The organism is Virgibacillus sp. CM-4 (assembly GCF_000445495.1).
Lineage (GTDB): Bacteria > Bacillota > Bacilli > Bacillales > Amphibacillaceae > Virgibacillus > Virgibacillus salexigens.
In genome coordinates, this window is record NZ_AUQA01000007.1 from 346029 (window position 1) to 429770 (window position 83742).

The 83742-nt window shown below is 37.1% G+C and carries 94 protein-coding genes (1 of these 94 cut by a window edge); 70 read left to right on the forward strand and 24 right to left on the reverse strand.

Features of this window, described 5'->3' with window-relative positions; translation table 11 throughout:
- Positions 1 to 152: the 5' portion of a helix-turn-helix domain-containing protein gene (locus M948_RS40550; protein WP_021292341.1), read on the reverse strand. Its footprint begins 82 nt before the window's first position; only the first 152 of its 234 coding nucleotides appear in the window; the start codon lies at positions 150 to 152; the stop codon falls past the left edge of the window.
- Positions 153 to 316: 164 nt separating this feature from the next.
- On the opposite strand from M948_RS40550, the gene M948_RS40555 reads away from it, so the two are divergent.
- From M948_RS40555 to M948_RS40600, 15 genes are all read left to right on the forward strand, one after another.
- The gene (locus tag M948_RS40555; RefSeq protein WP_021292342.1) at positions 317 to 664 is read left to right on the forward strand and encodes a hypothetical protein; all 348 of its coding nucleotides are present in this window, start codon (positions 317 to 319) and stop codon (positions 662 to 664) included.
- Between the two features lie 552 nt (positions 665 to 1216).
- Positions 1217 to 1390 (forward strand): hypothetical protein, encoded by a 174-nt coding sequence (locus tag M948_RS43345; RefSeq protein WP_021292344.1) that lies wholly within the window; start codon positions 1217 to 1219, stop codon positions 1388 to 1390.
- Between the two features lie 21 nt (positions 1391 to 1411).
- The gene (locus tag M948_RS40560; RefSeq protein WP_021292345.1) at positions 1412 to 1846 is read left to right on the forward strand and encodes a hypothetical protein; all 435 of its coding nucleotides are present in this window, start codon (positions 1412 to 1414) and stop codon (positions 1844 to 1846) included.
- 378 nt (positions 1847 to 2224) lie between these two features.
- Positions 2225 to 3076: a hypothetical protein gene (locus M948_RS40565; protein WP_021292346.1), complete on the forward strand. Its 852-nt coding sequence runs from the start codon at positions 2225 to 2227 to the stop codon at positions 3074 to 3076.
- Positions 3076 to 3291, forward strand: coding sequence for a helix-turn-helix domain-containing protein (locus tag M948_RS40570; RefSeq protein ID WP_021292347.1), 216 nt, complete (start codon positions 3076 to 3078; stop codon positions 3289 to 3291). The genes M948_RS40565 and M948_RS40570 overlap by 1 nt, the downstream gene beginning before the upstream one ends.
- Before the next feature lie 202 nt (positions 3292 to 3493).
- On the forward strand, positions 3494 to 3769 hold the full coding sequence (locus M948_RS40575; RefSeq protein ID WP_231378708.1) for a hypothetical protein: 276 nt from the start codon (positions 3494 to 3496) through the stop codon (positions 3767 to 3769).
- Between the two features lies 1 nt (position 3770).
- The gene (locus M948_RS40580; protein ID WP_021292349.1) at positions 3771 to 4541 is read left to right on the forward strand and encodes a hypothetical protein; all 771 of its coding nucleotides are present in this window, start codon (positions 3771 to 3773) and stop codon (positions 4539 to 4541) included.
- Positions 4542 to 4592: 51 nt separating this feature from the next.
- Positions 4593 to 4949 carry a cysteine-rich VLP protein gene (locus tag M948_RS40585; RefSeq protein WP_021292350.1) on the forward strand — a complete coding sequence of 119 codons (357 nt, stop codon included), beginning with the start codon at positions 4593 to 4595 and terminating at the stop codon, positions 4947 to 4949.
- Between the two features lie 137 nt (positions 4950 to 5086).
- Entirely contained in the window at positions 5087 to 5215 is a 129-nt protein-coding gene (locus M948_RS43880; protein WP_021292351.1) for a hypothetical protein, read from the forward strand.
- Positions 5216 to 5542 (forward strand): hypothetical protein, encoded by a 327-nt coding sequence (locus M948_RS40590; RefSeq protein ID WP_021292352.1) that lies wholly within the window; start codon positions 5216 to 5218, stop codon positions 5540 to 5542.
- Positions 5526 to 5654: a hypothetical protein gene (locus M948_RS43885; RefSeq protein ID WP_021292353.1), complete on the forward strand. Its 129-nt coding sequence runs from the start codon at positions 5526 to 5528 to the stop codon at positions 5652 to 5654. Before M948_RS40590 ends, M948_RS43885 begins: the two co-directional genes overlap by 17 nt.
- A gap of 107 nt (positions 5655 to 5761) precedes the next feature.
- Positions 5762 to 5884 carry a hypothetical protein gene (locus M948_RS43890; RefSeq protein ID WP_255326117.1) on the forward strand — a complete coding sequence of 41 codons (123 nt, stop codon included), beginning with the start codon at positions 5762 to 5764 and terminating at the stop codon, positions 5882 to 5884.
- Between the two features lie 12 nt (positions 5885 to 5896).
- Positions 5897 to 6214: a hypothetical protein gene (locus tag M948_RS40595; RefSeq protein WP_021292354.1), complete on the forward strand. Its 318-nt coding sequence runs from the start codon at positions 5897 to 5899 to the stop codon at positions 6212 to 6214.
- Positions 6211 to 9591, forward strand: a complete 3381-nt coding sequence (locus M948_RS42640; protein WP_021292355.1) for a phage tail tape measure protein — start codon at positions 6211 to 6213, stop codon at positions 9589 to 9591. Before M948_RS40595 ends, M948_RS42640 begins: the two co-directional genes overlap by 4 nt.
- An 80-nt stretch (positions 9592 to 9671) precedes the next feature.
- Positions 9672 to 11414, forward strand: coding sequence for a right-handed parallel beta-helix repeat-containing protein (locus M948_RS40600; protein ID WP_021292356.1), 1743 nt, complete (start codon positions 9672 to 9674; stop codon positions 11412 to 11414).
- A 40-nt stretch (positions 11415 to 11454) separates the two neighbouring features.
- Here the strand turns inward: M948_RS40600 and M948_RS40605 are convergent, their stop codons facing one another.
- Positions 11455 to 11985 (reverse strand): replication-relaxation family protein, encoded by a 531-nt coding sequence (locus M948_RS40605; RefSeq protein ID WP_196806079.1) that lies wholly within the window; start codon positions 11983 to 11985, stop codon positions 11455 to 11457.
- A gap of 25 nt (positions 11986 to 12010) precedes the next feature.
- Entirely contained in the window at positions 12011 to 13156 is a 1146-nt protein-coding gene (locus M948_RS40610) for an FtsK/SpoIIIE domain-containing protein (protein WP_021292358.1), read from the reverse strand.
- 235 nt (positions 13157 to 13391) lie between these two features.
- On the opposite strand from M948_RS40610, the gene M948_RS40615 reads away from it, so the two are divergent.
- Complete coding sequence (locus M948_RS40615; protein WP_021292359.1) at positions 13392 to 13595, forward strand: helix-turn-helix domain-containing protein; 204 nt, start codon at positions 13392 to 13394, stop codon at positions 13593 to 13595.
- Positions 13596 to 13599: 4 nt separating this feature from the next.
- On the opposite strand, the gene M948_RS44060 is transcribed toward M948_RS40615, so the two are convergent.
- Entirely contained in the window at positions 13600 to 14364 is a 765-nt protein-coding gene (locus tag M948_RS44060) for a helix-turn-helix domain-containing protein (protein ID WP_081674829.1), read from the reverse strand.
- A 126-nt stretch (positions 14365 to 14490) separates the two neighbouring features.
- Positions 14491 to 15471: a tyrosine-type recombinase/integrase gene (locus tag M948_RS40625; protein ID WP_021292361.1), complete on the reverse strand. Its 981-nt coding sequence runs from the start codon at positions 15469 to 15471 to the stop codon at positions 14491 to 14493.
- Between the two features lie 584 nt (positions 15472 to 16055).
- Between M948_RS40625 and M948_RS40630 the strand changes: the two genes are divergently transcribed.
- Both M948_RS40630 and M948_RS44065 read left to right on the forward strand, forming a co-directional pair.
- The gene (locus M948_RS40630; protein WP_021292363.1) at positions 16056 to 16520 is read left to right on the forward strand and encodes a GNAT family N-acetyltransferase; all 465 of its coding nucleotides are present in this window, start codon (positions 16056 to 16058) and stop codon (positions 16518 to 16520) included.
- A 289-nt stretch (positions 16521 to 16809) separates the two neighbouring features.
- Positions 16810 to 17130, forward strand: a complete 321-nt coding sequence (locus M948_RS44065; protein ID WP_074436688.1) for a TIGR04104 family putative zinc finger protein — start codon at positions 16810 to 16812, stop codon at positions 17128 to 17130.
- 86 nt (positions 17131 to 17216) lie between these two features.
- Here M948_RS44065 and M948_RS40640 read toward each other — a convergent pair whose 3' ends face one another.
- Positions 17217 to 17549, reverse strand: a complete 333-nt coding sequence (locus M948_RS40640) for a hypothetical protein (RefSeq protein ID WP_021292365.1) — start codon at positions 17547 to 17549, stop codon at positions 17217 to 17219.
- A gap of 243 nt (positions 17550 to 17792) precedes the next feature.
- Here M948_RS40640 and M948_RS40645 point away from each other — a divergent pair, with 243 nt between their 5' ends.
- Positions 17793 to 18758 (forward strand): nuclease-related domain-containing protein, encoded by a 966-nt coding sequence (locus M948_RS40645; protein ID WP_021292366.1) that lies wholly within the window; start codon positions 17793 to 17795, stop codon positions 18756 to 18758.
- Between the two features lie 391 nt (positions 18759 to 19149).
- Here the strand turns inward: M948_RS40645 and M948_RS40650 are convergent, their stop codons facing one another.
- Positions 19150 to 20022 (reverse strand): DMT family transporter, encoded by an 873-nt coding sequence (locus tag M948_RS40650; protein WP_187370475.1) that lies wholly within the window; start codon positions 20020 to 20022, stop codon positions 19150 to 19152.
- Between the two features lie 181 nt (positions 20023 to 20203).
- Between M948_RS40650 and M948_RS40655 the strand changes: the two genes are divergently transcribed.
- On the forward strand, positions 20204 to 21184 hold the full coding sequence (locus M948_RS40655) for a M23 family metallopeptidase (RefSeq protein WP_021292368.1): 981 nt from the start codon (positions 20204 to 20206) through the stop codon (positions 21182 to 21184).
- Positions 21185 to 21553: 369 nt separating this feature from the next.
- The gene (locus tag M948_RS40660) at positions 21554 to 21907 is read left to right on the forward strand and encodes a SpoIIAA family protein (protein WP_021292369.1); all 354 of its coding nucleotides are present in this window, start codon (positions 21554 to 21556) and stop codon (positions 21905 to 21907) included.
- A 129-nt stretch (positions 21908 to 22036) separates the two neighbouring features.
- Here M948_RS40660 and M948_RS40665 read toward each other — a convergent pair whose 3' ends face one another.
- The gene (locus M948_RS40665) at positions 22037 to 22903 is read right to left on the reverse strand and encodes a Cof-type HAD-IIB family hydrolase (protein WP_021292370.1); all 867 of its coding nucleotides are present in this window, start codon (positions 22901 to 22903) and stop codon (positions 22037 to 22039) included.
- 13 nt (positions 22904 to 22916) lie between these two features.
- Positions 22917 to 23675 carry a DeoR/GlpR family DNA-binding transcription regulator gene (locus tag M948_RS40670; RefSeq protein WP_021292371.1) on the reverse strand — a complete coding sequence of 253 codons (759 nt, stop codon included), beginning with the start codon at positions 23673 to 23675 and terminating at the stop codon, positions 22917 to 22919.
- Positions 23676 to 23829: 154 nt separating this feature from the next.
- Between M948_RS40670 and M948_RS40675 the strand changes: the two genes are divergently transcribed.
- The 4 genes from M948_RS40675 to M948_RS40690 all read left to right on the forward strand — a co-directional run bounded on the left by M948_RS40675 (position 23830) and on the right by M948_RS40690 (position 26997).
- The gene (locus M948_RS40675; protein ID WP_081674835.1) at positions 23830 to 24138 is read left to right on the forward strand and encodes a putative quinol monooxygenase; all 309 of its coding nucleotides are present in this window, start codon (positions 23830 to 23832) and stop codon (positions 24136 to 24138) included.
- Positions 24139 to 24196: 58 nt separating this feature from the next.
- The gene (locus M948_RS40680) at positions 24197 to 24553 is read left to right on the forward strand and encodes a hypothetical protein (protein ID WP_021292373.1); all 357 of its coding nucleotides are present in this window, start codon (positions 24197 to 24199) and stop codon (positions 24551 to 24553) included.
- Positions 24554 to 24784: 231 nt separating this feature from the next.
- Positions 24785 to 26350 (forward strand): BCCT family transporter, encoded by a 1566-nt coding sequence (locus M948_RS40685; RefSeq protein ID WP_021292374.1) that lies wholly within the window; start codon positions 24785 to 24787, stop codon positions 26348 to 26350.
- A 212-nt stretch (positions 26351 to 26562) separates the two neighbouring features.
- Positions 26563 to 26997: a hypothetical protein gene (locus M948_RS40690; RefSeq protein WP_021292375.1), complete on the forward strand. Its 435-nt coding sequence runs from the start codon at positions 26563 to 26565 to the stop codon at positions 26995 to 26997.
- 212 nt (positions 26998 to 27209) lie between these two features.
- Here M948_RS40690 and M948_RS40695 read toward each other — a convergent pair whose 3' ends face one another.
- The 3 genes from M948_RS40695 to ytvI all read right to left on the reverse strand — a co-directional run bounded on the left by M948_RS40695 (position 27210) and on the right by ytvI (position 30252).
- The gene (locus M948_RS40695; RefSeq protein ID WP_021292376.1) at positions 27210 to 27674 is read right to left on the reverse strand and encodes a hypothetical protein; all 465 of its coding nucleotides are present in this window, start codon (positions 27672 to 27674) and stop codon (positions 27210 to 27212) included.
- Positions 27675 to 27778: 104 nt separating this feature from the next.
- Positions 27779 to 28558 (reverse strand): 2-keto-4-pentenoate hydratase, encoded by a 780-nt coding sequence (locus M948_RS40700; protein WP_021292377.1) that lies wholly within the window; start codon positions 28556 to 28558, stop codon positions 27779 to 27781.
- A gap of 572 nt (positions 28559 to 29130) precedes the next feature.
- Positions 29131 to 30252 (reverse strand): sporulation integral membrane protein YtvI, encoded by a 1122-nt coding sequence (gene ytvI, locus M948_RS40705; RefSeq protein ID WP_021292379.1) that lies wholly within the window; start codon positions 30250 to 30252, stop codon positions 29131 to 29133.
- Positions 30253 to 30427: 175 nt separating this feature from the next.
- Here ytvI and M948_RS40710 point away from each other — a divergent pair, with 175 nt between their 5' ends.
- From M948_RS40710 to M948_RS40760, 12 genes are all read left to right on the forward strand, one after another.
- Positions 30428 to 31078, forward strand: a complete 651-nt coding sequence (locus tag M948_RS40710) for a PAQR family membrane homeostasis protein TrhA (protein ID WP_021292380.1) — start codon at positions 30428 to 30430, stop codon at positions 31076 to 31078.
- A 184-nt stretch (positions 31079 to 31262) separates the two neighbouring features.
- On the forward strand, positions 31263 to 31640 hold the full coding sequence (locus M948_RS40715) for a steroid Delta-isomerase (RefSeq protein ID WP_021292381.1): 378 nt from the start codon (positions 31263 to 31265) through the stop codon (positions 31638 to 31640).
- Between the two features lie 229 nt (positions 31641 to 31869).
- Entirely contained in the window at positions 31870 to 32682 is an 813-nt protein-coding gene (locus M948_RS40720) for a YihY/virulence factor BrkB family protein (RefSeq protein ID WP_021292382.1), read from the forward strand.
- A gap of 274 nt (positions 32683 to 32956) precedes the next feature.
- Positions 32957 to 33466, forward strand: coding sequence for a YfiT family bacillithiol transferase (locus M948_RS40725; protein WP_031335794.1), 510 nt, complete (start codon positions 32957 to 32959; stop codon positions 33464 to 33466).
- 100 nt (positions 33467 to 33566) lie between these two features.
- Positions 33567 to 34097 (forward strand): hypothetical protein, encoded by a 531-nt coding sequence (locus M948_RS40730; protein WP_021292384.1) that lies wholly within the window; start codon positions 33567 to 33569, stop codon positions 34095 to 34097.
- A gap of 155 nt (positions 34098 to 34252) precedes the next feature.
- On the forward strand, positions 34253 to 34738 hold the full coding sequence (locus M948_RS40735; RefSeq protein WP_031335795.1) for a DinB family protein: 486 nt from the start codon (positions 34253 to 34255) through the stop codon (positions 34736 to 34738).
- 162 nt (positions 34739 to 34900) lie between these two features.
- On the forward strand, positions 34901 to 35881 hold the full coding sequence (locus M948_RS40740; RefSeq protein ID WP_021292386.1) for an alpha/beta fold hydrolase: 981 nt from the start codon (positions 34901 to 34903) through the stop codon (positions 35879 to 35881).
- A 221-nt stretch (positions 35882 to 36102) separates the two neighbouring features.
- Positions 36103 to 36579, forward strand: coding sequence for an SRPBCC family protein (locus M948_RS40745; RefSeq protein ID WP_021292387.1), 477 nt, complete (start codon positions 36103 to 36105; stop codon positions 36577 to 36579).
- 242 nt (positions 36580 to 36821) lie between these two features.
- Positions 36822 to 37298 (forward strand): hypothetical protein, encoded by a 477-nt coding sequence (locus M948_RS40750; RefSeq protein ID WP_021292388.1) that lies wholly within the window; start codon positions 36822 to 36824, stop codon positions 37296 to 37298.
- Positions 37299 to 37344: 46 nt separating this feature from the next.
- Entirely contained in the window at positions 37345 to 37848 is a 504-nt protein-coding gene (locus M948_RS0122305; RefSeq protein WP_031335801.1) for a hypothetical protein, read from the forward strand.
- A 210-nt stretch (positions 37849 to 38058) separates the two neighbouring features.
- Complete coding sequence (locus M948_RS40755; RefSeq protein WP_021292389.1) at positions 38059 to 38307, forward strand: hypothetical protein; 249 nt, start codon at positions 38059 to 38061, stop codon at positions 38305 to 38307.
- 32 nt (positions 38308 to 38339) lie between these two features.
- Positions 38340 to 38525 carry a hypothetical protein gene (locus tag M948_RS40760; RefSeq protein ID WP_021292390.1) on the forward strand — a complete coding sequence of 62 codons (186 nt, stop codon included), beginning with the start codon at positions 38340 to 38342 and terminating at the stop codon, positions 38523 to 38525.
- Between the two features lie 243 nt (positions 38526 to 38768).
- Here the strand turns inward: M948_RS40760 and M948_RS40765 are convergent, their stop codons facing one another.
- Entirely contained in the window at positions 38769 to 39191 is a 423-nt protein-coding gene (locus M948_RS40765) for an SgcJ/EcaC family oxidoreductase (protein ID WP_021292392.1), read from the reverse strand.
- A gap of 127 nt (positions 39192 to 39318) precedes the next feature.
- Between M948_RS40765 and M948_RS40770 the strand changes: the two genes are divergently transcribed.
- The 8 genes from M948_RS40770 to M948_RS40800 all read left to right on the forward strand — a co-directional run bounded on the left by M948_RS40770 (position 39319) and on the right by M948_RS40800 (position 45982).
- On the forward strand, positions 39319 to 39819 hold the full coding sequence (locus M948_RS40770) for a MarR family winged helix-turn-helix transcriptional regulator (RefSeq protein ID WP_021292393.1): 501 nt from the start codon (positions 39319 to 39321) through the stop codon (positions 39817 to 39819).
- 109 nt (positions 39820 to 39928) lie between these two features.
- Positions 39929 to 40741 (forward strand): pentapeptide repeat-containing protein, encoded by an 813-nt coding sequence (locus M948_RS40775; protein ID WP_021292394.1) that lies wholly within the window; start codon positions 39929 to 39931, stop codon positions 40739 to 40741.
- A gap of 175 nt (positions 40742 to 40916) precedes the next feature.
- Positions 40917 to 41138 carry a DUF3953 domain-containing protein gene (locus M948_RS40780; RefSeq protein WP_021292395.1) on the forward strand — a complete coding sequence of 74 codons (222 nt, stop codon included), beginning with the start codon at positions 40917 to 40919 and terminating at the stop codon, positions 41136 to 41138.
- Positions 41139 to 41216: 78 nt separating this feature from the next.
- Positions 41217 to 42470: an MFS transporter gene (locus M948_RS40785; RefSeq protein WP_021292396.1), complete on the forward strand. Its 1254-nt coding sequence runs from the start codon at positions 41217 to 41219 to the stop codon at positions 42468 to 42470.
- Between the two features lie 638 nt (positions 42471 to 43108).
- Positions 43109 to 43498 carry a YrhK family protein gene (locus M948_RS0122310; protein WP_021292397.1) on the forward strand — a complete coding sequence of 130 codons (390 nt, stop codon included), beginning with the start codon at positions 43109 to 43111 and terminating at the stop codon, positions 43496 to 43498.
- Between the two features lie 231 nt (positions 43499 to 43729).
- Complete coding sequence (locus M948_RS40790; RefSeq protein ID WP_021292398.1) at positions 43730 to 44446, forward strand: hypothetical protein; 717 nt, start codon at positions 43730 to 43732, stop codon at positions 44444 to 44446.
- A 265-nt stretch (positions 44447 to 44711) separates the two neighbouring features.
- Positions 44712 to 45308 (forward strand): DJ-1/PfpI family protein, encoded by a 597-nt coding sequence (locus M948_RS40795; RefSeq protein WP_021292399.1) that lies wholly within the window; start codon positions 44712 to 44714, stop codon positions 45306 to 45308.
- A gap of 134 nt (positions 45309 to 45442) precedes the next feature.
- The gene (locus tag M948_RS40800) at positions 45443 to 45982 is read left to right on the forward strand and encodes a GNAT family N-acetyltransferase (RefSeq protein ID WP_021292400.1); all 540 of its coding nucleotides are present in this window, start codon (positions 45443 to 45445) and stop codon (positions 45980 to 45982) included.
- 265 nt (positions 45983 to 46247) lie between these two features.
- Here M948_RS40800 and M948_RS40805 read toward each other — a convergent pair whose 3' ends face one another.
- Positions 46248 to 47477, reverse strand: a complete 1230-nt coding sequence (locus M948_RS40805) for an esterase-like activity of phytase family protein (protein ID WP_021292401.1) — start codon at positions 47475 to 47477, stop codon at positions 46248 to 46250.
- Between the two features lie 445 nt (positions 47478 to 47922).
- Here M948_RS40805 and M948_RS40810 point away from each other — a divergent pair, with 445 nt between their 5' ends.
- The 3 genes from M948_RS40810 to M948_RS40820 all read left to right on the forward strand — a co-directional run bounded on the left by M948_RS40810 (position 47923) and on the right by M948_RS40820 (position 51652).
- On the forward strand, positions 47923 to 49752 hold the full coding sequence (locus M948_RS40810; RefSeq protein ID WP_021292402.1) for a MotA/TolQ/ExbB proton channel family protein: 1830 nt from the start codon (positions 47923 to 47925) through the stop codon (positions 49750 to 49752).
- Complete coding sequence (locus M948_RS40815; protein WP_021292403.1) at positions 49742 to 50434, forward strand: OmpA family protein; 693 nt, start codon at positions 49742 to 49744, stop codon at positions 50432 to 50434. The genes M948_RS40810 and M948_RS40815 overlap by 11 nt, the downstream gene beginning before the upstream one ends.
- Before the next feature lie 84 nt (positions 50435 to 50518).
- A complete protein-coding gene (locus M948_RS40820; RefSeq protein ID WP_021292404.1) occupies positions 50519 to 51652 on the forward strand; it encodes an NAD(P)/FAD-dependent oxidoreductase in 1134 nt (377 codons plus the stop codon).
- A 70-nt stretch (positions 51653 to 51722) separates the two neighbouring features.
- Here M948_RS40820 and M948_RS40825 read toward each other — a convergent pair whose 3' ends face one another.
- Positions 51723 to 52568, reverse strand: a complete 846-nt coding sequence (locus tag M948_RS40825; protein ID WP_021292405.1) for an aldo/keto reductase — start codon at positions 52566 to 52568, stop codon at positions 51723 to 51725.
- Between the two features lie 450 nt (positions 52569 to 53018).
- On the opposite strand from M948_RS40825, the gene M948_RS43895 reads away from it, so the two are divergent.
- From M948_RS43895 to M948_RS40840, 4 genes are all read left to right on the forward strand, one after another.
- Positions 53019 to 53144 carry a hypothetical protein gene (locus tag M948_RS43895; RefSeq protein ID WP_021292406.1) on the forward strand — a complete coding sequence of 42 codons (126 nt, stop codon included), beginning with the start codon at positions 53019 to 53021 and terminating at the stop codon, positions 53142 to 53144.
- A 251-nt stretch (positions 53145 to 53395) separates the two neighbouring features.
- The gene (locus tag M948_RS40830) at positions 53396 to 54406 is read left to right on the forward strand and encodes a permease (protein ID WP_021292408.1); all 1011 of its coding nucleotides are present in this window, start codon (positions 53396 to 53398) and stop codon (positions 54404 to 54406) included.
- 9 nt (positions 54407 to 54415) lie between these two features.
- Positions 54416 to 55342 carry a TIGR03943 family putative permease subunit gene (locus M948_RS40835; RefSeq protein ID WP_021292409.1) on the forward strand — a complete coding sequence of 309 codons (927 nt, stop codon included), beginning with the start codon at positions 54416 to 54418 and terminating at the stop codon, positions 55340 to 55342.
- Between the two features lie 145 nt (positions 55343 to 55487).
- Positions 55488 to 56147: a cyclase family protein gene (locus M948_RS40840; RefSeq protein ID WP_021292410.1), complete on the forward strand. Its 660-nt coding sequence runs from the start codon at positions 55488 to 55490 to the stop codon at positions 56145 to 56147.
- Positions 56148 to 56416: 269 nt separating this feature from the next.
- On the opposite strand, the gene M948_RS40845 is transcribed toward M948_RS40840, so the two are convergent.
- Genes M948_RS40845 through M948_RS40855 form a run of 3 tightly spaced genes read right to left on the reverse strand, consistent with a single transcriptional unit; the run spans position 56417 to position 58378 of the window.
- Positions 56417 to 57142, reverse strand: coding sequence for a hypothetical protein (locus M948_RS40845; RefSeq protein ID WP_021292411.1), 726 nt, complete (start codon positions 57140 to 57142; stop codon positions 56417 to 56419).
- Complete coding sequence (locus M948_RS40850) at positions 57139 to 58014, reverse strand: ATP-binding cassette domain-containing protein (protein WP_021292412.1); 876 nt, start codon at positions 58012 to 58014, stop codon at positions 57139 to 57141. The genes M948_RS40845 and M948_RS40850 overlap by 4 nt, the downstream gene beginning before the upstream one ends.
- On the reverse strand, positions 58007 to 58378 hold the full coding sequence (locus M948_RS40855) for a GntR family transcriptional regulator (RefSeq protein ID WP_021292413.1): 372 nt from the start codon (positions 58376 to 58378) through the stop codon (positions 58007 to 58009). Before M948_RS40855 ends, M948_RS40850 begins: the two co-directional genes overlap by 8 nt.
- Before the next feature lie 548 nt (positions 58379 to 58926).
- On the opposite strand from M948_RS40855, the gene araD reads away from it, so the two are divergent.
- From araD to M948_RS40875, 4 genes are all read left to right on the forward strand, one after another.
- Entirely contained in the window at positions 58927 to 59613 is a 687-nt protein-coding gene (gene araD / locus M948_RS40860) for an L-ribulose-5-phosphate 4-epimerase (protein WP_031335809.1), read from the forward strand.
- A gap of 21 nt (positions 59614 to 59634) precedes the next feature.
- Positions 59635 to 61317 carry a ribulokinase gene (locus M948_RS40865; protein ID WP_021292416.1) on the forward strand — a complete coding sequence of 561 codons (1683 nt, stop codon included), beginning with the start codon at positions 59635 to 59637 and terminating at the stop codon, positions 61315 to 61317.
- A 21-nt stretch (positions 61318 to 61338) separates the two neighbouring features.
- Positions 61339 to 62826 (forward strand): L-arabinose isomerase, encoded by a 1488-nt coding sequence (araA, locus tag M948_RS40870; RefSeq protein WP_021292417.1) that lies wholly within the window; start codon positions 61339 to 61341, stop codon positions 62824 to 62826.
- 246 nt (positions 62827 to 63072) lie between these two features.
- On the forward strand, positions 63073 to 64473 hold the full coding sequence (locus M948_RS40875) for a sugar porter family MFS transporter (protein ID WP_021292418.1): 1401 nt from the start codon (positions 63073 to 63075) through the stop codon (positions 64471 to 64473).
- Positions 64474 to 64537: 64 nt separating this feature from the next.
- Here the strand turns inward: M948_RS40875 and M948_RS40880 are convergent, their stop codons facing one another.
- On the reverse strand, positions 64538 to 65158 hold the full coding sequence (locus M948_RS40880; protein ID WP_021292419.1) for a helix-turn-helix transcriptional regulator: 621 nt from the start codon (positions 65156 to 65158) through the stop codon (positions 64538 to 64540).
- Positions 65159 to 65414: 256 nt separating this feature from the next.
- Here M948_RS40880 and M948_RS40885 point away from each other — a divergent pair, with 256 nt between their 5' ends.
- The 9 genes from M948_RS40885 to M948_RS40920 all read left to right on the forward strand — a co-directional run bounded on the left by M948_RS40885 (position 65415) and on the right by M948_RS40920 (position 74404).
- Complete coding sequence (locus M948_RS40885) at positions 65415 to 66035, forward strand: superoxide dismutase (protein ID WP_021292420.1); 621 nt, start codon at positions 65415 to 65417, stop codon at positions 66033 to 66035.
- Positions 66036 to 66105: 70 nt separating this feature from the next.
- On the forward strand, positions 66106 to 66654 hold the full coding sequence (locus M948_RS40890; protein WP_021292421.1) for an NADPH-dependent FMN reductase: 549 nt from the start codon (positions 66106 to 66108) through the stop codon (positions 66652 to 66654).
- 339 nt (positions 66655 to 66993) lie between these two features.
- Entirely contained in the window at positions 66994 to 67167 is a 174-nt protein-coding gene (locus M948_RS43350) for a hypothetical protein (protein ID WP_021292422.1), read from the forward strand.
- Positions 67168 to 67542: 375 nt separating this feature from the next.
- Positions 67543 to 68607 (forward strand): putative 2-aminoethylphosphonate ABC transporter substrate-binding protein, encoded by a 1065-nt coding sequence (locus M948_RS40895; RefSeq protein WP_021292423.1) that lies wholly within the window; start codon positions 67543 to 67545, stop codon positions 68605 to 68607.
- A gap of 16 nt (positions 68608 to 68623) precedes the next feature.
- Positions 68624 to 69628 (forward strand): ATP-binding cassette domain-containing protein, encoded by a 1005-nt coding sequence (locus M948_RS40900; protein ID WP_021292424.1) that lies wholly within the window; start codon positions 68624 to 68626, stop codon positions 69626 to 69628.
- A 277-nt stretch (positions 69629 to 69905) separates the two neighbouring features.
- Positions 69906 to 71684 (forward strand): putative 2-aminoethylphosphonate ABC transporter permease subunit, encoded by a 1779-nt coding sequence (locus M948_RS40905; protein WP_021292425.1) that lies wholly within the window; start codon positions 69906 to 69908, stop codon positions 71682 to 71684.
- Positions 71677 to 72489 (forward strand): phosphonoacetaldehyde hydrolase, encoded by an 813-nt coding sequence (gene phnX, locus M948_RS40910; RefSeq protein WP_021292426.1) that lies wholly within the window; start codon positions 71677 to 71679, stop codon positions 72487 to 72489. The genes M948_RS40905 and phnX overlap by 8 nt, the downstream gene beginning before the upstream one ends.
- Positions 72486 to 73601 carry a 2-aminoethylphosphonate--pyruvate transaminase gene (gene phnW / locus M948_RS40915; protein WP_021292427.1) on the forward strand — a complete coding sequence of 372 codons (1116 nt, stop codon included), beginning with the start codon at positions 72486 to 72488 and terminating at the stop codon, positions 73599 to 73601. Before phnX ends, phnW begins: the two co-directional genes overlap by 4 nt.
- Before the next feature lie 32 nt (positions 73602 to 73633).
- The gene (locus M948_RS40920; protein WP_021292428.1) at positions 73634 to 74404 is read left to right on the forward strand and encodes a DeoR/GlpR family DNA-binding transcription regulator; all 771 of its coding nucleotides are present in this window, start codon (positions 73634 to 73636) and stop codon (positions 74402 to 74404) included.
- A 54-nt stretch (positions 74405 to 74458) separates the two neighbouring features.
- Here M948_RS40920 and M948_RS40925 read toward each other — a convergent pair whose 3' ends face one another.
- From M948_RS40925 to M948_RS40940, 4 genes are all read right to left on the reverse strand, one after another.
- Positions 74459 to 75085: a metal-dependent hydrolase gene (locus M948_RS40925; protein WP_021292429.1), complete on the reverse strand. Its 627-nt coding sequence runs from the start codon at positions 75083 to 75085 to the stop codon at positions 74459 to 74461.
- Positions 75086 to 75205: 120 nt separating this feature from the next.
- Complete coding sequence (locus M948_RS40930; protein ID WP_021292430.1) at positions 75206 to 75793, reverse strand: class I SAM-dependent methyltransferase; 588 nt, start codon at positions 75791 to 75793, stop codon at positions 75206 to 75208.
- 31 nt (positions 75794 to 75824) lie between these two features.
- On the reverse strand, positions 75825 to 76241 hold the full coding sequence (locus tag M948_RS40935; RefSeq protein ID WP_021292431.1) for an RrF2 family transcriptional regulator: 417 nt from the start codon (positions 76239 to 76241) through the stop codon (positions 75825 to 75827).
- Positions 76242 to 76452: 211 nt separating this feature from the next.
- Positions 76453 to 77658 carry an MFS transporter gene (locus tag M948_RS40940; RefSeq protein ID WP_021292432.1) on the reverse strand — a complete coding sequence of 402 codons (1206 nt, stop codon included), beginning with the start codon at positions 77656 to 77658 and terminating at the stop codon, positions 76453 to 76455.
- A 154-nt stretch (positions 77659 to 77812) separates the two neighbouring features.
- Here M948_RS40940 and M948_RS40945 point away from each other — a divergent pair, with 154 nt between their 5' ends.
- From M948_RS40945 to M948_RS44070, 5 genes are all read left to right on the forward strand, one after another.
- Positions 77813 to 78394 (forward strand): TetR/AcrR family transcriptional regulator, encoded by a 582-nt coding sequence (locus M948_RS40945; protein WP_021292433.1) that lies wholly within the window; start codon positions 77813 to 77815, stop codon positions 78392 to 78394.
- A gap of 372 nt (positions 78395 to 78766) precedes the next feature.
- Positions 78767 to 79963, forward strand: a complete 1197-nt coding sequence (locus tag M948_RS40950) for an iron-containing alcohol dehydrogenase (RefSeq protein WP_021292434.1) — start codon at positions 78767 to 78769, stop codon at positions 79961 to 79963.
- 22 nt (positions 79964 to 79985) lie between these two features.
- Entirely contained in the window at positions 79986 to 81329 is a 1344-nt protein-coding gene (locus M948_RS40955; protein ID WP_021292435.1) for a GntP family permease, read from the forward strand.
- A 127-nt stretch (positions 81330 to 81456) separates the two neighbouring features.
- Positions 81457 to 82053 (forward strand): lysophospholipid acyltransferase family protein, encoded by a 597-nt coding sequence (locus M948_RS40960; RefSeq protein WP_021292436.1) that lies wholly within the window; start codon positions 81457 to 81459, stop codon positions 82051 to 82053.
- A gap of 153 nt (positions 82054 to 82206) precedes the next feature.
- A complete protein-coding gene (locus M948_RS44070) occupies positions 82207 to 82566 on the forward strand; it encodes an MFS transporter (protein WP_038245549.1) in 360 nt (119 codons plus the stop codon).
- A gap of 90 nt (positions 82567 to 82656) precedes the next feature.
- On the opposite strand, the gene M948_RS40970 is transcribed toward M948_RS44070, so the two are convergent.
- Positions 82657 to 83538 carry a TetR/AcrR family transcriptional regulator gene (locus M948_RS40970; RefSeq protein WP_021292438.1) on the reverse strand — a complete coding sequence of 294 codons (882 nt, stop codon included), beginning with the start codon at positions 83536 to 83538 and terminating at the stop codon, positions 82657 to 82659.
- Positions 83539 to 83742 lie beyond the last annotated feature (204 nt).

The following is an 83742-nucleotide window of genomic DNA, read 5'->3' on the forward strand; positions in this document are numbered from 1 at the left end:
TGATATTGTTTCATATCGTCGTTATATATTTTTCGAACAGTTTCAAACTTTAGGTCGGAGAGTTCTGCTATTTGGCGTATTGATTTCCCTTTTCCTTCCTCTTTTCTTTGTTCCATAATCTTTTTTAGGTTGCATACGACTTCATATTTCATATCCTTTCCTCCTTAATCATCGTCTCTTGTTAATAATATTGTATCATTTTCTTGAAAAATAACTATAAAAAATAGTCAATTTGCTATTGACAATAAAATGTAGTCGGTGTAATATATGGTTATCGACAACAAAATATAGTCAAAATAAAAAGGGAGAGGTTAACATGCAAGCAACTCATTTCAATCACGAAAGTAATAATAATATCACTTGGATCGACGGAGGGGAACCCGCACAACTCACGCCAAACTATTCGGAGGTAATGGCGGATCACAACCGACTACAATCGGATGCACGTCACGACTTACCCGAGGAACACCCGCAAAAAGAGGCGTTATATGCGGAGCAATCAGCGAACTATGACGAAATCGTAAGGGCGTATCTGCATACGCATGTATCACCCGGACAACTGCCGGCTTGGATCGAGGATTTATTGCTCGGCTGTGATTTCAATGCCACGGAATGGGCTGTAATGCTCGAGGAGGTACGAAAACTTGCGGAAGGTTCTCGATAAAACCTGGACGATTAAATTAGACGGATGGGACGCAGTATATCTCGTTATGTTCGGCATAGTATTAGCGTTTTTGTATTACGGATTAACTCGTTGATCGTTATTGGAAAACATTACCGGTTAAAATAGGACGAATATTTACGATATTAGAATTGTGCGAGCGAATACGGGAATCACGGTAGCGGCAACTGGCGTGATTCGACCGTATATCCCTTGCGCACGGAAGTACGCGGATAACTGTTGGTAAGGACGGAGAAAGGCGGAACAACTTCGGCAAAAGTTGTTTCGTCTTTTTTGTGATGAATTGCTTACTGAATCGTCTTATATAGTGGGAAATATTTTTTGGTGGAGATGTGCGCAGAATAGATTTAGATACGTATTTACAAGTAAGGGCAATAAAAAATTTTATAAAAAATTGCGCGGGTTGTCTTAGTGATGCGTATTACATACTGAGGGCAAAAAAGTTGAAGAAATTTTCGATTCTGTGAGCTAAAGGCGTTCTCATGCATCTTTATATTATAAGGTATTTTAAATCAGCGTAAAGGAGAGATTCTAATGAAACACCGGAAAGTGATTTTAAGTTTAAGAGTTGCCGACGCACTTATAAAACAAGGGTTTCAAGTAATTGAAGTAAGACCGTCAACGAAAGTACGAGGGAACGCTGCGTTTATATTTGAGTTAACTCCGGAATTCTCTAAGGCACTAGGAAATATTCGTCAAAAACTATAATTAAAAGGAGAGGAGCTGACTATGACACAACAATTATTATTGCCAAGTACAGAAGAAGTATTTAACAAATTGGAAAAAAGTAAGGAGAGTTTCTTCGTAAAGATGCCCGCAGATATTATGAATTATGTACATGTTCCGAATTATAAGCCGGAATACAGCTACTTGTACGCTATCATCGTTGATTACTATAACGTCGATTATGGGTACGCATATCCTACCGAGTGGCAAATTTCGCGACGATATGGAAAAGGTATCCAAACGGTTCGTACGCATTTACGTGCGTTAGAGAGTTTCGGATTAATCAAGATAAGTAAACCGAAAGGGAATAAAATTTACGTTCCATATAAGCCGCTAAGTAAACGTGAATTGTTCGAGAAATGTCCAGAAGCGCAGAAAAAATTTACCGATAATATACAAGCTGAGGATGCCGAAAGAAGGCGTGGTGGGAGGATATAAAGGAAGTACCGGTAAAATAGAAAAAATCTAACGGTAAAACAATTAATTAACCACCGGTAAATAATTACCGTATAACTAGATTTATTTAACTAGATTTATTAGCAAGATTTATACTAATAGCGATTAAAGATCAAAACACTGTAAATCCATTCTATCGAATGTCTTTACTATCAAGTAATGGAATACTTATTCGCTTACACTCATTGTATTCCGGAAGTCCTTTCTGACGAAAGTCCTTCCTATTAAGTATTAGGCGGACATAGGTATTTGTCGGAGGTATTAAAAGATTAAAAGAATACTTTCAAAATTAATAATAAAAGTTTTCAAATTTAGCCGACTCCAGGCTCCTAACTATAAACCAGCAAAGGAGACGATTAAATGAGCTTAAAAGAAATAAAAAAACTCCAAGCCCACCATGCCGTAGAATACAGCACAGACTTTCCGAAAAGCACATATACCGGCTTAGAACGATTTGCCAACGTTGCTGACGTTACCTTAAAGAGAGCGCCTTTTAATTCGTTAGAGGGGGTAGCTAATACACTAATCTTGAACGCACAACACACCGAGCAGGAACGAATCAAGGCGAATCCTCCGGTCTATGATCGAGCATACGTGGAACGAGCAGATTACTCGATTATGTCGCTATATTCTGATTATAAAGAAGAGATCGAGGCTGACCGTGCAACATGGGCGGATTATCAAGAAGAGCGGAAGAAGTGGCGGAAGTGTGCGCATAAGTTTTGTCTTAATATGTATCCGATAGATAACGCTAACTTTAAAGGAAAGCGAGCTAAACGTAGTGATAGTCGATTTTGCTGTGAAACGTGTAAGGACGCACACCACGACGCAATAAAACGTTATAAAGAAACTGGTTCATATCTTCCGAGGTGGTATTATATGCCTGCGTTAGATGATACGGTAGGTGATCGTACACGTAGACGGGATATGCCAACAGAAACGGACTCGCTCGAGAAAGAAATAAATAAGAATCGACCGATTAGATATGCGCCATTAAAACGAGAAAAGCCGCCTGTATATCCTGTTACGACGTACTATTTATCGGAACTAACAAGCGAAGAAATAAAGTCGAAAAAACTAGAAAAATATATTGATAAATTGCTAAATATCCGTGGGGGAAATCCCAATAATAGTAGACGGGTTAGGACGCCAGCCGGCAGCGTCTTAGCCGATAATTTTTGTACAATATGGCATAAAAAGGAGGGAATGTAATGGAAAAAGAAACATTTAAGGCAATAAGACTATATTTGGGTATGAGTCAACTAAAATACAGTGAGTATTTAGGAGTTGCTCAGTCAACAGTATCTAAAATCGAGGCCGGTAATCGTGGTGTATCGGATGTGATTAGAGCTAAAATTGCAATGAAATTTGAACCTACGAAAGAATTTATGGATTATTTAGAGCGTAGCAAAAAACTAGCAATCTAATTTTTTTACTTTTGATTATTTATTGAGGATATTATGATCCAATATAATTATATGTCAATGGGTCCGGGATGTCAATAATTATTTTTTTGAGAGGAGTAACGAAATGACAAGCGAGAATCCAAACAACTGGCTCAATGAACGCGCTGAACTCGAGCGTAAACTTATTGACGCCAAGCAAACGGTAATGAAGTATGAGGGCGCATTGTCTCCATACGAACGTACAGTATCAGATACGGAGTACCGACAAGCCAGAAGCGACGTAATGTCTTATTATACGCAAATACAAAACGGGGACCACGAATCGGGCAAGCCTAGCGATCCATACGAAGGTATGACGGTTAGCCAACTTAGAGAGTTATATGCAGAGAAATCCGAAGACTACGAAGGCGGCGCAGGTTTCGGGAGACAAGCTGCGGAACTAATGCGAATAGATACGTTAATTCAACAACAATCAAATAATACTAAGGGGGACGAATAATATGGGATTTTTAGATAAAGCGAAAAAGTTTTTACAGAAAAAAGGAGAACGAAAGCAGGCGTTTTTAGACCGCGAACATGAGCTAAAAACGAACATAGCCGACCTTGATGCTAAAAAGTCGGAGATAATCGCGAACTACGATCCATTGAAGCCGTTCGATCCTAAAAAGATAGACGAACTCGACGCACAGATCGAAGCTGCGGAAAAGGAAATCTTCGTACTTAATCAGACGAAAAAGGACACACCGGATTACGACTTTGGTGAGGTAGCACCACATATTGAAACAGTAAAGGACGAAGCTTCCAAAGTAATCGATGGTAAAAAGGCAGAAGAGGAAAAAGCGCGCGAGGCGATCGCAGAGGCAAAGAAAGTGTACCTCGATAGTTTGGTCGCACATTACCGATTGAAAAATGAGATTAACGAGGTTGTCTCGGAGGCAAATGAGACGTTGTCGCAATTGACGCAACCAATAGGACGTGAAGCTGATAAACTACGCAGAAAAGCGCAAGAACTAGACCTCGAATTATATCGGTTAGCACCGACCGGCTCCGTATCTATGGGCGGAGGACGCAGCGATCAATGGAAGATCGACGAATTAGAGAAGCAAAAATCGGATTTATGGGCGCAGATACACAAACTTGAAGGCTATAAAACTAATATTAGCGGGCATATTCCGGAGTTAAGTTCACATAGAAACGGAGATTACCAGCGAATTTACTTTATCGCAGATGACGAACAAAAAGACGCAGCAACAAAAGGGATTCTTAAATAAAAATTTAACTGAGGCGCACAAAAGCGTCTTTTTTATTGGAGGAACTAAAGGATGTTAAAGGATGATGTGAAAAAGCAAGTTGAAACAAGCTGCGCAACATACGCAGGTAACGGGCATTGTCATTTAGACCGGCCTTGTCCGTTTTTTAATTCGGATGAAATTGAATTATCACGTTGTAACTATTTCGAAAACGCAGTACTACCAGCGGATGAAAAGTTAAATGTGCGTTACTGGCAATCGTTCGGCGTGGCGTATTGGGGCGAGCTTACCAAGGTATGCAAGCGTTGTGAAAATACGTTTAATCCAGGCGATCAAAAACGTAGGCAATATTGCGATGAATGTCGAGAGATTCAGCGAAAAGAAAAACGGAATAAGAGAATGCGAGATTACCGAAAGAATATCGGATAAATGCAAGCTACAAAGTGACGCTTTTTACGCTAAACATAGCAATATAAAGCAAATAGAGACGATCTGAGACGTTTCAATTTTTTCGAGTGTATTTATATTCAAAATGCTAATGTGACGCTTTTTAAGGAGGAGATTAAATGGAGAAGCAACGTAAAAAACGGAATCGTAAGAACCGCCGAAAGAACCATCGATTCACTTATTCGGTCAACTTACTGTTGTCGCCAGAAACTAAGCAACGCCTATTAGCGTTAAAAGGAGGAAAGTAAATGCGAGGATGTGTCTATAAAAAACATACGTACTGGGGCGCCTTAGGTTCCGGTGACACAGAACTAATCGTAGAAGATAGGGAAGGCAATCAGTCACCTCTTATTTGCGGAGAGTTAACGTTAAACCTAGACAAGCCTAACCGATATTATACGTTGATTTGTGACGGTCAAATATTAGCGCAAGGTATTTACGATAACATCTTCAACACGCTATCAGAGTTAACGAGGCACGGTTTGCGGTATCCGGACAAAGTCGAAGGCAGCGGATGGGCGATGGACTTTGACGATTATAGAGAACGAGGTGAAAACGTTGAAAAAACGGAATAAACTACTACGCAGTGATAAGGATGTAAGGAAACGAAAGAAGCCAAATGATGCCTTAACGTGGCAAAAACGAATGATGGAAGAACTAAAGCAAATAAAAGAAATGGAAAGTTAAATACACCCCGTTAGTACTGCTTGGGGGATGCAGGAGGGAGTTAGTGAAGAGATGTACCGCGGGCATCTCTTTTTTTATGCGCAAACAAATCGAAAGGGAGAGGTTATATGACGAAATTTACACGATTTTTCACGTACGCATTTTCAACTGTAATACTTTCGGGATTCTTTTTACTGATTTTCGGATTGATGCTGGCAGGGATTCAATTTATTTTCGGATTTATTTTTTAAGGGGATGGAGAAATGAAACACACGAAGCAAGATATACAGAACATTATTACGGAATACGTCGGTGGGCCGACAGAGAAAATTAAAAGCAGACCGAGCTTACAGACATATAAAGAATCGGCGAAAATGGTCGCAACTGGTGAGCGAAAGTTAAAACGGTTGAGGCTATCTGCGGCAGACCGAAGACATTTAAGTGTGCTTCGCGAGGCTATGTCGGAACTCAGGCAAGCGCTAGAAGCTGGCGCACAAGCAAACGAAATCAAACATAAGCGTAAAATGAACAACGCGGTAAGGCTCGCAAATGAGTACACGCGTAGGACTGACGGCAAATGATAGGCGATGTATTAGTACGAATAGGTGCAGACATCTCCGATTATGACAAAAATATAAAAAAAGCTGCGGATAGGATGCAAGAGTTCGGATCGAATATAAGCTCCGTAGGCTCGACTATTGCGGCGGGTTTCGGTGCCATTGCCGCAGGTAGCGCTCTAGCCGTAGGCAGTACGGTTAAGGCAGCCGCAGAGTGGGAAGATTCGTTCGCTTCAGTTAGAAAAACGGTGGACGGAACAGAGGCGGATTTCGCACGGCTAGCTAAAGGAATACGTAATATGTCGGAAGAAGTCCCGGCAAGTGCGAATAGTATCGCTGAGGTTGCTGCTGTTGCGGGACAGTTGGGCGTTAAGTCCGACGACATATTAAAGTTCACCCGTACGATGGTCGATTTGGGAGAAACGACGAATTTGTCTAGCGAAGATGCGGCACAATCGTTAGCTCAATTCGCTAATGTAGTCGGAATGTCGATGGACGATATAGACCGTTTAGGAAGCGTCATTGTGGATTTGGGGAACAATATGGCCACGCAAGAGGATAAGATCGTATCAATGGCACAACGACTTTCCGGAGCAGGTTCTCAGGTTAATCTTGCAGAATCGGATATTTTAGCCTTTTCCGCAGCACTATCATCGATTGGAATTGAAGCAGAAATGGGCGGCAGTGCATTCTCACGTGTCATGCTCAATATGAATACCGCAGTTATGGACGGAGGCAAGGAGTTACAGAAATTCGCCAAGATTGCCGGTATGTCAGCCGATGATTTCGCTACAGCTTTCGAAGATGACGCGGCGGGGGCTATAACAACCTTCTTATCCGGACTCGGCAAAATCGGTAAAGAGGGCGGCAATACAACTAAAGTATTGGACGACTTAGGCTTCTCGGAAATTCGCGTTAGAGATACGCTATTAAGAGCGAGTGAAGCGTCCGATTTATTTTCTGACGCGTTAAATATCGGTTCTAACGCTTGGAAAGCAAACACTGCGCTCACAAAAGAAGCAAACACGCGTTACGAGACTTTTATAAGTAAGCTAAAAATGGTACGTAACAGGGTGAAAAACATAGCTTCACTAATTGGCGGGCCATTTATGGACGTGTTAAGTGGCATGTTAGATGCACTAGACCCGGTTATTTCCGCGGTTGAAAGGTTTGCGGAGTGGTTTAATGGTGCAAGCCAGCCGATGAAAACGTTTATTACAACGGCTGTTTTACTTATACCGGTAATAGCTGCAATTGGTGCAGGAATCGGTTTGCTTTTAATGGCGCTAGGTGGGCTAGTCGGTACGATCGGCATAGCTTCTATAGCTTTTGGCGGACTGGGAGGAGCAGCGTTAATTGTCGGAAAGGTCATTCTCGGGTTAATAGGAGCCTTCACGCTACTTCCGGCCGCAATCGCAGGTATCGTAGTAGCTGTGAAAAACTTCGATAAGATAAAGGCGAAAGCGTCCGACATGGCTACGTCGATAGCTAACTCCGTTGCTTCGCTTGCTAAATCGGTTAAAGAATCGCTGGACGAATTTGCGCAGGCATTTACGGATAAGTTTCCGGTGGCTGCGAAAGCGATACAAGAGTTCGCGGATTCGGTTAAGGATTTTTCCGTCGGCGCGTTTGAGAAGGCGTTGTCTGGATTAGGTACGCTTGGCGAGCTAGCGGCGAAAGGATTAGACGTATTAAAGGAATCCGGAATTACCGTAACGGATGTACTTCGTAATCTAGCCGGACCTATGACGTCGTTAGTAATTCTACTTGGCGGATTAGCGGGTCCGATCGGATGGGTCGTCAGCGGATTAACTTTCCTCGCAACCAGAACGAACATAGTTACCGATATGATCAAGGTATTTAAAGGCGAAATGGAGTTCTCGGAAGCGATCGAAAATATGGGCGATATGGTCGTGCAGTTTATCAATAAATTATCCGAGATGTTAACGGCTTCCATCGAAACAGGTACCGATATTATCGTAAAGCTAATCGAAGGGATTACCGCAGCTTTACCCGGACTAATCGATACAGCGACGCAAATAATTACGTTGCTAATCGAAAAGTTTACGGAGTTATTGCCGGTTCTTATCGAGACTGGCTTAGGGCTGGTACTTAAACTTATCGAGGGCATTGTGTCGGCTTTACCGATGGTTATCGAAACGGCAACGAAATTATTTACTACGCTAGTCGAAACGATATTAACGTTATTGCCGATGCTTATCGAAACCGGAATTCAAATATTGATGACGTTAATAGATGCGATTATCACGAATTTACCGTTAATTATCGAGATGGCTATAACGCTAATCACGACGATTATACAGACGTTGGTCGAGAATCTACCGAGGGTAGTGGACGCAGGTATCAACATTTTAACTTCGCTTATTGACGGAATTATTCAGAGTTTACCAGCTTTACTAGACGCAGCGTTACAGTTAATTATGGCGATTTTAGACGTAATCGTCGAGAATCTACCCGTCATACTTCAAGCGGGCGTTGACATTTTAATGGCACTAATAGACGGAATTATTTCGATCTTGCCGACGTTATTGGACGCAGCTCTCGAAATATTATTCGCGCTAGTTGCTATTTTCATCGATAATTTACCGAAGTTGTTTGACGCAGGAGTTGAGATACTTTTCGCGCTTATAGATGGGATTATCGAAATACTGCCCGAATTACTCGAAGCAGGCGGTAAACTTATTACCGAACTGATAAAAGCGCTAATGGATATGTTACCGGATATATTCGACGCTGGGGTCGAGTTAATAGGCGAGCTTATCGATGGGTTACTCGAAATGCTTCCGGATATCGGCGATGCTGCGGCGGAAATCGGAGGCAAATTACTCGACGGGATCGGAGATTTTGCAGGCGATATGTTTGACGCAGGTAAAGACCTATTAGGCGGATTAAAACGAGGTATTGAAGATAAGGCGGATGATGTGGTTAGCGCAGCCCAATCCGTAGCTGGACGGGTAGAGTCTGCTACAAAAAGATTTTTCGGCATTAAATCACCTTCAAGAATGTTCCGTAATGATATTGGTAAGATGCTCGGAGAAGGCTTAGCGTTAGGTATTAAAGACGAAATATCCAACGTTACAAAAATGGCGCAACGCCTTTCGGAAGCAGCAACGCCAGAACAGCCGAAACTTGCCGGAATAGATATCGGAGACTTCCGCGGACAAAGCAAGCAAATGACTGCGAGGTTACAGGCGGAAGTAAATCGAGGCAGTTACGGAGACAGCGGCGGTACTGATAACGGTATTTTAGCGGAGATACGCGATGAGTTACGAAGAACGCGCGAAGTAAACGTTAATCTCGAGGCTGATAACGAATGGTTACGCGCAGAAATTAACGAAGGTAATGCGGTAGATGCGAGTATAGGGAGGTACTTTCCATAAAGGTAAGTAAAATATATCTAATTTGAGGGTCAGAACTTGGTTTTGATCCTTTTTATTATGTTAAAAAGGGGATATGTTAATTGGGGAAAAAAGAAATAAATACATTGTGGGATCGTGAGTCAAGAAACAACATTAATCACAATTTTGAAGAACTTTATACGAAATTAAATAATATAGTTGGGACCATATCCGAAGAAGCAGTTCAACAAATTATAGATAGTGCAAAAATTAATTGGCTAGCACCTGTTGCAACTAAATCAGAACTACCTTCAACTGCTAATGTAGGCGATGCTGTTATGGTACGTGATAATGGAGCTGGCGTAGCAGAGGTGTATCGATATAACGGTTCTGATTGGGAATTAATACAAGAGTTTGATCCGACAGCGATAAATGAATTAGACAGCAGACTAACTACGGAATTAGCAAATAAAGCCAGTATGCAAGATATTACAGAAATTAATCAGACTATCGATGACAAAGTAAATCAAAGAGTGGAAAAACAGTTTGCTGATTTGATAGTTAATGTACCGTCTGATTTCGAAAATATACAGATAGCTATCGATACTTTAAGTCAGCGAAGAACGAATCAAGGAACTACGATAAGGATTAATTTGGAGTCAGGTTACGAACTTAATGATCCAATCATTTTATCCAATGGGGATTATAGTCAATTCGAAATAACTAGTACAGATACGGAAGTAAATGTTGGAGCTTCTTTCCCTAGTGTAGATATTGATTTATTAACATTGAAAAATGCTAGAGGATTAGTTTGGAATATACTAGTTAATGGTCAAGCCTACTGTCGTAACGGGTTAGGTGTATATAATAATTCCCACCTTGAAGTCAGAGCAGGGAAAGGATTTAAATACGCGAACCAAAATAACTTATACGGCCGATATGGATCGATAATATTCGCGGACGATGGTATTTTCACGCATGGATCACAAGCCGGTAATTCAGCGGAAGGATGGTCCGGAATACTTGCGTGGGGAGCAACAATTCACGCAGAAAGAGCGGATGTAAGTGATTCGAAAACTTACGGAGCGCAAGCCGCTGCGGGGGGATCGTTGTCTTTTAGAAACGGGATTGCAAACAATTGCGGAAGGCATGGGATTCGATCGACCAATGCTGGTTCAGTTGATGCGCGTGACGCGCAAGCGGATAATGCTGGAGCGTATGGAATATACGCAAGGGATGCGGGGATATTAAACGCTAACGGTATATCAGCTAAAAATGCGGGAGTAGCAGGGATTATGTCTTACAACGCGAGTATCATAGACGCTGAGTTAGCGGTTGTTGATGGTAGTGAAACCGGAGTAATTGCAGATCAAAACAGTAAAGTTAATTTCTTTAAAGGAACTGCTTTAAATTGTACTGACAAAGGTATTAAAGCAACTAGATACGGCGAGGTAAATGGCTCTGAATCAACCGTTGGTAATGGTATTTTATATGGAGTCGTAGCTGATATTGGAGGTAAAGTAAGTTTTGGCTCTGGCAGGGTAACGAACTGCCATGCTTATGGACTGTATGCAACCGGAGGATCAGAGATAATTGCACCTTTATGTACAATAACAGATATTAATCACTCTGGATCGTTGGGTCACGGTGTCTATTCTGAAAAAGGTTCTAATATTGTTGTGACGGAATCTACTGTAACTGGGGCAAGTGGGCAAGACCTTAGGGTAAATCAGGGATCAACTATTCATGCACATAACTGTAAAACTTCCTCTTCTGCTGATAATCATCCGGTGTTATCAGATACTAACGCCACTGCATTTAGTAGCATTACTTCACATTTTGGAATCATTTGGGCGCAAAAATAAAAAGAATTTAGCGAACAGTGATAAGTACTGTTCGCCTTTTTTATATCCGCATTACCTCGATATCCATCGCACTAACCTCACGCACAATCCTCCGCAACTTTTCCGCCCTAACGTCACTTACCGTATAAAACTGCACAGCAGGCGGAGTTTTCATCGTTTTCCGATAATAACGCGCCTGTAAATCGGCATATAACTCGATTTTCTTGCGATTCTCCTGCATACGCTGTGTGCGATCAATCTCGATCAACGTTAATCGCCTTTTAACGGTAGTAAGGACGTCGGGGATAATACGTTGTTTGCGGTTATACTTGCCGGTATATGTTACAGGACATTCTATCCGCCAGTCTTTCGGCTTATCTAATGCGAGGTATATATCGTTCCTCATTAACGCATGTTCGAGATAACCTCCAGATGATACTTTACGTTCACTACCGATTACCTCGCGACCTTTTTTCGATAATACATAGACCTTCTGCTGGCGACGGAATGATCGCAAATACCCCTCCGATTCAATACGAGCAAGTATCCGATTAGTATTTCGTTTACCTCCGAGCGCACATATCTCCTGCAATTGCCTGCCGTCAGCAACCGCCAACTCATCCAGTTTGGAGAGGATCGTCATCGTCCGTTCTTGAAACTTTATCGTATGATGCACCGTCACGTTGATCGACCTCCTTAAATTTCGCCAGTCTCTCCTCCGATTCTTTATCGCTTATATACGGCACTTGTACCTCGACTTTATCAATAGTCCGATAAATTGCACGTCCAGGCACCGTTAATTTCTCCGCACCTTGTTCGTCGAGTGCAACACGCGATGCAACTTCGGTCGTTAAACGGAAACTCAACTTCGCGTCTGCGTTCTGTTTGATTTGGCGAGGTAACGTGTCGGACGTAGGGTATTGAGTAGCGAATACTAAACGGTATCCTAACGCTCCACCGATACGAGTTATTTCTGATAAAGCATGTTGACAATAGCCGAGTTGTTCCTTAGTTTCCTGTTGCATAAATGGTTCCGAGGATAGTTGCGCAGCTTCATCGACGATAACAAATGTACGTGTCTTAATTGGCGTATCCACGATATTTGTATAACCAAGCTTTCTAAATACGGACATATTGCGATTCATTTCCGATTGGACTTCCTCTAGCAATTTCGCAGTCTCACAAGCATTACTTGCGACTCGAACTGTCTGTTTTAGATCCGCATATCGCCCAAACTCGAGCCCACCTTTGAGATCGATTAGGTACAAGCGAATATCCTCCGTAGGGTTATTTTCGCATAAATACGTTAACACATTCTTTAGAAACACCGTCTTACCTTGTCTAGTCGCTCCTGCTACTGTCATATGCGGTGTTACGTCGAAATTATGGAGAATTAGATCATCGAGAGTTAAACCGATAGGCACGGTGTATTTAGTATCTACGTTAATTTCCTTTAATTGCTCGTAGGCGACGTGATCAGGTAGTTTATACTTATAAATACGTACGTATAATCGGCCGCCTACGCTTTTAACCTTACATACGCGGTCAAATGCCCCGACAATCGCTTTCTCAAGTGAGTCCGTTAATACCTTTCCGAATGGAATAGAATAGACATACTCCGTGTATAGCGTTTCTTTGTTCGTCTGTAGATAACGCGGTTGAGTTTCCTTTAAGTTGCCTAGGAAATCGCGATACTCTCGCAGAAAGTTCGTGCGACGGAAGATGACGGACAGGCGTTTCTTATACGTCCAGTTAGTAAGCATAGATATTCCTCCTCCTATTCTTTTTTCTGATCCTTCAGGTGTTCTTTTAGGTATTCCCGCCTGGAATAGCAGATTGAAATAGGTATTAGTTGATAAGATAATATATGTACAAGTATTTTAACTATTCCGATTTTGCGATACACTATATACTATAGTTAAGTTAATAAAATAATGCGTGTCTATCACAAAAAATCATTAGGCTGAATACAAATTAATTGTGATTGAGAGGATTAACATGCTACAAAATCATATCGAAGAACACATAAAAAAGTCGCCATATAAAAGGGAGTACATACAGAATCAACTAGGCGTAACTGCAAATACAATGACGAGTTGGGTTAAAGGAAGAACATACCCTAATGCAAAACACTTATTTATGTTGGCGGACATATTAGGTGTGTCAGTTGATGATTTGTACAAGTACAAAAAGGACGAGTAAGACGCTAGAACACTACACAATCATGCAAAAATAAACTTCGACTTAACTTGCGTATAGACGCGTACAGATAGCCGTCTAAATGGCGTATATGTCCTAGCTTGTACCTTCTAATGCAATCGACAATACACGCCTTAAAAGCCTCTATATGCGATTCTATACGTACCTTTGCGTGTGGATGATATTTCCCGCGAAACACTATTCCGACATATTTGCGTAGTTCCTCTCCGTAGAAGAACGGCGATAATATTTCGTAAAGTGGTCGAGGAATGTTGTTGCGTACTGCGACGGCTTCTATAGTCTCTAGTACGTAATCTTTTAAATAACGCTTATTGCAAGGTTCATTTCCGGATTTACTACAGCTTTCCCTTTGCTCGCTTAATTTCTCGTCTACCTCACGCTCTGACAAACGATCTGACACGAATGGCAATAATTGAATAATATTCGCACCAACTCCGCCACTTTTCGGGCGTGTCATGCCTATCCGTTTAATTATACCGAGCGTTTCAAGGCACTTTAATACACGCCGTACAGTACGATCTGACTTGTCGATAGATTCCGCGATTGTCGCAACCTTTAAATGCGCTGCACCTGCGTACTTGACACTGTACCTCGCAATGAAACGAAGTACCGTTCGCATAGTTGCGGTTAGTTGGTCCGTGTTATATTGCTCGTGTTGCTTGATGTGGTAATTAAGTTCTTGCGTGTTATCAAACGTTGAATAGTCGGATAAATAGTGCATTGTCGTTTCTAACCTCCGATAGAGGCGCATACACAGAATATACGTTCGGTTGAAAGGGTACGACAAATAAACCTTGCGAATATCCACTTTTTTCGATATACTAACTGTAGGGTAAGGAGTCGTATATCACGTTTATTCGTGAGTGCGTCTCTTTTTTTATAGTTTTGTTTTTCTAGGTCTACTTAACTTATTGGCTACTTTATTAATTGCCGAATGTTTTGCATGCTGATTTTGTAGCGCTTTATTAGATAGGTGAGTATATCTGACAACCATCCTCAAATCTGAGTGACCGAGTAACATCTGCAAATGACGAATATCTCCACCATCTTCTAAAAAAGCAGTAGCTGCAGAGTGCCTCAATAAATGCGGATGAACTTTCTTTTTTATCTTTGCTTGGTCTGCATACTCATACAATCGTTTTCTAAAATGATCTCGACTAATCGGTTCGCCATAATTTGTTAAAAAAACATACTCAGTACTGAAATCTGAATTAGTATCGATTAGTTTTCTTACTAATCTCATTGTTAATGGCTTTAACGGTAAAGTACGTGATTTCCTATTTTTTGCAACACTTGCTCTTATGGTTGCGGTATTATGCTTGAAATCAAAATCTGATTCTTTTAGTTTGATTGATTCACTAATCCTAGACATACCGTCAATCAAAACATGCATTAGGGTATGATCTCTAAAACCTGCATAAGTTGATTTATTAGGAGATTTTAAGAGACTCCTAAGTTCTTCAATTGTTAAAATTTCGATGTTCTCTTGGGGGTTGGGTACGTTCTTAACACCTAATATCGGATTAAATGAGATAATCTCTTCCTCAAATAAGCATTGAAACATCACACGAAGTGTTTTAAGTCTTGTATTAATTGTTAAAGGTGAGAGTCCTTTTGTGCGTTGTGTTTCTGTTTTATACTTGTGATCTTCGAATTTAGTTACTTCCTCACGCATATAAGTAATATACTTTCTGAAAATCGTCCGATTAAGTTCATTTAACGATTTTTCAATGTTTTGTTTCTCGAGAAAAGCGGTAAAATACTTATAGTTGTCCTTATATTGTTGGATTGTTGACTTAGCTCTTCCCTCGGCTGTTTTAATTGATAAAAAAACTTTAAATAAATCGTCTAAATCCATAGAAAAAGCACCCCCATATTTTGGAGATGCGTGTGAGTAAACCCGATATTAACACCGCTACTTTGCGTTTAAGTCAACGTAATGTCAACGAAATATAAAAAACGCCAAAACGTTGTCATAATAACGTCTTGCCGCGTATTGTGTACGAATATAATCGTGAAATTCCGTATAGAACCTGTCAAGGTGGCGCTCTCCCTGCTGAGCTACGGAATCATAAATATGAAAAGATTAGATACTCTATTAATATACCTTCTAAATCATTATACTGTCAATTAGTATCTATCAGTTTTTATTAGCGCAGGATACTACGCTTTTTCTTCTAGTTTCTTTATTCGCTCTTTTAACCTTTTGGTTTCAGATATATTGGATAGAGAAAAGACAAAAGCAATGATTGCGAAAACCATCCACACCGTATCCATAATACAAAGTCCCTCCTTATTTATAAGTTGATCTTAATGTATATAGGAACTTTTTACAAGATAGTTAAATAATTGAAACAAACATAATCGATTATTTGTTATACTATTCCTAATAAAAAATATTTTTAAGTGCTTCTAACAAACGATATGGAGATGGGATATCGAATGAAAGTAAGGCTTGCTGAAGTGGAAGATATAAAACAATTAATAAAAATGAGATGGGATTTTACTGTTGAGTATGATAAAAGTAAGGGAGATTCGTCTTTTCGTGCATTTGAAATGGAGTGTCACTCTTTTTTAGAAAAGGCTCTTATTAACAATGATCAATGGTTCATTTGGATTGCGGAAGTTAATGAGGAAATTGTTTCACATATTTATATAGAATTAATAGATAAAGTACCTCGCCCTGGAAGAATAACATATCCTTTTGCATATATGACAAATGTATATACAATACCTAAGTATAGAAATAAGGGGATTGGAAGTAAATTACTTCAAGTGGTAAATAAGTGGTCGAAGAAAAATAATTTTGAGTTTATTATGGTATGGCCAAGTGAGGATAGTAATCATTTTTATCAGAAAAATGGGTATACTCCTTGCTCTGAACAAATGGAATTTTTTCCTCGCTAAGCAATAAGCTACTAAATTTGGAAAAGGAGCTTAAATCATGCATGCTGTCCTTTTTGGTTTAATAGGGATCTATATGTTCATGTGCCTTATTTTGTTCATCACATTAATAAAAGCAGCACAAACAAAAAACACTCCCAATAAAAAGTTAGCTTTGTGGGCTCTATTTACTATGTTCAGTGGTGGTGTATTGGGGTATCTTTTTACTAATGCAATCAGTTAGAAAAATTAAAGTATCATAGTTAAATGAGAATGGATAATTAAACTTAATATCGATATATTTACATCTACGATGATAGAAAGGGAGAGTACATTGGCAACTTGTCAGAATTGTAAAAGTAAATGGACGTGGAAGCAAGTGTTTAAGAAATCTTTTACACTAGATACCGGAATGTATTGTTCGTATTGTGGACGGAAGCAATATGTAACCTCTCATTCAAGAAAAAGATCCATGCTGATTACTATGGCCGTATTAACATTTGTGTTTATAATGAATATTTTGTTCGGTCCATCTACCTTTTATTTAATCCTGTTGTTGCTTTCTATTCCTTTAATAATGTTGCTTTATCCCTATTGGATAGAACTATCCAATAAAGAGGAGCATCTTTTTTAGCAAGCTTCCATTTAACATATTTTTGGGAATTTAAGATATATGTAGAGAATGAATAAAAAGGAGGGCGTTGTCCCCTCCTTTATTTATTAAACAGGCTTTTTAGTGTTCAAAATAACTTTGTCTGCCTCTTTATTATCCTTTTTTACAAAGAAAGAGCAGATAAGTCCAATAATCGAAATGCCTGTGCCTGTAATAAAATAGAAGGCATATTTAATTCCAGCAGCTAATATTTCTAGTTGAGAAGCGGCTGGAAAATCAATAGCAAAATTATGTTGACCTGCTGTAAATATCGTAATTGCTATTGCTGTACCACATGCTCCAGCTACTTGATTTAATGTATTCATAGCGGCTGATCCATCCGCAAATAACTCACGCGGTAACTGATTAAGTGCATTCGTTTGTAAGGGCGTGGTCACCATGGTTTGCCCAATGAATAAAATAACAAACGCGAGAATAATTTGCCAAACAGAGGTTGTTGCTAAAAACAGGATAAAGTTTTATAAGTAGAATAAGGTATTGCTGTCTTGTTCATGCAATTTCCAATTAGTTGTAAAAGTAGGTATAATTAATTATCTAGCGATTAATTAATAGAATTCAATATTCACCTAACAGGAAAAATGTTTATTTTGTCGTATAGTTACTATGAAAGGAGAGCTAAGGATTTGGAAGTAATTTACATCACCCTTATTGTCTTATTATTAGCCCTTTGTATATATATGATTGTTAAACAGAAGAAACAGAATAAAAGATATTTTGAAGAGTTAGCAGAGAGCCAGTCCCAAGCGGCAGCAACGATGGAGCGAACTGCACAGATGCATCAAATGGAATTTGAAACGATGCAGCAGCAATTAATAGATAAACATGAGAGTGAAATGGATAGAAAGAATGAAATATTTGCTGAAGAAATCTATAAGAAAGATCGTTATATACACATGCTTGAAAACTTCTCAATTAATAGAGGCGAGGTACAAACGCATAAGCTGCTTGTTAAAATAAAAAAAGATCTAATACAGCAGGGGTTAATTAATCAAGAGGAAATGATCTTATTAGGTAACCTGTTTGTTCCATTTTGGGTGAATGGAAATATACGTACGAGGCAAATGGATCATGTCGTTTTATTACCTACAGGGGTTTACATTATTGAAACGAAATATTGGTCAGGTACGATTTTACACGGCGTTTCCTATCAAGGAGAAGATCGTCTGTCGCCTGTTTTAGAAGCAATGTTCACTGCAAAAGAGTTGATAAAAGAAAAAACACTTGTCTTAAAAAGAATCGATAACAGAGATAAAGAAATAGATGACAAAACAGAAGTGAAGGTAGTCTCATACGGGGATCCAGCATCACAAGTGATGAAATCAGCTCTACAATTAAAAGAGCTTCTTCATAAAAAAAATGAAAAATATAATTTTGTGACTCCAATCGTGTACTATGGTTATCCAGCTGGCAAAGAGAATCGAGTAATTAATTACTCCAGTGATGAAAATGTAAATGTCTGTACAGACGAGAATCAGTTATACCACTTTTTTGAAAGAGTAATTGATCAAGATCAACATAGATATACCTCCTGGGAATTAAGCGACATAGAACAAATCATTAAAAACGAAAATGCTATTGCTGATAGTTAACAGTGTACTCGTAGAGGTGCTTGTTTAACTTAAATTTAACGAATTTGAAAGGCACGGGTGTTATAATGAACGGTATGATGATTGTTTTCGTATTTGTTATTTGCATGTGTATTAGTTCTATTTTAAATATCCTTTTAAAAACTACAGAGAAAAAGCACTGGGTGACTTCTTTTTTCGTTAGTCTAGCATTAGCAATTATATTTGTTATGTTAGATAGATGATACATTAAACAATGGTGGAAGAATCTTTAGTTATAAGCGAAAAAATTCCTTGAGCAAATGATCACTTACACTATCTATACAAAAACGAGACACGAAGGGTCTCGTTTTTGTATTCCATATTTAGGTATCTGAACTTACCGAGGGCATGTTCGCAAAAAGTATGACCTATTTCAGGCCTTTTGTTCACTGTTGTGGTCATTCTTGTTATTTTTCATAAACATATAGAAAGATGCACCAAAGATGATAACATAACCGATAATACTTAATATGTCCGGAATTTGATCAAAGAGAATAATACTAATTAATGCTGAATATACAACTGTTGAATAGAAAAAGATCGATATTTCTTTAGCGGGTGCGTACTTATACGCAATGGTAATGCCAAATTGACCAACGGTTGCGAAAACCCCAGCTGCTAGTAAATAAACCCATTGTTGCCATGACATGGTTTGATAAAACAAAATCACGAATGGGAGCAAGATCATTGTTGTAAAGAAAGAGAAATAAAAGACTACGGTATAGTATTGTTCTTTACTTCCGAGAACACGTAATACCGTGTAAGCTCCCGCGGCAAATACTGCTGATAGGAAACCTGCTAAGTACGGAACGGTATCTAAGGAGAATTCGGGTTTAATTATAAATAACGTACCAATAAAAGCAATAATAATCGCGACAACTTGGAATACCCTTGTCCTTTCCTTTAAGAAAATTGCTGCAAAGATGATGGTAAGGAATGGGCTTAGCTTATTTAACATATCCGCATCTGATAAAACGAGATGGTCGATAGCGTAAAAATATAAAACAATACCAATTGCACCTAAACTTGACCGAAGTAATAGTATTTTTTGATTCTCTTTTCTACCAAAAAGACGTTCTTTGTAATATTTAACGAAACCAAAAGCGATAATCATCGAAATGGCGTTTCGGAAAAAAGTCTTTTGAACAGTTGGTACATCTCCAGATAGTTTTACAAAAGCTGCCATCATTGAAAAGCCAAAGGCACTAAATAGTAATAAAATAATTCCTTTATTTCGATTGCTCAAATTACTCATGATGTCCTCCATAGTAAAGGTTGATATAAACAAACATATTCTTACATAAACAAGTGAGCTTGTCTAATAAAAGGGGTTAGGCTATAGATGATTGAATAATTAAAATTATATGAAACCCAATCTCCTTCATTTCCGTAATTATAATAGGTTATCACGAAAGGGGATTGTAGAGATGAAAATGTATGTAAAGTTGTCGATCCTGTTGTTGCTGATAGTCATAGGACTCATTGCATGTTCAGGAAAAAATAATAAGGAAGACGATAAAAGCGATTCTTCTAATGAAGCAACCATTCCTCCAAAAGATCTCCCCGACGCTTTCTTAGCTGGAGATTTTGAAAAAATTTATAATCAGACTAGCGAAGGTTTTCAATCACAATTGACTTTAAAGGAATTCGTTCAAACTACAGAAGCGTTCCATAAAGATATACGTAATTACTCGCTTGTTTCAACGATGCCATTACAAGGAATGTCAGAATATTTATGGAGAAATACGAAAGGTAATAAAGGGTTGCGAGGAATTTTTGCTGAGGATCATACTATTGAAGGATTACAAGTAATGCCACTTACATCAAATAAGGATACAGATAATCAATATACCGAAAATACGTACCAGTTGCCAATGGAGGGAGAATGGCTTGTTTTCTGGGGTGGAACCAATGAACTCGTCAACTATCATTATGCTACTGTATCACAACGATATGCATATGATTTAGTTATTCAACAAGAGGGTACAACGTTTAAAGGGGATCCGACTAAAAATAAAAATTACCATGCCTTTGGCAAAAAAGCCGTTGCACCTTTTGATGGGGTCATTGTTTCCAGTGAAAATACGATTCCAGATAATACACCTACCATCGACACGAATACGGAACAACCATTAGGGAATCATGTGGTTATTGAGCATGAAAACAATGAATACAGTTTTATCGCACATCTTCAGGAAGGCAGTCTAATGGTGCAGGAAGGAGACGAAGTATTTTCTGGAGAGGTAGTTGGTTTGGTTGGTAACTCTGGTAATTCGAGTGAGCCGCATATTCATTATCATGTTGCAGACAATGAAGAGCTGCAAGAAGCAACGTCAATACGGATACGTTTAACCCAAGATAGGGAACCAATTCGAGGAGATATGACTGAAGGGTTTAATTTGGAGTAGGCAGACTTTAGTTAGGGGCAAAGTGTTAGAATTTAATTTTCCTTTCCGTCTCTTTACTACAAATATTGGGGAAGAGTAAATGTGATGTAATTACGTATCTGATAAGTATGGTTATGGTGACTATTAGCCTTATTGGTGCTATTTTATCTGCTAGGGAGGTATTTAAGGCGAAAGGCATCACATATAAGATAACGTTCACGGTTTTCTTATTATCCACTATATTCAATTATATGATAGGAACAACTAAATGATTAATTTTCATCCGCATGCAAAAAATGAATATGCTTTCCTTTAAGTTGTCTATGTTTGATGTCTTCGTTTTCTGGGAAAAAAATAGATACCAAGCTAGATAGAAGGAGAGATTCAAAAATGATTAAAATGACTCCAGCAGAATTCGAGAATGCGATTGAAATTGAAATACAAGGAAAAGTGACAGAAGAAGATATTCATAACTTTGAAGAGTTCTTCTTATTAAAAAGACAGCATCATGATAAAGTGAATATTCTAATGGTTTATAATGATTGGGAAGGGATTTCCTTGAAAGGATTACTGGAAGACTTAAAACTAATGAAATATACGCGCGATATTAATAAGATAGCGGTAGTTAGTGATAAGAAATGGATCGAGAAGGGAGCGAAGTTAGAGGGACTGATCCCAAGTATTTCAATGGAACATTTTCTCCCGGAAAATAAAGCACAAGCGAATCGGTGGCTAGCCACTTAAAATTTAAAAAGAGCTGATCGGTCAGGTGCTGCCGATCAGCTCTTTTTATCTTGCCAGTAATCTATTTATTTCCAGTATACCTAACTTGTCACGCCGCCAAATTACGTCACGCCAAGCGGGGTATACTAGTTATTTCATCAAAGAGAAAATAAAATGGGCAACGCCATTTTCTGTATTTGATAAGGTTACTTGTTGACAAGCCTCTTTAATTGCTTGTGGTGCATTTTCCATTGCTGCACTTTTGCCCGCGATACGTAACATGGACAAGTCGTTGAAACTGTCGCCCACTGCAGCTGTGTCAGTTAGATTAAGTTGAAAATGGTTAGCAAGTAGTTCTAAAGCTTGCCCTTTGGATGCATGCTTATGTTCTAGTTCAAAATTATGATCAGCTGAAGAAACAATGGACATGTCCTCAAATTGTTTAAAATACTCCCTACCTTTTAATAATCTATCTTGAAAGAAGGAAAACACTAAAATGTTATAGATATTTATATCCTTATTTTCTAGTTCTTTATAAGTTGGAATAAAAGAAAAACCAGTTTGACTAAATTGTTTGTTCGCAGCATCGGATAATTGGTCAACATCTATATCTGGATTTGCACTTTTAATTCTATCCACTTCAATTGCCAGTAAATCTCTTCCGTTCTCTGGTGTGTAAATCGCGCTATTACTAAAAATTTCATAATAAAAGTTATGCTTTTCTAGCCAAGCTAGACTGTTTAACGCAACTTGTTTGTCGATTGGTACAGAATGAAATACTGCACCATCTGGCTGATGAATGGTTGCACCATTTGCACCAATAATCCATGGCCGGAAGTTTGTATGTTCAAAGAGCGTTTGAACATCAAATTGGGCACGCCCGGTAGCAATAACTACTTCACTGCCTTGAGACTGTGCGAATGAAATTGCCTCTAAATTTTTTTCGCTTATCTGCTGCTTTTCATTAAGTAGCGTGCCATCTAAGTCAATTGCGATTAATTTTGTCAATTTAGTCATTCCCTTCATCTTGTTAATTCGCAGTTAGTAATTCTACTTTATATTTAATTAATAAGTCTCGAAACGATGGGGGCGGGATTTGATCGGTAATTAAAATATCAATGTCTTGTAAATCAGCAAACCGGTAAAAATCGGTAATTCCTAATTTGGTGCGATCGGCTAACACAATCACCTGTTTTGCCTGTTCCATCATTTTTCTTTTAACAACACCGTCCTCCTCATGAGCAATGGTTAAACCATGTTCTGATATACCAACAACACCAATAAAAACCTTATCAACAAGGTACTCGGATAGTTTATCAATAACCGTAGAACCATAGAGATACCGATGATCCTTTTCCAGTGTCCCTCCGAGTAGATGAATGTTTAATTTTGATTTGTTTGATAGCACTTCTGCTTGATTAATTGAATTTGTAATAATCGTACAGTTCAAATTCTCTAACTGCTCGGCACAGGATTGTACGGTGGTTGATGCATCTAATATGACTCGATCACTGGGAAAAATTAATTTGGCAGCTGTTCTGCCAATCCTTTTTTTTTCTTCTGATACGAAGTTTAAGCGATTTGAATAACTCTTAATTTCGTCACGATAAGATGGAAGAATGGCACCACCTCGAGTACGTAAAATTGCTTTCTCTTCTTCCAAGCGGACGAGATCCCTTCTTGCAGTGTCTCTTGAAACATGAAATAAAGAGCATATTTGGTCTACAGAAATGCGATTATGCTGTTTAAGAAACTCGATTATCGAGACTAATCGTTCTTCCTGATACAAGTAAATCACCACCTATCAGTCATTATACATTATTAATAAGTGTTTGTAATTATTTATAAGTAATTTTAAGTAAAACTAGGTGTTGGTTAGATAGGGAGGGGAAAAGGGAACAATCGTCGAATACTTAAGTGAGAAGGATTGTAAAGGAGGAGAAATGTTGAGTGAATTTGGCTTAATTAATAAATTTACAGCTGTAGCCGGAAAAAGAGAGGTATTAGCAGAATACTTCATAGATGCTGCGAGTACAATGAAGGAATTAAACGAATGTATTTTATATGAGGTGGGTCTGTCTGAAGAGAATACCGAGGACATTTACGTATATGAAGTATGGATTAACAATAAAGCGCATCGTACTTCCCTGTCTATGGGAGCAACCCAAAAATTAATTCAAAACGCAAAGCCTTACATTCATGAAATAGAGAGAATCACTACATTTAAGCCTGTTGGTGGAAAAGGTATATAGGTACGTAAGAAGTAGAAGCTAAGCTTAGGTTACATATAATTCTTGGAATAGGGGGTCGATGGAAATAAAATTAGTACCCATTTATCGGATTAAAACCTATGTGCCACCTGAATATTTACAAAAAGTGATGGAGGGTATTCTGCAGGTTGATTCGTTGCGTTACGGAAATTATCAACAAGTCATGTGGCATTCAAATGGTGGGGCAGAACAGTTCGCTCCATCTGAGGATGCAATACCGACACAAGGTGATATTGGTGCGACAACAAAGCTAACATCCATACGCTTAGAGTTTTCTATTCCTAGAGAACAACCATTACTAGTGAGTATAATTGAAGAAGGGATCTATCCGAATCATCCCTGGGACGAACCTGTAATTCAAGTTGCAGAAGAGTTGGAAACGAGAAAATGGGAATAAGCGTCAGTTGGAATCATTTTGCATGCAGGGGAGGTTTCAGCATCCATTGATTCTGTTGATATTTACACACATATTATTCCAATGTAACTACTTTATCTACATACTGAAGTAGAGGAATGACACCTATGAAAATAGGTGTCACTTTTAGTTAAATCAACTTTCAATTACGTTTACAATGATTTTTAATGTGGTATTACAAAAAATGTATTAATCATCTTGGAGGTAATTGATGTGAATGAAACAGGAAAAGAATCGAGAAAACGAAAACTAATTGATCACAAGATTTTTGCCCCTGCACTTATTATTATTATTGCAATCAGCATTCCATTATCCATGTATGAAGACGAATCGCTGCAATTATTAAATACTATTTTTGATAAACTTGTAGACGTATTTAGTTGGGGATATCTCTGGTATGGGCTTATTTTACTAGGAGCTGGACTCTACCTTTCATTTTCAAAATATGGAAAAGTTGTATTAGGTGATCCTACGGAAAAACCACGGTTTACTTTGTTTGAATATGCTTCTATTTTAATTGCGATGGGATTAGGATCCACCATTATGCGTACAGGCATAATTCAATGGGCAAATGTTGCAGTTGATCCACCTTTTGGTGTAGAACCGCAATCGACAGAAGCATTATTATGGGGGAATTCGTATAGTATGTTTCTGTGGAGTTTCCAAGTATTTGCTGTTTTTGTTATGGCTGCTCCAGCAATGGGGTATATTTTGCACGTGAAAAAACGTCCACTTATGCGTATCTCTGAAGCATGTCGTTCCATCTTTGGCGATCGCTTTACAGATGGTCTAGGTGGAAAAATTTTAGATATTATTTTTCTCATTAGTATTTTAGCAGGAGCAGCAGTGACCTTAGGATTGGGTGCGCCTATTGTGACATATAATCTGGCTGAATTATTAAATGTCGAATTAACTTTCGGATTAACCTTGATTGTGACCATTGTATGGGTATTTTTATTTTCAATAAGTGCCTATTTAGGAATTGAGCGTGGAATAAAACGATTAAGTACATTGAATATGTATCTAGCTGGGGCATTTGCTTTATTTATTATGTTTGTAGGTCCAGGAGTTTTTATTCTTAATTACTTTACAGACAGTGTTGGTTTTTTATTATCGCATTATATTGATATGTCATTTCATACAAATGCTTTAAATCCTGGGGAATCCTCCCATATTGAAAGTCATACTATATTCTGGTTTGCTTATAATGCGACATGGGCAATGTTGCATAGTGTTTTTGCAGCAAAAATCTCTCGTGGTAGAACGATTAAAGAGATGATTTTAACATACCTTATGGCACCAACATGTATTTCTTGGATTGCGACTGGTGTTCTTGGTGGTCTTGGTATACACAGCTATCAATCGGGTGAAGTGCCGGTGTTAGATATCGTCTCTAATCAAGGTGCAATGACAGCGATCCCGGCAATTTTAACATCATTGCCATTATCGAATATTATTCTAGTGTTGTTTATTGTCATCGCAATGATTTTCTTAACCACAACACTAGATTCAACTACTTATACGATTGCTTCCTATGCGGGTACTGAAAATATGAGTAAAGCAGAGCCATCAAAGCATCTTCGGATTATTGTAGCTGCGGTAATCGCTGTGTTATCACTTATTTTAATGAGAATCGGTGGTTTAGCACCATTAGAAGTCGTCTCAGGTTTGATGGGAATACCGATAATTGCAATTCAGTTACTAACCATTTATGCAGCTAAAAAAATGATCGATGAAGATAAAGCTTGGCAAACAAATGTGAGAGCAAAGAATAAGTAATAAAAACTTCTCGTTGGTGGGACGATACTGCCAAATGAGGATTAGTCTTTCTGAATGTGCTCGTTTCAGTAGAATTCTGCTTATTAGCATACAGATGAGGTCACGCTATTATAATCGTTTTATTAGTATCGTATTATTGGTATACTCTAAGTGACAAGCTAGAAAAAATGGTAAAGTAAAGAATTCACTTATAAAAGGAGAGTGTGCTCATATTGGTTGGCGTAGAAATTGATATGGTTGTTAAAGATAGTTTAAAAGCATTGGAATTATACGAAAAGATATTTGACATTGAACGTGTTGAGGTTTCAGATTTACCCAAAGGTGAAAACGAAGTAATTTTTAGCCTTTACGGTGTACGCTTTCACATGTTGGATGAAAATGCTGAATTTCAATTGATTGCACCAACCCAAGATGACCCAAAAACAATTTGGTTCAATGTCTCTGTTCCTGACATCAATGAAACGTATACAAAGGCAATAGATTTGGAGTGCACGGAGATACAACCGGTCACGGAGCTACCTGACTACGGAGTATCAAATGCAATATTTATGGATGCTTTTGGATATGTATGGATGCTTCACCAAATCCATAAAGTAGTGAGTCATGAAGAACGTATAAGACTCTGGGAGGAAAAAAGGGGTCGTTAATATTGGGATGATAGAATAAAAAATTGGTTCTTCAAACAATGGGTGCAAATATCACTATACAAGAATAGAACTTCCAATTTTATGGAAGTTCTATTCTTTGCGTAAAATAACTATAACCTTAACAGGATCTAACTATTCATAAAGCCTATTCCCGAAGGAGTGAGTTTTTCATCAACTTAATCGGTTTATAAAGAATAAGAGGTATAGAAGCTCTACTCTTTCTCTTTATCCGCTAATCGTACAAATCCTTCTTGTTGTAAGTGATCTGCAGCGCTTCTGTATGTCTCAAACGTTCCATCAAGCATATCACCAGCATACACATTCCACAAATCAAAGTCATGTACCAAGGAAAGAGTTTGTTCTTCTCTATTTACCCATGTTTCTGTAAACGGTTCGGCTTCCGAAAGTGAATCAATCGATTGTTGGATAATATGACGCAGTTCCTGTTCGCTGAAATTACGAATATTAACCATCCCTTTAGCGTCCATTGGATATTCTTCACTAATCATTCCTGCATAAACAAACCCATTTCCATTTGGATGTAGACGATAGACAACAATCTGCTTATCCATCACACTCCCTTCATAATGAAAATTCACTCGACCAAGCGACACATGATGACGTGTTAACGCAGGAAAAGATTCAATAATTTTTAGTTTTTCTTCAAATGTAAGCATGTTACCTCCAACGACTTGTTATTGTTCAATTTTTCATTATAGCATGTAGCAGGTCTGAAAGACGAGAGAAAGCTAATTCTCAAGTACAAAACGTTATGTTCGTATTAAGGTTCAAATGTGATTCTCACCTCACCTATATTGGTGAAAATGGCATTATAAGTTCCTATTTCTACAGGTACGGGTGAAATAAACGTCCCAGAGGAAATTACCATTCCTTTTTTTAAGTAAACATTACGTTGAGCAAGTTTGCTTGTTAACCAGGCAACAGAGGAAGCTGGATTGCTAAGCACTGTCGCAGAAAGACCTTCATTTATTTTTTTCCCATTATGGTATAGATCCATATGTATGGTTCCTAACCTGTCAAAGTTAGGCGTATCAATAGGGGATGATAGAACAACATGACCTGTAACACCATTATCGCAAAGCAGATCAGTAAGATTAAAGTTTGGAAACCAATTTTTATATCGAGAATCAGGAATTTCCAGGCCAGCAGCAATGGTGCTATTTGCTATAATTTCATCTTCTTGAGCACCAAGTGATAAGTCATTCGTAAGTACAAACATTAATTCAGGTTCCACAAGCGGCTCATTCATTTCCGCAAGTGAAAGCTTTGATGCATGATGGAGAAGATTAGTGCTTGTTAATGTACCATAAGCTGGTTCGTGCGTATCTGCCAAAGCTTGTGTTTCTGGACTAGTCATACTTATTTTATAACCTGCAATTTGCTCATTATAAAGTTTACATTTTTTTAGGATCAATTGATCTTGAACATCATAAGCTAAATTTTCATCCAAGGTATGATTGTTTCTAATAAAATCGATTGGAATCCTAGATTCATATGCTTGTAGTATCTTCTCGGCAACTAATTCTATATTTTTTGACAATCCAAACACTTCCTTTGTTATGAAATAGCAGTAGTAGTTTTTAAATATAACATACATATGATTTGAAATGTTTCTCTCTAAAAATATTTATTCATTTTCTAAATATAAGTCAACCAATATTGAAAAGTTAGAGCAGAAGGTTATATTCGTTATAAAAGAAAAGTAGAACCTTACCAATCGATGTATCTGTGCTTGATTACGTAATTTGGAAGTGAACAATTGTCACAAGTGGACGAGGCTGATTATGAGCGAGGTTTCAAGCTACTTGTAAATGATGAAGTGATTGCTCATCAGCAATTACAAGCGGAAAATTCGGGTATTTAATCTGTGTTATCCAATTCCTACAGCGTTAACAAAAGGGAAAAAAAGTTGCTGGAGGTATATATGAAATTCGTGTATAAATCGATATGCCACTTTTAACATGGAATAGCTTAACATGCGTTAATAACTGCTACCTGATTGACTTTACTTCATATTCATTCAAGGAAAGGTGTACTAATAAAACGAGACCGCTGAAGAGCAGGTCTCGTTTTATTATAAAATAGCTTATAATCTTACTTGCTTCCCCCGTTTTATTCTTCTTTAAAACCATTTTTTATAAAGTTTCCAAGGTCGTTAAGTACCCCGATATCTTTAAAAATAACACCGATAATCAAGATCAGTGGACCTAGGAATATACCTACACCACCAAATATTTGCAGCCCTACAAATAGTGAAATTAGAATAGCCAGGGCATGGAGATTCAAGCTCGTCGATAATATTTTGGGTTCAATAATTTGTCGAACTGCTGCGGTGATTCCGTATAGTAAACCTAATCCAATGCCCATTCCTATATCTCCGGTAAACAACATATACACCGCCCAAGGAATCAAGATTGTACCAGAACCTAAATAGGGAATGATTTCTGCAATGCCAACGATAATTGCGATTGTCAAAGCGTGTTCAGCTTTTATTATTAACAGCCCAATGAAAACAATAAAAGAAGCGATAAACATTAAAATTATTTGTGCTCGAATAAATCCAAATACACGATGTTTAAGAATATCCCAGAATGAAGTTGCTTTTTCCATTATCGATGTAGGAATGCTTTGATGAGCGCGATAGAAAATACGTTCCCAATCCTTTCCGATAAAATAAAATGCAATAAATATAAATAAAATAGCAAGCAAAAAGGAAGGGACAATTATAAACAATTGTGTTAATCCATCAACTATGCTGCTGCCTATTTGGGTTAACGAAGCTGCTAAACGGTTCCCTAATGATGCAATGCTGTCCTGAAGTTGGGCTTGTTGTTTTGGTGTAAACACATCCATCGCATTTCCAATTTTTTGCCATAATGGAAAAATAGAATCATTAAAGAAATGCTGTGCCTGTGTAGATGTTGTTTGAATCCATTGTGGAAGCACTTCAGAAATTCTTCTTACTCCAAAGATGATTAAGAAAACAATTCCGGTAATTGCACCAAACAAAACTGCTAAACTGATTAGTAAAACAACAAATACGGCCAATCCATTAGGAACGCGTACTTTAGAACGGATCAACCGAACCAGCGGATAGAACATCCAAACGAGAAGAGCAGCTATCCAAAAAGGGTAGGATACTTTAAATATCCACGTAGCAACCCAAGAAAGTGAAAGTATAGAAAGAAGCACGATTGTAAATCGTAATATAATCATCGCATGGTCTCTTGTCATGATATGCCCGCCTTACATAGTAAATTCATTGATGTATACTATGATATCAGATAATTGGTTTGTAGAATATTTTCAAGTTCGTAAGGGAAATTATTTAAGAACAGGTGTATGATTGGTATACTACGATAATAAAATTTAATGGTCAATATCTAACGAAGTAAGGAATGATGAATCATTGGCACAAACACATATATTTACGAAAGGTGAGGAAATAGCAAATGCGATAACACATGGCATAGGCGCATTATTAAGTATAGCAGCTTTAATTGTGCTTATTGTATATTCATCCTTATATGGTACGGCATGGCATGTTGTTAGCTTTACAATATTTGGTACGACGATGGTGATTCTTTATTTCTCATCGACCCTCGTCCATGCCTTCCCACCAGGAAAAGCGAAAGATCTGTTTGAAATCTTTGATCATTCATCCATATATTTGTTTATTGCGGGTACGTATACACCATTTACTTTTCTAGTCATTCAAGGAACTTTAGGTTGGACAATGTTTGGCATTGTTTGGGGACTTGCAATTGCTGGAACCGTATTTAAAGCATACTTTGTAAAAAAGTATTTGTTTACTTCAACCATGCTTTACATTGCTATGGGGTGGATGGTGACATTGGGTTGGAATCAGATCATTGAGAATTTACATCCGGGTGGGGTAAAACTGCTAGTTGCTGGAGGTCTCTGTTATACGTTTGGGGCTGTCTTTTATGTTTGGAGAGGATTTAGTTATCACCATGCAGTTTGGCATCTATTCGTTATTGCTGGAACAACAGCTCATTTCTTTTGTGTATTACTCTATTTATTGCCAATAAATAGTTGAAGAAGAATGGAAGGGGTATAATAAAGCAAGAAAATTTTTATATACGATGTACGATGTAAGCAACTTCTTCTAAATAGAAATCTATTGCCTTAAACCTGACTAAGGAATGGACGCATGCTGTAAGTGTTGCTTGACGTATAAATAGGTAATAGAATGAAAATAAAAACAGAAAGAAGTGAGATACATGCTTACAGAAGCAGAGATGAAAGCAAATATGCAACGTTACTTAGATGGTTTCAATAAAAATGATCCTGAGAAGGTAATCTCCCTTTTCGCAGCGGATGCTCAGGTAGAAGACCCCGTAGGAAGTGAGAAACTAATCGGAAAAGGTAGCCTCGCAGATTTTTTTCGCCAGTCAGTAGCTTCCGTTGAGCAATTAAAATTAGAAGCTCCGATTCGGGGTTCACATGGTAATTCTGCAGCGATGGCTTTTAGCATTCATGTAGAAAAGGAGGGAATAAAGACCATTATTCATTGTATTGATGTCATGACTTTTAATGATGCAGGAAAAATAATTGATATGAAAGCATATTGGGGACCAGAAGACGCTCAACAATTGTAATTGATGATTTTAAACAAACAGCAATATGATGCTTAACGAGAAAATCAATACTTTAATCTAGGATAGATATTGTAATATGGCTTTCCAACTAGCTTTGGGATACCTCTATTATCATTATAAATAATATGTCTAAAGGAAGGGTATCAATAATAGTATAAAGTAGGAGGAAGGTAAGACGTGAAAAACGCCCTTCTACTGAATCGCACAAGTTATTTAAGGGGTAATCATCATGGCTATTATTAGGGTGCTACGTGAACTGTTGAGCCGTTATTTTTCTTTTAAGGTATATGATCTGTCTGCACAAATGGCCTATTATCTTCTGTTGTCTATTTTTCCATTTCTAATCGTAATCTATTCTTTACTTCCATATCTTCCATTAAGTGAAGATTATATTATTGAATTGATTCGGCCATTTGCACCACAAGGGACATATAGTCTTATTGAGGGGACGGTATCAAATATATTAGCAAATCAGCAAATGGCTTCACTTAGTCTCTTAATTAGTGTTTGGCTGTCTTCCATGGGCGTACAATGTATGAAACGAATCTTCAATGATATCTATGCTATTGAAGAAAAAGAACCTTTCCTTAAGCAAATTGTAGAAGGTCTTTTATTAACAATCGGATTAATGTTTGCTATTTTATTCACGGTTGTCATTCCTGTTGTTGAACGTATCATGCGTCAATATTTGCAGGATGTTCATTTTATGGAACGATTTCAAGGATATTGGTTTGTCATTCAATGGGGAGTAGGGAGTGTATTTATTCTCATTTTCTTCATTGGTTTATACTATTTTGCCCCAAACCTTATATTAAGAGTAAGGCAAGTGTTGCCAGGAGCAATATTTTCAACGATCGGCTGGCAAGTTGTCTCTATTATATTTTCTACTGTTGTCAGTCATAATAATTATTCGGCTTTTTATGGGCAGTTAGGGAGCATTGTTATTTTAATGCTTTGGTTTTATTTTTCTGCAATGATCATAATTACTGGTGGATTGCTGAATACGATTATTTATCCAGTAACCTCCAGCGATCGAATTTGATACTGAACTTCGGATAAGTAATCATAAGCTATGTATGCATTCAACTATAAAATGCGCGTACAAATTCTGAAACTTCCCCATTAGGTGTACGTAGTCTAATGGGGTTTTTTAGGTTAAAAATAACATCATGATATTTGAATCTTGAGCCATATTGTTGAGGAAATGGATGTGGCATTGAAAAATTTACAGTTGTTCATACTTACGGTTTACAAGAACGAAGCCAGTTAGTTATATTAAAAGTAAGATTTGGAATAGGGGGGAAAGAGAATTGAAAATGGATGTGAGATACCCAATTGGTAAATTACAGGTTCCTGAAAAGGTAACATTTGAAAACATTAAAGAATGGTTAAAGCAAATCGAAACATACACGATTCGATTAGGGGATACTGTCAACGCATTAAGTGATGAGGAATTAAGCAAAACGTATCGTGATGGTAGCTGGACAGTTCGACAACTTGTTCATCATATTGCTGATTCTCAGTTGAACATGTACCAGCGTTTGAAGCTGGCTTTAACAGATGAGAGTCCAACAGTACCAGCCTTTGATGAAGAAAAATGGGCTATTCAACCGGATACAAAGCTTCCCGTAGAATGTTCTATAAAAATGTTGGAAGGTATCAATGAGCGCATCGTATCTTTGGGTCATCGTTTAACTAAAGAGCAGTTAGATCGAGCTTTTGTTCATCAGATGAATGGTAAAATAACAGTTGCAACAAAGGTTGCAAAATTAGCTTGGCATGAAGAGCATCACTTGGCCCATATAAAAATCGCATTATCAAAATAGCATCTTAGTTAAAAATTGGTTTATCAAACTTGATAAGCCAATTTTTAAAATGGGGAAAGAAAACAGTAGTTCTATTCAATGTCCTTGAAGGGGTGTATGTATGCGAAAGTTGTTTGTTTTACTTTGTTATTCTGGTGCTCTTCTATTTTTAGTTAGTGCTTGTGGAAACACAGACGAGGATGCTTCAGATTCTACAAATACTGCAGTGGGGCTTGGTCAGCGTTTTATTGAAGAATTATATAGTGTTGACAACTCTAGTTTTGATTATAATGGTATGACTGCTGAATCACTTATTCATGCTCAAAACGAATTTTCATCTTATTTTACAGAAAAGGAATTTGAAGAACTAGCAAACAAACGATTTTTTTTAATGCCATTAGAGGCGGCAAGCAATCAAAATAATACCATTTCCGTTCAAAATATTGAATTCGAAAAAACTGGCGGTGATCCAGAAGAAAGTAATTCACTTGATTTTGATCATTCCTTCACGTTGATATTTAAGGATCAAGAAGGAAACGAACAAGATAAGGTGAAGATTGAGGGGCAGATGACTGTTATAGATACAGAGAATGGATTAAAAATAGATAGATACCATGATAGTGAAATTCCTATTGAGAAGCTAAACCATTAAAGTTACCATTATTGTGATAAATATCGGTGAGTTATAATGACACCAGATAAACCAGATAAGGACATAAATAGAGGGATCTTAATGATATAAATAGAAATTAGTAATAAAATTTACTAATAAGTTCTGTGTACCTTTATTATGGAGGAGATGAAAATATATTGCAGGTTCAAGATGTTCTATTGGATCAGTTTTTAGCAAATGCCAATGACCCAAGCTGGTACCTTCCATTTACAGGATCAGTTCAAAATTTATCAGAGGAAGAAGCATTTTGGAGGCCTACTGAAGATAGTCATAGTATCGCTGAAATTGTACAGCATTTAATCTACTGGAATGAAACATGGCAAATAAGATACCAAAAATCAGATTTTAAAGCTGTTCCGTCTATGGAAGATAACAGTAAAAGCTTTATTGTTCCAGATCACAAAATGTTTCATGAATTAAGTGGGGAATTATTAGAGGTACTGTTACAATGGCAAGGTCTGCTTACAGAAAAACAACTCGAGAGGGATGTAAAGGGATTCCCTGTATCCGCTAAATGGTATGAGTTACTTGGAAATGCGATTACTCATAATGCCTATCATATTGGTCAAATTGTTTATATACGGAAGTTGCAAAAAGGTTGGAAGCGTAGTGATAAGTAATTTTATTAATTCTTTTACTAGTGGGGGTAGCAATTAGGCCATTTCATCTATTTTAGCGTATCCATCTTGAGACGGAGTGATTACTACAACTTAAGTTTATTGTTCAAGCTTTTTATTTAGGATATATTCAACTTAAAAAGAATATATAGAGAAGGTAATCATATGAAGAAGAAAAATAAAATGAGTCTCTTGAAAATGATTGGATTTTTTTTGCTATTCATCATTTTAATCAGTCTATTATGGTTCATTTCCCATCAGGCAATGAACATATATGAAAAAAATTATTATCCTCCCATTGGTCAATTAGTCCGAGTGGACGGAGATCGAATGCATGTCTATACGAAGGGGGAAGGGGAAAACACAATTGTGTTGCTGCCCGGTCTGGGGACAACTGCTCCTGCATTAGATTTCGAGCCATTGGTAGATGAAATATCTAAACAGCATAGGGTTGTAATCGTAGAACCATTTGGATATGGGTGGAGTGATATAACGAACAAAGAACGAACTGTAGAAAATATAGTGGAAGAGATTAGGTTCGCTTTGCAAAAAGCGAATATAGAAGGTCCATATATATTAATGCCTCACTCTATTTCAGGGATTTATAGTGTGTATTATTCAAATAAATATCCGGACGAGATCGAAGCAGTAATTGGAATCGATGCTACTTTGCCGAAAGCAACAGCGTATTTTAATGAAGATCTACCTGCAATGCCTAGTATTATGAGATATGTTGCACCGACAGGAGTGGCAAGGTTATTATTATATATCGAAGCAGATGCTTATCTTCCTTTAGCGGAGACCGGAACATACACCGAAGAAAACCTACAGAAAACGAAAGTAATATCTGCTTGGAAGGCTTATAACAAGAACGTTGTTGATGAAGCAAATGAACTAAATAATAATATTGATAAAACAGATAATTTGTCATTCCCGATAGATATGCCAGTTTTATTTTTTACTACTAAAAAAGATAACGTAAATGATGAAGGCAAATCAAATGTAACCTTTTATCAATCCCAGTTAACAAAATGTCCTTTGAGTAAAATAGTCACTATAGAAGGGCATCATTATCTTCACTGGACTCACTATAAAGAGATGAGCGTTGAAGTAAACGAGTTCACAGAATCATTTAATGATAAGTAAGTATTATCTTAGGGGCTTTCCTTCAGAAATGTCTTCCAAATGATCTGCACCTGTTTAGAATTGTAAGATTGTTGAAGAACACAAGAATGATTTATTATTATATAAATGTTTGGTACTATAAATAACTATGTTGATGTTATTTCTGCCTAAACAAACGTTAAATTATTTGAAGTAGTAGAGAATAGCCAGACGTCAGATTGAAGGTCAGGGAGGATAATATGATGAATCAACTTGGAACACTACATGGGTCAAATGGCCGTTATGCTATAAGATTTAAACGTTTTTTCTTTTATCAACCGAAAGAAGTTTTCCGTGTCATTACGAATCCCAGTTACTTCTCCCAATGGTACCCTTTTGCAACAGGGGAGATGAACCTTAGATTAGGAGGTAAGATTGCCTTTGATGATGGTGAAGGGACGACATATGAAGGTATCATAACAGAATTAAAGAACCCCCATACTTTTGAGTTCCGTGAAGTTGATGATCTTATACGAATCTCATTACTGGAAGAGGATGAAGGATGCCAAATGGTCTTCACCCACATTTTCGATGATAAGGAAATGGCAATGTATATTGCTGCAGGATGGCATAGATGTCTGGATGCACTTCAACAAATAGTTAACAGACAACCAGTTGAATGGAAAGATAATTCAGCTGAGTTAAGGAAATTATATCGAGAAGCATTTGATAGATTTTGATAAATAGTATAGAAAAATCGTTATAGGAAGTTTCATTCTATATAAGGGCGCAATTCCAGAATATGAATTGTGCTCTTTTATATTAATATGTTCTCATATAATAGAGGGGGATTTATTTCGTAGTGATAATCAAAATGAAACAAATATAACTAAAAGTCTAGTATGAAGAATATTTCAAAAGTCTGCTGAAGAGCTGCTAAATATCCCAATTTTCTTTATACAGTAAGCGAGGGTTTTTGAAAGTGAAACATTATATATTTGTAAGCTTAGTAACGTGGTTGTGTTTCGGTTTAATACTATCTGCCTGTAAAAATCAAGAAGATGCTAACAATGATTACTTGTTACTAATGGGTGAAAGTGAAAGCTGGAACTTAAATAGTTATGAAATTGAGATAACACAAAAGGAGTTTAAAGCAGGCCATGGAACACTAAAAATGAAAAATAACAAAGAATACAATACAGATTCTTTTCAATTCGAAACACATGCTATCATTAATGACGAAGATAAAACGGTTCATTCTGGTTCGGTATCAGGGTTAGGGATTGACATAGCAGAAAAAACCACGGGAACCATTGAAGGTGGTACATACCTAAAGGAAAATGGGGAACTTATTTCACTTGACGACGTCAATGATATATATATGATTATTGAGTGGTGGAATCCGATCAAAAACAGAAAGGTTAAAGAACGGATCGATTTATATCATTCAAAAAAATAAATCTATTAGTTACAGCAAACATGTTGAAAACAACGAGGGGGAGTAAATGGATCCGAATGATTTAAGAAGAATGAGGACCCAACAAATGGCTATTACAAATGGTTTATTAATCATTTTTCTAATGCTTCTTTTTGTTATTACCTGTATTATGGATGTATCACTTTTTGTATTTGTTGGTGTTTTCCTACTGATTCAATCAATTATGGACTTGTTAAAGGGGGAGTCTACAAACAAATTCATTCCTGTTTTTGAACAGATAACAATTTATGAGAAACAAAAGATGGGAAAAGAATGGCTTAAACAACGGAAAATGATCTATATATGGAATTTTATCCTCAGCAGTTTTATGTTTTTGCAATACTACTTTTACAGGAATTCGGAAGAGGTTCTATTTGAAGTAGATGTTACTTTTATGTTCATAATCACCTTTACTGTTATTATTCTAGTAAACATTATCTCCTTCTACATTTCAGAAAAGTTGATAGAGCTAACTCAGAGGCAGATTTGCAAGGTTATACATGGAAAACAATTCTTCTATCTATTGCTATAGGTGCTGTACTTGGGCTTTTATTATTTTTTATTATTCTATTTTATATCCATTCATCTATCTCATATTTTAGTATAAAAGGAACTAATTAAAGTAACTGCTTGCTAATCCATGCTTAGACTGTCTAAATTAAATGGGCTTGTTTCTCAAATGCATAAATGTGCCTTTGTATCATTAATGACAAAAAGTGACGAAGAAAAGGGAGGGGGAAAAATGAGTACACATAAACTTTTAAATGTAATTGGTTTAGTAACAATAGTGTCAGTAATCATTTATTTTATGGCTTATAACCACGAATATAGTAAAGATAAAATCATTTCAGGATTAATTTTTTACTTAGCAGCAACCGTGATTTATTTTTTATTTGTGTATCTTTATCACAAAAGTAAACAGGGACAAAAACTCGTATTATATGGGTTAGGAATCATTACTTTGATTCTAATTTTTCTTCTCTTAGGATGATGAAATTCAAAGCTTTTAGGGGGAAAGACATTATGTTTAAGAAAAGCTTGAGATTTAGTTTAATATATTTTGCCATATTAACTCTTTGGCAGTTATTTGAAAATAAAAAGGTTAATTGGTTTGATAATATAGGGATAGGTTTTACGATGTTTTTAATTCTTCTATTTTATAATTGGTCAAAAGTTCCTTATAAATGGAAGAAACGCAAAGAGGAATAAGTGCATCTGAAAAGAGGGGAAGCAGGAATAAGAATGAAGCTATTTTTTAAATCAACTGGGCCTGTTACCGGAATAAAAGGAAAGATTCTGGATGTAAATAGAGAGGAAAGGCCTTGTAAAGCTAAGTAAACTGTATGAACAAAGCTGAAGTTCTTATTTTCCTTGGATATAAAAAATAAAAACCCCAATTACTAAGTATAAAAATGAAGAAATTGGGAGTCTAGTGGTGACATAAAAAAGGTTTTAATTGTTGTTCGAAGGCTCTTGAATTCGACAATTGTGGAATGCTGTTATCTTCCATTCTCCTCTATTTTTTACGACAACATTTGTGTTAATTGACTCTCTCTCGTCTGAATCGTGATTAGGGTCAGCAAGTTTCACTTCTCCCTCGCCATGAACAATGGCTACATCGGAGGTCACAAATCGAGGTTGTAACTCCATAGTAGAGCCTAGTTCCATCTTAGACCCTTTAAGTGGACCATCAAAAAGCCATTGATGAACATCGGAAATTTGTTTTCTCCCTTTTAAGTGCTGACCCATGAACGTAACGTAATCTGCGTCTTCAGTAAAACAATCTCCATATAGTGTACCATCCCCTTTGTTCCACGCCTCACCAAGATTTAAAAATAAGGTCTCGATATCCATGATATCTTTTTGCTTTGCCATATTTGGTGAACCTCTTTCTGTATTAAATTTGAATGTACATACGCGGTGTGATATAGTGAAAAGTATCTTGATGAATCAATTATCTCGATTAATCAAGATAATCTTATTATATGTAGGGAGGTACATTATGTCAAGTAATCATTTTTCTTCCGCGGAACTTACTTCAACACAAAGAGAGTTGATCCATGAATTACGTCTAAACAGCGGACGAGCTGTTATGTTTCACGAACTCCTCTCAGATAAATTAGGTTTGAATGCCACCGATCACAAATGCCTAGATTTTCTAAATCGCAGTGGACCAGTAACTGCAGGGCAGCTTGCTCAATTGACTGGTTTAACTACTGGGTCAATTACCAGTGTAATCGACAGATTGGAAGCTTCGGGATATGTTGGTAGAGATAAAGATCCTAAAGATCGTAGACGTGTTATAATTAAGGTGGTTCCCGAAGAAATGGAGAAAATTTCACCTATGTTCCAATCAATCTTTGAATCCACTGTTAAGATTTTATCTCAGTACAACGAAAGAGAAACAAAACTTATTCACGATTTTATCAAGCAATGTAATGAAATGACTTTAACTGTTATGAATCAATTTAACCAAGGGGAAAACGAGTCTCGTAAATGTTAAAGAGCCGCCGTTTCATTACATATCGAATGAAGTAATTTAAACTGTGTTAAATAAAGGTTTTTCATTTATACTAGAAATAAATCTAAGGGGAATGTGGAAGTGCAAACTAATGTATGATTATTTAAAATCAGATTGTAATAATTGTTTTGGTTTATGTTGTGTAGCCTTACCTTATACCAAATCGGCAGATTTTCCATTCAATAAAGACGGCGGAGAACCATGTCGAAATTTATGTTTAAATAATCGTTGTAGTATACATGATCAATTGAGAGAAAAAGGGTTTCGTGGTTGTGTTACTTATGAATGCTTTGGAGCAGGACAACATGTATCACAGAATATCTATGATGGTGGTGATTGGAGAAACAACTCAGAGCGTGCTAAAGAAATGTTTGCGGTATTTCCAATCGTTCAACAACTACATGAAATGCTTTGGTATCTCAATCAAGCTCTAAGCTTAAGGGAAACACAGTCATTTCATTCAAGTCTGCAAAACATTTATAAGGAAACGTTAAAATTAACGAAGAGAGCGCCTGAAGAAATTTTAACGTTAGACATTGCTGCACATAGAAGTAAAGTTAATGTTTTATTACTGAAAACAAGTGAATCGTATCGTATAGATCTAATTAATAAAGGTCAAAAGAAAAGAATAAAGAGAGGTTTAGATTACTTGGGAGCAAATCTAAAAGGGGAAGATTTACGAGGGATTAGTTTTCGAGGAACACTATTAATAGCAGCCGATTTAAGTCATGCTGATCTAAGAAAAGCTGATTTTATTGGTGCTGACCTCAGAGATGCAGACCTAAGTCATGCGAACCTAGCAGATGCTATTTTTCTGACACAATCTCAAATAAATTCAGCTAATGGAAATATCCATACGAAAATACCAAGCTTCTTAGAAAAACCAGAACATTGGTTGAAATAAAATTGCGTCACCGCATAACTATTATCGAACCATTTTTTAATTACAATCTTAAACAAAAAGGCGGAATAAGTTTTTAGTATAGAAAGGTCTATCTGAAATAAGGGGCAGCACCTCTATTGCTTATAGGGCCATGTTGTAGAGGAGACTTAATTTTATTTCTTGGGAGGAAGCACTGGTGAAACTAGTTCGAATAATTTTGGCGATAGTCGGGATCGCTTTATCCAGTTATGGTTTGATAACTGGTAAAACTGGAATAATATTACCTTATGTTTTATTGTCAATGGGAGTCATGCTTCTTGTGATGGGGATGACTGAATTTCAAAAACGAAAACCAATCGCTTTTACAACATTCCTTGCAGCTGGATTTAGTCTTTTCGTTGGAATCTATACTTTATAAAGCGATCGGTCACTTTTCCTGCATAAGGATCCGTGCTCTATTTTAGAGCCATATTGAATAATATAGGGAGTCACGTTTATGATAGAAAACGTAAAGAATTGGAAACATCCTTCCATATTGTTGTCTTCGATTGGAATTTCAAATATCGGCGACTTTATATACTTAGTAGCGATAAACATCATTGTTTTTCAGCTTACCAATTCAGCAGCGGCGGTTGCAGGGCTTTGGATTATCGGTCCAATAACGAATATCATAACAAAATTCTGGACAGGTAGTTTTATCGATTATCGAAGCAAGCGGAAAGTAATGGTGATAACTTACATCGTTAGAGCGGTGTTCATCGGTATGATTCCATTTACTTCAAACATGGTAATAATCTACGGGATTCTCGTTGTTTTAAGTGTGGCAAATGCTTTTTTTTATCCATCATCAATGACATATGTTACACTGCTCGTTTCGAAAGAAAAAAGAAAGCGCTTCAATTCAATTCGTTCATTTGCGAGTTCTGGAGCATTTATTATCGGACCTGCGATCGGTGGTTCGCTTATATTATTAACATCTGTGGAAACAACATTATGGCTCAATGCAACATTATTTGTTATCTCTGCGATTTTGTTATTTTTTCTCCCTGAAATTGAAAACATTGATAAAGGAACCATACCGACATTGACAGTTTCACAAGTAATTCATGACTTTAGGGTTGTTGGTAAGTTTATTTTTAACCATAAATATGTATCTTTTATTTATTTTGGTTTTATTATGATCATGATTTTTTCATTTGCCATGGATACACAAGAAGTTGTTTTTACTCAACAAGTAATTGGACTTTCTGAATTTGATTATAGCTTGTTAATTAGCATAACCGGGATTGGTTCTGTTGTTGGTGCCATTTTTCTGTCGATTTTTTCGAATACATTTTCACTCAGGTATATGATTTCAATTGGTCTAATCATGATGACTATTGGTTATGTCATCTATGCATTCTCGTGGTCTTTTTCATCAATTGTTGTCGGCTTCGTAATCTTGGGCTTTTTTAACGTGTTCTTAAATGCAGGAATGATGACTTTCTATCAAAACAACGTCCCTGTTGAAGTAATGGGAAGAGTCACAAGTATTTATCAGTTAGTCCAAAGTGCTATTCAGGTAATTTTTGTTCTTGCCATTGGAGTTGTAGCAGATTTTGTTCCCTTGCGGATTACGATTGTCACCTTGGCACTTGTTATGTTAATTTTATCTTTTATCTTTTCAATTTTAGTGCTAAAGCCAAATAAAAAATCGATTTACCGAGAAGACGATAGAGGAAAAGAGAAATTATATAAAGTAGTAAAATAGATTGTTAAATCAAAAGGCCACTTAACATAAAAACAAACAGGTTATGAATAGCGCTTTGTTAAGTATATGAACGTATGAAATCGCAGATGGATCCAACAACTATAACTAATTTAAATTCCTTGCCCCTGACGTTACGTTAGGGGTTATGCTATGTATAAAAGATATGATGGAGGGGAGGTAATGATGGAGAAAAAAGCGTATGATACACCGAAAGTGATTTAGTTAAGCTACAAGACACAAAACCTGCTTCCTGTAGATACATTTTCCATTGTTGCACCTAAACCTAAGGGTGTGGAAATGTCCATTACGACTCAGGAATTTAAATGTATCACTTGTGAACCACTCTATCGTTTAAGTTGACGGTTAATTGAAGGAAAGCAGCATTATCTGTCAAGAATGTTTAAAGGAGTAGACTAAACAAGTACTACAAAAAATCAATAACGTTTTGAGTTAAAAGTTTAGGGAAGATATTTATTGATTAAGAAGTATTTGAATGCCGTTTGAAAAACAGTGTTTATAAAAGACTTAAGAATCAGTATAACTGTAATTGGAATTAAAATTAGGTTCCTGTTTTTAAAGGGAAGTTAGTTTTACCGTTTTCATGTTATAAATCTTTTGGAGTTAAGGATGGTATGGAAATGAATAATCAAGAAAAAAAGAAGCAAAATTACAATTCAGAAATTGATATTGATATTGGAGACCATGAAATTATTATTAAAAAACGTTATGAATTCTACTACACGTTGAATGACATTCTTATTGCCGTTTGGTTTATAATTGGAAGTACGTTCTTTTTTTGGGAAGGTACTAAAGAGGCAGGAACATGGTTATTCCTTATAGGAAGTCTTGAACTTCTTATTCGACCGTTCATTCGTATTAGTCGAAATATCCATTTGCAACGCATTAGTACCAATGGTTCCGATTCATCCGCAAATGACTGGAAGATTTCAGAGATGATGGAAGAGACACAACAAAAAGTTAACAGCCTTGAAAGAGAAATCAGAAATCTAAAAAACAATAACAAATGATGTGATATTAACATTAAGGGGATCAAGAAAGGGATAAGGACTTGCACCAGCTTTACATTAATGTGAGAACGAGTAGACTAAATGAAGTCTACTCGTTTTTCATTCGCCAATAGACTGGTATTAACAGAAAAAATTAAGTCGAAATAATTCATCCATTTAATTGAGAATCATTATCATTTATAGTATATTAGATAATAACAATACAAATTCAATAAGTAAGGAGAATATATCATGCAAATATACTGGACTAAAATAAATAAGATTATTGAAGAAACGCCTGAGGTTAAAACGTACATGCTAGACTGCCCGGAAGACTTTACATGGGAAGAAGGTTCACACACCCACTTTGCAATGGAAGGATTTAATGCCGGAGAGAAACCAAACCGGAGCCTGGTTCGCCACATGTCCATCTCCACTTTGCCCTACGAAAATTCCATCGGTATTACAACGCGTATCAGAGAGCAGTGCTCTGAGTTTAAAATAATTTTAAGAAATCTTGAGGTCGGCAGTGACGTTGCCCTATTTAAAACGCATTCGAATGTACCATTGAAAAGAGAAGATAAAAATGTGTACCTGCTGTCATCAGGTGTTGGCCTGGCAACTTTCAGACCATTAGTACTTAATTATTTCGAGCGTGCTGACAACGTTAATCAAATGCATTCATTGAACATCGATTCATCAAGTAATTTCTTATTCACTGACATATTTAAATCTGCACCTGACAAGCAGTTCACATCACATTTCGTTGATAACCGTAAAGACTACTATAATGAAGTGAAAAATCTTGCTGCGGACAAGGACGGCCTCTTCTATGTTGTCGGCAGCGACGAATTCCTCGTGCAGAATATTGAAGTATTGCATGATCAAGGGATCAAGCCGAAACAAATTATGCTAGACAAGCATGAACAACAACTGCCTGAGTTTTTGTCATTTGATTTGTCAATTTAAGTGAGACAAAATAGTTTCTTCGTAATCACTAAAAAGATGTTCCATTAAAGCGTAGCAGATAATCAATGAAAGGGTGGCTACATGGGTGTTTTTTAAAGAAAAGGGTGCATATCCGGAGGAGGGATATGCCCTTTTTTGCATGAAAGAGTCAGATTGTTGAAGGAATTTTTTGATCGGACCAGATTTGTTTGGAAGATTAAGTTGAAAAATTGCTGATTTTACTGTTAAATAAACAAATATAAAATTTTAAAAGGAGGAATCCCATATGAATAAAAGACAGTGGAGAGTAGGAATTTTTTTATTTGATGATGTAGAGGTTTTAGATTTTGCAGGTCCATTTGAAGTTTTTTCTGTAACAACATTAGAACATGATGTAAAGCCTTTTATTGTTGAAACGGTATCCGAAAAAGGCAACTTAGTATACGCTCGAAATGGTTTAAAGATACAACCAGATTACAGCTTTGATTATATACCACAATTTGACATTCTCATCATTCCTGGCGGACTAGGGGCAAGAGAACGAGAAATACATAATGAGATTGTAATAAAGTGGATTGTAAATCAAATGCAAAAAGTTCAATTAATGACATCTGTATGTACAGGTGCCTTACTGCTAGCAAAAGCAGGTTTACTACAAGGAAAAAAATGTACAACGCATTGGGCAAGTCTTGATAGACTAGAAAAAGAATTTCCGGAAGTAGAAGTACAGCAAGGAGTTAAATTCGTAGATGAAGGAGATTTAATTACATCTGGAGGAATTTCAGCAGGGATCAATATGTCTTTTCATATAGTAAAACGATTACTAGGTTCCAAAATAGCTCAAAGCACGGCTAACAGAATGGAATACGATATGGTCATTTAAATCATTAATAGCAATCGAATACGCTGATCGAATCGTGCATCCTTCTGAATAGGTCAATTAGGAAGGAAGGATTTTTACATTGAAGATTGAGCATTTCTTAGTGAGATTGTAATTAAAAAATTGGAGGTCTGATAATGAAAATAAGATTAGTCCATGAAGAAGAATATAGTTTTATTGAAGACTTTGTATATGAGATATTCCAAAATACCAATTATTCGGACGGAGTAGCTGAAAAAGCGTTAGTAAGAGAGATCCGAGAAAAACACTATTATATTCCCCAGCTTGATTTAGTGGTTGAGAAAGAAGGTGTGATCATAGGTCACTTTATCCTATCAAAACTTCCAATTAGTAATAAGTATAAAAATAAGATATTGATGCTATCTCCAGTTTCAGTAGCAATTAATCATCAACGTCAAGGAGTTGGTAAGTATATGTTGCAGGAAGGTATTAAATTAGCTGCTAAACTGGGATATAAGGGAATAATTGTTGAAGGAGATAATCATTACTATCATCGCTTTGGATTTAGAACATCAACTGATTTCGGAATATATGCATCCGAGAAAAATCTTCCACCTTCTGAAGAGAATTTAATGGCTATGGAGTTATGTGAAAATGGTTTGGCCAATATTTCAGGTGAAGTGGATTATTCGATTTATGATGCATTGAGACATTGACAAGCAGTACGCAAGTTCCTTTTTTATTTTTTGTATTCATTTTTTGATCTAATTCATTTCCGTAAACGGAATTTTTGTGGATGATCATAGGAAGAGAATGATCAAACTAAAGTTAGTTGTTGGCTTCGCACAGTTGCCTATGCCCTAGAAAAAATACGTTTTAACGAACTTTCTGGATTTAAAAACGATATAAAGTTAGAAGAAGCTTTGTTGACAAACACAGAGCTTCTTCTTTGTTGTATTTTTCCTAATAATGTTTTTTCCTTTATTTATTATCGGGTATAACTTCCACAGCGATTATCTGTGTGATTTGGCTTCGATTGAAGTTATTGTCTGAAACCAAAATTAAGGTTTCATTTCCGTTTGGAAGCTTTTTGCCCCAGCTCATTGCCTCTACATTGTCCACTTTATCAAGGCCAAGGGTATTTAAGTTAACGGCCAGTTCCTTCTGCAATGGATTGATATTCTCTTTGTCTATTGTTTCCATGCTGCTGATGTCCGTTGCTCCGTTTACATTTATTTTATAAACACTTATATCGTTGCTAAAGCTACCATCTTCTGCTTGAATACTGGCACGTTCTAGCACTAAAAGTTCCTGATCATTGATAGCTAAAATCTCAGTCACACCATTGTCTGCATGCTTGCCTTCGCCTGGTTGTTCAGGAATAGCATCAATCGGGTAGGCATATTCACCCAATGTATTCCCATTTCTGTCATACTGGGTGATACGTGATAATGATCCTGATCTAGTTGTTGGGATGGAATCATCTTGCAGGAGCGGCCCTTCCATTGCCGTCCAGTAAGTTTTCCCATCCGCAGAGAATGTGCTTCCCTCCAATGCTAAGTTATTCCGAAAGTCTCTTTCATTTTGTTCATCCATTTTTATAGTCCCTGTTAAAGGCAATTCGGAAAGAAAGCCGCCATTTGGTGTGGCTTGATGAACCAATGGATCCAAACCAAGGGAACGATCGCCTTCACTCGTATACCAGATACTGCAGTCCATTGGATCAAAGCGAATGGACTCTGGATCTAAAACAATGCCATCTGCACCGTTAAGATACTGATTTTTATTCGGATAAACGGTCTCATCTGACTGTTTTAAGTAATTTACATCAACGAATCGAATTTTTTGAATATCTCTGGAATTGTAGTTCATTCTTGCTTCATAAAATCTTGCTGGATTATGGGCAGACCTATCATCGCTAATAATTAGCCATTTATTGTTGTAAGGGTTGTACGTGATACCGGAAAAACCGCCAACCACCGTCCCTTTGTAGGTCATTTCATGCGGGAGATTATAGGAGCCGATTAATCTTACATGGTTAATAGTTCGGGCCTGCTCTTCTTTTTTCTTGCTACCTAATTGCATGGCGGATTGAATTTCTTGGCTGCCGTTGGTTACTGAGTGAGAAAGTGCAGAGGTCATCACTGCGTTTTGCCCTGAAAGGAACAAAGCTATCAAACCCATCAATACATACTTGCAAAACTTAATCATAACATCACTCCTCTATTAAACTATGATTGAAAACCATTATAGCGGAATGATATTAATAGTATTTAACTTTTTATTATAAATTGTGTAAAGCTAGAGTTAGGACTCCTTATACTTATGAACTTGAAGAAGGGGAAATAGAAATAACAAAACTGAGAAAAAAACGATTGAATAAAAGTAAGTAATTCTAATGAAGGAGTAGTACAATAAAAAAATTAATACTTATATCGCCTCCGGTTATCCATACAGACAAAGAAAATTACAACAATGATCTGAATTCTTGCGTTCGTTTAGCAGAAAATGGGTGATTTAATTGTTTGTTTTGTTGAAGGATTTTTATTTTGTTTCAAATTCTCCTCCTCTCCATTAACTTGTACACATGATTCCTTCTACCCTTGAATAGCAATAGTATAGAGATGTGAAATACATGCTATAGGGAGGAAATCAAATGGTGCAAGCCATTCTTGAATTATTTACAAGTGAGCAAAAAGCAGAAACAATCCTTACTAATCCGATGATTGAGTTTATTTTTATCGTTTTGTTTGTAACGTTTCTTGCCGCTTTGTTCATTCATTTGTCGTTGTTTAATAAGTTGAAGAAATTAAGAAATTACTTAAAAGAGACCGATCGGATGGATATCGAACCATTAGCTTCTTTTAAAGATCAATATAATAAGAAACAAAAACAGGAATCCGTAAAGGCAGAAACGTTTGTACAAGAAAAATTCTCAAGCTGGCGCTTGTTTCATATGCCAGTGGTCAGCTTAATTAAAATGATTCAAATGACTGTGTCGGCATTTATTCTCATTGGGGTATTAGGAACATTTATTGGGTTAACATCATCATTAGGCAGCATTGATATCGAAGGGAATGATCTAGTTGAAGGGGTAGCTGGTGTTCTAGCTGGTATTGATGTTGCATTTTATACCAGCATTGCGGGGATGGGTTTTTCATTGGTTATGACAGTATTGATGAAAGTCCTTAATACGGAATTTATGCTGACAGATATTATGTTAATGACAGAATCTAAGCTAGAAGGACATAAACAACATGGCATGAATCGACTAATTGATGTATCGGAAATGATAAATGATTCCATACGTAGTTTGCAAGAAACCAATCAACAATCATTATCAAATATGGAAGCTGCATTTTCTGGGTTTCAGGAGTATACAACAGGACTTCAAAAATCTGCAGAAGACTTAGCGGCATTTAATGACGGACTTTCTGAAAACCTTCATCAATTCCAACAATTGTTTGACTATATGACAGATGTTACGGATGGTTTTGCAGAAGGAACGAAGCATTTGAACGAGAATTTTGATTCGTTATTTTCCTATTTCAAACGTATGGACGGTAGAAATGAACGAATGGCAAAAGCGTTTGAGAATACGTATGAGAAAGTAAGAGAAGTATCTAAAGCTCAACAAGAAACATTACAGCAATTTGATGATTCTGTTGGCGATATAAAACAATTTACTTCTTCGTTATTAGAAGATCAAAGCGGAATGCAGTCTAGATTTGAACAAATACAGGAAAAAAGCAAGCATCTTGTTGATCGCATGGATGAACATAACCATACATTTAGAAAAGTATTTGGTGAGGATGTTTCAACAAAATTAACAGGGATAATGACACAGTTACGGGAACTTTCCACAGAATTTGATAAGATGGGACACTCTATGGTCAAATTACCAGAGGCACTTCAGGTAATTAATCAAACACAGTCCGAATACAAGCATCTACTATCTGATCGGTTTACTGAATTAAAAGAATTTAATCAGCAGTTTAACCAACATTTAAAAGCTCATTTGGCTGATTCTATGACATTTGAGAAGCATATGCAAGAAGCTGCAAGCACCTATGAACAGATGGGGATGAAGAATAATCAGTTTATTCAAGAAATAAACGCAACAATGAATCAAATGAGTCAAGCTTTTCAACAAAGAGAGAACCAACTAGAAACGAGTGTAGGAATGATGAAAGATACCTTAGCTAATTATGTTAGTAATTTAGAAGGTTCGCTTGGTAATAAGCTGGATAAAGTTGGTCAGGCAATCCGCGATTATATGCAAGGGGCCAATGATGGAATTCGTAATGAGTTTCAAGAATTACGTCGGGTATCCGATGCAAATGAGCAAAATCAGGCCCGGTTTATTCAACAGACATTACAAGATTTAAATCGCGAAATTCAAATCTTAAATCAGCAGTTGACGGCTTTTGCACAACGGACAGCAACATCGAATAATCCGATAAGGCTGAGTCAAAATGAATACTAAGTACCAACGTCTGTTTAAACAAGACCAGGAGGATGGGCATTTCTGGCCCTCTTTTACGGATTTACTGACGACGATTTTACTTTGTTTTATGCTCATTTTTATTTGTATGATGGTGATTAAATCCTTACAAATTGAAGAAATGAAGGAAACGTTAGATCAAATTATGGGTGTGCGTGCAAAACTGGTGAATGATTTGAAAGAAGAGTTTAGTGGATCTGAACTCGGCGTAGAGGTTGATGAGAAGACGGGGGCAATTATTTTTAATACAGAAATTCTCTTTGAATATAATGAAGATAAATTAAAACCGGAGTCTTTTACTTTTTTAGATGAATTTGTGCCGAAATATTTGGACATTTTATTGCAAAGCGGTTATGAAGAATATATAGCGGAGATTATTATCGAAGGCCATACCGATCGAGATGGGACGTATTTGTACAATTTAAAACTCTCACAGGATAGGGCGTATAGTGTGGCATCGTATATATTAGGAGGTGACTTTCCGTATAAAAATATACAACAACATCTAAAAGATAAGCTTACTGTAAATAGTAAATCATTCTCGGATATTCGTACGGATAATAATGGTGATTATAGTGCAAATGCATCTCGCAGAGTAGAATTTAAATTTCGCTTAAAGGATGAAGAAATTCTTGAAAAAACACGAGAGATTTTAGGGAAATAAGATTGATAGATGCATATAAGAATTGTAGACTATAAGAAAATAGTTTTGCAATTCAGAATAAACATTGGTGCGGGAGTGGTTGGATTGAAAGTGATTGTTGTAGGTACGGGAATTGCAGGAGCAAGTGCTGCTTATCAGCTAGAAAAAGCAGGCGTCGATGTAACAATGATTGACCGGGTTCAAGAAGGAAAGGCTACATCAGCTGGTGCGGGTATTGTCTGTCCTTGGATTTCGAGTGTAGAGAATCCAGATTGGTATCGTATTGCAAAACGAGGGGCAGCATTTTATCCGTCATTGATTGAGAGTCTTCAAGCTGACGGTGAAACAGAAACTGGGTATAAAAAAGTAGGTGCGCTAAGTGTTAGTACAAGTATGGACATATTGGATAGTATAGAGCAGCGAGTAAGAGAAAAACAAAAAACGGCTCCTGAATTAGGTGATATTCGACGATTAAACAAGACAGAAACACAAAACTATTTCCCTATGTTAGCTGATGAGCTCGAAGCAGTCTATGTATCTGGTGCAGCAAGAGTAGATGGACGTTTCTTGCGAGAAGCATTAAAGAATGCAGCACAAAAGCATGGAGCACAATTGATTCAAGGTACAGCAGGGTTAAAAGTTGAAAAAGGTCAAGTGACAGGAGTTGTAGTAGAGGGAGCGTTTTTCGAAGCAGATGCCGTACTTCTTACAGCAGGAGCATGGGCACCTGAATTACTAAAAGACCTGGGGTTGGAATTACATATAGAGCCTCAGCGTGGACAAATTGCCCATATTAAACTATCAAATCAAGATACCTCTAGTTGGCCAGTTGTGTTACCACAAACGAGTTATTATATGCTCGCTTTTGATGATTCGCGTGTAGTAGCCGGTGCGACAAGAGAAACTGGGTCAGGATTCGATCATCGTCTAACGGCCGGAGGTGTACATGAAATACTGCAGGAATGCTTGGAGATAGCACCTGGTCTACAGGAAGGCACATTACAAGAAATACGTATTGGTTTCCGGCCAATGGGACCCGATATTCTACCGTTAATTGGATCGATTAATAAGGTAAAGGGTTTATATATCGCAAATGGACTTGGGGCTTCTGGTTTAACTATGGGACCTTACGTTGGGGCTTTGGTGTCAAAATTAATCATGGGCGAAAGTTTAAGTATTGATTTAAGACCTTATGATCCAATGCGCGCCATCATTACAAAACCCGAGAGAGTTAATTGAAAAGTGCTGTTTACTGCCTCTTTGGCGCAGTAAACAGCACTTTTCTACTTCATCTAGTATAGGGATCGATTTAAAATTCTTCATATGTCGCAGGATCTTGGTCCTTATTTCTACCATCTGGACGAGTTAATTCTGATATAGCGTTCATATCACTCTCTGCTAATGAAAAATCGAAAATGGAAATATTCTCAAGCTGCCGATTATGGGATGCTGATTTAGGAATGGCAATTGCTCCGAGTTGATAGTGCCAACGTAGAATAACTTGAGATATGGTTTTCTGATGCTTGGCTGCAATTTTTCCGATTATTTCATTTTGTAGTACTTCATTTGCCCGCGCTAACGGACTCCAAGATTCAGTCACAATATGATGCTGTTCATGCCATTTTCGCTGTTCTTCTTGATTAAAGAAGGGATGCAATTCGATTTGATTTATACTTGGCAGTACTCCAGTTTCTTTCTTCAGTCGTTGCAAATGATCGGGGAGAAAATTGCATACTCCAATGGAACGAATCAATCCCCATTTTCTGGCATCGATTAATGCTTGCCATGCTTCAACATACATGTTTTGTTTCGGATTAGGCCAGTGAATGAGGTACAAATCATAATAATCTAATTTCGCTCGATATAATGACTCTTGAATGGTAGTAAGTGCCTTATCATAGGCTTGATAACGACCGGGCAATTTTGATGTTATTTTTAACTCTTCTCTTGGAATAGCGCTTCGGCGTATCGCTTCACCTACTGTCCCTTCATTTTCATAGTTATACGCTGTGTCTATTAATCGATAGCCTGCTTGAATGGCATTACTGATTCCATTTGCACCTTCATTCCCATTTAATTTATATGTACCAAATCCAACCATAGGTACACGTAAACCATCATTTAGTGTGATTTCAGGAATTATTTGTTGAACCATGTAGAAACCTCCTTCTGCATTAAGCGTACACATTTAAGGATAAAAGTTCCAACTATTTAACTGCGACAATTCTACGAAAATAAACAATCGTAATGATTACTATTTACAAAATAGGGATCAGCAACTATAATGATAAAATCGTAATTATTACGATTCGCCTTTTAATAGAACAAAGAGTGGTAGGATATTTTAACAAAGAGAAGACGCATAGTGAAAAATCAAAGGTGGTTAAAGGTCAAAACACCAAGCCATTAAAACTTTGGAACTGCGAAAATTCAGGATGTTCCGATAGGCATTTAGAGAACATCTCATCAAAGGCAAGTTCCTGGGGGAAAAGTAACCTAGGTAAAGGTAAGAATTGTAAATGGTCAATATCATTCATTTTTGAGTTATTTTTTGCATATAAATCGTAATGATTACGAATTGATTTTTGATGATGGGGAAGTAAAAATGAAAAATTACGCTCGATTTAGTTTGTTTATTGGTTTGGTTATTCTACTTTTGACTTGTAGTGGCAATGCAGTGAAAACAGCAACTGTAAATAAAGAAAATATGCATGATGTATTACAGATATAAACAACAATGTATCCGTTAGGATATTTCATGAATGAAATTGGAGGGGGAAATCTCCTCGATTATATCATTTGACGCTGATGCCCATACATATACACCAAATTCTCATATCACAGGTGCAGATGGCTTTATCTATAAAGGTCCGAGAGGAATCTAGAAGTATGACCTACAGCCTTAGAAGATTCGTATTTTAGTAAATGAAAAAAACATACATAAGAATGATTGTCCTAAAAATTGAATGAAGGAGGAAAGAAATGCTTGGTAAAATTAGATCAACAGTAATTGATGTAACAGGGGTTCTTATTATTGGGTTAGCAATCTATTTAATTTCAATCAGTGGAACGATTCAAGGGGGCATTACATTGCCGTCCTCGATTTATAATATGAATACAATCTTTCTAAGTATTTTGATCGAGGCACTTCCCTTTGTATTAGTAGGTGTTTTAATTGCTGGGGGGATACAGATATTCATAACCGAAGACCATATTAAGCGATGGATACCAAAAAATCGATTCGCAGCAATTTTAATGAGTTGTGTAGTAGGTGCATGTTTTCCCGCTTGTGAATGTGGAATTGTTCCGATTGTTCGCAGGCTAATTGCCAAAGGGGTGCCAATTTATGCTGGTATTGGTTTTCTTCTCACTGGACCACTTATTAATCCAATCGTTATCCTGTCTACGTATATGGCATTTGGAAATGATTTGAAAGTTGCCCTGTCACGTATGATTATCGGGTTTATTGTCGCTGTTATTGTTGCATTTTTAATTAGCCTATTGTTTCGTACCAATCAACTGAAACAAGAGCTTAAAAATGCAAACCATTGTGAACATGGAACCGCTGCGGTAGGACAACCTGTTACAATGAAAATTTTCCATGTACTGACACATGCTGTGGATGAGTTTTTCGATATGGGAAAATACTTAATAATTGGTGCTTTACTGGCTGCTTTTGTACAAACATATGTATCTTCAGAATCGCTTGTAGCTATTGGAAATGGCCAGATTGCTTCTTCGACAATCGTGATGATGGGGCTAGCATTTCTATTATCTCTTTGTTCTGAAGCAGACGCTTTTATTGCCGCGTCATTTAGTAATTTATTCGCACCTACTGCAATATTGGCCTTTCTTGTATATGGTCCGATGATTGATTTAAAGAACATGATGATGATGTTAAGTGTTTTTCGGGCAAAATTTGTTTTTACCTTTGTAAGCATTGTAACCATTGTTGTTTTTGTAGTATTCATACTTTTAAACCAATTTTATTAGGGGGCAACCATGCGTTTTTATTTCCAACAGGCTGTACGAGCCTTCATATTAATTTTATTTACGATATATATCGTTAAATTGCACTACACAGGAGATATTTTAAAACTAATTAATCCAAAATATGGAACGATCAGTATGATTGGAGTAGTCATCTTACTTATATTGTTCGTCACTCAGCTTCATCGTGTGTTTTCTAAACACGATGAACACAAGCATAACCATGACCATGAAGACCATCATCATGACCATGGTTATTCACCACTAAATGGGAGAAAACTCGTTTCCTATTTTATTATTGTATTGCCACTAATTACCGGATTTTTACTACCACCCAGTACTTTAGATGCTTCCATTGCTGCCAAAAAAGGAGCAATGTTGTCAATTACGAATAACGCGATGCAAGAGCAGAATTCAGGTCAACCACAGGAAAAAGAACAATCAGCAGATGAGAATATGGAAAATGAACAACCGATCCACCAAAATGCACCCGATCCCAATCTCGATTCCAACACGATAAGTATGGAAAAATATGACCAAATCGTTAATCAATTAGGGGAACAAGATTCCATTTTAATGTCAGAACAGGTTTATTCAACGTATTATGAAATGATTAACAAGGAAATGGATTCGTTTGTAGGAAAAGAAATTTCATTAAAGGGATTTGTCTATAAAGAAGATGACTTTAAAAGTAACCAACTTGTTTTGGGCAGGTTCTTAATTACTCATTGTGTAGCAGATTCAAGTATTATTGGTTTTTTATCTTCGGTGGAAGATGCGACAGAATTAACCGAAGATACATGGGTGGAGGCAACAGGAACAATCTATATCGAAGAATATAATGGTACACGGATGCCGGCAATAAACATTTCCGATTATCAAGTAATTGATGAACCTGAACAGCCGTATTTATATCCCATCACGATCAAATATAAATAAATGGGAAGTCTCTATTCAGATTTACTGGAAGAGGCTTTTACCGTAAAATTAAATTAACAGCAATAAAAATATCCTTGAATTAGACTAGTCTGAAGTACATGTGGAATATGTTTAGAATGAGAATATATAGGGGGGAAAGACGCATATGAAACAGTATATTGATTTAAGTCATACAATTGAGGATGGGCTTGTAACATATAAAGGATTACCCGCACCAATTATCTGTGACTATTTAAGTAGAGAAGAATCTCGTAAGCACTATGCGCAAGGCACCGAATTCCAAATTGGCAAAATTGAAATGGTGTCAAATACGGGAACATATGTGGATGTACCATCTCATCGCTATTCCGATGGGAAAGACCTAAATGAGACAGCAATAGATAAGCTGGCAGGTTTGGATGGTGTTCTCTTCCAGATGAACCATAGTCAACAAGCAATTGATGAAACAGTATTTTATAATTTTGATTTAAAGGGAAAAGCTATATTAATTTCAACCGGCTGGGATAGATATTGGAATACAGAACAGTATTATGAGAGGCATCCCTATTTAACGGAAAACGCCGCAAAGTATTTAGTAGAACAACAAGCAGCAGTAGTGGGGATTGATTCTGTCAATATAGATGATACTTCAGGGAATACCAGACCTGTACATACGGAGTTATTAGGTAATGAAATATTAATTGTGGAGCATCTATGCAATTTAAATAAGTTGTTGGATAAGCAGTTCTTGTTCTATGCTGTCCCCCCTAAAATAAAAGAAATTGGTACATTTCCTGTTCGTGCATTTGCCGAAGTAGTATCTTAATGAAAAATTATACAATACAAGAATAATCGTGTAAGCCAACAATGATAAAGGTTGAAGATAATTGGATTTTTCACAGATGACTTCTGGATAACAAATGAAATAGGCATGACTCCAATGGAACAGCACGGTTTGTGATGATCCACTCGGGTAAACAATCGTAGTTAACCCGAGCTAGCTGAAGTCATGCCCAGAGGAGCATGCTCTATTTCAGATGTAACGAATAATTCAATGATTCGAAGTTAGAGCTACTTGTGCTAGTATCCATGATATTAATTGGATACTACTTTATTGCGAAAGAGTCTCACAGCACCTCGTTCTATTGGACCATCTTTTATGAGGAAATATGAAATAATGAATGCTACAATACCAAATCCTGCAACGATATGAACAAAAGCCAAATGATCAACTACAATAAATTGGATTACCTTACTGATGTCACCGAATGTAACATACGTAATTAGAAGTAAAAGTACAACGGTGCTGCCCATTAATAAGCGGAATGTTCCAAAGTATTGCCATACACTATTAATAAGAAAACCAATACCAAACAGAAAAATTCCCCACAAAATATCAACCCACAAATAGAGGAAAAAGCCTGACTCATTTACTAAATCTCCCATATGGAATAATGTGCCTGAGCTAATTCCCTGTTCAATTAAATAATTATTTAAAACGTAAAGCCCATTTAGGACAAGCGATCCAATAAGGATAAAGATCCCCGCGTTGATAAATGCGCTGAACAAGAATTGTTTTCTTGTACCGCCAAACGAGATGATATATTTAAATCCTTTTGTGAAAATAAAAAATGGATATATAAGAAACATGCCGTAATACGGTCCAAAGCTAGCTCCTGCGTTAAATGAACCGTCTGATGAGAATAACATACCTAAAATGATATAAAAAATAGATAATACGGCTGTAATTGTAGTTAGAATATAAAATTGGACACGTAAATCTTCAAACATGACGCGGAAAGGTCCTTTAAATGTGTTCATTTCTTTACCGGCTCCTTTTTAGAAGTTATATTTACGAGATAATCTTGCAGTGGTGCCTTTTCAATATTAACTTTTGCTAGTTTGGCGCGAGCGATCCAATCTTCGTTATAAGGTACATCTAGCATGACATGTACTTGATTGCCTAATTTTCGTTCTTCTAAAATGGTGCTACCAGTAGTTAATTCATCTATTGCGTTTTTTGGACCGTTCAGAATAATTCCTTGCATTTTTAAAGATTCGGTTTCTTCATAACGTGTGATTGTTTGATTGTCGACAATGGCAATCATCTCACATAATGGTTCGATTTCATCAATATGATGTGATGATAAAATAATTAATCGTGGCTGCTCTTCATACGTGTCTAACAGTACATCATAAAATAGTTTTCGCATATGTGCATCAAGTCCATTTGTAGGTTCATCCATAATTGTAATTGGAGATTTGCTAGCTAAACCAATTACAATGCTTATCATTGTTTGCATTCCTTTCGAAAAATGCTTAATCTTCTTTTTCCTTGGTAATTCAAATAAAGACACAAGCTCATCTGCTAAGGCTTGATCCCAGTTTGCACTAAAGTAAGAACCGAATCGCAGGGCATCATTTACATTCCATAGCTCTGAAAAAGGATGATTCTCTTGAATATACGTTACTTCTTTCATTGTATTATTATTGTTATAAGGTGAGATTCCATTAACACGTATTTGTCCGCCATTAGGATTTTCTTGACCTGAAAGGAGTTTCATTAATGTGGTTTTACCAGCTCCATTTCTTCCCCAAAGCCCCATTATAATTGGTTCTGTTTCATGTAAATTCACCTGCTTTAATGCTAGGGAATCCCCATATGAAAAAGTCATGTCATGAATATCAATCATTGGAAGTAGCCTCCTTGATAAATTGAATAATTTGTTCTTCTGACAAGTGAAGTCGTTTTGCTTCAGCCACTAAGGGTTTAACATATTGTTTAAAAAAGTCTTGCTGACGTTCTAAAAGTAATTGACGAACTGCACCTTCAGCCACAAACATGCCTACACCTCGTTGTTTGTAGACTAAACCGGCATCAACGAGCATCGTCAATCCTTTTTGTGCTGTAGCCCGATTTATCTGATAAAACTTGGATAATTCTGTTGTTGAAGGAATCTGATCTCCTTCTGCTATCTCGCCATCAATGATGTCATCTGCAATCATTTCTGCGATTTGCTGAAAAATTGGTTTTGTATCATCAAAATTAGATTGCACATCTGTCTCCTTTCTACAACAAGACATACATAAGGTTGATATGTTGATTGGTTGATCACTCGTGTAATCAACTATACATTGATAATCAAATTTTGTAAAGTTCTTTCGTATATTTCCATATCTTTCTTTAGATATAAAAATCCAGTAAGGTTTGGAATTCCCTTACTGGCAGCAAAAATAAATTTGATTACTGCAACGTATGGGCTCAACCGTCTTTCTGTATTCCGTAATCGAAGCACGTCATGAAATCATTATTATGTACTAAAGCAGGTGCTATCCTATAAAAAAGGAAGGGACCTGTTTGAATACCTGTCATTGCTATCTTTAGTCCCCCTTTCCCTAATGAGTACCTAAGAAAAGAAAATTCTTTACTCTAAAAATGCTATTCACCTAGGTTAAATAAGATTTTATATCTCCATTTATCATCCAATTCAAAAAATACTAGAAAAACATATTGAATGTACGTACGTTTTGTATTATTATTAATTAAAACGGAAAATATATACGTACAAGTATATATTTGGTTTAGGAAAGGTGTTGAATTTAGGATGCTTTACCAATTGAAAGAACAAGTACTTGAAGCAAACTTGGCTTTACCAAAACATAAATTGGTAACGTTTACTTGGGGTAATGTAAGCGGTTACTGCGAAGAGGAAGGAGTAGTTGTAATCAAGCCAAGTGGCGTGCCATATAAAGATTTGACGGTAGAAGATCTTGTTGTTGTTGATTTAGAAGGAAACGTTGTGGAAGGGAACAAAAACCCATCTTCGGATACACCGACGCATTTGATGCTATACAAAAGTTTCCCCAATATTGGTGGAGTTGTTCATACACATTCGCCATGGGCAACGAGTTGGGCTCAGGCTGGAAGGGATATACCAGCTTTAGGGACGACACAAGCTGATTATTTTTATGGAAGTGTTCCTTGTACGAGAAAAATGACTGATGATGAAGTAAAAGGTTCGTACGAGTTGGAAACAGGGAAGGTTATTATAGAGACATTTGAAAATAGGGATCATCTTGCTGTTCCCAGTGTTTTGGTTCATAGCCATGCGCCGTTTAATTGGGGAAAAGATCCTCAAGATGCAGTACATCAAGCAGTTGTATTAGAGGAAGTGGCAAAGATGGCGTTGCATACGTACCAAATTAATCCAGAAACGCCAGTGATGCAACAAAGTCTATTAGATAAACATTATTTAAGAAAACACGGGAAGCATGCGTACTACGGGCAATAAACGATAAGGAGGGAGTTTCTAATGAAAGAAAAATATACAATTGGTATTGATTATGGAACCGAATCAGGGCGTGCTGTATTAGTCTCTTTAAAAGATGGTAAAGAAATCGCAGACCATGTAACTTCATATCGACATGGGGTAATAGATGATAGATTACCTCAAACAGGAGAAAAACTAGGGCATGAATGGGCGCTTCAACATGCTCATGATTATATAGAAGTCATACAGACCTCCGTTCCAGAGGTTTTACAACAATCTAATATCCACCCAGATGAAGTAGTTGGTATTGGTATTGATTTTACAGCATGCACGATTTTACCTGTTGATAAGGATGGACGCCCGCTTATGTTCGATCCAAAGTGGAAAACGGATCCCAATAGTTGGGTGAAATTATGGAAACATCACGCTGCACAAGCTAAAGCAAATAAAATAAACGAAATAGCGGAACAACGTGGTGAAGAATTCTTACCACGGTATGGTGGAAAAATCTCATCCGAATGGATGGTTGCAAAAATATGGCAAGTTCTAGATGAGTCTCCAGATATTTATTATGCAACCGACAAATTTGTTGAGGCAACCGATTGGGTTATTTCCCAATTATCTGGAAATCTTGTTCGAAATAGTTGCACAGTAGGATACAAAGCAATTTGGCATAAACAAGATGGTTTTCCAAGTAAAGAATACTTTAAGGCATTAGATCCACGCCTAGAAAATCTAGCAGAAACGAAATTACGTGGAGAAATCGTTCCATTAGGGACAAATGCAGGTGGTTTAACTGAAGAGATGGCTGATGTTACAGGGCTAAATCCAGGGATTGCCGTTGCTGTAGGAAATGTGGATGCTCATGCTTCTGTTCCAGCGATGGGGGTGACATCGCCTGGGAAAATGGTAATGGCAATGGGAACCTCTATTTGCCATATGGTATTAGGTGATAAAGAGAAAGAAATAGAAGGCATGTGTGGAGTTGTAGAAGACGGAATCATACCAAATTATTATGGATATGAAGCAGGCCAGTCAGCAGTAGGAGATATTTTTGCTTGGTTTGTTGATACATCGGTGCCAGCTTATATTAAAGAAGAAGCTGCACAAGCTGGATTAGATGTTTATCAATATTTAGAAAAAAAAGCAACAGGATATAAACCAGGAGAAACGGGGTTATTAGCACTAGATTGGTGGAATGGAAATCGTTCTGTTCTTGTTGATACGGAACTAAGTGGTCTTCTGCTAGGTATGACCTTACAAACAAAACCGGAAGAAGTATATCGTGCCTTATTAGAAGCCACTGCATTTGGTACAAGAATGATTGTCGATGCGTTTCATCAAAATGGTGTTTCGATTGATGAACTCTATGCATGTGGTGGGTTGCCCCGAAAAAGTAAATTGCTCATGCAAATTTACGCTGATGTTACCAACCGTGAAATTCGAATTGCTGATTCTAAACATACGCCAGCTTTAGGTGCTGCCATGTTTGGTGCTATTGCGGCAGGTTCTGAAAATGGGGGATATGATTCTGCCATTGAAGCTGCAAGAAATATGGCCCGGATAAAAGAAGAGGTTATTAAACCTATCACTGAAAACGTATTCATTTATGACGAATTATTCCAAGAATATAAGCAGCTACATGATTACTTTGGACGCGGTACAAACAATGTAATGAAGCGGCTAAAAACGCTAAGAACATTTGAGGAAAAAGTTACTATATAGAAGATAAATGGAGGTACGAATATGATAACAATGAAGCCCTATACTTTTTGGTTTGTAACTGGAAGTCAGCCTTTATATGGTGAAGAGACATTAAAGGAAGTAGAAGTTCATTCAAAGCGAATGGTTGAAGGTCTGAATAAAAGTGAGGAATTACCTTTTCCTATCACGTTTAAAGAGGTAGTGACGACAGCTAATAATATTCAAAATCTAGTAAGGCACGCAAATACAGATCCTACCTGTGCAGGCGTAATTACCTGGATGCATACATTTTCACCAGCCAAAAATTGGATTGCTGGTTTAAAAGAATTGCAAGCACCACTGTTGCATTTGCACACGCAATATAATCAAAATGTTCCATGGGATTCGATTGATATGGATTTTATGAATACGAATCAGTCGGCACATGGAGATCGCGAATATGGATTTATGGTATCACGCTTAAATCTTTCCAGAAAAGTGGTAGTTGGTCATTGGCAGAATAAACAAGTCATTAGAAAAATTGCAAGTTGGATGCATACGGCAGTGGCAGTATCAGAAGGTTCAACTATCCGTGTTGCGCGATTTGGAGATAATATGCGAAATGTAGCAGTTACCGATGGTGATAAAATTGAAGCACAAATTAAATTCGGTTGGACCGTTGATTATTATGGAATTGGCGATCTCGTAGAAGTTATGAATGAAATTGAAGAAACAGAAGTTAATAAATTGTTTAAAGAATATCAGCAACGGTATCAATTCCCGCAAGAAGCAGCATCCAATTCTGCTATTGGTGAGGCAATTAAGTATCAAGCGAGAATTGAGTTAGGATTAAAATCATTTCTCGAAGAAGGGAATTATAACGCATTTACAACAAATTTTGAAGATTTACATGGGATGAAACAGCTTCCTGGTCTAGCAGCACAACGATTAATGGCTGAAGGTTATGGCTTTGCGGGTGAAGGAGACTGGAGAACGGCGGCATTATTACGAATGATGAAAATCATTTCTCAAAATCAAGACACATCTTTTATGGAAGATTATACGTATCATTTAGAGCCAGAAAATGAAATGATTTTAGGTTCGCATATGCTTGAGGTCTGTCCAACAATATCTGCTACGAAGCCTAAAGTAGTTGTTCAACCATTGGGAATGGGGGGAAAGGAAGCCCCTGCGCGCCTGGTATTTGATGGGAAAGGTGGAGATGCAATTAACGTTTCATTAGTAGAAATGGGTGGTAGATTTCGGTTAATTATTAATGAAATTAAGGCAGAGCAGCCTGAAAAACAAACACCGCATCTTCCTGTGGCAAAAGTTTTATGGAGGCCGCAGCCAACCTTAAGTGAAGCTACAGAAGCATGGATTTACGCGGGTGGTGCTCATCATACGGTTTTATCTTTTCAGGTAACCACAGAGCAGTTATATGATTTTGCTGATATGACAAATATTGAATGTATTGTTATCGATAAGGATACCAAGCTACGAGAATTAAGAAATGAATTGAGATGGAATGAGGCTGCTTACCGCAAATAGAGTGAAAAGAAACATTGAATGTGAATAAATGATAATGAGAGGACGGGTATTTTATCCCACCTCTTCCTACTTACCAAACAAGTACAAGCTATCTCTAAGAATGATTAAGAAAAGATATTAGTTTATTAGTGAAATGAAAGCGGAATCACAATGTGAAGTTTGTTATTAAATGGTAGGTGACAAATTTCCTTCCTTTTACATGCTTACATTGATTCATATCATAACCGATATAAGAGGAGGAGCATCATGGTAAAAAAACATTCATTTTGGTATGTACTTTTACTTTCTGTATCTGCAGGTATGGGAGGGTTATTATATGGTTTTGACACGGCAGTTATTTCAGGCGCTATCGGATACTTACAAGATTTATATGATTTAAGTCCGGCTATGGAAGGTTGGGTAATTTCTTGTGTAATGATTGGTGGTGTAATCGGTGTCGCCATGTCAGGCTTTTTAAGTGATAAGTATGGAAGAAAGAATATATTGTTGGTTTCGGCGGTGTTCTTTATTATATCTGCCCTGGCTTCTGCATTTGCAACAAGTATAACCATGTTAGTTTTTGCAAGAATTTTGGGTGGATTTGGTATTGGGTTTGCTTCCGCATTATCTGTGACTTATATTAGTGAATGCGCGCCACCAGCAATTAGAGGCAGGCTTGGATCGTTATACCAGTTGTTCACTATTTTAGGGATAAGCATCACGTTCTACATTAACTATGGTGTTGCTAATAGTGGTACGTATCAATGGGGCTTAGAGGCAGGCTGGCGCTGGATGCTCGGCTATGGTACGATACCTGGGATCATCTTCTTAGTCTTGTTATTTTTTATTCCGGAAAGCCCTCGTTTCTTGATTAAGAAAGGGAAGGATGAGGAAGCGTATCGTATATTGACTCGTATTAATGGGGAACAAGTAGCTAAAAGAGAAGCGAAAGAAATAAAAATGTCCATTGAAGCAGAACAAAACTCCTCTGCAAAGCAATTATTAAAACCAGGTTTAAGAATGGCCTTAGGGGTCGGAATCTTTCTGGCTTTATTCAATCAAGTCATTGGTATGAATGCAGTAACCTATTATGGACCTGATATTTTTAGGAGTGTAGGATTTGAAAATAATACCGAGTTTTTAGCTACAAGTATTATTGGCAGTGTACAAGTTGTTTTCACAATTGTAGCTATTTTGTTAATTGATCGTTTAGGCAGAAAGAAATTAATGGCGATTGGTTCAAGTCTAATGGCAATTTTTATGCTGCTGATTGGAAGCGTATTCTTCTTTGAACCTGAAAATAGCGGCATATTACTTATTTTGTTTATTGCCGGATTTACCGCTGCTTTCTGCGTTTCCATGGGGCCAATCCCATGGGTTATGATTCCGGAAATCTTTCCGAATCACTTACGAGGGAAAGCGGTAGGAATAGCAACCATTTTCCTTTGGGGAGCAAATTGGGCAATTGGACAATTCACGCCAGTATTAATTAATAATATGGGCGGAGCGTTCACGTTTTGGATGTTCGCGGTCATTAATGTCATTTGCTTCCTTTTCGTAATGACGATCGTTCCCGAAACGAAAAATAAAACATTGGAAGAAATTGCAATGCTTTGGAAACCGAAGAAAAATAAAGAAAAATTTTCACAGAAATTAACCAATATGTAATTTAAAGTTTTGTTATCCTTTGTGATTACACTAGATATACAAAAGGAAATGATCAATACCGGGTTTAAAAAGCAATTAAAAACCGGCAGTGATCATTTCCTTCTGTTTTACAGCTTGTTCGAGTTACCTGATCGGTTTGAAGTACTTGTTGAAACATCGAAGTTTCACAGCGACAAGCGACTTTGTATTCATTCGCAATGGCCATAATTGGACAATTATACTCAATTAGCTCATACGTATTCTCATCCAATTGGGTAATGTCTGCCATATAACCTTTCTCATTTTGAATAGTTTTCATTTCTTGTATCCTTTGTTTTGGGACTTTCTTGTTCATGCGAATCGCGTATTCACTGGTTAATCGGCTTTCACGCTTTTGGAACAATTGTTGGATGGAATTTTCGCCGTATATTTCCTCTATATCTTTTAAAAACTCTAAACTTAGTCCTTCGTAACTTTTGGGAAATAACAATTCACCTTTTTGTGATAAAGAATATGTTTGTGTTGGTCTCCCCATTACTGGTTTAACCTCTTTTGAAGTAATAAGATCATCCTTTTCCATCATTGAAAGATGCTTTCGAACGGCCATATCGGTAATTTTTAAATGATTGGTCAATTCACTTACTGTTAAGCGGACTTCTTTTTTTAAGATAGTAAGAATTTTGTCCTTCGTTGTGGTTCTTTTCAAATTATCACCTCACAAGATTGGCGTCATTTATATGGAGATTTCTACGAGTGATTGATGTTATCCCTTTGGTTTCCTACGCTTATATTGTATAAAAACTACAAGTAAGTTGGAAGTAAAATGTTTATTTCTGTATTAAAAAGGAAAATTTTTCGAGCAAATAAGTTGATCTTCTTCATTTGATACGGTATTCTTTCTGTATACTTATTATACCAATAAGTATAATAAGTGCAAAATAAAAAGGGTGGAGGAATTTTTTATGGCAAAATTTGAATTACCTGAACTACCATATGCAACAGACGCATTAGAACCGTACATCGATCAAACAACGATGGAAATACATCATGGAAAACATCATCAAACATATGTAAACAAATTAAACGCTGCTCTGGAAGGAAAAGCAGAACTAGCTGACCAATCATTAGCATCCATTATTAGTAACCTAGAGGCAGTTCCAGAAGATGTGCGTACAGCAGTACGTAATAATGGTGGTGGACATTTAAACCATACGCTTTTCTGGGAAGTAATTGCACCAGGTAAAGAAGCTGCAGCACCTGCTGGTAAACTTGCGGAAGCAATCAATGAGGCATTTGGCAGCATTAGCAGTTTTGAACAAAAATTCGCTGATGCAGCGACCACACGTTTTGGATCTGGTTGGGCATGGTTAGTTGTTAATCAAGAAGGTAAGCTAGAAGTAACAAGTACAGCAAACCAAGATAATCCGATTTCAGATGGCAAAACCCCAATCTTAGGAATCGATGTTTGGGAACATGCCTACTATCTTAAATATCAAAATAAACGCCCAGAATACATTGAGAACTTCTTTAATATTATTAATTGGGACGCTGTTGCTGAAAAATATGAAAAAGCAATTAGCTAATTGACAGAAAAGGAGAATAAGGTACTCGAGGGAGTACCTTATTCTAGAGAATGAAGAGGAGGTAGCACCAGTGAAGCTAGTTGGAATCGCAGGATCATTAGTAGGAGAAAAGACATCACAGGCCGTTCATGATGTGCTACTTGAGGCTAAACGAGTGGATGCAAGTTTGGAAACTGCATTAATTGACCTTCGCGATTATGAGGTTGAATTTGTTAATGGTGCTCCTTTAGCTTATTATAACGAGGATACATGGCATGTTGTAAATACGATTCTGTCAGCTGACATGTTAGTTGTCGGGTCACCTATATACCAAGCATCCATTTCGGGAGCATTAAAAAACCTTTTTGATCACCTACCTGTAGATGCTTTTAAATCAAAAGTCACTGGAATGATCACAACAGGAGGATCTGAAAAGCATTTTCTAGTGTCAGAGTATCAATTAAAACCCATCCTTTCTTATTTGAAAGGAATTGTGCCTACTTGCAGTGTATTTATTCATAATGATGATTTTAATGATGATAAACAAATTGTAAATCGGAATGTGATGGAACGAATAACCACACTTGCCAAAGAAATGATTTCGATTCAGCGACGTGTACAAGTTGAAAATAAAAAATAGGGATTCACACATACATACTTTCATAATAAGTAGTAGGAAACGGAACGATGGAAAAGGAGAGCATTTCTTAAATAGGAATGCTCTCCTTTTTTATCATGGATATTATCTTGGGGTTTCTCAACCGATTTATTTCCTGTAAAATCATAGGAAAGCGTATAGATCGATTACTTTATTGTATGAATTTAGGAGAGACCAAAGATAAAAACGAGGATTTATCTATCCGTTACTAAGAAAGGAGTTGGTATTTCGAATTCCTCCTTATAAGCCTATGTTTATAATGACAGTGGGATTGACGAATTCAAGTTTTCCTTGTTTTTTAAAGAAAGGAAGTGAAGCGACATGTTTGACATCGCTTTAATCGTTATTATTGCTCTTATTGTAAGTGTTGTAGCCATGTTAAGTATCATCGGGATGCTAAGAAAACGAATCACCGAGCCTAAGGAAAAGCTCCGTAAGAGGATAGATAAGCTGGAAATGGAAATGGAAGCATTAAAAGATCGTAAGGAATTATGAACCGTTAGCAACGAAGCTGCTAACGGTTTTTTAATGTCTAGGAGGAATATATTATACAATGAAGTATACCAACCAGCGCGTTTAATGAGGGACTTCCCTCAACCTCCGTTATGTTGATCTCTCTATCATGCTTTGCCATTCATTATAGTGTCCTGCTTGATGTCAACTTCTTAGTTTTCACTTTCTACGGGTAATAACCTTTCGATAAAACCACATAAAACAAAATGAAATAACAAAAAACAATATCTTAACAATGGCTTCATATTCACTTAATAAATTTGTTTTATAGTGTGGGTGTAGGAGAAAGGTGTTAACAGCAACTTAGTGAAACAACATAACTCAACACCATCGTTGAATTAGAAAGGTGGATAAAGGATGAAGAAGGTCATTGTACCAATTTTACTTATGCTTATAAGTATAGGGATACTTACTGCTTGTGGTAAGGAGACTTCTAGCAATGCAAATGAAGGGTTAAAGGGAGAGTTAACGGTATATACAGCAGTTGAAGAAGAATTGTTACCAAACTATCTAGAGTCCTTTGAGAAAAAATATCCGAATGTAGAATTGAATATAGTCCGTGATTCTACAGGGATTATTACCGCAAAACTTTTATCAGAGGGAAAGCATACGAAGGCAGATGTAGTTTGGGGAGTTCAAGCTTCTAATTTATTAAAATTAGATCAACAGAATTTACTTCAATCATACTCGCCTGAAGGGATAGAGGAAGTACCAGGAATATTTAAAGACAAAAACCAAGAATCGCCGAAATGGGTAGGGAATGTTGTTACAGCTTCTGGGATTACAGTAAATACAGTAGAACTAGAAAAAATGGGATTAGATGTACCTAGAACGTATGAAGATTTAACTGATCCGAAGTATAAGGGATTGATAGCAATGGCGCATCCTGCTTCCTCTGGGACAGGCTACTTGCAGGTTTCCACTTGGCTGCAAATGATGGGTGAAGAACAAGGTTGGAAGTACATGGAAGATTTGCATGAAAATGTTGGTATGTATACCCATTCTGGTTCAAAGCCAATCCAAATGGCTGCGACAGGAGAGTTTCCAATCTCATTAGGGCTTGTTTATAGTGGTGTGCAAGAAAAGCAAAAAGGTGCGCCAGTAGAAGTTCATTTGCCGAAGGAAGGTCTAGGTTGGGATGTAGAAGCCAATGCCATGATCAATAAAGAAGATACAGAGAGTGATAAATTAGCCAAAGCTTTTCTTGATTGGGCAATTTCTGATGAAGCTATGAAGGAATATCACCAAGCTTATGGTCTAGCAACAAAACATGAGAACCTTCCAACTGCCGAAGGATTCCCAGAGAATTTTGAAGATCTGTTGTATGAAAACCATGATTTGAATGTATCCGCGAAAAACCATACAGATATTATTAATACTTGGGAATCAAAATTCGCTGAAAAAGCAGAACCTAAAAAATAATCAAGGAGTGAATGGGATGAGCAATACAGACAGAAGTTATTTGTCGATAAGCCATGTACAAAAGAAGTTTGGACGTTTTACAGCTTTAAATGATATTTCTGTTGACATAAACAAAAGTGAATTTGTTTGCCTATTAGGTCCGAGCGGCTGTGGCAAAACAACGCTTCTACGAATTATTGCCGGGCTTGAGGAACCATCAAAAGGAACTATCATCATGGCTGATAAAGATATGACCAATGTTCCGCCCGCAAAGCGAAATTTTGGGATTGTCTTTCAGTCCTATGCACTCTTCCCAAATTTAACTGCGTTACAAAACGTAATATTTGGTCTAAAAACTAAGAAGTTAACACAAAAAGAAATAAAAGATCGTGCTAGGGAGGCATTAGCACTTGTTGATTTAGAACAGGTAGGTCACCGCTATCCTGCTCAATTGTCAGGAGGGCAACAACAGCGAGTTGCTCTTGCAAGGGCAGTAGCCTTATCTCCAGATTTCCTATTGCTTGATGAACCACTTTCTGCCCTCGATGCAAAGGTGAGGGAGCGACTTCGCTATGAAATTCGCTCGATTCAAGAAAAGCTGAAGATAACAACGATAATGGTAACACATGATCAAGATGAAGCATTAACAATGGCGGATAAAATTGTTGTAATGAATGAGGCAAAAATTATGCAAGTTGGTACACCGTTAGAAGTATATGAGCGCCCAATAAATGCGTTTGTAGCCGATTTTATTGGTTCAATTAATTTCTGGAAGAATCAGAATCAAGAGAAATTGGCGATTCGACCTGAACATATACGCCTTGCTAAGTCGGGAGGGATAAAGGCACAAGTAGAAACAATCGAATTTCGTGGTCCTGTTTTTCGAGTTCAGTTTATAGTTTATGATCGGAACTCTGATTTAAATGGATCAAGTATAAAAGCAGATCTTACCATGAAAGAAGTACATGAGTTTCATTTACAAAAAGGGTCAGAGATTCATTTGGATCTATCACTGGATCGCATTCTGGCTTATGACGCCTAAAAACAAGAGCATAAGTGTTCGTTAAGCAGTGTGTCTGCTAGAGCTGGCAGTGAGGAGATTCTATTAAGCTTCCATTTTGTCTCGGGTTAAGAAGCCATCATGCCCACATCTAAGACTTGATGTGAGCCAAGAGGTTTAGATAGGGAGTGCATTTTGCAGTACGAACAAATCCTCGTAGAATGAAGTTTCATATTATATGTTCCTAGACGATAGGAAAAGTCGTATATCAAATAATTAACGTCTCACAGACATCATCGTAGAAGGAGGCAGGAAGGGAATGAAGCAAGAATATGCTATACCTGCAAATACAGCAAGACAACCGTTCTTTTTCAACAGAGAAAATTGGCTGAAACGTAGTTTACTGCTTGTTATGCTAGTGACGTTTCTTGTAGTACTTGTGTTGCCATTAATGACGCTGTTTGTAAAAGCTTTTCAAAGTGATGACGGTGTGTTTGTAGGGATTGATAACTTTATAAATTATTTTCAAACACCTGCGCTGGTTCAATCTTTACAAAATACATTTTTCATTGCAGCCATGACTACAGCGATATCTGTTAGCCTAGCATTTGCTTATGCTTATTGCTTGGTTAGAACGGATATAAAAGGGAAAACCTTCTTTCGTTATGCTGCATTTTTGCCTTTGTTTGCACCAACGATGATGCATGGTATTGCCCTTGTCTATCTATTTGGTAATCAGGGGATCTTTACAAATGGTTTTTTTGGACTGTTGCCGGCAATGGATATTAACCTTTACGGACCAGTTGGCATTATTATTGCCGAAGTCATTTATACATTTCCACAGGCGTTTATGATCATGCTTGTTGCCCTTGGTAATTCGGATTACCGATTATATGAAGCTGCAGAAACGCTAGGTGTAAATAAGGCTAAACAGTTTTTTACCATTACACTTTCTAATGCAAAATATGGCCTGGTTAGTGCGATATTCCTTGTGTTTTCTCTTAGTTTCACTGATTATGGTGCACCTAAAGTAGTAGGTGGACAATACAATGTACTTGCAACGGATATCTACTCCCAAGTTGTTGGGCAGCAAAATATGAGTATGGGAGCAACTGTAGGTATTTTATTAATGATTCCAGCGTTACTAGCCTTCTTTTCAGATCAGCTGGTGAATCGTAAACAAAGTTCATCCTTATCAACAAAAGCAATCCCATTTCAAGTGAAGCAGAATAGGAAGCGTAATGCTCTGGCATTTTCTTTTGTTACAATTATTACCATTTGTGTGTTCCTTGTATTTGCAGCAGTAATTATAGCGGCGTTGGCACCTGGCTGGCCATATAATTTATCTTTTAATCTAGCTAACTTTCAATTAGAAAGTTATACAGGTGGTGGTTTCACAGCTTTTAAAAATAGTTTGCTTGTAGCAGCATTATCTGCTGTGTTTGGCACGATCTTTACATTTATCTATGCTTATGCAATTGAAAAAATTCGAAAGATGACGGGACTGCGAAAGGCAGGAAAGTTCTTCTCTATTTTGCCGGTTGCGGTACCAGGTTTAGTAATTGGGATAAGTTATGTTCTATTTTTTAGTCAACCAACAATTGAATTATTTGGGAGTCGTTTCACTAACCCATTTAACTTCTTATACGGGACAATTGGAATTATTGTTTTTGCTAACATATTGCATTTTTATTCTGTCGCATACGTTACGGCAACAAGTGCATTAAAGAAGTTGGATAAAGAATTCGAAACCGTATCTGAATCAATGGGTGTACCCATGTATAAGACATTTTTTAAAGTAACTGTGCCAATGTGTATGCCAGCAATATTGGAAATGGCGATGTATTTCTTCGTCAATTCAATGGTCACCATTTCAGCTGTTGTGTTTCTGTATACCGCAGAATTCAACTTAGCAGCAATTTCTATTGTCAATTTAGATGATGCCGGAAACTTAGGGCAGGCAGCAGCACTTAGTGTGCTTATCATTATCACGAACATTGCAGTTCGAATACTCTATGAGCTTGTCGTTTACTGGATTCAACAACGACGTAAGTACAAACAAAATCAACTAACGGAAGGAATGGTCATGAATGAATAAGGTAGAGGCAGTAATATTTGATTGGGCTGGTACAACAGTGGACTATGGATGTTTTGCACCACTTGAGGTATTTTTGGAGATATTTCGTAAAGAGGGAGTTAGCGTTTCAGTGGAAGAAGCGCGTGGACCAATGGGAATGTTGAAAATTGAGCATATTCGCACGATGCTTGCAGAGTCACGGATTCGACAAGAGTGGATTCGTGTCAAGGGGGAGGAACCTTCAGAAACTGATGTCCATCGAATGAATGATGCCTTTGAGGACAATTTATTCCAGGTGCTTTCACATTTCACCGAACCGATTCCTGGAGTCGTCGATTTAGTCACGTTACTACGCAGCAGAGGAATAAAAATTGGGGCAACGACAGGTTATACAAAAGCGATGATGGAAATTGTAGCACCGGGTGCCAAAGCGCAGGGCTATGCACCTGATTGTTATTTTACTGCAGATGACGTAAAAGCTGGACGTCCTTATCCATGGATGTGCTATCGTAACGCAGAAGAGCTAGAAGTATTCCCTATGAATAAGCTGATAAAAGTAGGTGATACCCCAACAGATATGAAAGAAGGAAAGAATGCAGGAATGATAACCGTTGGTGTTGTACTTGGTAGCAGTGAGTTAGGACTTACGAAAGAAGAAGTTGAAGTCACGAAAACAAATGAATTGGAGGAACGTATTCGTTATGTTTCAGAGCAACTAAAAGCAGCAGGTGCAGATTATGTTATTAAACAAATTCGTGACCTAGAAGCAGTAGTTAATGATATCGAAGGGACCCCTTTACCTAAGGAGGAAGGTAGTCTGTTATGAAAAATGATTACTTGTTATTAACCCCTGGACCTCTATCGACATCGGAGACGGTTCGAGAAGCGATGCTAAAAGACTGGTGCACTTGGGATGCTGAGTACAATCAACTTGTGCAGGATGTACGGAGCCGTCTTGTTCAATTAGCGACAACAACTGTAGATAAATATACAGCAGTATTGATGCAGGGGAGCGGCTCTTTTACAGTGGAAGCAGTCCTTGGTACGGTTATACCGAAGCAAAGAGGAAAATTGCTGATTTGTACGAACGGTGCATACGGAGATCGGATCGTGGAAATGACAGAAGTACTCGGAATAGCTACTACGGTTGTTTCAACAGAAGAAAGCGAAATACTGGATGAACAACGAATCGCAGCTGAATTAAAACGAGACTCGGCCATTACGCATGTTGTCGTTGTGCACTGTGAAACGACAACTGGTGTATTAAATCCTGCGAAAGCTATTTGTCAGCTTGCTAAAAGCTATGGCAAAATCACAATCGTAGATGCCATGTCAAGCTTTGGTGGAGTAGAGATGGATGTATTTGATTGGAATATTGATTTTTTAATTAGCAGTGCTAATAAATGTATTCAGGGAGTCCCTGGTTTCGGGTTTTGTATAGCGGACCGTGATAAATTAGAAGCGTGTAAAGGAAATGCGCGCTCTCTTTCTTTAGACCTTTATTCGCAATATAAAAAAATGGAAGAAGCAAATGGAAAATGGCGCTATACATCACCAACACATGTAGTTCGAGCTTTTCACCAAGCACTTATAGAATTAGAAGAAGAGGGGGGGATTACTGTTCGTAACCAACGCTATGCAACAAATCAAGAACAATTGGTAAAAGGTATGGAAGAACTTGGATTTCATGTGCTTATTCCAAGAGCGTATCAATCACCAATAATAACATCCTTTCTTTATCCTAAACAAACCAATTTTACGTTTGAGCAATTTTATCAATCATTGAAAAAGCAAGGTTTCGTAATTTATCCAGGAAAAATATCAAAGGTTGATACATTTCGAATCGGAAATATAGGTGAGGTTTATGTAGAAGATATTCATCTTCTTCTCGGTGTTATCAAGAGCTTTATTGTAGATAAACAAGAACTTTTTGCATAGATTCAGGACTTGTTCGAAGGGGAGATATATAAATGGAACTATTGTCAGACGAGCGAAAACACAAAATCTTGAACCTCATCGATCAACATGGAAAGGTCAGTGTACGTCAATTGGCATTGGATTTCAACGTGTCAACAGAAACCGTTCGCCGAGACCTTGATGAATTAGCAACGAAGAATCTTCTAAAAAAAGTGTATGGTGGTGCGCTAAGGATTGAAACAACTCGTAATGAACCAACCATTATGGAACGTAATATAACGAATCAAGTTGAAAAAAAAAGGATTGGAGAGCAAGCAGCATCAATCACCGAAGATGGCGATGTTATTTTTATTGATGAGGGGAGCACTACCCTGCAAATGATTCCCGCCTTAGTGGGAAAAAGCGGACTAATGGTTATTACGAATTTTTTTCCAATTGTAAAAGCATTGATGGAATATGAACAAAAAAAACAGTTTGATGGTGATATTATATTTTTAGGTGGGCATGTTCATAGTGCACATGGTCGTACAGGTGGCTCATTTACAAAAACAATGGCCCAATCATTTTTTCCTGATAAGGCTTTTATATCCTTAGATGGAATAGAACCAAAGATTGGAATGACGGGGTACCACTCGGAAAAATGTTCACTTTCAGAATTATTCATTTATCAAGCTAAACAAGTTTACGCATTAGCGGACCATTCAAAGCTTGGTGTAACCGCAAATTATAAAATTGAATCACTTACAGCATTTGATCATGTCATCTGTAATGCTGACGCACCCGCTAACTGGGATATAAAGGGTCTCGATTGGATTACTTGTTAAAGCTACTTATAAAAAAGTGGAAAAGCTTCTAATATAGAGCTTTTCCACGTTTTTTTAAAAATCCTTGGACCAAATTGGCAGAAGAAGTTTAACCCCGCGTTTATTAAATGGTAACACCTTACTATCAGCAATCAAATGACTAATATAAGCGATAATGCATGTATAATAAACACCTTCTATTGCAAGAGAAGTTTCTAGTTTAGAAGCAATAAATCCAAAAAAAATAACTCCTAGAATCGAATGTGTATAGCTTCGATGAGCTACAAAGGAGGCAATAAGTATGTAAATTCCTAACAGCATTAACCATATTTCTTGCAAGGATATTCCGCCTGCTAATACACCAATTCCTGTAATTGTTAGCATATGGCGTTGTTTTATGGAAGAGGATAAGGCTAGTAAACCTAATCCAATCCCCATACCGATGAATCGCTCATTTTCCGTTCCTTCATAAAAGCTATAACAAATAAGTAATATACCAATGAACTGTGCAACGGTGCGAAACATCTTATGAGACAAGGTAATTTTTCCTCTTAATTTTCCATCAATATCAAGATCTGGTATTAATCCAGAAACGGTTCCTAATCCGACGAGTAAGAGTGTTTCAGAAGGAGTCCCTTGAACATTATTTGCTACAATAAATCCTGTTGCTGCTCCAATTGCTGCATGTGCTGTACCGTTCATGTTTTCACCCCTTCCAATCGTTATCTTGTGGAAAACAGCTTTTTATATTGTACAACAAAATGTATGTTCTGTTTAGGGGGTGAATAAAAAATAGAGATACAACCGATCTCCGTACATGGGTTATGTTGCTTTGAATGGAGTTTTAGCAATAATGATATATAACAATTCATTTGGGGAAAACTTTTCAGTTATATGGAAGCCTGCATTTATTAATGCTTGCTCCATATCCGATGATGAGATTCTTGGTGGTCCATTTGGAGAAAATTCTTTCTCCTCAAATTCCACACATACGAAATAACCATCTTCTCTAAGCACTTGTTTTATTTGCTGTAATGCGTTGGATAGTGGTTGAACCTCATGTAAAACAATGGATGCTAGGACGATGTCAATAGAGGCATCTGCTAATGGTATATTATCGATTGTTCCTCGGATGGTATGAACATTTTCAATAGTGTCCTTTTCGGTTTTGGTTTTTATCAATTCCAACATTTTAGGATTTATATCTAGTGCGTATACCTGGCCATCTACTAGGTTTGCTGCTGGAATTGTTAAATAGCCGGTACCTGCACCTACATCTAAAATAGTATCTGTCCTTTTGATGGGTAGCATGTCTAATAATCTTTCTAGAGGGAAAGATTCTCTTCTTTTAGGATTATCTAAATCGTATACTATATTTGAAAAGGGTTTGGAATGATTTTTATGGTTCATATTCAACCTCCTAGGCTTCATGATTTGCTTTTCAAATAATATTATCGGTGCATTTGTCTTCCATTGTATTAGCAATATCAATTAAAAACTTATTATTAAGCTCATTTTTCATATTATATTCGGCATCGATCATCACACGTTCAATGAGACAATCTGTATTATGATTCAACGAGCAACTAAATAAATTGGAGTCTCCCTCGATGGAAGTAATTACATCTAGAAATGAAATTTCATTCTTCGGTTTAGAAATTTGATAACCACCTTTAACTCCAGGTGTCGATTCAATCAGTCCACCTTTAGCAAGCTTTGTTAAGATTTTTGACAAATAAGTAGGTGATAGATTTTGTATTTCCGCCAAACGCTGGACACCTATTGTTTTTCCCTTAGGAAGAAGAAGTAGATACACCATCGTGTGCAGGGCGTAGTTAGTAGCTTTCGAATATTTCATTATGTCCTCCTTGCAGTATTAAGGTTATTAAAGAGTGTCTTTATCTTTAATTAGATTTAGATTATCACTTTAAGAAAATCATGTCAACTTTCAGCGGCTATTACTCTCACTATCCTTCATTTACAGGACAATCTGTAAAGCTCTACATCTAAAATAAAAAAGAGGTATGAAATACAGAATCCATACCTCAAGCAATACTACTCAATCAAAACTAAACCTGTTGGTAGGGTTTCGATGTGAAGAACAATACGATTGTAATCATCAGTCCAATTACACCCAATCCAAACAAGATGAATTGGATAGGGATTTGGATAGCAGCTAGACCAGAAACAAGTGCATATGCTACTGGATCAAACCCATTCATTGCTAGGAAAATTAAGCTCATCACCCGCCCCATTACATGAATATCGGTTGTTTCTTGTGCGGCAGTAAAAAATGGCACAAATACAAAGGACATAGACAAACCAATAAAAAATACAACGACGGTTAATAGTATTAAGTTAGGAACCCAGCTAAAAATGATAAAGGCAATTAAAGCGCATACCAGTCCGGATAGAGAGGTTTTTCCTCTTCGTTTTATTGGTATCATGCTAAGAAATCCAGTACCAACAACTAACCCAATTCCAAGGCTTACTTCCATATAACTTAGATTTAAAGGTGTTCCACCATAAGCATCTACAAGTAACGGAATAGCGACATGAAGTGCTCCAAATACAAAGAAATTAAGGATAATTAAAACCAGTAACCCTGTTAATAAAAAGTTTGAATGACGAATATAAGAAAAACCAACCTTTAGATCTTGCAAAGGGGTCTGTTTTGTTCCCTTTTCAACAGGCGATTCTTTAATATACGGTGGAAAGATTAATACCGCTGATAAGAATACCAATCCTGTAGCAACCAAATAACTACCAGACACACTTACTTGTTCCATCAGGAAGCCTGCAAGAATAGGCCCAATTACAAATGATATTTGATCTACACCTTGAAAAACAGCATTTGCTGGTTGTAAAAGTGTACGATCAACAATTTTTGGAATCATGGAAGAACTAGCTGGCCCAAAGAAAGCGTCGAGCATTCCAAACAAGCCGGATAAGATTAGCAGTAACGCTAACGTCATGTTGTCTTGCGATACAAGTATAAAAATAATTAACAATAATATCGACTGAATAAGATTTGTACTAAACATAATTGTTGTTTTTTTATATTTATCTGCAAGTAATCCTCCGAAGGCCATCATAAGGATACGAGGCACGGTGGCAGCGATGAGCACAAGCCCAAGTGTTCCAGCAGATCCTAAATCGGTGATAACATACCAAGTCGTAGTGGTTAAAAACATACTAAACCCAACAACAGCGAATATACTAGATGCGAATAAAAGAACAAAGATTCGATTATTAAATATAAATAATGGTGACATAACGCAAATCCTCCGAAGTAATAAAATCTGATTCTTCTACGTAGGGTAGCTTTACATGTTTTAGGTATCATGTTATAGTCATTTTACATTAACTACCGAACGGTCGTTTTAAAATTTTAACCTAGCAATTATTGTTTGTCAAAGGAGGAAAATAATGCAAACAAAAGAAAAGCTATTACTTGAAAGTATGGAACTGTTCGCCGCGTATGGCTATGAGGGAACATCAATGGCAAAAATAGCGGAAAAAGTTGGGCTGAAAAAGTCATCGTTATATGCCCATTACACGAGCAAAGAAACGTTGTTTTTAGATGTAACAGAAAAAATTACAAATGAGTATGTACATCTTATAGCACAATCTATCGATAATAACGAACAATCGAGTGAGAAACGTCTTTATCAATCTTTTATGATTCATGTAAAGGACCTAGTAAGCGACGATGCAAGTATTCAATTCTATAATCGCTTCGTTCAATACCCTCCGCAGAATTTAGAAAAGGAGTTATTTGCATATCTGGAACGTAGTGAAGAGGAAGCGTTACGTATCCTAGTTAAAGAGATTGAAAACGGCCAAACGGTAGGAGAAATTAGTAAAGATCTAGAAGCAAAGCAAATCGCTCATACTTATTTTTGTTTACTCGAGGGATTGTCCAATGAAATCATCTTTTATGATTATCCGACATTACAACATCATGCAGAGCGTATATGGGAAGTGTTCTGGCGTGGTATTCGTATGTAACAAAGTGGATGAGGAACGTGGCAGGATGCTGTCGTTCCGTTTTATACAATTGATTGAAGCAGTATGAGCGTATGCCAAAAGAATGAAAGAAGTCATTCTTCCGTTTTTATTTTTTAAATGAAGCTACAACTAATCTATTTATCTCATAAAAAATCTTGCCATTCATAAAATAGGAGTAGCCATGAAATTATGTAATTGATATGGTCAGTCGTCAACTGTTAAGTGTAGTAAAAGAATGGAATCGTCGTGTAGTCACTACAATACAGTTGTCAAATAGTAGTCGTAAAGGTAGGTAGAGGAAGGATATTTTTCTGGCATGATTTTCGCTTGTAAACTCAAGAGTATATAAAATTTATTAGGGGAGGAAGGAAGTTGGACATGCTTGCTGTTTTTCGAATGCCAAGAACCATTCATTATGGGAGATCTGCCTTAGAACGGATAGGTGAAGAGACTGCTCATTACGGAAGCAAAGCTTTAATTATTAGTGATGAAGTAATGAGTAGCCTTGGATACATCAGTAATGTACGTGATTATTTAGCAACAGCGAAAGTAGAGAGTGTTACATATCTTGGGGTGGCATCTGAACCTACTGATGTATTTGTTACAGAAGCCCTAGAGTTAATGGAGGAGAAATCATGTGATGTAATTATTTCAATAGGTGGCGGGAGTTGTATTGATACTGCGAAAGCCGTTTCTGTACTGGCTGCAAATGGTGGGTATATTGGGGACTATAGGAACAGAAACAAAACAATAACGAAAGCACCTATTGCGCATATCGCGATACCGACTACTGCAGGAACGGGTTCTGAAGCTACGGATGCCACTGTTATAACCAATACAGCAAACGATGTGAAAATGATGATTAAACAGCCAGCATTTATGCCGGAAGTTGCTATTGTTGATCCGCTATTAACGATTTCATCTCCAAAGCATGTTACCGCAGCAACCGGTATTGATGCCCTCAGTCATGCGATAGAAGCATACATTTCAAGACAATCACAACCTATGACAGACACATTGGCCCTTTCAGCGATGAAATTAATTGTAGACCATATTGAAGCAGCTTATGAACATGGAGAGAATTTAGATGCAAGGGGAGCAATGGCATTAGGTGCACTACAAGCAGGGATTGCCTTTACGAATGCATCTGTATGCTTGGTTCATGGGATGTCAAGACCAATTGGAGCTTTGTTCCATGTACCTCATGGTTATTCCAATGCAATGTTGTTACCAGCAGTGCTAGAATTTAGCCAAGAACATTGTAGGGAACGTTTAGCTGATTTGGGGAGGTTTTTTGTTCCTACTAAAGAGAAGGTCGATAATCAAACTGCTGCGGATATTGCAGTAAATGAGGTTAAACGCTTATGTAAGGAGTTACAAATTCCGAATTTACGTGGTTGGGGAATTGATGAGAGATCTTATGAAAGCGTTATCAAAAAGATGGCATTAGATGCACTTGACAGTGGCAGTCCAGCAAATAACCCAAAGGTTCCAACCAGATTAGAAATTGAATCACTATATCGAATTTGTTTCGATTACAATTATTCAACAGATAATGTTATGAAATAGATCGTAAGGGAGCGTGTCGATTATGGATGTTCTTGGTATGGTTGGTTTAATTGGGGCGGTAGTATTACTCATTTATTTAACGATGAAAGGAATTAATATCATTATTGCTGCTATCCTTTGTTCGATTGTAATTGCAATCACTGGTGGACTTAATCTGGAAACAGCGTTAATGGATAATTATATGTCTGGGTTTACTAGTTATTTTGCATCTTGGTTCTTGGTATTTTTGCTTGGTGCAATCTTTGGGAAAATCATGCAAGAAACGAAATCAGCAGAAAGCATTGCACAATGGATCAAGAAAGTAATAGGAGAGAAACGTGCGGTACTAGCAGTTGTGGCAGCAGCTGCAATTATGACTTATGGTGGTGTGAGTTTATTTGTTGTAGGCTTTGCTATTTATCCAATTGCTGTTTCATTATTCCGTGCAGCAAATTTACCTCATCGATTTATCCCGGGGGCGCTTGTTTTTGGCTCGATCTCATTTACAATGACATCACCTGGATCACCAGAGATCCAAAATATTATTCCTACTGAATTCTTTGGAACAACTCCAACAGCTGGTGGTTGGATAGGTTTGTTAATGGGGATTTTTATCATGGTAGTAGGCGGTTTATGGCTTGGTTCCATGGTGCGAAAAGCATCGAGGAAAGGAGAAGATTTCGCGTTGCCAAGTGCTTCTCCAATCAAAGCAAATGAAGAGTTGGCAGCTGCTTTAGCACAAGAACAAACAGAAGAAAAGCAGGCAGACTTGCCAAATATCATTGTTTCAATTCTTCCATTAGTCTTGGTGATTGTTATTTTAAATATTTTAGGTCAATTCATGAATCCAACTACAGCGTTGTTAATAGCAATGACTGTAGGAATCAATGTTGCATGTTTAACCATGCATCGTTTCTTAAAGGAATTCTGGGACTCACTAGCTGTCGGAACACAAAATGCACTTGTGGCATTGTCAAATACATGTGGCGTCGTAGGTTTTGGTAGTGTTGCGGCTCAAGTGTCTGCATTTGATGGATTAGTAAATGGTCTTGTTAATTTACCAGGACCACCCTTGTTAGGATTAGCATTAGGTGTTTCAATTATTTGTGCCATTACTGGATCTGCTTCAGGAGGGCTCGGAATCGCTCTTCCGATTTTAGCTCCAATTTATATGAGTCAGGGATTAGACCCTGGTGCAATGCACCGTTTAGCTGCTCTTGGTTCAGGAGGTCTTGATTCCATGCCGCATAATGGTTATGTTGTTACAACAGTCCGTACTATTTGTGGAGAATCCCATAAACGAGCATATACACCAATACTTTATTTAAGTGTCATTTTGCCTATGGCGGCAATGTTCATTGCTGTTATATTATATTCTATATTATAAATAAGCATTTCTTCATTTAGCCTCAGTCAGTTTCAAGGGCTGGGGTATCTATTTTTCAAATATTTAGTACCTGGTTCTAATACTTTGTGTTAAAATGAAATATAAGTTATTCAAGGGGGTTATCGTATTGTATTATTTAGCAGCATATTTATTAAAAATAATTTTAAGTTTATTTGGAAGAATAAACGTTTATCAGAAGGAGAATGCAGCGATACCTGGTGGATTTGTTATTGCTTGTACCCACACAGGCTGGGTGGATATCTTGTGGCTAGGTGTTTCTATGCTTCCTAAGAAAATTCATTACATGGCAAAAAAAGAATTATTTCAATCAAAGTTATTAAAGTGGCTAATGGAACGGTTAAATGCATTTCCTGTTGATCGTGAAAACCCAGGACCAAGTACGATTAAAGTTCCGAGAAGGCTGCTTGCTGAGCAGAAAGTGGTAGGTATTTTTCCAAGTGGAACAAGAACAAGTGAAGAGGTTCCATTAAAAAGAGGTGCTGTAACTATTGCTGGACATGCAAAAGTACCGATTGTTCCTGTAGCATATAAAGGACCTAATAATTTTACAGACCTCTTTAAACGAATAAAGCCTTCCATTATTTACGGGAAGCCAATTTATATTTCGGAACATTTACCAAGAAAACAAGCAATGGAAGAGATGATGGTCCAATTGAATCAAGAACTTAGTAATTTACAAAACCGATTGAATGAGCTGAATTAATGGTTCGTGTTCCAACTTTAGTTAAGTTAAAATGCTTTTCCCAGACAATGTTTTCACCTATGATAGAAATATTCTTCGTTAAAATTTCTATCATAGGTGATTGGCATGTCAGGGGTGAAACATAAATGAGGCTTATTTAACATCACGATTGGATTGGGGATATTATTATATCCATTAAACTCCGCCATGATTGCGATTGCATTGACACGACTTCAACATGATTTTAACTTCACTTACTTAGATGCTCCTGGTTTATCTCTGTTTCTTTATTTGGTAAGTGCAGCTGGACAGCCCATAATGGGAAAACTAAGCAAGCGATATGTTCGGTCAAAACGATTATTTATGGCAGAGCTTACAATAGTTTCCTTGGCTTCAATACTAGCTCCTATCTCCCCAAACTATTTATTTCTACTAGTATGTCGAGCTTTACAGGCGATGGGAAGTTCTAGTGGTATGAGTATGATAAGAACCTTTATTTCGGAAGGCCAGGGCAGGGCCATAGCTATTTTGTAGCTATCTTCAGCTACTCAAGTTGTCCCCGCGGAGCAATGCCTAGTTATTTGCTATGAGTTAGGAACATATAATATTCCCCGTAAACGAATCTTAATGGTTGTCAAGATAACTCCATATTTTTGAGGCAATTTCTCTGGCTTCTGATTCATCAGAAGTACCTGCAAATGTTTCCATAAACGAGCGAGAAATTGATTCAATAAGAGAAAACCGTGGGGATGTTTTTGCTAATTCCTCTAATAAAAAGAGAATATACTCTTTGCCACGCTCCGTTTGTCCGCGGTTAAGATTGCTAAGAAAACCTTCCAATTGTTCCGCAATTTCTTGGCTAGTATAGACCGTATCATCCATATTATTTGTTAAGATAGTATATGATTCGTCACCTAAAAGTTGATCATTGGTTTCTATTAAATGTGGAATAATAGCATCTAATCGCCGAATGACATATTGAATGAGTTCCTGAATACTGCCTAAATGCTGAGAAGATGTTGAACCAATATGATTAATATGCTGCATCATACCTAGTAATAGTACGCCCGCATCTAATGCGAAGGGCGTCGCTAAATGTCCATATACATCAACAATTCGGTTTCGAAGCCAGAATAACTCCTTGAAATGATTTTTCTTTACAAAATCTCTTAACTCTTCATCACCTGAATGGAAAATTGCTTCAAAAAGCATGAATAGATTCTGTTCTTTATTTACTTGCATACGTACCGCTATTTGTTCAGCCAATACCTGCTTATCTGAAGGATCTTGTCCAATTAGAAGTTCTCTTCTTCGAATAAAGGTTTCGTCGTTTACATGTTCTAAGATAGCAATTAAACACTCATTCTTAGATGAAAAGTAATTATAGAAGGTTCCTTTAGAAATAGTAGATTCTTCTAAAATGTCTTGGACAGAAGTGGCTGAAAAGCCTTTTTCTATGAAAAGTCGTTGTGCTGTCAACAATACTTGTCGTTTTCGTTCATTCATTCGATCATTCACCTTTATTACATTAAGATAAACCTATCGTACCCTATAATACATGCATAAGCAAAGCGTAAGATATTGAAAATATTGTAAGGAAACTCCTTTTGATCATAAGAACCGTATCCCTTTTTAAAAAAATCACCTCAAAAGCTAAAGAGTAAACTTTCTAACTTTTCTTACCTCCAGTCAAGTGTTTTACACAATTTA

Coding starts and splice junctions, on each gene's coding strand:
- M948_RS40885 (WP_021292420.1), top strand. CDS start 65,415: ATGGCAAAATTTGAATTACCTGAACTACCATATGCAACAGACGCATTA.
- M948_RS40775 (WP_021292394.1), top strand. CDS start 39,929: ATGTATGATTATTTAAAATCAGATTGTAATAATTGTTTTGGTTTATGT.
- M948_RS40970 (WP_021292438.1), bottom strand. CDS start 83,538: ATGAATGAACGAAAACGACAAGTATTGTTGACAGCACAACGACTTTTC.
- M948_RS40595 (WP_021292354.1), top strand. CDS start 5,897: ATGAAACACACGAAGCAAGATATACAGAACATTATTACGGAATACGTC.
- M948_RS40640 (WP_021292365.1), bottom strand. CDS start 17,549: ATGGTGACCACGCCCTTACAAACGAATGCACTTAATCAGTTACCGCGT.
- M948_RS40755 (WP_021292389.1), top strand. CDS start 38,059: ATGAGTACACATAAACTTTTAAATGTAATTGGTTTAGTAACAATAGTG.
- M948_RS40830 (WP_021292408.1), top strand. CDS start 53,396: ATGCTTGGTAAAATTAGATCAACAGTAATTGATGTAACAGGGGTTCTT.
- M948_RS43895 (WP_021292406.1), top strand. CDS start 53,019: ATGAAAAATTACGCTCGATTTAGTTTGTTTATTGGTTTGGTTATTCTA.
- M948_RS44060 (WP_081674829.1), bottom strand. CDS start 14,364: ATGCGCCTCTATCGGAGGTTAGAAACGACAATGCACTATTTATCCGAC.
- M948_RS40865 (WP_021292416.1), top strand. CDS start 59,635: ATGAAAGAAAAATATACAATTGGTATTGATTATGGAACCGAATCAGGG.
- M948_RS40895 (WP_021292423.1), top strand. CDS start 67,543: ATGAAGAAGGTCATTGTACCAATTTTACTTATGCTTATAAGTATAGGG.
- M948_RS40940 (WP_021292432.1), bottom strand. CDS start 77,658: ATGTCACCATTATTTATATTTAATAATCGAATCTTTGTTCTTTTATTC.
- M948_RS40925 (WP_021292429.1), bottom strand. CDS start 75,085: ATGAACGGTACAGCACATGCAGCAATTGGAGCAGCAACAGGATTTATT.
- M948_RS0122305 (WP_031335801.1), top strand. CDS start 37,345: ATGGATCCGAATGATTTAAGAAGAATGAGGACCCAACAAATGGCTATT.
- M948_RS40805 (WP_021292401.1), bottom strand. CDS start 47,477: ATGATTAAGTTTTGCAAGTATGTATTGATGGGTTTGATAGCTTTGTTC.
- M948_RS40845 (WP_021292411.1), bottom strand. CDS start 57,142: ATGAACACATTTAAAGGACCTTTCCGCGTCATGTTTGAAGATTTACGT.
- M948_RS40660 (WP_021292369.1), top strand. CDS start 21,554: ATGATTAAAATGACTCCAGCAGAATTCGAGAATGCGATTGAAATTGAA.
- M948_RS40680 (WP_021292373.1), top strand. CDS start 24,197: ATGGAAATAAAATTAGTACCCATTTATCGGATTAAAACCTATGTGCCA.
- ytvI (WP_021292379.1), bottom strand. CDS start 30,252: ATGACAAGAGACCATGCGATGATTATATTACGATTTACAATCGTGCTT.
- araA (WP_021292417.1), top strand. CDS start 61,339: ATGATAACAATGAAGCCCTATACTTTTTGGTTTGTAACTGGAAGTCAG.
- M948_RS40765 (WP_021292392.1), bottom strand. CDS start 39,191: ATGGCAAAGCAAAAAGATATCATGGATATCGAGACCTTATTTTTAAAT.
- M948_RS40785 (WP_021292396.1), top strand. CDS start 41,217: ATGATAGAAAACGTAAAGAATTGGAAACATCCTTCCATATTGTTGTCT.
- M948_RS40570 (WP_021292347.1), top strand. CDS start 3,076: ATGGAAAAAGAAACATTTAAGGCAATAAGACTATATTTGGGTATGAGT.
- M948_RS40665 (WP_021292370.1), bottom strand. CDS start 22,903: ATGACTAAATTGACAAAATTAATCGCAATTGACTTAGATGGCACGCTA.
- M948_RS40725 (WP_031335794.1), top strand. CDS start 32,957: ATGGATGTGAGATACCCAATTGGTAAATTACAGGTTCCTGAAAAGGTA.
- M948_RS40835 (WP_021292409.1), top strand. CDS start 54,416: ATGCGTTTTTATTTCCAACAGGCTGTACGAGCCTTCATATTAATTTTA.
- M948_RS43345 (WP_021292344.1), top strand. CDS start 1,217: ATGAAACACCGGAAAGTGATTTTAAGTTTAAGAGTTGCCGACGCACTT.
- M948_RS40800 (WP_021292400.1), top strand. CDS start 45,443: ATGAAAATAAGATTAGTCCATGAAGAAGAATATAGTTTTATTGAAGAC.
- M948_RS40630 (WP_021292363.1), top strand. CDS start 16,056: ATGAAAGTAAGGCTTGCTGAAGTGGAAGATATAAAACAATTAATAAAA.
- M948_RS44065 (WP_074436688.1), top strand. CDS start 16,810: ATGATAGAAAGGGAGAGTACATTGGCAACTTGTCAGAATTGTAAAAGT.
- M948_RS40695 (WP_021292376.1), bottom strand. CDS start 27,674: ATGCTTACATTTGAAGAAAAACTAAAAATTATTGAATCTTTTCCTGCG.
- M948_RS40720 (WP_021292382.1), top strand. CDS start 31,870: ATGGCTATTATTAGGGTGCTACGTGAACTGTTGAGCCGTTATTTTTCT.
- M948_RS40625 (WP_021292361.1), bottom strand. CDS start 15,471: ATGGATTTAGACGATTTATTTAAAGTTTTTTTATCAATTAAAACAGCC.
- M948_RS40935 (WP_021292431.1), bottom strand. CDS start 76,241: ATGAAATATTCGAAAGCTACTAACTACGCCCTGCACACGATGGTGTAT.
- M948_RS40585 (WP_021292350.1), top strand. CDS start 4,593: ATGTTAAAGGATGATGTGAAAAAGCAAGTTGAAACAAGCTGCGCAACA.
- M948_RS40715 (WP_021292381.1), top strand. CDS start 31,263: ATGCTTACAGAAGCAGAGATGAAAGCAAATATGCAACGTTACTTAGAT.
- M948_RS40795 (WP_021292399.1), top strand. CDS start 44,712: ATGAATAAAAGACAGTGGAGAGTAGGAATTTTTTTATTTGATGATGTA.
- M948_RS40810 (WP_021292402.1), top strand. CDS start 47,923: ATGGTGCAAGCCATTCTTGAATTATTTACAAGTGAGCAAAAAGCAGAA.
- M948_RS40840 (WP_021292410.1), top strand. CDS start 55,488: ATGAAACAGTATATTGATTTAAGTCATACAATTGAGGATGGGCTTGTA.
- M948_RS40740 (WP_021292386.1), top strand. CDS start 34,901: ATGAAGAAGAAAAATAAAATGAGTCTCTTGAAAATGATTGGATTTTTT.
- M948_RS43890 (WP_255326117.1), top strand. CDS start 5,762: ATGACGAAATTTACACGATTTTTCACGTACGCATTTTCAACTGTAATA.
- M948_RS40610 (WP_021292358.1), bottom strand. CDS start 13,156: ATGCTTACTAACTGGACGTATAAGAAACGCCTGTCCGTCATCTTCCGT.
- M948_RS40955 (WP_021292435.1), top strand. CDS start 79,986: ATGGATGTTCTTGGTATGGTTGGTTTAATTGGGGCGGTAGTATTACTC.
- M948_RS40850 (WP_021292412.1), bottom strand. CDS start 58,014: ATGATTGATATTCATGACATGACTTTTTCATATGGGGATTCCCTAGCA.
- M948_RS40590 (WP_021292352.1), top strand. CDS start 5,216: ATGCGAGGATGTGTCTATAAAAAACATACGTACTGGGGCGCCTTAGGT.
- M948_RS40945 (WP_021292433.1), top strand. CDS start 77,813: ATGCAAACAAAAGAAAAGCTATTACTTGAAAGTATGGAACTGTTCGCC.
- M948_RS40875 (WP_021292418.1), top strand. CDS start 63,073: ATGGTAAAAAAACATTCATTTTGGTATGTACTTTTACTTTCTGTATCT.
- M948_RS40745 (WP_021292387.1), top strand. CDS start 36,103: ATGAATCAACTTGGAACACTACATGGGTCAAATGGCCGTTATGCTATA.
- M948_RS40560 (WP_021292345.1), top strand. CDS start 1,412: ATGACACAACAATTATTATTGCCAAGTACAGAAGAAGTATTTAACAAA.
- phnW (WP_021292427.1), top strand. CDS start 72,486: ATGAAAAATGATTACTTGTTATTAACCCCTGGACCTCTATCGACATCG.
- M948_RS40930 (WP_021292430.1), bottom strand. CDS start 75,793: ATGAACCATAAAAATCATTCCAAACCCTTTTCAAATATAGTATACGAT.
- M948_RS40905 (WP_021292425.1), top strand. CDS start 69,906: ATGAAGCAAGAATATGCTATACCTGCAAATACAGCAAGACAACCGTTC.
- M948_RS40565 (WP_021292346.1), top strand. CDS start 2,225: ATGAGCTTAAAAGAAATAAAAAAACTCCAAGCCCACCATGCCGTAGAA.
- M948_RS43880 (WP_021292351.1), top strand. CDS start 5,087: ATGGAGAAGCAACGTAAAAAACGGAATCGTAAGAACCGCCGAAAGAAC.
- phnX (WP_021292426.1), top strand. CDS start 71,677: ATGAATAAGGTAGAGGCAGTAATATTTGATTGGGCTGGTACAACAGTG.
- M948_RS40900 (WP_021292424.1), top strand. CDS start 68,624: ATGAGCAATACAGACAGAAGTTATTTGTCGATAAGCCATGTACAAAAG.
- M948_RS40920 (WP_021292428.1), top strand. CDS start 73,634: ATGGAACTATTGTCAGACGAGCGAAAACACAAAATCTTGAACCTCATC.
- M948_RS40675 (WP_081674835.1), top strand. CDS start 23,830: ATGTTGAGTGAATTTGGCTTAATTAATAAATTTACAGCTGTAGCCGGA.
- M948_RS40770 (WP_021292393.1), top strand. CDS start 39,319: ATGTCAAGTAATCATTTTTCTTCCGCGGAACTTACTTCAACACAAAGA.
- M948_RS40615 (WP_021292359.1), top strand. CDS start 13,392: ATGCTACAAAATCATATCGAAGAACACATAAAAAAGTCGCCATATAAA.
- M948_RS40730 (WP_021292384.1), top strand. CDS start 33,567: ATGCGAAAGTTGTTTGTTTTACTTTGTTATTCTGGTGCTCTTCTATTT.
- araD (WP_031335809.1), top strand. CDS start 58,927: ATGCTTTACCAATTGAAAGAACAAGTACTTGAAGCAAACTTGGCTTTA.
- M948_RS40815 (WP_021292403.1), top strand. CDS start 49,742: ATGAATACTAAGTACCAACGTCTGTTTAAACAAGACCAGGAGGATGGG.
- M948_RS40555 (WP_021292342.1), top strand. CDS start 317: ATGCAAGCAACTCATTTCAATCACGAAAGTAATAATAATATCACTTGG.
- M948_RS40760 (WP_021292390.1), top strand. CDS start 38,340: ATGTTTAAGAAAAGCTTGAGATTTAGTTTAATATATTTTGCCATATTA.
- M948_RS40655 (WP_021292368.1), top strand. CDS start 20,204: ATGAAAATGTATGTAAAGTTGTCGATCCTGTTGTTGCTGATAGTCATA.
- M948_RS40580 (WP_021292349.1), top strand. CDS start 3,771: ATGGGATTTTTAGATAAAGCGAAAAAGTTTTTACAGAAAAAAGGAGAA.
- M948_RS42640 (WP_021292355.1), top strand. CDS start 6,211: ATGATAGGCGATGTATTAGTACGAATAGGTGCAGACATCTCCGATTAT.
- M948_RS40825 (WP_021292405.1), bottom strand. CDS start 52,568: ATGGTTCAACAAATAATTCCTGAAATCACACTAAATGATGGTTTACGT.
- M948_RS40790 (WP_021292398.1), top strand. CDS start 43,730: ATGCAAATATACTGGACTAAAATAAATAAGATTATTGAAGAAACGCCT.
- M948_RS0122310 (WP_021292397.1), top strand. CDS start 43,109: ATGAATAATCAAGAAAAAAAGAAGCAAAATTACAATTCAGAAATTGAT.
- M948_RS43350 (WP_021292422.1), top strand. CDS start 66,994: ATGTTTGACATCGCTTTAATCGTTATTATTGCTCTTATTGTAAGTGTT.